Annotated in this window: 122 protein-coding genes, 1 pseudogene and 1 riboswitch (1 of these 124 running past the window's edge); of the genes and pseudogenes, 66 read left to right on the top strand and 57 right to left on the bottom strand. The window is 56.4% G+C overall.

The window, feature by feature from the left end; all coding sequences use genetic code 11:
- The 8 genes from ACR0LL_RS16220 to ACR0LL_RS16185 all read right to left on the bottom strand — a co-directional run.
- Positions 1-55 carry the start of a hypothetical protein gene (locus ACR0LL_RS16220; protein WP_480522604.1) on the bottom strand. The gene continues 125 nt to the left of window position 1, outside the view, so only the first 55 of its 180 coding nucleotides appear in the window; it begins with the start codon at positions 53-55; its stop codon lies off the left edge, out of view.
- Positions 52-4,197 (bottom strand): Eco57I restriction-modification methylase domain-containing protein, encoded by a 4,146-nt coding sequence (locus ACR0LL_RS16215; RefSeq protein WP_480522602.1) that lies wholly within the window; start codon positions 4,195-4,197, stop codon positions 52-54. Before ACR0LL_RS16215 ends, ACR0LL_RS16220 begins: the two co-directional genes overlap by 4 nt.
- 411 nt (positions 4,198-4,608) lie before the next feature.
- Complete coding sequence (locus ACR0LL_RS16210) at positions 4,609-5,151, bottom strand: RES family NAD+ phosphorylase (protein ID WP_480522601.1); 543 nt, start codon at positions 5,149-5,151, stop codon at positions 4,609-4,611.
- On the bottom strand, positions 5,148-5,498 hold the full coding sequence (locus ACR0LL_RS16205) for a hypothetical protein (RefSeq protein ID WP_480522599.1): 351 nt from the start codon (positions 5,496-5,498) through the stop codon (positions 5,148-5,150). Before ACR0LL_RS16205 ends, ACR0LL_RS16210 begins: the two co-directional genes overlap by 4 nt.
- Before the next feature lie 321 nt (positions 5,499-5,819).
- Positions 5,820-6,902: a helix-turn-helix domain-containing protein gene (locus tag ACR0LL_RS16200; RefSeq protein ID WP_480522597.1), complete on the bottom strand. Its 1,083-nt coding sequence runs from the start codon at positions 6,900-6,902 to the stop codon at positions 5,820-5,822.
- A gap of 195 nt (positions 6,903-7,097) precedes the next feature.
- On the bottom strand, positions 7,098-8,111 hold the full coding sequence (gene repB / locus ACR0LL_RS16195; protein WP_480522595.1) for a plasmid partitioning protein RepB: 1,014 nt from the start codon (positions 8,109-8,111) through the stop codon (positions 7,098-7,100).
- Positions 8,111-9,295: a plasmid partitioning protein RepA gene (gene repA / locus ACR0LL_RS16190; protein ID WP_480522593.1), complete on the bottom strand. Its 1,185-nt coding sequence runs from the start codon at positions 9,293-9,295 to the stop codon at positions 8,111-8,113. The genes repB and repA overlap by 1 nt, the downstream gene beginning before the upstream one ends.
- Before the next feature lie 430 nt (positions 9,296-9,725).
- Positions 9,726-10,781, bottom strand: a complete 1,056-nt coding sequence (locus ACR0LL_RS16185) for a tyrosine-type recombinase/integrase (protein WP_480522591.1) — start codon at positions 10,779-10,781, stop codon at positions 9,726-9,728.
- 470 nt (positions 10,782-11,251) lie between these two features.
- Between ACR0LL_RS16185 and ACR0LL_RS16180 the strand changes: the two genes are divergently transcribed.
- Complete coding sequence (locus ACR0LL_RS16180) at positions 11,252-11,917, top strand: hypothetical protein (protein ID WP_050605729.1); 666 nt, start codon at positions 11,252-11,254, stop codon at positions 11,915-11,917.
- A 4-nt stretch (positions 11,918-11,921) separates the two neighbouring features.
- Here ACR0LL_RS16180 and ACR0LL_RS16175 read toward each other — a convergent pair whose 3' ends face one another.
- Positions 11,922-13,031, bottom strand: a complete 1,110-nt coding sequence (locus ACR0LL_RS16175; protein WP_170417865.1) for a transporter — start codon at positions 13,029-13,031, stop codon at positions 11,922-11,924.
- 236 nt (positions 13,032-13,267) lie between these two features.
- Between ACR0LL_RS16175 and ACR0LL_RS16170 the strand changes: the two genes are divergently transcribed.
- The 5 genes from ACR0LL_RS16170 to ACR0LL_RS16150 all read left to right on the top strand — a co-directional run bounded on the left by ACR0LL_RS16170 (position 13,268) and on the right by ACR0LL_RS16150 (position 18,039).
- On the top strand, positions 13,268-15,262 hold the full coding sequence (locus ACR0LL_RS16170) for a heme lyase CcmF/NrfE family subunit (protein ID WP_170417870.1): 1,995 nt from the start codon (positions 13,268-13,270) through the stop codon (positions 15,260-15,262).
- Between the two features lie 4 nt (positions 15,263-15,266).
- The gene (locus ACR0LL_RS16165; protein WP_170417873.1) at positions 15,267-15,836 is read left to right on the top strand and encodes a DsbE family thiol:disulfide interchange protein; all 570 of its coding nucleotides are present in this window, start codon (positions 15,267-15,269) and stop codon (positions 15,834-15,836) included.
- Positions 15,833-16,321 carry a cytochrome c-type biogenesis protein gene (locus ACR0LL_RS16160; RefSeq protein ID WP_170417876.1) on the top strand — a complete coding sequence of 163 codons (489 nt, stop codon included), beginning with the start codon at positions 15,833-15,835 and terminating at the stop codon, positions 16,319-16,321. Before ACR0LL_RS16165 ends, ACR0LL_RS16160 begins: the two co-directional genes overlap by 4 nt.
- Positions 16,318-17,466 (top strand): c-type cytochrome biogenesis protein CcmI, encoded by a 1,149-nt coding sequence (gene ccmI / locus ACR0LL_RS16155; RefSeq protein WP_170417878.1) that lies wholly within the window; start codon positions 16,318-16,320, stop codon positions 17,464-17,466. Before ACR0LL_RS16160 ends, ccmI begins: the two co-directional genes overlap by 4 nt.
- Before the next feature lie 114 nt (positions 17,467-17,580).
- Complete coding sequence (locus ACR0LL_RS16150) at positions 17,581-18,039, top strand: hypothetical protein (protein ID WP_480588238.1); 459 nt, start codon at positions 17,581-17,583, stop codon at positions 18,037-18,039.
- 9 nt (positions 18,040-18,048) lie between these two features.
- Here ACR0LL_RS16150 and ACR0LL_RS16145 read toward each other — a convergent pair whose 3' ends face one another.
- The 3 genes from ACR0LL_RS16145 to ACR0LL_RS16135 form a co-directional block, all read right to left on the bottom strand.
- Positions 18,049-20,145 (bottom strand): protein-disulfide reductase DsbD family protein, encoded by a 2,097-nt coding sequence (locus tag ACR0LL_RS16145; protein WP_480539782.1) that lies wholly within the window; start codon positions 20,143-20,145, stop codon positions 18,049-18,051.
- A gap of 117 nt (positions 20,146-20,262) precedes the next feature.
- The gene (locus tag ACR0LL_RS16140) at positions 20,263-20,436 is read right to left on the bottom strand and encodes a hypothetical protein (RefSeq protein ID WP_170417885.1); all 174 of its coding nucleotides are present in this window, start codon (positions 20,434-20,436) and stop codon (positions 20,263-20,265) included.
- Between the two features lie 39 nt (positions 20,437-20,475).
- The gene (locus ACR0LL_RS16135) at positions 20,476-20,787 is read right to left on the bottom strand and encodes a DUF2933 domain-containing protein (protein ID WP_255612174.1); all 312 of its coding nucleotides are present in this window, start codon (positions 20,785-20,787) and stop codon (positions 20,476-20,478) included.
- 374 nt (positions 20,788-21,161) lie between these two features.
- Between ACR0LL_RS16135 and ACR0LL_RS16130 the strand changes: the two genes are divergently transcribed.
- From ACR0LL_RS16130 to ACR0LL_RS16095, 8 genes are all read left to right on the top strand, one after another.
- On the top strand, positions 21,162-21,815 hold the full coding sequence (locus tag ACR0LL_RS16130; protein ID WP_050605720.1) for a L,D-transpeptidase: 654 nt from the start codon (positions 21,162-21,164) through the stop codon (positions 21,813-21,815).
- A 634-nt stretch (positions 21,816-22,449) separates the two neighbouring features.
- Positions 22,450-23,040, top strand: coding sequence for a L,D-transpeptidase (locus tag ACR0LL_RS16125; RefSeq protein ID WP_170417888.1), 591 nt, complete (start codon positions 22,450-22,452; stop codon positions 23,038-23,040).
- Between the two features lie 67 nt (positions 23,041-23,107).
- Complete coding sequence (locus ACR0LL_RS16120; RefSeq protein ID WP_170417891.1) at positions 23,108-23,557, top strand: c-type cytochrome; 450 nt, start codon at positions 23,108-23,110, stop codon at positions 23,555-23,557.
- A gap of 396 nt (positions 23,558-23,953) precedes the next feature.
- Positions 23,954-24,523, top strand: coding sequence for a c-type cytochrome (locus tag ACR0LL_RS16115; protein WP_170417895.1), 570 nt, complete (start codon positions 23,954-23,956; stop codon positions 24,521-24,523).
- Between the two features lie 9 nt (positions 24,524-24,532).
- Positions 24,533-25,432 carry a c-type cytochrome gene (locus ACR0LL_RS16110; protein WP_170417899.1) on the top strand — a complete coding sequence of 300 codons (900 nt, stop codon included), beginning with the start codon at positions 24,533-24,535 and terminating at the stop codon, positions 25,430-25,432.
- 39 nt (positions 25,433-25,471) lie between these two features.
- Positions 25,472-26,842, top strand: coding sequence for a multicopper oxidase family protein (locus tag ACR0LL_RS16105; protein WP_170417903.1), 1,371 nt, complete (start codon positions 25,472-25,474; stop codon positions 26,840-26,842).
- Positions 26,842-27,315 carry a c-type cytochrome gene (locus ACR0LL_RS16100; protein WP_170418019.1) on the top strand — a complete coding sequence of 158 codons (474 nt, stop codon included), beginning with the start codon at positions 26,842-26,844 and terminating at the stop codon, positions 27,313-27,315. Before ACR0LL_RS16105 ends, ACR0LL_RS16100 begins: the two co-directional genes overlap by 1 nt.
- Before the next feature lies 1 nt (position 27,316).
- The gene (locus tag ACR0LL_RS16095) at positions 27,317-28,045 is read left to right on the top strand and encodes a DsbA family protein (protein WP_414478956.1); all 729 of its coding nucleotides are present in this window, start codon (positions 27,317-27,319) and stop codon (positions 28,043-28,045) included.
- A gap of 37 nt (positions 28,046-28,082) precedes the next feature.
- Here ACR0LL_RS16095 and ACR0LL_RS16090 read toward each other — a convergent pair whose 3' ends face one another.
- Complete coding sequence (locus ACR0LL_RS16090) at positions 28,083-28,280, bottom strand: heavy-metal-associated domain-containing protein (protein ID WP_170417905.1); 198 nt, start codon at positions 28,278-28,280, stop codon at positions 28,083-28,085.
- Between the two features lie 173 nt (positions 28,281-28,453).
- Here ACR0LL_RS16090 and ACR0LL_RS16085 point away from each other — a divergent pair, with 173 nt between their 5' ends.
- Positions 28,454-30,964: a heavy metal translocating P-type ATPase gene (locus ACR0LL_RS16085; protein ID WP_170417908.1), complete on the top strand. Its 2,511-nt coding sequence runs from the start codon at positions 28,454-28,456 to the stop codon at positions 30,962-30,964.
- A 15-nt stretch (positions 30,965-30,979) separates the two neighbouring features.
- A complete protein-coding gene (cueR, locus tag ACR0LL_RS16080) occupies positions 30,980-31,366 on the top strand; it encodes a Cu(I)-responsive transcriptional regulator (RefSeq protein WP_152460772.1) in 387 nt (128 codons plus the stop codon).
- A 302-nt stretch (positions 31,367-31,668) separates the two neighbouring features.
- Here the strand turns inward: cueR and ACR0LL_RS16075 are convergent, their stop codons facing one another.
- Entirely contained in the window at positions 31,669-31,860 is a 192-nt protein-coding gene (locus tag ACR0LL_RS16075; protein ID WP_170608328.1) for a hypothetical protein, read from the bottom strand.
- 123 nt (positions 31,861-31,983) lie between these two features.
- On the opposite strand from ACR0LL_RS16075, the gene ACR0LL_RS16070 reads away from it, so the two are divergent.
- The 4 genes from ACR0LL_RS16070 to ACR0LL_RS16055 all read left to right on the top strand — a co-directional run bounded on the left by ACR0LL_RS16070 (position 31,984) and on the right by ACR0LL_RS16055 (position 38,912).
- Entirely contained in the window at positions 31,984-34,179 is a 2,196-nt protein-coding gene (locus ACR0LL_RS16070; protein WP_170417912.1) for an efflux RND transporter periplasmic adaptor subunit, read from the top strand.
- The gene (locus ACR0LL_RS16065; RefSeq protein ID WP_170417917.1) at positions 34,176-37,355 is read left to right on the top strand and encodes an efflux RND transporter permease subunit; all 3,180 of its coding nucleotides are present in this window, start codon (positions 34,176-34,178) and stop codon (positions 37,353-37,355) included. The genes ACR0LL_RS16070 and ACR0LL_RS16065 overlap by 4 nt, the downstream gene beginning before the upstream one ends.
- 29 nt (positions 37,356-37,384) lie before the next feature.
- A complete protein-coding gene (locus tag ACR0LL_RS16060; RefSeq protein ID WP_170417920.1) occupies positions 37,385-37,726 on the top strand; it encodes a copper-binding protein in 342 nt (113 codons plus the stop codon).
- A gap of 565 nt (positions 37,727-38,291) precedes the next feature.
- Positions 38,292-38,912 carry a class I SAM-dependent methyltransferase gene (locus ACR0LL_RS16055; protein WP_170417923.1) on the top strand — a complete coding sequence of 207 codons (621 nt, stop codon included), beginning with the start codon at positions 38,292-38,294 and terminating at the stop codon, positions 38,910-38,912.
- A gap of 73 nt (positions 38,913-38,985) precedes the next feature.
- Here the strand turns inward: ACR0LL_RS16055 and ACR0LL_RS16050 are convergent, their stop codons facing one another.
- Together ACR0LL_RS16050 and ACR0LL_RS16045 are read right to left on the bottom strand one after the other, a co-directional pair.
- Positions 38,986-40,416, bottom strand: a complete 1,431-nt coding sequence (locus ACR0LL_RS16050; protein ID WP_237217564.1) for an ATP-binding protein — start codon at positions 40,414-40,416, stop codon at positions 38,986-38,988.
- Positions 40,380-41,105 carry a response regulator gene (locus ACR0LL_RS16045; protein ID WP_170417925.1) on the bottom strand — a complete coding sequence of 242 codons (726 nt, stop codon included), beginning with the start codon at positions 41,103-41,105 and terminating at the stop codon, positions 40,380-40,382. Before ACR0LL_RS16045 ends, ACR0LL_RS16050 begins: the two co-directional genes overlap by 37 nt.
- A 172-nt stretch (positions 41,106-41,277) precedes the next feature.
- Between ACR0LL_RS16045 and ACR0LL_RS16040 the strand changes: the two genes are divergently transcribed.
- The 9 genes from ACR0LL_RS16040 to petA all read left to right on the top strand — a co-directional run bounded on the left by ACR0LL_RS16040 (position 41,278) and on the right by petA (position 49,656).
- On the top strand, positions 41,278-41,793 hold the full coding sequence (locus tag ACR0LL_RS16040) for an EF-hand domain-containing protein (RefSeq protein ID WP_170417928.1): 516 nt from the start codon (positions 41,278-41,280) through the stop codon (positions 41,791-41,793).
- Positions 41,794-42,062: 269 nt separating this feature from the next.
- Complete coding sequence (locus ACR0LL_RS16035) at positions 42,063-42,767, top strand: TVP38/TMEM64 family protein (protein ID WP_480566885.1); 705 nt, start codon at positions 42,063-42,065, stop codon at positions 42,765-42,767.
- Entirely contained in the window at positions 42,764-43,132 is a 369-nt protein-coding gene (locus ACR0LL_RS16030; protein WP_157054266.1) for a hypothetical protein, read from the top strand. The genes ACR0LL_RS16035 and ACR0LL_RS16030 overlap by 4 nt, the downstream gene beginning before the upstream one ends.
- Before the next feature lie 84 nt (positions 43,133-43,216).
- Positions 43,217-43,576, top strand: coding sequence for a hypothetical protein (locus ACR0LL_RS16025; RefSeq protein WP_152460765.1), 360 nt, complete (start codon positions 43,217-43,219; stop codon positions 43,574-43,576).
- Positions 43,577-43,708: 132 nt separating this feature from the next.
- Positions 43,709-44,758, top strand: a complete 1,050-nt coding sequence (locus ACR0LL_RS16020; protein ID WP_170417931.1) for a YncE family protein — start codon at positions 43,709-43,711, stop codon at positions 44,756-44,758.
- Positions 44,759-44,890: 132 nt separating this feature from the next.
- Complete coding sequence (locus tag ACR0LL_RS16015) at positions 44,891-47,176, top strand: copper-transporting P-type ATPase (protein WP_170418025.1); 2,286 nt, start codon at positions 44,891-44,893, stop codon at positions 47,174-47,176.
- Entirely contained in the window at positions 47,173-48,507 is a 1,335-nt protein-coding gene (locus ACR0LL_RS16010) for an APC family permease (protein ID WP_255612171.1), read from the top strand. Before ACR0LL_RS16015 ends, ACR0LL_RS16010 begins: the two co-directional genes overlap by 4 nt.
- The gene (locus tag ACR0LL_RS16005) at positions 48,504-48,782 is read left to right on the top strand and encodes a DUF2933 domain-containing protein (protein WP_170417934.1); all 279 of its coding nucleotides are present in this window, start codon (positions 48,504-48,506) and stop codon (positions 48,780-48,782) included. Before ACR0LL_RS16010 ends, ACR0LL_RS16005 begins: the two co-directional genes overlap by 4 nt.
- A 325-nt stretch (positions 48,783-49,107) precedes the next feature.
- Positions 49,108-49,656, top strand: coding sequence for a ubiquinol-cytochrome c reductase iron-sulfur subunit (gene petA / locus ACR0LL_RS16000; protein ID WP_050605700.1), 549 nt, complete (start codon positions 49,108-49,110; stop codon positions 49,654-49,656).
- 292 nt (positions 49,657-49,948) lie between these two features.
- On the opposite strand, the gene ACR0LL_RS15995 is transcribed toward petA, so the two are convergent.
- Positions 49,949-51,199 (bottom strand): MFS transporter, encoded by a 1,251-nt coding sequence (locus ACR0LL_RS15995; protein ID WP_170417937.1) that lies wholly within the window; start codon positions 51,197-51,199, stop codon positions 49,949-49,951.
- A complete protein-coding gene (locus tag ACR0LL_RS15990) occupies positions 51,186-52,214 on the bottom strand; it encodes a lysylphosphatidylglycerol synthase domain-containing protein (protein ID WP_475220188.1) in 1,029 nt (342 codons plus the stop codon). The genes ACR0LL_RS15995 and ACR0LL_RS15990 overlap by 14 nt, the downstream gene beginning before the upstream one ends.
- 89 nt (positions 52,215-52,303) lie before the next feature.
- On the opposite strand from ACR0LL_RS15990, the gene ACR0LL_RS15985 reads away from it, so the two are divergent.
- Entirely contained in the window at positions 52,304-52,717 is a 414-nt protein-coding gene (locus ACR0LL_RS15985; RefSeq protein ID WP_170417943.1) for a heavy metal-responsive transcriptional regulator, read from the top strand.
- A gap of 488 nt (positions 52,718-53,205) precedes the next feature.
- The gene (locus tag ACR0LL_RS15980) at positions 53,206-53,478 is read left to right on the top strand and encodes a DUF411 domain-containing protein (protein ID WP_348540343.1); all 273 of its coding nucleotides are present in this window, start codon (positions 53,206-53,208) and stop codon (positions 53,476-53,478) included.
- Between the two features lie 211 nt (positions 53,479-53,689).
- Here ACR0LL_RS15980 and ACR0LL_RS15975 read toward each other — a convergent pair whose 3' ends face one another.
- Positions 53,690-53,908 carry a GDCCVxC domain-containing (seleno)protein gene (locus ACR0LL_RS15975; protein ID WP_237215937.1) on the bottom strand — a complete coding sequence of 73 codons (219 nt, stop codon included), beginning with the start codon at positions 53,906-53,908 and terminating at the stop codon, positions 53,690-53,692.
- A 4-nt stretch (positions 53,909-53,912) separates the two neighbouring features.
- The gene (locus ACR0LL_RS15970; protein ID WP_475220189.1) at positions 53,913-54,344 is read right to left on the bottom strand and encodes a hypothetical protein; all 432 of its coding nucleotides are present in this window, start codon (positions 54,342-54,344) and stop codon (positions 53,913-53,915) included.
- A gap of 37 nt (positions 54,345-54,381) precedes the next feature.
- Here ACR0LL_RS15970 and ACR0LL_RS15965 point away from each other — a divergent pair, with 37 nt between their 5' ends.
- The 7 genes from ACR0LL_RS15965 to ACR0LL_RS15935 all read left to right on the top strand — a co-directional run bounded on the left by ACR0LL_RS15965 (position 54,382) and on the right by ACR0LL_RS15935 (position 60,184).
- Entirely contained in the window at positions 54,382-54,798 is a 417-nt protein-coding gene (locus tag ACR0LL_RS15965; protein WP_170634682.1) for a MerR family transcriptional regulator, read from the top strand.
- 348 nt (positions 54,799-55,146) lie between these two features.
- The gene (locus ACR0LL_RS15960) at positions 55,147-55,770 is read left to right on the top strand and encodes a transglutaminase-like cysteine peptidase (protein WP_247748073.1); all 624 of its coding nucleotides are present in this window, start codon (positions 55,147-55,149) and stop codon (positions 55,768-55,770) included.
- A 1,145-nt stretch (positions 55,771-56,915) separates the two neighbouring features.
- Positions 56,916-57,251: a DUF1636 family protein gene (locus ACR0LL_RS15955; protein WP_170634680.1), complete on the top strand. Its 336-nt coding sequence runs from the start codon at positions 56,916-56,918 to the stop codon at positions 57,249-57,251.
- 181 nt (positions 57,252-57,432) lie between these two features.
- Positions 57,433-57,648, top strand: a riboswitch (cobalamin riboswitch).
- Between the two features lie 34 nt (positions 57,649-57,682).
- Positions 57,683-57,853 (top strand): CbtB domain-containing protein, encoded by a 171-nt coding sequence (locus tag ACR0LL_RS15950; protein WP_170481539.1) that lies wholly within the window; start codon positions 57,683-57,685, stop codon positions 57,851-57,853.
- Positions 57,854-57,857: 4 nt separating this feature from the next.
- On the top strand, positions 57,858-58,556 hold the full coding sequence (locus ACR0LL_RS15945) for a CbtA family protein (RefSeq protein ID WP_170634742.1): 699 nt from the start codon (positions 57,858-57,860) through the stop codon (positions 58,554-58,556).
- Positions 58,557-58,620: 64 nt separating this feature from the next.
- Entirely contained in the window at positions 58,621-59,124 is a 504-nt protein-coding gene (locus ACR0LL_RS15940) for a hypothetical protein (RefSeq protein ID WP_170634678.1), read from the top strand.
- A gap of 397 nt (positions 59,125-59,521) precedes the next feature.
- Complete coding sequence (locus ACR0LL_RS15935; protein WP_170634676.1) at positions 59,522-60,184, top strand: L,D-transpeptidase; 663 nt, start codon at positions 59,522-59,524, stop codon at positions 60,182-60,184.
- Between the two features lie 41 nt (positions 60,185-60,225).
- Here the strand turns inward: ACR0LL_RS15935 and ACR0LL_RS15930 are convergent, their stop codons facing one another.
- Entirely contained in the window at positions 60,226-60,498 is a 273-nt protein-coding gene (locus tag ACR0LL_RS15930; protein ID WP_209251491.1) for a hypothetical protein, read from the bottom strand.
- A 189-nt stretch (positions 60,499-60,687) separates the two neighbouring features.
- Here ACR0LL_RS15930 and ACR0LL_RS15925 point away from each other — a divergent pair, with 189 nt between their 5' ends.
- Positions 60,688-63,021: a heavy metal translocating P-type ATPase gene (locus ACR0LL_RS15925; protein ID WP_209251492.1), complete on the top strand. Its 2,334-nt coding sequence runs from the start codon at positions 60,688-60,690 to the stop codon at positions 63,019-63,021.
- A 52-nt stretch (positions 63,022-63,073) separates the two neighbouring features.
- On the opposite strand, the gene ACR0LL_RS15920 is transcribed toward ACR0LL_RS15925, so the two are convergent.
- The 7 genes from ACR0LL_RS15920 to ACR0LL_RS15890 all read right to left on the bottom strand — a co-directional run bounded on the left by ACR0LL_RS15920 (position 63,074) and on the right by ACR0LL_RS15890 (position 67,473).
- The gene (locus ACR0LL_RS15920; protein WP_170481525.1) at positions 63,074-63,238 is read right to left on the bottom strand and encodes a hypothetical protein; all 165 of its coding nucleotides are present in this window, start codon (positions 63,236-63,238) and stop codon (positions 63,074-63,076) included.
- Between the two features lie 99 nt (positions 63,239-63,337).
- Positions 63,338-64,705 carry a M23 family metallopeptidase gene (locus ACR0LL_RS15915; RefSeq protein ID WP_209251493.1) on the bottom strand — a complete coding sequence of 456 codons (1,368 nt, stop codon included), beginning with the start codon at positions 64,703-64,705 and terminating at the stop codon, positions 63,338-63,340.
- The gene (locus tag ACR0LL_RS15910) at positions 64,702-65,328 is read right to left on the bottom strand and encodes an SCO family protein (RefSeq protein ID WP_209251494.1); all 627 of its coding nucleotides are present in this window, start codon (positions 65,326-65,328) and stop codon (positions 64,702-64,704) included. The genes ACR0LL_RS15915 and ACR0LL_RS15910 overlap by 4 nt, the downstream gene beginning before the upstream one ends.
- Positions 65,328-65,807, bottom strand: coding sequence for a copper chaperone PCu(A)C (locus ACR0LL_RS15905; protein ID WP_209251495.1), 480 nt, complete (start codon positions 65,805-65,807; stop codon positions 65,328-65,330). The genes ACR0LL_RS15910 and ACR0LL_RS15905 overlap by 1 nt, the downstream gene beginning before the upstream one ends.
- 18 nt (positions 65,808-65,825) lie before the next feature.
- Positions 65,826-66,485 carry a DsbA family protein gene (locus tag ACR0LL_RS15900; protein ID WP_209251496.1) on the bottom strand — a complete coding sequence of 220 codons (660 nt, stop codon included), beginning with the start codon at positions 66,483-66,485 and terminating at the stop codon, positions 65,826-65,828.
- Positions 66,482-66,904, bottom strand: coding sequence for a disulfide bond formation protein B (locus tag ACR0LL_RS15895; protein WP_209251498.1), 423 nt, complete (start codon positions 66,902-66,904; stop codon positions 66,482-66,484). The genes ACR0LL_RS15900 and ACR0LL_RS15895 overlap by 4 nt, the downstream gene beginning before the upstream one ends.
- Before the next feature lie 5 nt (positions 66,905-66,909).
- The gene (locus tag ACR0LL_RS15890) at positions 66,910-67,473 is read right to left on the bottom strand and encodes an SCO family protein (RefSeq protein WP_209251500.1); all 564 of its coding nucleotides are present in this window, start codon (positions 67,471-67,473) and stop codon (positions 66,910-66,912) included.
- Between the two features lie 213 nt (positions 67,474-67,686).
- Here ACR0LL_RS15890 and ACR0LL_RS15885 point away from each other — a divergent pair, with 213 nt between their 5' ends.
- Complete coding sequence (locus ACR0LL_RS15885) at positions 67,687-68,115, top strand: MerR family transcriptional regulator (RefSeq protein WP_170634659.1); 429 nt, start codon at positions 67,687-67,689, stop codon at positions 68,113-68,115.
- A gap of 97 nt (positions 68,116-68,212) precedes the next feature.
- Positions 68,213-68,974 (top strand): transglutaminase-like domain-containing protein, encoded by a 762-nt coding sequence (locus tag ACR0LL_RS15880; RefSeq protein ID WP_170634657.1) that lies wholly within the window; start codon positions 68,213-68,215, stop codon positions 68,972-68,974.
- A gap of 197 nt (positions 68,975-69,171) precedes the next feature.
- On the opposite strand, the gene phnE is transcribed toward ACR0LL_RS15880, so the two are convergent.
- From phnE to ACR0LL_RS15860, 4 genes are read right to left on the bottom strand one after another with little or no spacing between them, the layout of a single operon-like run.
- Positions 69,172-69,915: a phosphonate ABC transporter, permease protein PhnE gene (phnE, locus tag ACR0LL_RS15875; RefSeq protein ID WP_209251502.1), complete on the bottom strand. Its 744-nt coding sequence runs from the start codon at positions 69,913-69,915 to the stop codon at positions 69,172-69,174.
- Entirely contained in the window at positions 69,915-70,685 is a 771-nt protein-coding gene (locus tag ACR0LL_RS15870; RefSeq protein WP_209251504.1) for a phosphonate ABC transporter ATP-binding protein, read from the bottom strand. The genes phnE and ACR0LL_RS15870 overlap by 1 nt, the downstream gene beginning before the upstream one ends.
- The gene (locus ACR0LL_RS15865; protein WP_170634651.1) at positions 70,682-71,542 is read right to left on the bottom strand and encodes a phosphate/phosphite/phosphonate ABC transporter substrate-binding protein; all 861 of its coding nucleotides are present in this window, start codon (positions 71,540-71,542) and stop codon (positions 70,682-70,684) included. The genes ACR0LL_RS15870 and ACR0LL_RS15865 overlap by 4 nt, the downstream gene beginning before the upstream one ends.
- On the bottom strand, positions 71,542-73,395 hold the full coding sequence (locus ACR0LL_RS15860; RefSeq protein ID WP_170634649.1) for a cytochrome c peroxidase: 1,854 nt from the start codon (positions 73,393-73,395) through the stop codon (positions 71,542-71,544). Before ACR0LL_RS15860 ends, ACR0LL_RS15865 begins: the two co-directional genes overlap by 1 nt.
- Positions 73,396-73,511: 116 nt before the next feature.
- On the opposite strand from ACR0LL_RS15860, the gene mntR reads away from it, so the two are divergent.
- Together mntR and ACR0LL_RS15850 are read left to right on the top strand one after the other, a co-directional pair.
- Positions 73,512-73,964 carry a manganese-binding transcriptional regulator MntR gene (gene mntR, locus ACR0LL_RS15855; protein WP_170634647.1) on the top strand — a complete coding sequence of 151 codons (453 nt, stop codon included), beginning with the start codon at positions 73,512-73,514 and terminating at the stop codon, positions 73,962-73,964.
- Positions 73,965-74,434: 470 nt separating this feature from the next.
- A complete protein-coding gene (locus ACR0LL_RS15850) occupies positions 74,435-74,932 on the top strand; it encodes a L,D-transpeptidase family protein (RefSeq protein ID WP_170634645.1) in 498 nt (165 codons plus the stop codon).
- A 416-nt stretch (positions 74,933-75,348) separates the two neighbouring features.
- Here ACR0LL_RS15850 and ACR0LL_RS15845 read toward each other — a convergent pair whose 3' ends face one another.
- The 3 genes from ACR0LL_RS15845 to ACR0LL_RS15835 form a co-directional block, all read right to left on the bottom strand.
- Positions 75,349-76,302: a helix-turn-helix transcriptional regulator gene (locus ACR0LL_RS15845; protein ID WP_170634642.1), complete on the bottom strand. Its 954-nt coding sequence runs from the start codon at positions 76,300-76,302 to the stop codon at positions 75,349-75,351.
- A 198-nt stretch (positions 76,303-76,500) separates the two neighbouring features.
- On the bottom strand, positions 76,501-77,778 hold the full coding sequence (locus tag ACR0LL_RS15840) for a helix-turn-helix domain-containing protein (RefSeq protein WP_170634640.1): 1,278 nt from the start codon (positions 77,776-77,778) through the stop codon (positions 76,501-76,503).
- 368 nt (positions 77,779-78,146) lie between these two features.
- A complete protein-coding gene (locus ACR0LL_RS15835) occupies positions 78,147-78,641 on the bottom strand; it encodes a hypothetical protein (protein ID WP_209251506.1) in 495 nt (164 codons plus the stop codon).
- A 383-nt stretch (positions 78,642-79,024) separates the two neighbouring features.
- Here ACR0LL_RS15835 and ACR0LL_RS15830 point away from each other — a divergent pair, with 383 nt between their 5' ends.
- The 17 genes from ACR0LL_RS15830 (at position 79,025) to ACR0LL_RS15750 (ending at position 92,644) form a co-directional block, all read left to right on the top strand.
- Positions 79,025-79,381, top strand: a complete 357-nt coding sequence (locus tag ACR0LL_RS15830; protein ID WP_142638830.1) for a hypothetical protein — start codon at positions 79,025-79,027, stop codon at positions 79,379-79,381.
- A 48-nt stretch (positions 79,382-79,429) separates the two neighbouring features.
- Positions 79,430-79,843: a thermonuclease family protein gene (locus tag ACR0LL_RS15825; protein ID WP_170634636.1), complete on the top strand. Its 414-nt coding sequence runs from the start codon at positions 79,430-79,432 to the stop codon at positions 79,841-79,843.
- A gap of 466 nt (positions 79,844-80,309) precedes the next feature.
- Positions 80,310-80,981, top strand: a complete 672-nt coding sequence (locus tag ACR0LL_RS15820; protein WP_480588235.1) for a lytic transglycosylase domain-containing protein — start codon at positions 80,310-80,312, stop codon at positions 80,979-80,981.
- A gap of 11 nt (positions 80,982-80,992) precedes the next feature.
- Positions 80,993-81,274 carry a hypothetical protein gene (locus ACR0LL_RS15815; RefSeq protein WP_170753535.1) on the top strand — a complete coding sequence of 94 codons (282 nt, stop codon included), beginning with the start codon at positions 80,993-80,995 and terminating at the stop codon, positions 81,272-81,274.
- A 3-nt stretch (positions 81,275-81,277) separates the two neighbouring features.
- The gene (locus ACR0LL_RS15810; protein WP_480588233.1) at positions 81,278-81,556 is read left to right on the top strand and encodes a VirB3 family type IV secretion system protein; all 279 of its coding nucleotides are present in this window, start codon (positions 81,278-81,280) and stop codon (positions 81,554-81,556) included.
- Entirely contained in the window at positions 81,549-83,915 is a 2,367-nt protein-coding gene (locus ACR0LL_RS15805; RefSeq protein WP_480588231.1) for a VirB4 family type IV secretion/conjugal transfer ATPase, read from the top strand. The genes ACR0LL_RS15810 and ACR0LL_RS15805 overlap by 8 nt, the downstream gene beginning before the upstream one ends.
- A complete protein-coding gene (locus ACR0LL_RS15800) occupies positions 83,912-84,046 on the top strand; it encodes a hypothetical protein (protein ID WP_480588229.1) in 135 nt (44 codons plus the stop codon). Before ACR0LL_RS15805 ends, ACR0LL_RS15800 begins: the two co-directional genes overlap by 4 nt.
- Positions 84,046-84,792 (top strand): type IV secretion system protein, encoded by a 747-nt coding sequence (locus ACR0LL_RS15795; RefSeq protein WP_480588227.1) that lies wholly within the window; start codon positions 84,046-84,048, stop codon positions 84,790-84,792. The genes ACR0LL_RS15800 and ACR0LL_RS15795 overlap by 1 nt, the downstream gene beginning before the upstream one ends.
- The gene (locus ACR0LL_RS15790; protein ID WP_480588225.1) at positions 84,789-85,289 is read left to right on the top strand and encodes a hypothetical protein; all 501 of its coding nucleotides are present in this window, start codon (positions 84,789-84,791) and stop codon (positions 85,287-85,289) included. Before ACR0LL_RS15795 ends, ACR0LL_RS15790 begins: the two co-directional genes overlap by 4 nt.
- Positions 85,286-86,350 carry a TrbL/VirB6 family protein gene (locus tag ACR0LL_RS15785; RefSeq protein ID WP_480588224.1) on the top strand — a complete coding sequence of 355 codons (1,065 nt, stop codon included), beginning with the start codon at positions 85,286-85,288 and terminating at the stop codon, positions 86,348-86,350. Before ACR0LL_RS15790 ends, ACR0LL_RS15785 begins: the two co-directional genes overlap by 4 nt.
- A 17-nt stretch (positions 86,351-86,367) precedes the next feature.
- Positions 86,368-87,012: a VirB8 family type IV secretion system protein gene (locus ACR0LL_RS15780; protein ID WP_475220440.1), complete on the top strand. Its 645-nt coding sequence runs from the start codon at positions 86,368-86,370 to the stop codon at positions 87,010-87,012.
- Positions 87,012-87,824 (top strand): TrbG/VirB9 family P-type conjugative transfer protein, encoded by an 813-nt coding sequence (locus ACR0LL_RS15775; protein ID WP_480588222.1) that lies wholly within the window; start codon positions 87,012-87,014, stop codon positions 87,822-87,824. The genes ACR0LL_RS15780 and ACR0LL_RS15775 overlap by 1 nt, the downstream gene beginning before the upstream one ends.
- A gap of 86 nt (positions 87,825-87,910) precedes the next feature.
- Positions 87,911-88,507, top strand: a complete 597-nt coding sequence (locus ACR0LL_RS15770; protein ID WP_480588220.1) for a hypothetical protein — start codon at positions 87,911-87,913, stop codon at positions 88,505-88,507.
- 11 nt (positions 88,508-88,518) lie between these two features.
- On the top strand, positions 88,519-89,343 hold the full coding sequence (locus ACR0LL_RS15765) for a TraB/TrbI/VirB10 family type IV secretion system protein (protein WP_480588219.1): 825 nt from the start codon (positions 88,519-88,521) through the stop codon (positions 89,341-89,343).
- Positions 89,344-89,444: 101 nt separating this feature from the next.
- On the top strand, positions 89,445-90,458 hold the full coding sequence (locus tag ACR0LL_RS15760) for an ATPase, T2SS/T4P/T4SS family (protein WP_480588217.1): 1,014 nt from the start codon (positions 89,445-89,447) through the stop codon (positions 90,456-90,458).
- Between the two features lie 12 nt (positions 90,459-90,470).
- A complete protein-coding gene (locus tag ACR0LL_RS15755; RefSeq protein ID WP_480588215.1) occupies positions 90,471-92,363 on the top strand; it encodes a type IV secretory system conjugative DNA transfer family protein in 1,893 nt (630 codons plus the stop codon).
- 80 nt (positions 92,364-92,443) lie between these two features.
- The gene (locus ACR0LL_RS15750) at positions 92,444-92,644 is read left to right on the top strand and encodes a YqaE/Pmp3 family membrane protein (protein WP_475163775.1); all 201 of its coding nucleotides are present in this window, start codon (positions 92,444-92,446) and stop codon (positions 92,642-92,644) included.
- A gap of 351 nt (positions 92,645-92,995) precedes the next feature.
- On the opposite strand, the gene ACR0LL_RS15745 is transcribed toward ACR0LL_RS15750, so the two are convergent.
- The 8 genes from ACR0LL_RS15745 to ACR0LL_RS15710 are packed head-to-tail and all read right to left on the bottom strand — an operon-like array spanning position 92,996 to position 97,710.
- Entirely contained in the window at positions 92,996-93,322 is a 327-nt protein-coding gene (locus ACR0LL_RS15745) for a YnfA family protein (RefSeq protein WP_040546036.1), read from the bottom strand.
- 56 nt (positions 93,323-93,378) lie between these two features.
- A complete protein-coding gene (locus tag ACR0LL_RS15740; protein ID WP_007803574.1) occupies positions 93,379-94,731 on the bottom strand; it encodes a dihydrolipoyl dehydrogenase family protein in 1,353 nt (450 codons plus the stop codon).
- Positions 94,732-94,753: 22 nt separating this feature from the next.
- Positions 94,754-96,202, bottom strand: a complete 1,449-nt coding sequence (gene merA / locus ACR0LL_RS15735) for a mercury(II) reductase (protein WP_007803573.1) — start codon at positions 96,200-96,202, stop codon at positions 94,754-94,756.
- Entirely contained in the window at positions 96,186-96,323 is a 138-nt protein-coding gene (locus tag ACR0LL_RS15730) for a hypothetical protein (protein ID WP_007803572.1), read from the bottom strand. Before ACR0LL_RS15730 ends, merA begins: the two co-directional genes overlap by 17 nt.
- A complete protein-coding gene (merF, locus tag ACR0LL_RS15725; protein WP_007803570.1) occupies positions 96,320-96,706 on the bottom strand; it encodes a mercury resistance system transport protein MerF in 387 nt (128 codons plus the stop codon). The genes ACR0LL_RS15730 and merF overlap by 4 nt, the downstream gene beginning before the upstream one ends.
- On the bottom strand, positions 96,703-96,954 hold the full coding sequence (locus tag ACR0LL_RS15720; RefSeq protein WP_072629817.1) for a hypothetical protein: 252 nt from the start codon (positions 96,952-96,954) through the stop codon (positions 96,703-96,705). The genes merF and ACR0LL_RS15720 overlap by 4 nt, the downstream gene beginning before the upstream one ends.
- Before the next feature lie 30 nt (positions 96,955-96,984).
- Positions 96,985-97,287: a heavy-metal-associated domain-containing protein gene (locus ACR0LL_RS15715; RefSeq protein WP_040545980.1), complete on the bottom strand. Its 303-nt coding sequence runs from the start codon at positions 97,285-97,287 to the stop codon at positions 96,985-96,987.
- A gap of 15 nt (positions 97,288-97,302) precedes the next feature.
- Positions 97,303-97,710, bottom strand: coding sequence for a mercuric transporter MerT family protein (locus ACR0LL_RS15710; RefSeq protein WP_007803565.1), 408 nt, complete (start codon positions 97,708-97,710; stop codon positions 97,303-97,305).
- A gap of 76 nt (positions 97,711-97,786) precedes the next feature.
- On the opposite strand from ACR0LL_RS15710, the gene ACR0LL_RS15705 reads away from it, so the two are divergent.
- Complete coding sequence (locus tag ACR0LL_RS15705; RefSeq protein WP_153218054.1) at positions 97,787-98,200, top strand: MerR family transcriptional regulator; 414 nt, start codon at positions 97,787-97,789, stop codon at positions 98,198-98,200.
- Between the two features lie 201 nt (positions 98,201-98,401).
- Here the strand turns inward: ACR0LL_RS15705 and ACR0LL_RS15700 are convergent, their stop codons facing one another.
- The 3 genes from ACR0LL_RS15700 to ACR0LL_RS15690 all read right to left on the bottom strand — a co-directional run bounded on the left by ACR0LL_RS15700 (position 98,402) and on the right by ACR0LL_RS15690 (position 101,796).
- Positions 98,402-99,439 carry a hypothetical protein gene (locus tag ACR0LL_RS15700; protein ID WP_480588212.1) on the bottom strand — a complete coding sequence of 346 codons (1,038 nt, stop codon included), beginning with the start codon at positions 99,437-99,439 and terminating at the stop codon, positions 98,402-98,404.
- 87 nt (positions 99,440-99,526) lie between these two features.
- On the bottom strand, positions 99,527-101,380 hold the full coding sequence (locus ACR0LL_RS15695; protein ID WP_480588210.1) for a relaxase/mobilization nuclease domain-containing protein: 1,854 nt from the start codon (positions 101,378-101,380) through the stop codon (positions 99,527-99,529).
- A complete protein-coding gene (locus ACR0LL_RS15690; RefSeq protein ID WP_480522644.1) occupies positions 101,377-101,796 on the bottom strand; it encodes a hypothetical protein in 420 nt (139 codons plus the stop codon). Before ACR0LL_RS15690 ends, ACR0LL_RS15695 begins: the two co-directional genes overlap by 4 nt.
- 182 nt (positions 101,797-101,978) lie before the next feature.
- Here ACR0LL_RS15690 and ACR0LL_RS15685 point away from each other — a divergent pair, with 182 nt between their 5' ends.
- Positions 101,979-102,167, top strand: coding sequence for a hypothetical protein (locus ACR0LL_RS15685; RefSeq protein WP_480522643.1), 189 nt, complete (start codon positions 101,979-101,981; stop codon positions 102,165-102,167).
- A 206-nt stretch (positions 102,168-102,373) separates the two neighbouring features.
- Positions 102,374-102,622 (top strand): hypothetical protein, encoded by a 249-nt coding sequence (locus ACR0LL_RS15680; RefSeq protein WP_480522641.1) that lies wholly within the window; start codon positions 102,374-102,376, stop codon positions 102,620-102,622.
- Positions 102,623-102,632: 10 nt separating this feature from the next.
- Here the strand turns inward: ACR0LL_RS15680 and ACR0LL_RS15675 are convergent, their stop codons facing one another.
- The 10 genes from ACR0LL_RS15675 to ACR0LL_RS15630 form a co-directional block, all read right to left on the bottom strand.
- Positions 102,633-102,791 (bottom strand): hypothetical protein, encoded by a 159-nt coding sequence (locus ACR0LL_RS15675; protein WP_480522639.1) that lies wholly within the window; start codon positions 102,789-102,791, stop codon positions 102,633-102,635.
- A 241-nt stretch (positions 102,792-103,032) separates the two neighbouring features.
- A complete protein-coding gene (locus tag ACR0LL_RS15670; protein ID WP_480522637.1) occupies positions 103,033-103,281 on the bottom strand; it encodes a hypothetical protein in 249 nt (82 codons plus the stop codon).
- Between the two features lie 41 nt (positions 103,282-103,322).
- Positions 103,323-103,610 (bottom strand): hypothetical protein, encoded by a 288-nt coding sequence (locus ACR0LL_RS15665; protein ID WP_480522635.1) that lies wholly within the window; start codon positions 103,608-103,610, stop codon positions 103,323-103,325.
- 62 nt (positions 103,611-103,672) lie between these two features.
- Positions 103,673-104,230 carry a hypothetical protein gene (locus ACR0LL_RS15660; RefSeq protein WP_480522633.1) on the bottom strand — a complete coding sequence of 186 codons (558 nt, stop codon included), beginning with the start codon at positions 104,228-104,230 and terminating at the stop codon, positions 103,673-103,675.
- A 57-nt stretch (positions 104,231-104,287) separates the two neighbouring features.
- Positions 104,288-105,160 carry a DUF932 domain-containing protein gene (locus ACR0LL_RS15655; RefSeq protein WP_152459999.1) on the bottom strand — a complete coding sequence of 291 codons (873 nt, stop codon included), beginning with the start codon at positions 105,158-105,160 and terminating at the stop codon, positions 104,288-104,290.
- A gap of 1,049 nt (positions 105,161-106,209) precedes the next feature.
- Positions 106,210-106,413, bottom strand: coding sequence for a hypothetical protein (locus ACR0LL_RS15650; RefSeq protein WP_152459998.1), 204 nt, complete (start codon positions 106,411-106,413; stop codon positions 106,210-106,212).
- 791 nt (positions 106,414-107,204) lie between these two features.
- Positions 107,205-107,747 carry a hypothetical protein gene (locus tag ACR0LL_RS15645; protein ID WP_152459997.1) on the bottom strand — a complete coding sequence of 181 codons (543 nt, stop codon included), beginning with the start codon at positions 107,745-107,747 and terminating at the stop codon, positions 107,205-107,207.
- Between the two features lie 12 nt (positions 107,748-107,759).
- Positions 107,760-108,182: a type II toxin-antitoxin system VapC family toxin gene (locus tag ACR0LL_RS15640; RefSeq protein WP_170514454.1), complete on the bottom strand. Its 423-nt coding sequence runs from the start codon at positions 108,180-108,182 to the stop codon at positions 107,760-107,762.
- A complete protein-coding gene (locus ACR0LL_RS15635) occupies positions 108,179-108,412 on the bottom strand; it encodes a FitA-like ribbon-helix-helix domain-containing protein (RefSeq protein WP_152459995.1) in 234 nt (77 codons plus the stop codon). Before ACR0LL_RS15635 ends, ACR0LL_RS15640 begins: the two co-directional genes overlap by 4 nt.
- Positions 108,413-108,582: 170 nt before the next feature.
- On the bottom strand, positions 108,583-108,990 hold the full coding sequence (locus tag ACR0LL_RS15630; protein WP_480522630.1) for a hypothetical protein: 408 nt from the start codon (positions 108,988-108,990) through the stop codon (positions 108,583-108,585).
- A 533-nt stretch (positions 108,991-109,523) separates the two neighbouring features.
- On the opposite strand from ACR0LL_RS15630, the gene ACR0LL_RS15625 reads away from it, so the two are divergent.
- Positions 109,524-109,832, top strand: a complete 309-nt coding sequence (locus ACR0LL_RS15625; protein ID WP_480522628.1) for a hypothetical protein — start codon at positions 109,524-109,526, stop codon at positions 109,830-109,832.
- Positions 109,833-109,970: 138 nt separating this feature from the next.
- Here the strand turns inward: ACR0LL_RS15625 and ACR0LL_RS15620 are convergent, their stop codons facing one another.
- Positions 109,971-110,222 carry a WGR domain-containing protein gene (locus ACR0LL_RS15620; protein ID WP_480522626.1) on the bottom strand — a complete coding sequence of 84 codons (252 nt, stop codon included), beginning with the start codon at positions 110,220-110,222 and terminating at the stop codon, positions 109,971-109,973.
- 211 nt (positions 110,223-110,433) lie between these two features.
- Here ACR0LL_RS15620 and ACR0LL_RS15615 point away from each other — a divergent pair, with 211 nt between their 5' ends.
- Entirely contained in the window at positions 110,434-110,670 is a 237-nt protein-coding gene (locus tag ACR0LL_RS15615; RefSeq protein ID WP_480522624.1) for a DUF6429 family protein, read from the top strand.
- A 115-nt stretch (positions 110,671-110,785) separates the two neighbouring features.
- A pseudogene (locus tag ACR0LL_RS15610) lies at positions 110,786-111,176 on the top strand (hypothetical protein); the annotation flags it as partial.

Raw genomic sequence — 111,176 nt, 5'->3', positions numbered from 1 at the left:
TGTTTGTTCCCGAACGAATGTTCTCGACCGCCCGTCTGACATTGACGTTGCTCATAGCTTAATCTCCGCGTCCGGGTTTCCGGCGGCGAGCGCGTTCATGTAGGCGAGGCACAGATCACAAGAGCGGTATTTGCCGCCATAGGCGGCTTTCTCTTCACGCTCGACGATCGGGAAGGTCGAGTAGATGTAGCGGATGTCATCTCGGTCGGTGATGCCATAGAGGTGGAAGAAAACGGCATCGAGTTTGGCGCGCAACACAAGGCGGCGCTCTTTGTCCCAAGTGAAGGGTGGTTTCACGGTTCCGTCCTCGTCCACATGCCCCATGTCCCGTGCAAATGGTTCCATGTCATGGGCAGTGTAGGTGAGCTCAAGAACAGACTGCCGGACAACCTCGGCCGCGCTCTTCGCTCCGAAACGTACGCTGCCGAATTTGCTCGGTGCGATCACTGGAAGCTGTTCGACGATGTACCAGTTCAGGTGCGTGCTTTGAGCTTTCTGCCTGGTCACGTAGTCCAATGAGATCGCGCCAAGATTCCCCAGGAGAAGCGCTTTGTTTTCGGCCCGCTGTTCTTCATCATTCCAGAGGATCAGGGGGGCTGTATTCCCGACACCCGCTTTCGGGATTGCTGCTGCTATCATCGTTCGTGCATCGGTCGCCCTAGCGATATCCCGAAAGGCGATCATCCATTCAACGCCGGACGGCAGATCGGCCTCGCTTTCCGGCACCCAATATTGAGGAGTGGGAACGAAGTCCGGATCGGCCTTTTGCTCTTCAGTCACCGCTCCGCTCAGCGCCGCGTTGTGCAGATTTGACTCGTTCACTTCAACCGATGCCGCACGATGATCGAATTGATGAATCATTCGCCCGACATAAAGAGGTAGCCAATTTCCTGAAGCGCTTCCAAACGTGTTGCCGCCGAGAGGGTACGCACCCTCCTGATCATCGAGCTCCATGCGAGTGCGAAACAGGTTAGAGTCGTTCGTCATGTCTAGCATGCGCAGGTATTGCACGGGCCATGTTTTCACTTCCGTGCCGGAAGACCTATCGACCAAGGGCACAGCATTGCCATAGATGACCGTCGTCAGATCAGCATCACGCTTCGATCGGAAAATCGGCGCAGTGCCTGTGTTCGGGTTCACACGCGCGAAGTCCTCGGCGTTGAGGGAGAAGCATGTGTCTGGGTCTGCAAGCTCGCTCACCGCTTGTAGGAAAAACGCGCAGCGCGCGGCCTCTTCCGTTGGTGACGGACTTGCCACGAACGCGCAGAACTTGAAGCGGCTGTCCACGTCCTCGAAGAAAGGCTTCAAATCATAACGTGTGCGCCGGTTCTCGAAGTCATAGAGTGACTTCAGTCGCCCTTCCGTCGCCACGCCTTTGAAGAACTTGGCGGCGGTCTTGTCTGATGCGATCCCGGATGGGACGAGCAGACCAATCAGTCCGTCTTGCCTCACCACGGTCGTGGCACGCTCGACGAAGAGCGAATAGAGGTTCACGTCACCACCGGAAAGTAAGGGGTAATCCCCGCCCTTCCGCGCCATGCGTGTGCCAGCCTCTGCACGCTCTGACGCCTTAGCGTAGTCCTGTGCCAAGGGATCGCCCGCTTGTTCGAGAGCGTTGATCATCTTCTTTCTGTCAGCCGCGCGTGCGGCCATGGCGATTTCAGGGCGGCGCTCGGCAAACCACTCGACCTGTTGCAGCTTCATTCGATCCCATGGCGGGTTGCCGATCACGGCATGAAACCCGCCGGTCAGCTCGTCTTCTTCCCAATCAGACCAGATGCCCGGGAAGGTCACTTGCCAATTGAGGAAGTTTTCCTCTGCAATGAGAACCTGCGCTTGCGCAAAAATACCAGAAAACAGATCGAATTTTTCAGCGGCGCTCATGCGCCCTTTGAGGGTCTCGTCTGCAGCCTTTGCCTTGGGTCTAGTAAGTTTTTGTTTGCCCAAGACGATATCGAGGGGATCACCAAACTCGCCATCGAAGAAAGCTTGCATCGCAATCTTCTTTTCCTTGCCCCTAATGTCGAGCCAGTCGATTGCATGAATCAGTTTTAGAAGCGCATCGAGCGGCGCGGTCATGTCCTCGATCTCGGCAAACACGTCAGCCGATCGGTGCGCTTCGGCAATTTCGGCGTCTGTCAGCCCCTCGACGATCTGCATTTTGGACGCTGCCCGCAGGGCGCGCTTCATGGGCTCATGCAGCAAGAGCGGCGTGCCGTAGGTCGCGGCCTTGTCGATACCCTTCTTCACCCAAGAACCAAAGAGGCTGTCGCCACAGCGAAGATGGTGATCGAGGAAGGATAGCGGCGCTCCAACGGTGAAAGTGTGCAACCACAGCGCCACCTTGGCGAGCTCCACAGCCATCGTGTTCTTGTCCACACCGTAGATGCAGCGCTTGAGCACCATACGTCGAATGATGTGGCGATCGTCGAGCTGTTCCTCGTCGATCGTCCAATCCCGTTCGTCGGCATTGGCAAGGATGGTGTTGCGGATCGTGTCGATCCGCTCTCCTAATGGGGAAATGTAGTCGCCCCATTCCTCGGGCGTGTCGAGCTCAGCCTCGGCCATGGCGGTGATCACCTGGTCGGCCATAAAATCGACAAGACTAACAAGGAAGTGGCCGGAACCCATAGCAGGATCGCAGATTTTCAGGTCAAGAAGCGCGGTTGCAGGATCGAGACGCTTGAGCTGGCCGATCTTGCGATGGTCGGGTAAGTCCCCCTGCCCCAGCTCTGTGATCTTGTCCCGAAATGCAACCTTGCGCTCTTCGACAAGCGGCTCTAGGGTCTCGGTCAAGATGAGCTGCACCAGGTCGTCGGGTGTGTAATAGCTGCCCGATCCCTTGCGCGCGAAGATGTTCGGCTGAACGGTGATGTCTTCGCCATCGCGCGTCACCTCGTATTCGAGAAGCCGCTCATAGATCGAGCCAAGTTGTTGGACCGAAAGGTTGCGGTAGTTGATGTATTTTCGGCCCTCGGGCGTCACCTCAAACGATAGGGCGTCGATCACGCGCGCCATAACCGCATCGGAGATGCGGATGTTGGTCAAGATCGCATGCCGCTCCTGGTCGAAAAGACCGCCATTATAGGGTGGCAAGCCGATCGAGGCGTCTCCCTTGTCAATTGCAATGAACAAATCGGCCATTGCGCCCCAATAGCGCGCGGCGGTTTCCGAGAAGACATCGTTCTTGTCTTTGCGTTCTTGGACATCAAGGCGCACCTTGTTTCGTAGCCCGTAATCGTCATAGCGAGTGTCTTTGACAGGCAAGAGGTCACGGTCTTCGGCGTACAGGATAAACAAGAGACGGTAGAGCAGGATTAGTGCGGCTTCGCGCACTGCCTGTAAGTCGGCCACAGGCGCGGCCTTGACGATCGCGCGCACCAGATCCGGGAATACTTCCCCGAAAACCTTATTGGACAAGTCTTCCGCAACGCGCTGTTCGTAGAATTTCCCCTCTTCGAGCGCCTTTTCGTGGAACGTGCGAGGGTCAGCACCCGCTGGGACAAACGCCTCGCGCCGGAAGATCAGCAAAAAGACTTTCAACCAGTGAAGACGATCGGCCTCATTGAGGGCAAAGAGCCCGTCAGAGTGCCCTGGCAGGTCGAGGATCGCGGCAATGTCGAGCTCGAAGAATTGCTCAGACACAGACCGCGCACCTGAGAAGTAGAGCCGCCATTTAGAGCCGTTGGTAAGAATGCCCCAACGGAGCGTGCCACCCGTGATGTCGTCGATGCGACGCAAGTAGCGGAGCATCTGGGTTGACGGGGCGGTTTCCTCTCCACGCCGTCCAGAGCGGCGATCAAGGGGACGTGCCCATCTCTTGGATTCGACCACGGCGCGGCCGAACTCGTAGCGCTTCCACTCTTCAGGAAAGCTGTTCGCCTTGGCTTTCGTCTCTGCGCTATCGAAGAGCAAACCATCGGGCACGTCTTCGCGCCCGCGCGGTGATAGATTTTGCTGACGAAGGGATTGAGTCCAGCCAAGCGCTTCAAGGATCGGCCAGATCAAATCATCTTCGGTCTGGCTTTCATTGGGTGTCTGGGAAATCGGGAAACGCTCGAAGACTAACCGAAGAGACGCGCCGAACTGGTCGAGATCAGCATCGCTAAGGATATTCCACTCGGAAACGCCCTGAATGGTATCGGTCAAAAAATCGGATGTAAACAGGCTGCCCTGGCTTGCGATTTCACTGCTCAAATCGATACTTCCTAGTGTTTTCTCGAAGGGTAACAGTTGTTCGAATGACGTGCAGCAAGAATGTGGCTTGATCGGGTTTCAAAAGTCTGCTTTGGCCTAGCGTCGCGTTCATATCGCGAGAGCAAGAAGATCCGCGATCCTGAAGAACTGTCGCGAAACAGGACTGAACTCGTTTCGTGGCGTTGAAGGTCCGCTTTCGCGGTTTCTGAAAGCCCTCGCCGCAGAGCGGCGAATTCACACTTTCCGCCCGATTCTTTGGAAAAACAGTATGTTGCGAGCGCAGCGCAGGTACATCTACGATCTTCCAGCACGATCCGCGCCCGTTTTTTTACGCTAAGCTCTTTTCAGCCTATCAATGGAATGAGCGGGTTTTCGGGCCATAGTAAAGCTCTTGTCATTAGGGACCGAGATTCATTGCCAAGATACATCACTGTTCGGTAGATCATCACGGTGAAGGACCATCACCGCATTTGGTCGACTGGACGGCAAATCGTCAACGGCATCCCAGCCCCAAAGAACGAGGTTTATGTCATCAGGCGTCGCCCCCGACGCGAAACTGTTCACTAGGACACCTGAGTAGCCATCGCCCTTCAGTCTGTCTGCAACAACGTGGGTTGATGGAACCAACCCTTGGTGCATCTCGGATTCCCAGTTGTCATTGGCGATATCCTCCCATGAGATGCCCAATGCCTGCCTGGTATCCCGGCTGGTTAGATCCACGATATGATGGCAATCAACCGCTAGAAAATAAAATGTATAGGGTTCTTGGTTCAGGCTGAAACGCACCTCGCGCGCGGCTGTTTCATGTGACAGCGACGTATAGAGCGCTGGTTGCCCAATTGGGTTGAACCGCCCACCCCGTCTTGCAGCCCCCTCCCCCGATGTCGGCAGATACGACCAGCGCGGTTTGGCGGCACGGATGACAGTACGCTGCACCCGGATGGCATGCTTCAAGCGTAACCGCCTTCTAATCGCCGCAGAATATGGGACTTCAAAGCAGCGTTTTCTCCGTCCTTAACGATTTCCTCGGGCGTACGCCCGCCAAAACCCACAATGGGTTCAGACCGATACCAGGCATAGGCCATGAGCGAGCTTCCAACAGCCGGTGCGACGGTATTCAGAATCTCGACCAGATGACGCAAGGACGTCTGGACTGAGACAGAAGCTACGCGCTTCCGCCGAGACAAGGATTCCGGAGAAATGCCCAAAGTCTCACCAATCTCGCGTTTGGTGGTTTTCAGATGCCGGGCCAGACGATCCGGTGAGATCATCCTGTCTTCTACAAGATCACGTAATTCCATGATGGTCACTCCTGTTGCCACAATATATGGACCAATTTGTTGACAATCAAGGCTGTCAGATCCTTTGCGCAGCGTTTCGTGGAGAAAACTCAAGCTGCCTACCCGCTAAATCCTCCATAGAAACTGCATTGAAGATGCAACTCCCCTGCCCTAGTGTTTCCAATCAGTCCTGGGACCTAAGCCGTGGCCGATGCTTCGAGTATCACGTTCGAGCGATTGACTGCACTCCGACAAACCGTGTCTTAATTAGTATCGCATTTGAAGTTGCACAGCTCTTCGTAAATCCAGAGGAGATGATGGACATCTGTCCTGTAAGACGCACTACGTAGTTTTGAGATTCTTTAACCCACCCTGCCTAGTTTTTAGAGGTATTAACATTGCCGTTGGCTCCATGTCTCCCCGATCAATCTTGCTCATGATCGATGTCAGGTACGCTCTGTGGCTTTGAATTCCCTCAACACGTTGCAAGATATAACCTAAGACCATGAAGCGTATTGCTGGTCCATGTGATGATTTCATTGCATACCAGGTCTCTCCAAGCAGCATGTGGTCAGCTAACTGGTCCATCAGTTGATCACAATGCGCTTGGTCTCGTGCAAACCTCAATTCTGAACATAACCGAGGAAATGCCTGCTCCATTTGATCCTGGGTCACCTGAATCTTTGAGTAATCTTCTTTTCTACTATTATGACTCAGTAAGTGCTCTTTGTGCCCCTCAATTTCGGTGTCGCCATCCCTCAATTTGATGGCCTCGCAGGTTTCTGATGGGCAGTTTTCCACAGAAACACACTCATTGATTTCGTCCAGCAGTCCCTGGAGAACGTCCTGTTGCGGTCGACGACGAAGGATCAACCGCGCCCGAACGAGTAGGTCTTGAACACCATCTGAGATGGCGTCCTGAAGTCGGGCCAGCGCTAGTGTGCATTCATCCCGCAGAATCTGAAGGGCTTCTTGTGCACGACGATACTCGCTAGCAAGGGCTGAGAACTCCGCATGACGGGTTGCCAGTGGTAGTAGCGACAGCCCGCTGACCAGCATCACCTGCCCTGCTCCGTCTCGTCTGCACCACCTTTTGCCGTTTGCGGCGGTAACGCGTAGAATGATACCCAACTTGATCAGTTTCGAGACGTGGCGCTCCACTGTTTGAATACTCACGTGGGCTCGCTCGGCTATTGCAGCATTGCTAGCATAGGCGATGTGATGGTCATCGGCCATTTTGCTTACACGATCAGCTGACATAAACGAAAGTAATGCTCGCAAAATAGAAATGCTCGTAGCCTTCAGCCCAAGCTGTTCACGAGCTTCTTCTATAGCACGGAGCTGCATCCACTTTGGCGCACTACTTCCCTGTCCGGCCAACGACCCGACTGCTCCTGTTGGAGCGCAATTTGTTACTGTCCTCATAGCTTTTTGTCAGCAGACAAAGAAATATCGCCCACCCAAGGGTGTTTTTTCTTGTGTGGTGATTCGGGAGGAGCTAAGTTCAAGTTGCTAGACAAGATTTGGTCCTCGGGAGCATCACCGCTTTCGGGGGCTATTTCTTTCTACCTTTTCTCCTTTGCTCGCTTGCCTTTGATTTTGTTCACAGCTGTGAACTCCTTACTTCCGTCCGCTTACTGCCTCAAAGCGGTCTCGGAATTCTTTCATTAGTGTTTCAATGTTCTCATCCAACCAATCTGAGAAGCCGGGGGCTGCACTGTCGTTAATACTGATGTTCAGCCCTGTGGCCCCTTGTTTAACAGTTGCTAGGCCTTCTCCGACGATTCTGGGGTTTGGTCTGGGTGTTTCGGATTTCCTCTTTATGTCATCAAGTAGTGCCAAGAGACGTTCATCTGAAGAGGAGCTGGGAGGTAGCTTCTCCAGTTCCCGGAGTGCGTTGCGAGGTGTGATCAACTTTTGATCCAAAGCATCAACCAAGATCATCCACTTGGTGCGACCGAAGCCCGGCGCAGCCCCAATAGCATCACCCAGTTCGCGCGGTATTGACTTCGTAATGCGCTCTAGGTTGGACAACCCAGACTTTGTCAGAGACATGATTGTTATGACCTCTGACCTATTTTTACCTGAAGCAATGATGTCGGTAGCAAAGCGCGCGCGCTCATAGAATGTGAGGTCCTTCCTGGACGCATTTTCAAGGGCTTTGGCGATCAGGGCCTTGTCATCATCGAGGTCGACAACGTTAGCCTTAATCTTAATGTTTTCATCCGGGTAGGTTTCTTTTAGGTAGCGGCAGGCAGCCAGTCGACGTCGACCAAAAATGATCTGGTAGCGCCCGGTTCGACCAGGTTCATGACGCACCTGAATTGGCACTTGCTGACCGTTCTCTCGTATGCTGTCCGCCAGTTGCTCAAGTGAATGGTTTGGGACGTCACTGTCGTCGTCAGTTCTAGAGTTCACAGCTGTGAACTTCTCAAGCCGGTCCTCCACTCCCCAGTCATCGATAAGATCGGGGTCTATCTCATCAATAGCGTTATACGTGTCCTCAATGAATTGCAGACCCGGCGTGATTGGTCGGGCAGGGGAGGGGGTCGCGTCTTTGACCTCAATAGTAGCTTGCTCTGCGATTTCCATCATGCTGGAATGACGCTTTCTTGCTCTACGCTCCTTCGCCATCAGATGCGCCCCCATGCTTCAAGAACCATGTTTTCTACTTCTTTACCGACGGCATCCATCGAGGTCTTGGCTCGGTCGTAAGTTGCTCGTGTCAGGTCAGACCTGTTCAGCTCATAGATTGATTGCTGAAGCATGGCTGCATCACTAATGGCGGTACTTTTTAGGCTGGTCGCAGTCATTACTCGCTCTTGAAAGAGGGCACGCATGAACGCAACAATTGTTTGAGATGGTGTATCAACAGGCTCGTCCCGCGTAACCAAGAGACGGTAGTTATCATAAACAAGTTTTGCTCCGCTTCTTTCAATTACCTCCATGTACGAGGAAGTCATTTTGAGAAACTGCGCGGTGGACGCGACATCGAGCATCGAAGGAGTTAGTGGTACAATCACTGACGTTGCGGCCGCCATACCACCCATTGTGATAAAACCAAGGCTGGGGGGGCTATCGATCAGAACCACATCGTAATCGGTCTCCACCGACATGATGGCGTCGTGAAGGCGCGCAAAGAAGGGGTGCTGCTTGCTGTTTAGCTTTGCCGACTCTGCCTCAAACTCAGACAGCATCAGCCCGCCTGGCGCGATCGAAAGGCCAGGAAAGTAAGTTTCTCGGATGACTTCCTTCATCGAAATCGGATCATGGTAAGTGATCGCGTCGTAGACGGTATCAATACTCTCATCCAGCTCGGTTTGAAGGCCGCACATTGCTGAAAGCGAAGCTTGAGGATCGAGGTCAACACAAAGTACCCTGAAGCCTTGCAGTGCGAGGTAATGCGCAAGGTGAATACATGTCGTGGACTTGCTGGAGCCACCCTTGAAGTTCATCACCTGAATTCGCTGCAGTGACTCGCCTTCGCGACGCCGCGGAACGTATCGTCCTGGAGTTTTACTGCGGGCTTCTAAAAGCTGCCGCAGTTCCCAAACTTCCAGACCTGTATAATACCTGCGACCGTGATTGATTTCACTGGCCTCGGGAACGGCGCCTTCCACAGTCGCTTTGCGAAGATACTGGTGGCTGATGCCAATCAGATCGCAAACTTCTTGAGCTGGGAAAAGGCGCAGCTGCTTTGTTGAGTCTGGAGCATAGGCCGCAAGAAGGTGTTCTTTGATTGCGAGATTCAGTCGACTACTGATCTCGCTGCTGATATCAACTGGGGAAGTTGATGCAATGGGTGTGGTTGGTATCATGGTTACATCTGTATGCTCGAATTGGCGATTTACGCTCTACCACCACAGAGACCTGATGAAATGATTCAAGTCAACCTTTTTTTATATGTAGAGTAGGGGGATGTGAGTCCTACTACATGTTGACATGAAAGTTCACAGCTGTGAACTTTTTGCCGTGAGACGAATTGCATGCCTTTTTTGAATGACCACGTCGCATCCCGTGTTCTCGAGAGCCTGTCAGATTAAGGACCAGTGGAGTGCAGAGTGACTCCATAAACTCTGGAAAAGTTGGAAGCCCCGTCAGCTAGTGGATTGGTCTGGGGACTCATCGCGATGTGTCGAGATATGTTTCCGCACTGGCCACACTAACGGATGGGGTAGGGGACAAGACATAGGCATTGCAACCAGAGTATCCCTCAAGCCTGGACTTCTTCGAACAATCAGTAAGCATTCACCCCAACAGATCCGCCGCCGGGTTCTCTGCTATATCGACATCATCGTAATATTTCTGCGCCTGCGCCATGGAGCGGTGCAGCGAGAGGCGCATGGCGGCTTGGATCGGGGCGCCGTCCAGCGCGGCCTGGGTCAGAAAGCCCGAGCGTAATCCATGCGGTGAGGCAAACCCCTGAGGCAGCCCGGCCAGTTTCAGGCGGTGTTTGACGATCTGCGCAATCGCATCCGGGCTGAGGCGACGTTTCAGCACCCGGTCGGCTTTGGAGATGGGGCGGAACAGGGGGCCATCCTCGATCCCGCCAACCTCGATCCAATGCACCAAGGCTTGCGCGGCGCGGCCCTTTAGCACCAGTCGCGGGGTTTCGCCCTTGGCTGTGGTCTTGGTCTCCACCAGCGAGAGCCAGACCAAACCTTCTTTTTCGAACGCTTTCAGGCTGACATCCTCGCGCATCAGCGCCGTGATTTCCGACCGCCGCCGCCCACCGCTGGCCCAGCCCAACATCAGGATTGCCCGATCTCGACAATCACGGCGCGAGCCGCGACAGGTGGTTAGCAACTGTTCCAGCACATCGCGGGTGATCGGATGTTGCGATTTTGGAGTAGGGGGCCGGGCGGCGGCGCGTCGCGCCTTGGCGCGGGCCTGTTTCACCTGTGGCGCGTCGAAGGGGGAAGGGAGGTTCTTCATCCGGTGAAAGGCCAACCAGGAGGCGATGCGCCGGTCCAGCGTTGACGGGGCCGGACAGGCCAACGACTTGCGCAGCCCTTGCGCGATCAGTGCCTCTGCCACCTGTCGTGCAGTGTCGTCTTCCGGGGCATCGTTCAAATCGCGGGCGTGATCGAGAATGAAGGCGAGGGCGGTGGCCTCGGATTCCGGCCAGTCCAACGCCGCACCGAACCGCGCAGACTTCCAGGCGGTGACATAGAGCAAGTCGCGCTCATAAGCGCGGAGCGTGTTTTCCGGCGTGCCGCGCACATAGAGATCGGTGAGCGCGTCCTGGTCTGTCTGTGACAGGGCAGGGGAGACAGTGGGGAGGTATGGGGCAGGGGGCTTCATGTGTCGATTTTCCCTAACCTGTAGACTGCTCATGCTTGTTTTCACCATGTTCCATGGTTGGCCTTATGCTGTGTTGGTTTTTTACGAGTAGACTCGGACTGAATTTGTGCCGGTACATATTTACAAAATTGCAGGTTACGGTGCTGCATCGACAAAGGTTTGCTGCCGGTGCGGGGCAGAGGTCTACGGGTTACGGACCAATGCCGATGCGAGTCCAGTGGTTAAGGAAAACCGACACATGAACTGTATTCTGCGCTGATTCCGCGGCAAAATCAATCACATCTGATAAGGGATACTTATCGAGTGTAACTTGAAACTGATAGCGCAACAAAAGTAACGAGCAAAAGTAACAGATTTTGCGCGTAAAGTAGGTAGAGGGCTTGCGGAATAATAAAATCGGAGGTTCTGTCGCAGGTCTGTAAACCAATTGGCATCGACATTGCGCTGGAACCGTTGGCAAACTAAATGAAATGAACAGATATTTTGCCACTGAATTGCCTTTCTGGAAGTTTGCCAGAAACACGCTGATCGTCAGTTGCCTTGCGTTGTTTCCGCTGTTGGCCATCTTCGTTTTGCGCACGCCGGGCTTTGCGACGCACCTCCTGAACAGTGGTCCCGCGTTTGTTCGGTTTTTGCGTCAGGTGGTGACGAATGGGTTGCCGGTCGTTTTCCTTTTAAATTATCTCAGCTTTTTTCTTTTCGCCGTTGGGGTAAGGGCGCGGGGCAGGGGGGCCATCCCGGCCCGGTATCTGCTAATTGACCTGCTGCTACGGGCCGTCCTGTTCATCGCGCTGCACGCGCTGATCTACGCGCTTTCGGCAGACTGGTTCGGGTCTTTCGGCGGTGATCCCGTAGTGGCGTTGCGGGTAGTCGGTCCGACGCTGGTACGCTCCGCCTACTTCGAGAACATCTCAGGCGTTTACCTGTACGCCACGCTGGTCGGAGCGCTGCCGCTATACCTATCCGTCGTTCAGAGCCAGATCGCCCACGGTACTGGATTTGCAGCCCAACTGGCACGTCGCGTACCTGGGCGCGGCGGACCTGTGACATTGGCCCTGCTACTGATGGCGGTGTCAGTGGTCGTTCTGACCACCGCGGCGGCGCTGATTGTCCGTTTACAGTCGGTTTGGGGCTGAAGGGTCAGAACGCCCTGCGTATCGCGAAGGAGACTGCGTAATCGCGTTCAAGCTGGGGCCCATCCAGATCTTGATACACAGGGATCACGCCCTCGATACCCAGGCGCGTGCCCGCCAAAACGCCCGACCCCGGCACAAGGTAATTCACTCCGATTCCGATACTCAGAAACTGGCCGCCGCGCAGGGTCGGATCAGCGGTGGGCACCATGCCTGGGTTCAGGCGCGCATCCGACCCGTCAATGTTTTCCACGATGTCGCCGACCACCCGCAACGAGGAGCTGAACTGGTCATTCCAGCGCCGTGCACCCCAAACTGTTGCTGAATAGACGTCACCCAAGGTGTAACCGGCATCATTCTCACCCATCCGGATCACGGCGGCCAGCTGGGCGCCCCAAGACCAATCTGCGTTCTGGCCCGTATAGGTGACGCCCGGCAGCAGGTCGTAGGTGCCTGAACCCAGTTGCATGGGGTAGGGCAGCAGCTGGTCCGGCCCAGCTGGCGTGGTGTCGGTCTCGTCTATCGAGCCAGTCGGCAGACTGAGGCCAAGAGATAGTTCCAGCACCTGCCCGTCGGATTTGTAGATATCATATCCGCCGATGATCTTCAGATCGCCAAACCCCTGTGCCCTGGTCTTAAAGGTCTGGCCCATGCGGGTCTGGTGCTTCATCGTCTTGCGGGTATAGGGCAGCATCGCCATCACCGAGATCTCGTCGGTCACACCGTACATCAGGCCGACCATCGCCATGTTCATGCTCATGCTGAGCGGCGCGATCGGATACTGCGACAGAACGTTCGAGGTAGACAGCGACTGCGTTCCGGTACGATTTCCGTCCATCTCCATGTTCATGTAAGAGAACACAGGCATCAAAACACCCTCGGGTGGATGCATACCGCCAACGACACCCGTTGGCGGCACCGCGTCGGGGCGCATCATCCTGGACATGCTTCCCATACCTGACATGTTGCTGGAGGCTTGCGGGTTCATCGCCACGTTGTCAGCCGGACGGGTTTCCGGTTGGGCCATGGCAGTTGACCCAAGGCTCAGCCCCCCAGCCAGTATTACAGCCTGGAGGCGTTGCCAGACGCACGTAATCTTGCTGTTGCTCCGTGTCATGATGCCCTCGTGTTCGTTTGTTTCCTGAGTCCCTGCCCTGAAAACAAAGTGTTCGGTACGTCCATCGGTGAAGTCGAAATGGTGGGGGTCTCCAGCGCTGGAAGGTCAAGGCCGCCGGCCAGATTTGCGCTCGTCAAGCATGCATCAGCCGAAGGGGGTGCGGCAATAATGCGCTTGACCCTCCAGCGCTGGATTGTCGGACAAGGCCGCAAAACCGGAAATCCGGAGGGATTGGAATGATACCGGAAATCGGGCAGTTCGCCCTGGCGCTTGCCCTGGCCGTGTCCTTGGTGCAAAGCGTATTTCCCTTGATTGGAGCAGCACGGAACAATGTCATGTGGATGCGATCGGCATCTGCGACCTCGGTCCTACTGACAGCGCTGGTTGCTATCGCCTTCGCCGCTCTGATGTGGTCCTTCGTGGTCAGCGATTTCACTGTGCTAAATGTGGCCAGCAATTCTCATTCGCTGAAACCGATGCTTTTCAAGGTGGCTGCGACCTGGGGTAGCCACGAAGGGTCGCTGCTGTTGTGGATTCTGATATTGGTGATTTTCGGGCTGGGTGTGTCTCTGTTGGCTCGGAACATCCCACTGAAACTCAAGGCGCGCACTCTGGCAGTGCAGGCCTGGATCAGCGCGGGGTTCCTGTCATTCATGCTGTTCACCTCGAACCCGTTTGACCGGGTGTTTCCGGCACCGCTGGATGGTCAGGATTTAAATCCGCTGTTGCAGGATGTCGGCCTGGCTATGCACCCGCCGTTCCTATACCTGGGTTACGTCGGCTTCTCTATCGTATTTTCTTTCGCCGTGGCTGCCCTGATTGAGGGGCGGGTCGATCCGGCATGGGCGCGGTGGGTCCGACCCTGGACATTGGCGGCCTGGGTGTTTCTGACACTTGGTATCGTTCTGGGCAGCTGGTGGGCCTATTACGAACTGGGTTGGGGCGGCTGGTGGTTCTGGGATCCGGTCGAGAATGTCTCGTTTATGCCCTGGCTTGCTGGCACAGCGCTGTTCCATTCGGCCATTGTGACCGAAAAGCGCGGCAGCTTCAAAAGTTGGACGATCCTACTGGCCGTTTTGACCTTCTCGTTGTCCTTGTTGGGGACATTCATTGTCCGCTCAGGCTTGCTTACATCGGTCCATGCGTTTTCGGTCGATCCCGAACGCGGCATTTACATCTTGGCGCTGTTGGCTGTCGCGATCGGTGGTTCATTGACGCTGTTTGCCATACGCGCACCGGAGATGGAGGGCGGCGGTCTTTTTGCCCCGATCAGCCGCGAGGCCGGTTTGCTTATTAACAACCTGCTGCTGGCCACCGCAACGGCGACGGTTCTATTCGGTACGCTTTATCCGCTTTTGCTTGAGGCTGTGACAGGTGAAAAGATTTCGGTTGGACCACCTTATTACAACGCCAGTTTCGTGCCGATCATGCTGGTTCTAGTCGTTGTAATGGGGATTGGGCCGCTGTTGTCATGGAAGCGGGCGGATTTGCGCGGTGTTCTGTCCCGGCTCAAATGGGTGGCCGGGGTTAGCCTGCTCGTAGCGTTGCTTGTGTGGTATCTGGATACCGGCGGCCCAGCCTTGGCGGTAGTGTCGATCGGCCTTGCGGTTTGGTTGCTGGGCGCTGTGCTGACAGAGTGGGCCAGCCGAATTAAGCTGGGTGAGGCACCGTTGGCCGAGTCCCTGCGTCGGGCCCGCAGCCTACCGCGTTCTCATTACGGCATGGTCGTGGCCCATGCGGGGTTGGCTGTCTGTATGATCGGCTTTATCGGGTCCAGCGCTTGGAAATCCGAGGTCGTGACTTTTGCCGAGCCCGGAACACAGATTGAGATAGCAGGGTTCGACGTGCGTTTTGACGGTGTGGAACAGCTTCGCGGTCCGAACTATCTGTCTCGCGCGGCCACACTGACGGTATTTCGCGATGGCGCTTATGTCACCACGCTTCAACCCGAGCGCAGGGCCTATCTCGTGGCGGGTACCAGTACGACCGAGTCAGCAATTCGAACGACGTTGGCAGGGGACCTTTACGCCTCAATATCGGAACCGGCGGCGGAATCAGAACAGAGCAAATGGACCCTGCGTATCTTGTATGAGCCATTGGTGGTCTGGATCTGGATAGGTTCAGGATTGTTAGCATTTGGTGGTGTCTTGTCACTCTCCGATCGGCGTCTACGCGTCGGTGCACCACGAAAACGGACTGGGCAGAGCTCCGTTGCGGTGGCGGCGGAGTAGGGCAATGAAACGTCTATTTGCACTGTTCCCAATTACGATTGCCGGCATCCTGGGTGCCTTCCTGCTATGGGGACTGAATCCCGATCGCGATCCAAACGAAATCCCGTCTGTTTTGATCTCGCAGCCGGTGCCTGAGTTCGACTTGCCGCCGGTCGAAGGGCTGGATACCCACGGGCTGTCCAGTACCGATCTGGTGGAAAATGACGGGTCAGCTCCGATCGTGGTCAACGTGTTTGCGTCCTGGTGCGTGCCCTGCCGGGCCGAACATGCGGTGCTGACGCGTATGGTACGCGATGAGGGCATTCGCCTGATGGGCATTAACTACAAAGACAAGCCGCAGGACGCGCGGAAATGGCTCGACGATCTGGGCAACCCTTATGAGCGCATCGGTTCCGACCTGGACGGCCGAGCCGGGATCGAATGGGGGATTTCCGGCGTGCCGGAGACCTTTGTGATTGATGGCGCGGGCAAGGTCGTATTCCGTTTTGTCGGCCCGGTGCTGGGCGACGAGGCAATTTCAAAGATGCGCACCGCGCTGGATCAGGCGCGGGCGGCCGGAGGAGAGGCGTCATGATACGTCGCATTGTAATTACCGCGGTCACTCTGGCGATGCTGGTGTCGCAGCCGGCATTCGCGGTTGAGCCCGACGAGATACTTGCAGATCCGGTATTGGAAGAGCGGGCCCGGGCGATTTCGAAACAGGTGCGATGCGTGGTGTGCCAGAACCAAGACATCGACAGTTCTAACGCTGGCGTGGCGCGCGACCTTCGTCTGCTTGTGCGCGAACGGCTGGTGGCAGGCGACACGGACCAGCAGGTTATGGACTTTCTGGTTGCGCGTTATGGCGACTATGTTCTGTTCAACCCGCCATGGAAGCCATCAACTTACATTCTGTGGGTTGCGCCTATCGTCATCCTGGGGCTGGGTGGTATCGCGACTGCAGCGGTATTGACCCAAAATGCGCGCCGATATCGGAAGTCGCGAAAACAAGAGACGGAACGCGGCGCGAGCGAAGAACGGAATCCCGAAAACCATTCACTCACGGAGCCGCACGCATGATCTGGATTATCTTTTCATTCATGGCCGTGGCGGTGTTTCTGACGCTCGCCCTCTCCGGCCTGGGGCGCAAGACCTCGGACTTGTCGAGACGCGAAAGCGCCTCTGCCATCTTTTCCGACCAGATCGGCGAAGTGGAGAAGGACCTGGAACGAGGAATTATCTCAGCCGAAGAGGCCAAGGCCGCCAGAGCCGAGATAGAACGTCGCCTGAAGGCGATTGACCGGCAATCGGACGACAAAGCGATAATGGGCCATTCCGGGCGTGCGCTGATTTTACTTGCCGCGCTGGTAGTTCCAGCGCTCGGAGCCGGTCTTTATTGGCAACTGGGTAGTCCCTACATCCCCAGCCAGCCATTTGCCCAACGCGAGGGGGAGCAGGCCGAAGCCCGTGAAATCGCCGACCTTGCCGTGCGCCTGAAGTCGCGGCTTGAGGCGGATGAAACCGGCGGGCCAACCGAGGGATGGGTGTTGTTGGCTCAGACCTATATGCGTATGGGACGCTTTGGAGATGCCGCAGACGCGTTCGAGGGGTTGCTGGACCGACCCAATGCGAATTCAGCGCTGGTGTCGCAATATGGCGAGGCGTTGGTCTATGCCGATGACGGTGTCGTTACGCCCAAGGCCGATCGGGCGTTTGAACGAGCCTTGGAACTGGACCCATCGAACCCAGCAGCGACATTCTACAAAGCCATTGGTCTGGAGCAGGCTGGATCGCCTGATAAGGCCTATGACCTACTGAAGACGCGGATGGACGCCGAAGAGGAGTTCCGGCCATGGATGGAGAGTTTTGTGGCCCAGCTTAACCGCATCGCCCCGTCGATCGGACGGGCTCCGGTGAATCTGGCGGCTTTTGCCCCTTCCATGCCCGGCCCAACTGCCGATCAGGTGGCGGCGGCCGAGGAGATGTCAGACGAAGACCGGCAGGCCTTCATCCGCTCGATGGTCGAACGGCTTGCGAGCCGGATGCAGGAAAACCCAGGCGATCTGGACGGCTGGATGCGGCTGGGCAACGCCTATTCGGTGCTGGGCGAGACCGACGGCGCCCGGAACGCCTATGGCAGGGCAAGGGATCTGGCGGATGACCTGCCGCAGGGGGATCCGCGCAAGGTGGCAATCGACCGGGCATTGCTGGAACTGGGGGGTTGATTCCCGCAGCCCGGCGTGGATCGGGCCGGCGCCGACTTCGCGCTGATGCCCAGTGAGCCATCTGGAAAATTCCGGTTTAGGCTATCGCATGCCGATCTTTAGGAGGTTGAGACCATGAAAGTTGAAACGTTTTCTGATCTAATTGTCTGGACGCGGGAAATGCATCATTGGCTCGCCGAATGTTTGGCCTACTGTTCGACACAGTCAGAGCAGGAGCTGGCCAGGATGTTGCTTACCTACCTCGCCGATCATGAGGCTGCTCTGGAGAAAATCGTCGATGGTTTCGTGAAACGAGCCGATCCCAAAGCGCTCAACACCTGGGTATATGACTATTTGGGCAATGAGCCGATCGACCCACATCGCGCCTGCGACAGGCCGTTCGCACAGATGAGCGTCGATGAGATCTGCGAAGCGGTCTTCGATCTTCACAATCAGGTGATCGACTTATATCGGTATTTGCACGGGCGTGCCGAGATACCCGAGGCACGCGAACTCTTTCAGGCGATACTGGATATGGAAGAGCACGAGACCATGCGTTTAGCGCAGCAGAGCAACCGCGTCCGGGATATGTGAACTCCGGGGTCAGGATCCGCTTTCCACGGCTCCGCCCGCAATCGGCGCGGCCTGTTCCATCGCGTCGAGAATGGCGTTCGTGGTCAAGATCTCTGGCAGGGCGATGCCTTCGGGGGCCGACGGGCCGTAGACGATGTTGAAGGGGATCCCGAACCGTCCATTGTCCTCAAGGAAACGGGCGATCACATCGTCGGGGCGGGTCCAGTCGGCCTGCATCGGAATTGCTTTGTCCGATTGCAGTGTTGCCAGAACCTCGCCGCGTTCCAGCACCAGCGCTTTGTTGGCCTTGCAGGTCAGACACCAGTCGGCTGTGACATCGACGAAAACCACCTCGCCGCGCGACACAAGGCGGGCGATTTCGGGGCGGCTGAAGGTAATCCAAGGGATCTCTCCGGCTGGTTCAAGCAGCCTGGACCGGTCTTTGCCGGCAATCGCAACCGGTGCGGCAAACGCTGCGGTCAGCGTCAGCAACAGGGCTGTCCAGCGCAAAACGGGTGGCATCATCGTACTTTTCCAGATCAACAGGACCAGAACAGTTGCAGCCAGCACGGTAGCAGTTGCAGCAGTGTCTCCGGCCACCCCGACCATCACCCAGACCAACCAGCCGATCGTGGTCAGCAGTGCCGCCGACAGGGCCCATTTTAATCCCACCATCCAACGCCCCGGTTTAGGCAGAGCGGCGGTAAGTTTCGGGTGCACTGCAACCAGCAGGTAAGGAATGGCCAGCCCGACCCCCATTGCGGTGAAGATCGCCACGATATCCACCGGTCGGCCGGTCAGGGCAAAGGCCACCGCCGTGCCGAGGAAGGGGGCCGAGCAGGGCGTCGCCAGAACTGCTGAGAAGGCTCCGGTCAGGAAATCCCCGACCAGCGACACGCGGCCCTTTTCGACATGGGCAAGCCGGGTGTTCAGCGACTGCGGCAGCGTGATCTCGAACAAGCCCGCGAGGCTGGTTGCAAAAACCGCCAGCACCACGATCATCACCGCAAGGAAAAGCGGATTCTGGAACTGGATGCCCCAGCCGACGGAATAGCCCAGCGACCGCGCCGCAATGGTGATAGCCGCCAACAGCCACATGAATGTCAGGATTCCGGCTGCCGAAGCCAGGAACCCGGCGCGAATCTGAGCCGCAGAGCGGTCGCGAGCCTTTACCGCCGAGGAAAGCTTGATCGAAAGCACTGGCAGTACGCAGGGCATGACATTCAGAATCAACCCGCCGCCCACCGCCAGCAAAATGATCCAGACCAGCGCGCTGGCTGAAGTTTCGGCGGCCGCGATCTCATATGGTGGCGGGGTAGGGGGAGCGTCGGTACGGGGCGAAAACTCGGCCACGCGGTTGGTGTCGGTAACCGTGACGGACAAGGCGGGGGGGTCCTGTGCCAGAGCGAGGACCGGGAACTGCACCCATAGCTGACGCCTGTCGCCAGCGAGCCGGATGTCGGGTGCACCAAACGCGGTGTCACGTCCCATGTCGGGAAAGACATCAGGCGCATCAAAGGGCAGGTCGCTGGTGAAATTCAGCGTCAGCATCTCGGACTCGGTATCCAGGGTCGCGGCGTCGGACTTCATTCCGCTTGTGTTTCCCGTGCTTGGCACCCGCGACAGAAAGGCATTTATAAGCCGGGCCGAGTCCTGATCCCGACCCGTTCCCTGAGTCAGCGACAAGTCCAGCGAAAACTCGACCGGCACACAGATATCGGAACAGATCAGCGTTGTCACAGCGGCCTTCAAGTCAACTGGCGCTCCGGGGTTCTCGAGTGTGACGGTCAGCGGAAAGACCACTTCGTCCTTGTACCCGAAATTCTCGATCCCGAAGGCGCGAAAACGGATCGGCGCGGGCCAGTGAAACTGTACGTCGCTGACGTTTTGCGAGCCGTTCCAAGTGATCTTGGGCGGAATTCCCACCTCACCAGGCGACTTCCAGTAGGTTTTCCAATCTTCGCCCAGTTTCAGATGCAGTCCTGCAGTGATCGTCTTGACGTCAGGCGCGATCCCGTCCTGCGCGGTAATTATGTGTGCGACCAGGGGCTCTGATTCATACGCTTGGGATGTAGCTGCAAGGCTTGTCCCGGCGGAAGTCTGGCCAAAGATTAACCCCAAGATCATAATACATAAATTTAGGAGTGTTCTTGCCATTGCGCGTTGCCATCGGTTGTTTTGCACCCGTCTCTGCCAGATTCCAGCGCTGGAGGGTCAACGAGCCGGAATGTCACATCCCCACGATCAGCTCACGAAACCTTCGCGCCCGTCTTCGCAGATGAAATAGGCCCCGCCATCCGCGCCCTCCCATTGAACCCGGCAACCTTGGGGCAGGGCGTATTCAGGCTGCGGCGGTTGCAGCGGGCATAGTTTAGGGCGTGGTGCGCAAGCCGCCAGCGAAAGAGCGGCCAGCGACATGGCGGCCAACCTTGAGCACCAAAGCTTCATGATTGAAGATTATTGCCGGTGTACTGGGTTCGGTCCGACCGCGGCGTCTGTTGCCTTTGGTCTTTCCGATTCAGATTTGTTCGAATGACAGGATTTTTCCATCGCCTTGTGCATAAAGAAATGGGCTCCGAGGCACAGGATCAACGGTGCGAAAAGACCCAAGGAGTCAGAAAGCCCACCAACCGTCCCGCCGGCGATCAAGTAGAGAGCGATCGGCGTTATCATGGCAATGCAACATACCATCATGCCCCATTTCATTATCTTGCCGCCGCTAACCGGTACTGACGCCTGCGGCGCGTTTGCAGTCTGTTTTTCTTTCACATTCAACTCCAAAATTTGGATTGGAGACCTCTGCTAACGCCTTCCCACGATGGAAGGTCAAGCTGTTTTGGCGCGAAGCGAATTTGACGCTGTCAAACCAGTCCAGCATTTGCTTGGGCCTTACTTGGTGCATAGACACGGCCGGAACAGGGAAGTTTTTAGGGGTATGAACAGCAGGCATTGTCGTCCCGACGCCTGGTGAAGTTTCAGGTTAAACACGAAGCTGCCTAGGTCACTTTAAGCCTTGAAAACTCGCGGGTGGGTCGAAGCGATATCGAACGAATAATTGAATGGACAAATCTTCCCCCGTCGCGGATTGTCTAATCCCCTGGGTACTAACTCCAGACACCAACCAGCCAATAGGAGCGCTATCAATGCTGACCAGACGACATTTTGTTGCAGCCTCGCTCGCCATTTTCTCTCAGCCGGTTTTTGGAGTGACGTCGGCGGCGGCCTCGCAATGGTCGGAGTGGGATGCGCAAGTAACTCCAGCCAATTTTGATCCCGCAACATCCAATCCCTGGGGTTTACACCCACGTTTCCTGCCTCAGCGTGTGCAAACCAATCGACCACTTACTCCGGGTGACATTCATGTCGACGCGGTGGCACGATATCTGTATTTCATCGAAGACGGTGGCACAGCAATGCGTTACGGCGTAGCCATTGCCCGAGGCAATCTTTACGAGCCCGGAGTCTACACGATCAAGCGAAAGGCCAAATGGCCGCGTTGGACTCCTACAGCCGAAATGATTGAGCGCGACCCTGATGAATATGCGCAATTCGCAGATGGTGTGCCCGGTGGGCCGACAAACCCATTGGGATCAAGGGCGTTTTATCTGTTCGAAGGTGGTCGCGACACATACCTGCGAATTCACGGAACGCCTTATCCAAGATCTATCGGAGGTCGCGCAAGTTCTGGCTGCGTAAGGATGGCGATGCCACATATCATCGGGCTTTATGATCGTGTCAGGCCAGGGTCCACGGCTCATCTCTACCCTCCCGAGCGGCTTCTGACCGCGACCAGCTGACAGGCGCTTGTCAGGCGCGCGTACAGATTGGGCGCCCTTCAATAGTCCTAAGTGGTAGGTAGGTTGTTTCAACTGGCCCAACATAGCGATACCAATAGCAACCGTCCTCAGGCATGATTTTCACTGCGTTCAGGTCCTGGCCCGGAGCAGCAATCTGGGCTACGGCGTCAGGAACTTGGGAAAGCGTTCCGGGCTCGCTATCTGCAGATATTGACGTTGTTTCGGTACAAGCGCCGATGAACAAAAGTGCGGCCAGTGCTTGGAAAGCTTTCCTGAAGGACATGGTGTTTAGTCCACTGTGATTGTCATTTGTAGTGCCTGCTACCCTCGCATCGACGGGTGATCACATCAATTCACCAAGAACTAAGCAATTGTTAGCGTTGCTTTTTTGTGTTCGGTTGATTCAAGAAAGTCAGGTTTTGCTTAAAGCAGCCTGGAGTTACGTCCAAGAAAAATTGCTTTTCCACAATGACTTGATGATTTGGGTCCGCCTTCTAAGGAAATATCCCTGCGCCAACGGCAACGACAATTCAGACGAGACATCCCATATGAAATGTCATTTGCGTGTTGACCTTCCAGCGCAGGAACCGGGCATACGAGTTATTTGAGTCGGAAAAAAAGAATAAACTTTGGGATGGCAGGCATGAAACGGAGCAAAGAAGGAAAGGTTGTTACGCGACGTGGAGTGATTGCCGCGTTTGCTGCGACGACGCTTTTTCCAGCACCGGCCGTTTGGGCCCAATCAACGGCAACTGAGGGGACGCGCCGCAATGTTTCCTCATTCCGCGTTGCTAAATGGCAGGACCACTTTGATACGCTTAAGAATGGTGTGATCCTGTCCGATACACAGTCCAAGGTCCTGCAATATTGGTCGGAAGACGAAAGCGTCTACCGAATGTATCCAACCAGCGTACCGCTGACGGAAGACCTTACAAGGCTGGGCTACACCACAGTTACTCGCAAGGTCGAAGGGCCGTCTTGGCGACCGACACCAGCAATGAAAAAGCGCAACCCCGCTTGGCCCGATTATGTGGGCCCGGGTCCGGAGAATCCTCTGGGGACACATGCACTTTATTTGAGCTGGCAATACTACCGGATCCACGGCACCAACGACACGCGCAAGATCGGGAGAAGATCCTCCAACGGCTGCATTGGCTTGTACAACGAGCAGATTGCGGAATTGTTCGAACTGGCCACTGTGGGCACTCAGGTAAAACTGATCTGACCTTGGTCAGGCCGATTTTTTTTGCGCGCGTTGAACCTAAGAACTGACAATCATGTGAAGAACAGAGATGGATAAACTTACACTCTTGATCGGCGGAGTAGTGATCGCAGGCGCCGCCGCGTTCGTCTACAACTTAAATCAGCAACCAACAGGTCACTCGATGACGCCGCCCGATACGTCAGCACTGGAGCAAGGAGACCCAATCGAAAACGTCACTCTGCCGGACCAGCTAAGCGAATTTGCGGCCGTCGGCAAAGTGGCATTCGACGCCAAATGCTCGGCGTGCCATGGCGCGAATGCAACAGGTCTGGAAGGCCTTGCACCACCTTTGGTGCATAAAATCTATGAACCAAGCCACCATTCGGACGAGTCATTTTATGTGGCAGTCCAGAATGGAGTTCGGGCACACCATTGGAAGTTCGGCAATATGCCGCCGGTCGATGGCTTGACCCGTGCGGATGTGAAGGGCATCGTGGCGTATATCAGAGAGCTGCAGCAGGAAAACGGGATTTTCTGAAGGTGACGAGCCGAATGGGCAGTGCAATTCGTTACATCATACTGTCAATGGTGCTGACCATTGGCGGGCTGCTTGTGACGGCCGATTCTGCTCATGCACATGGCAGTGGTTCTCAGCACGTGATTGACCAAACGGACTCCGCGGACGTTGAGCATGTCAAGCAGGGTCATCCCGGACATTGTCATGGCGGAACGATTTGCAACGCTGTTGGTCTATTTTCGATGGGTCCACCACCGCCTGGCCCCCAAGATACTGAACAAAGATACTCGATCCCTCGAGCCCAATACCGGGTTCTCGGTATCGCGGCGTTTGACCCACCACCGCCGCGTGTCCTGATCTGACCAGTCGAATTGCGCTCAACCTGGGCGCGTCGAAGCAGACGACAAGGACAAAACAATGAACATTCTGAAAATGACCACAGGCGTTGCCCTGGTTTCTCTGTTTGCAGCCGCCGCCCTGGCGCATGGTGGCGCAACCGGCATCGTCAAAGAACGCATGGATGGTATGTCCGCGATGAAGGACAGCATGAAGATCCTTACGCCGATGATGCAGGGGAAAACGCCCTACAATGCGCAAACGGTACGAAGCGAGGCCAAGAAAATCGGGCGTCACGCTGGCGAGAGCATGACAAAGCTGTTTCCAGAGGGATCTGATGGCAAACCCTCGGAGGCCAAATCGGAGATCTGGCAGGATTGGGGTTCATTTGCAGAGTTAGCCAGGCAGTTGGAATCCTACTCTGAAGGCCTTGTGCTTGCGGCGGACAACGGGTTGATGATGTCCGGGTCGGGCCATGGTTCGGGCATGATGGGCGGCGCATCCATGATGGGTGGCGGTTCTATGATGGGTGCCGGAATGATGGGCGGCAGTCCAAACCAGGCACAACTTTCTGAAATGCCGGCAGATGGTGTGTTCATGATGCTGAGCCAGACATGCTCGGCGTGTCACACGCAATTTCGGTCGGAATAGGAATGCGTCATGAGACCGATATTCCGATTGGGCCTTGCTGCCGCCGTAGCGGCGTCAGCGGGACTTGTTGCTGTGATGGCTTGGCCGATTGGCCAGCCCTTACAAGCTCTCGACATTCAGGGTGACGTTAACCGCGGGGCGTATCTGGCAAGGGCAAGTGGTTGTATCGCTTGCCACACAGATTTTGCCAAAGGGGGCGCGGCCTTGGCCGGTGGGGTGGAGTTGGATACCCCGTTCGGCACGCTCTTTTCGCCGAACCTGACCACAGATCCCGATCACGGGATCGGTGATTGGACAATCGAGGAGTTCGCCCGCGCGGTGCGTCAAGGCGTATCACCCGGCGGACAACCCTATTACCCGGCCTTTCCTTATCCATTCTATGCCAATTTCACGGATCAGGACATCGCCGATCTCTGGGCCGCATGGCAAACAGTTCCACCGGTAGCGGAACCGTCAAAAGAACAGGAAATGGCGTTCCCCTTCAATCAGAGATGGGGCCTGAAGCTGTGGCGCGCGGCTTTTCTGGAACCACCCCGCACTGATCCCGTGCCGGGCAATGACGAAGTGTGGAACCGGGGCCGGCTACTGGTCGAAGGTGCCACACATTGTGCGGCCTGCCACACCGGGAGGAACCTGGCTGGCGCAAGAAATTCGGACACGGAACACTTCAAGGGAAGTGACTCTCTGCCGGGCGGTGACAAGGCACCGGCCATCGACTTTGAGACCCTGCAAAAGCGTGGTTGGACGGTAGATGATTTGGCCTACGCGTTGCGCACCGGCGTCATGCCTGATGGCGATGTCTTCGGCGGCGCCATGGGAGAGGTCGTAAACTATGGCACCAGCTTTCTGACAGACGAAGACCGGAAGGCAATGGCGACCTATCTGCTGGATGTGCACGACGGGGGGTAATCGAGTGAGAGATCAAATTTTCTTTGGAGGGAAGTCCTCATGAAGCTCAATCGCAGGCAATTCGTTGCAGGCACGTCGGCACTAATCGCAGTGCCGACTATCGGGAGGGCGGCTACCGCCCCCCGAATAATCGAGGCGCGTTCAGGATTGGCACGTGTTGCCCCCGACAGCTATCCTGAAACCGAGATATGGGGATATGATGGCGGTGTTCCGGGCCCCGAAATTCGTGCCCGGCAGGGCGAAACGGTTCGCCGGACACTCCTGAACTCACTGCCTCAGCCTACGGCAATCCATTGGCATGGACTGCGGGTTCCAAACAACATGGATGGGGTGCCGGGTCTTACACAGGAGGCTGTACCAACAAGCGGCGAGTTTCAGTATGACTTGCCTCTGAAGGATGCAGGAACCTTCTGGTACCACTCTCATAACCAGTCAACGGAACAAGTGGCCAGGGGCCTTTACGGCGCGTTCATCGTCGACGAAATGGACCCGCCGGACACGGATCATGACATTACGATCCTGCTGGATGACTGGAGGTTGGGTCAGGACGCCCAAATCGTCGATGATTTCGGCGCGATGCATGACTGGACGCATGCAGGCCGAATGGGAAACTACGTTCACGCACACATATCGCCCATGACAGAAGTTCTGACAAACCAGCGTTTGCGACTTCGAATGGTCAACGTGGCAACTGATCGGATCATGTATGTCTCAGTAGGTGGCGCAAACGGGAAACTGGTCGCTTATGATGGCATGCCTGTAAGGCAGCCAGAGGATTTTGAAACCCTTGTTTTTGGGCCTGCACAGCGAGCAGACTTAATTGTTGATGTCACAGCGGAATCGAACGAAGCCGTTCAAATAACTCTTCACGAACGCGATGAATCGTTTGTCATTGCTGAAATCCCGGTTTCGGGAAGCGGTGCATCCGCAAACCGCGGTGCAATAGAAGCCCTGCCACCCAACCCTGTTTCCTTTCTCGAAGATGTTTCTGACGCTTTGACAATCCCATTAGTGATGGAAGGCGGGGCGATGGGCGGACTGCGTCAAGGCACTTTTAACGGCCAGGTCATGAGCACCAATGAATTGGTTCAGGAAGGGCAGATCTGGACATTCAACGGTGTCGCCGGGTTACCTGAAAACCCCCTTGCTGCCGTTTCGCGTGGCGACATAGTCCGGATTCAGATGCAGAACGACACCGTCTTTCCGCACGCTATGCACTTGCACGGGACGCACTTTCAGGAAGTTCTGCCAAACGGCAACCTAGGGCCGCTGCGGGACACAATCCTGGTTGACCGGATAGAAAAGCGGGAGATTGCGTTCGTTGCGGATAACCCGGGGGATTGGCTGTTTCATTGCCATATGCTGTCGCATCAGGCCGCTGGTATGAAGACCTGGCTGAGCGTGGCATGATGAACAAGAGTTCGGCGAAATGGGTGTCACTGGCTGCTGTAGTGATCATTGTCGCGGTCGCTGGCTGGGGCCTGAGTGGGCGTGCGCAGAACAGTGCATCAGCGGATTCGGCACGTGGTGCAGTTTTGTACGCCGAAAACTGCGCGTCATGCCACGGGGCAAATTTGGAGGGTCAGCAGGATTGGCAAACACCTGATCCGGATGGCGTCTTGCGGGCGCCCCCGCATGACCGAACCGGGCATACCTGGCATCACGGCGACAAGCTGTTGTTCGACTATACAAAGTTTGGCGGGGACCAAACTTTGAAACAGATGGGTGTCGCTGACGTCAAAAGCGGCATGCCAGGCTTCGGGGACACTCTGTCGGATCAGGATATCTGGGACATCCTCGCCTTCATCAAGGAGAGTTGGCCGGATCGGGAACGCAAGCTGCAAGAGCAACGCACCGAAGCAGAACAAACGGAAGGAAACTGATGTGAAACGAATACTTGCAGGCTTAGTCGCTATCGCCATGTCGATTGGCATTCCTATGGCACGCGCCGACGAGCTGTCTGACTCCGATGTAAAACGGCTGGCTCTCGAAGCCATTTTGGAAAACCCTGAGATCATCATGCAGGCGATTCAATTGCTTCAACAGCGCGAGGATCAGGCAAAAGCCGAAGCAATTGGAAGCGTCTTGGAAAATCAGCGTGAATTGCTGGAACAGGATCCGAATGCGCCTGTAATCGGAAACCCGGAAGGCGATGTAACCGTGGTCGAGTTTTTCGACTATAACTGCCCATATTGCAAACGCGCTGCCCCGGTCGTGAAGAACGTAATCGCGGGCGATTCCGATGTGCGAATTGTTTATCGAGAATGGCCCATACTTGGAGAAGGTTCCGACTTCGCGGCACGCGCTGCGCTGGCCTCACGAAACCAGGGAAAATACGAAGAATTTCATTGGGCGCTTATGGCTCTGAACGGTCGTGCCACTGAGGCCAGTGTACTGAAAGTTGTTCGGGAACTTGGCCTGGACGAGGATCAATTGCGCGCAGATATGGAAGCGCCGGAAGTCGACGCGCATATTCAGATTTCCATGGAATTGGCCCGACAGCTTGGCTTCAGTGGCACTCCTTCGTTTGTGATTGGAGATGCGCTTGCCCCGGGTCTGATCACCGAAGATGAAATGACCCGGTTAATCGTGGCAGTCAGAGACGCAAGATAGAACCAAGGGGGCGACAGCATGTGCGCTCCTAAGTTTATCATGCGATCGTGGCTTCGTATCCCTCGGACTTCAGCGCTGCAAGGATATGATCAAGTGAATTGGTGCTTAAGACACGTACCCTGCGGTTTTCCATGTCAAAGTCCAACTGTGCGGAGGAATCCACCGTGGCAACGGCTTTTTCGATAGCTGACTTGCAGTGCCCGCAGCTCATATCCGGGATATTTAGGGTCGTCATGGATGTTTGCTCCTGTGTTCCGTCGTCCCGGCTAAAGTATTCCAGCACAGGAAGGTCAAGTCGTGATTATTGGATCGTCAAAATTAGTGGCAAAGAAAGTCAGCCCCATCCCTTGACCTTCCACTTGCTGGAACCCTTATGTTTCCCGTCAGCAGAACATTGGTGGTGACAATATGACTGAAATTTCACATGCAAGGTTTCAAGTTCAGGGTATGAGCTGTGCGTCCTGCGTAGGGCGGGTTGAGCGCGCGTTGAAAGATGTGCCAGGGGTAGATGCCGCTTCGGTTAATCTCGCCAGCGAAAGCGTTCAGGTCGATTTCCGCGATCCAGCCGATAAAGCGGCCATTGCTGATGCGTTAAACAGCGCCGGATATCTGGCACGGACGGAAGAGGTAACGCTGGATATTCAGAACATGTCCTGCGCATCGTGCGTGGGGCGCGTTGAACGGGCATTGCAAGCAGATGATGGCGTCTTGTCCGCGTCGGTCAATCTGGCCACCGAAAGTGCAACTGTACGTTATGCTGAGGGAGTCACAACACCCGAAGCCATCGCGGCGCTTGCGGCATCTGCTGGCTATCCGGCGAGCCTGCGATCCGCGACGCAGACCGAACCACAAGACCGCAAAGCCAAAGAGATTCGCCAATTGGCCCGGCGAACAAGCTTTGCCGCCTTGCTCGCTTTGCCGGTCTTTATCCTTGAAATGGGCTCGCATGTTATTCCGGGCATGCACCACCTGATAGCGAGCACGATCGGCATCCAGAACAGCTATTACCTGCAATTCCTTCTAACCACGATCGTTCTTTTTGGGCCAGGTTTGCAGTTCTATACTAAGGGATTCCCTTCCTTGTTCAAAGGCGCGCCGGACATGAATTCTCTGGTGGCTCTGGGCACTTCGGCGGCTTATGGGTTCTCGCTTGTTTCCACCTTTGCGCCGGGTGTTCTTCCCGCCGGAACCGCAAACGTCTACTACGAGGCCGCAGCGGTGATCGTGGTTCTCATATTGCTGGGGAGGTTCCTCGAGGCGCGCGCCAAGGGGCGAACTGGTGAAGCGATCCGAAAACTGGTCGGTCTGCAGGCAAAAACAGCGCGCGTTGAGCGCGACGGATCGGTTGTCGAGCTACCGATCGAGCAGATCGTTGTAGGGGATATTGTGCACGTTCGACCGGGCGAAAAAATCGCGGTGGATGGTGCCGTAGTGACCGGCGCGTCATATGTCGATGAAAGCATGATCACCGGCGAGCCGGTTCCTGCCGAAAAGACCGAGGGCGCAACTGTGGTCGGCGGAACAGTTAATGGCGCGGGCGCATTGACGTACCGGGCTGAAAAGATCGGCGCAGACACTATGTTGGCCCAGATCATTCAAATGGTCGAACAAGCACAGGGTGCCAAGCTTCCGATTCAAGGCTTGGTTGACCGCATCACGCTGTGGTTCGTGCCGGTAGTGATCGCTGTGGCCGTAATGACTGTGCTGGTTTGGATGTTGTTCGGACCCGATCCTGCGCTCAGCTTGGCGTTGGTAGCCGGGGTTGCGGTACTGATCATTGCTTGCCCCTGCGCCATGGGGTTGGCCACACCCACCTCAATCATGGTCGGCACCGGCCGCGCGGCCGAGATGGGTGTCCTGTTTCGAAAGGGCGACGCCTTGCAAATGCTGCAGGAAACCACCGTTGTTGCGGTGGACAAGACGGGGACCTTGACCGAAGGGCGTCCGGAGCTGACCGACCTGATTGTGGCCGAAGGATTGGCCGAGGATGAGGTTCTGCGCCTTGTTGCTGCCGTTGAGGTCACATCCGAACATCCGATCGCCACGGCCATCGTGCGCGCGGCTGAAACCCGTGGTCTGGAGCTTTCGAAGCCAGAAGACTTCACGTCGATCACCGGTTACGGGGTAAGCGCCTCAGTCGAAGGCCATACAATCCTGATCGGGGCCGACCGCCTGATGAGTCGCGAAGGGGTTGAAATGGGCGCGTTGTCTGATCGGGGCGCTGAACTCGCAATCAACGGAAAGACTCCACTTTATGCCTCCGTAGACGGAGTTATCGCAGCCGTCATCGCCGTGGCGGACCCAATCAAGACCACCACGCCAGACGCAATTGAAGCTTTGCACGGACTGGGGCTGAAAGTAGCGATGATTACCGGCGACAATACCGCTACAGCCAAATCCATCGCGGCGCAGCTTGGCATCGATCATGTCGTGGCCGAGGTTCTGCCAGAGGGTAAAGTATCCGCGTTGCAAGATCTGCGCTCAAATGGCGGAAAACTGGCCTTTGTGGGTGATGGCATCAATGATGCCCCCGCTCTGGCGGCGGCTGACGTAGGAATTGCGATCGGGACAGGCACTGACATCGCCATCGAGGCGGCTGACGTCGTTCTGATGTCAGGCGACCTGACAGGCGTGGTCAACGCCTTCGATATTAGTCAGCGCACCATGCGTAACATCCGCCAAAACCTGTTCTGGGCTTTCAGCTACAACACGCTGCTCATACCGGTTGCAGCGGGGGTGCTCTATCCGTTTGGCGGCCCGTTGCTGTCGCCGGTTTTGGCTGCAGGTGCCATGGCGCTGTCCAGTGTATTTGTCCTGACCAACGCGCTGCGGTTGCGCTGGGTTAAGCCGATCAAAGTTGGGCGAGAACAGATCTCGCAGAATGAAGAGCAGGCGCTGCGATCAGCGCCTGCTGAATAGAATAGGAGAACCGCTGTGAATATCGGAGATGTAGCAGAACGTTCGGGTCTGCCTGCCAAAACCATCCGTTATTACGAGGATATCGGATTCATCAAACCCAGGCGCAGTCTGAACGGGTATCGACATTTCGACGAAAAGGAACTGCACAAACTGGCCTTCATCGGGCGGGCCCGCTCATTGGGCTTTACCATTGAGGATTGCCGTTCACTACTGGCGTTGTACGAGGACAAAGAACGCGCAAGCGCGGACGTGAAGGATATCGCCAAACAGAACCTAAAAGAAATAGATGCCAAGATCGCGGACCTGAAGGCCATGCATGCTACACTGTCTCATTTAATCGATGAATGTGCCGGAGACCACCGTCCCGACTGCCCGATCCTGAAGAACCTCGGCCAAACTTAGATGCGCTCATCGTATGAACTGCCTCCTATTTTGGCAGTTTGTTACGTGTATTCGCGGGAATCCGCTTCATTTCGATACAGCGCACCAACTCACCTGTTTTTTCCTCCGACTGGCTTGAACACTCGTTACGTTCGTCCTAACTGCACGGGATGAAGTGGAAGTTTTTCTCAGTGTTGCGAATGACGTTTCTGACATGCGTCTGCTTGGCGATGACCTTCGTCGGCACTGTTGTGGTCGCGAGCAGTGACGTCAAAAACAGTAGCACCTCTGAGCCTCACGGCGTTTCAATGGCTGCAAAGTCATCAGACTTCAAACACGACCATAGCGGTTTGCATCCGACGACTGGCCAAATCCACACGGATAGCCACGTAAATCACAGCGGAGAATGTCATTCCGGTATCTGTTGTGTTGGCGAATATCCGACCCACGTAGGACTTGCGGTTTTGGCTGAAGCTTTTGGCCAGAAAAACCGTAACATGGATTCCGACATCCACAACTCTCAAGCGCCTCTGACGCCCGATCGTCCTCCACAAATCTCCTAACATCCACAGGCCCGTCAGCGCGGGTTTTCATGTTGTTTCGGTTCGAGCATGCACTGCGACCGTCAGGAGATTATTATGCGTGGAAGATATGCGGCACTATCAGTACTTGCCTTGGCGATTGGCCTGGGTGGAGGTGTCTTTCTTGAAAGACTGTACCTGAATCCAATTGATCAGGGCCAGTCGAACGAACCAGAGGTCCTTTATTGGGTAGCACCGATGGATCCGAATTTTCGGCAGCCTGGACCTGGAAAATCGCCGATGGGTATGGACTTGATCCCGGTTTATTCTGGGCAGGAACCTACCGGCGACCCTGAAGAAGTCACCCTGAGCGCTGCGGAAATCAACGCAATTGGTGTGCGAACTGCGGTTGCACGCATGACTGATATCGAACCTCGCATCGAAACGGTGGGTTTCGTCGGCTTTGACGAACACCTGACCAATCACGTTCATACGCGTGTTGAAGGTTGGATTGAGCAACTGAAAGTTCGAGCGGTCGGTGATCGCGTTGAGAAGGGGCAAGTTTTATTTGAACTCTTTTCACCACTGATCGCAGCTGCGACCGGCGATCTTGTACGCGCAGTCGAAGCTGGTGACCCGCGGATTTTGGACGCGGCGCGCAATAAGTTGATCAGCCACGGTATGTCCGCTCGTCAGGTTGCTGAGATTGAGGCGGGCGGTGAGTTGGTTCGAAATGTGGAAATTGAGGCACCTCAAAACGGTGTCGTCATAGCTCTGAATGCCGCCGATGGCATGTACCTGCAGCCAGGCACGCTTGCTTTTTCGGTAACCGATCTTTCTGAAGTATGGCTGATCGTTGATGTATTTGAACGAGATATTGCACGTTTGTCGGAAGATATGCGCGCGATAGCAAGGTTCGAGCACCTACCCGGTCGCACCTTCGAAGGCGACATCGACTATGTTTACCCTGAGCTTGATCCGCAAACCCGAACTCTTCCCGTAAGGCTTAGTTTCGATAACACCGACGGCGTGCTGCGGCCGGGCATGTTTGGCAGTGTTAGCCTTATACCGGATGAAAGCCGAAATGTTCTCACTGTTCCATCAGAGGCGTTAATTCGTACCGGTTCGGCGGAACGCGTCATCTTAAAAACAGGCGATGGTACTTTTCGCCCGAGACTGGTGACTACAGGTCTTCGAGACAGTTTCGGCGAGGGGGGTCGAACAGAAGTTCTGCAAGGGCTTGAACCTGGTGAGGAAGTTGTCGCATCCGCACAGTTTCTAATCGACAGTGAAAGTGCTTTGAGCGCCGGTTTCACCCGAATGGCACCAACGGATACCGAACCAGCACGCGGGGCAGGCACCCTGGTTTCACTCGATGCCCAAAATCGTATGGCAACTGTTCGTCACGATGTTCTCGAAAGCCTCGATTGGCCCGCAATGACTTCGCAGTTTCCGGTGAGGTCTGGTGTTTCGCTCGACAGCTTGAGTGCAGGCGACGCAGTCGCTTTCGTGATCGCACGGGGTGCGGATGGGCTTCTGAGCCTGATGGAGCTTGCACCAGACGATGGTATTGCCGGAACTGGTGCCGGAATCGCGCGCGCCGTCACTTCAGACGGCAAATTGACGCTTGAGCACGGACCGATCCCCGAGCTCGGTTGGGCCGCCATGACAATGGATTTGCCTGTTGTAGGAGTAGATCTCACTACCGTGCCAATCGACATGCCAATTGAGTTTGATCTGGCTGAGGGAGAAGGGGGGATGTTCTCGATTGTGGCAATTCGCGAAGAGGGCTCGCCGCCGACGGATTCCGTTGAACCCGAAGAAACCGACACGCCTTCTGCTCCACCGATTGTAGTCACCGGCACGATCAACCTCGTTAATGCTGAGGCGGGAACGGCAACCATCACTCACGGGCCGATGACTGAGATTGGCATGCCCGGAATGACCATGGATTTCCCATTAGAACCTACATTGGACACAAGCATGCTCGAAGTCGGTTCTGAAATGACTCTGACTTTCGCGCGTGCAGATGGCATGACAATGGTGTTGGCTGCGGCAACGCCTATTGCACCGCCACTTCAGGTTTCTGGCCGGATTAACAGTATCGACCCGAACGCGCGTACCGCGAACGTAACACACGGTCCGATGACTGAGATCGGCATGCCGGGCATGACCATGGATTTCCCGGTTGCGGAGGGGATTGAGGTTTCTAACTTGCCTGTAGGGATTGATGTTTCTTTGATCCTTCGCCGCAATCCCGACTTTTCGATGACGCTGTTAGAGGTCGCGCTTGATGGGAGTGTTACGCAGTGATCACGGCCATCATTCGTTCTTCGCTCGCCAACAGGTTCGTCATCTTGGCCCTCGCATTCATGATAGGAGTTGCGGGTATTTGGGCCATTCGTGAGACGCCGGTTGATGCAATCCCGGATCTGTCGGATGTCCAGGTAATTGTTCGCACGCCATATCCCGGGCAAGCGCCTCAAGTTGTCGAAAACCAAATCACATATCCACTTGCGACAGCCCTATTGGCCGTACCCGGTGCAAAAGACGTTCGCGGGTTCTCGTTCTTTGGAGACAGCTTTGTATATGTTGTCTTTGAGGACGGGACGGACCTCTACTGGGCTCGGTCGCGTGTGCTCGAATACTTGGGCCAGATTACCGGCAGCTTACCTGAGGGCGTGTCACCACAACTTGGCCCTGATGCGACTGGGGTCGGGTGGATTTATCAGTATGCGCTGGTTGACAGAACCGGAAATCATGATCTGGCTCAGCTCAGGACTCTGCAGGATTGGTTTCTGAAATACGAATTACAAGCCGTGGAAGGCGTCTCAGAAGTCGCCACCATCGGCGGAATGGTCAAACAGTACCAGGTCGTCGTCGACCCAAACAAACTACGTGCCTATGACATAACACTTGCACAATTGAGGACGGCTATTCAGGCGGCCAACCGCGAGACGGGCGGCAGCGTCATTGAGATGGGGGAAGCCGAATTCATGGTCAGGTCCTCGGGCTACATTGACGAATTGTCAGACCTTGCAAGCGCGCCGTTGATGGTCAACGACCGTGGCGCCGCTCTGACGCTTGGAGACGTCGCTGAAATCCGTCTGGGGCCGGAAATGCGGCGCGGTGTCGGAGAACTCGACGGGCAAGGAGACGCGGTTGGTGGAGTAGTCATTCTGCGATGGGGTGGGAATGCGTTGGCAACGATCAAAGCGGTGGAGGCGCGCATCGAAGAGTTGCGCTCAAACCTGCCGGAGGGGGTCGAAATCATAACGACCTACGACCGATCTGGTGTGATCGAGCGTGCTATCGATAACCTCCAGAAGAAACTGACGCAGGAATTCATTGTCGTTGTTCTTGTGTGCGCGGCTTTTCTACTTCATCTGCGGTCATCCCTCGTAATTCTTCTGTCGCTCCCTCTGGGAATCTTTGCCGCATTTATTCTGATGAAGGCGCAAGGAGTAAACGCAAACATCATGTCGCTCGGCGGCATAGCCATCGCTATTGGTGCGATGGTCGACGCATCGATTGTGATGATCGAGGCGATGCACAGGCGGTTGGAAAAAGAAAAGCTCACAGCAGAGAACCGATGGCGGATTGTGCAAGAGTGCGCTTCTGAGGTGGGACCAGCCCTTTTTTATTCTCTGGCGATTATCACGGTTAGTTTTTTGCCTGTTTTCGTTCTGGAAAATCAGGAAGGTAGGCTCTTCTCGCCACTCGCTTATACCAAAACCTACGCCATGGCTGCAGCCGCCATCCTTTCGATAACGCTGGTTCCGGTCTTGATGGGTTACTTTGTAAGGGGGCGTATTCTACCGGAGCGAAAAAATCCGCTAAATCGCTTGGTTGTGTTCGTGTACCGCCCATTTCTGGACGCGGCAATTGCCTGGCCATGGGCAACAACACTGTTGGCCGGCGTTCTGGTGACGTCCATGTGGTACCCGTACCAGAGAATTGGCTCTGAATTCATGCCCGAGTTGAACGAAGGTGATTTTCTCTACATGCCGAGCTTCTACCCCGGGATCTCGACGGGAAAAGCCCGTGAGGTACTGCAGCAGACCAATCGCCTGATCGCGACCGTGCCTGAAGTCGAAACTGTTCACGGTAAAGTTGGGCGTGCGGAGACTGCAACCGATCCAGCACCTCTAACGATGGTGGAGACCACAATCCAACTCAAGCCGGAAGAAGAATGGCGCCCCGGCATGACAATGGAGAAAATCCGGAATGAGCTCGATCGTATCGTTCAGGTTCCGGGCGTTACAAATGTTTGGATCCAACCTATCAAGAACCGCATCGATATGCTTGCGACAGGTATCCGTACTCCTGTCGGTGTCAAAATATCCGGCACCGACTTGGAGGTCATTACAGATATAGGGATCGAAGTAGAGCGTGCGGTCGCTGATATTGATGGAACGGCTTCCGCCTACGCAGAGCGACCTGTTGGCGGGCGTTTCATCGAAATCGACGTCAAACGAGATGCCGCCTCCCGATACATGATGAGTGTTCGAGAAGTTCAGGACGTAGTGCAGACCGCAATTGGCGGTATGCAAGTGTCGGAATCTGTGGAGGGGCTGGAGAGGTTTCCTATAAACCTTCGGTACCCTCAGGCATGGCGAGACAGCCCGGAACGGCTCGAAAATCTTCCTGTCGTCACGCCGTCGGGTGCTCATGTGCCACTGTCCGCTCTCGCCGATATTCGAATAGTTGACGGGCCGGGAATGATACGATCAGAGAACGCTCGACGAACTGGGTTCGTGTTCATCGACATCGCGGGGCGCGACCTGGGCGGCTATGTGGCCGAAGCACAAGAGGTGGTTACAGAAAAGGTCGACCTGCCTCCAGGTTACTCGCTGACTTGGTCAGGGCAGTATGAGTACATAGAGAGAATGCAGGACAGGTTGACGATCGTTGCTCCTGCAACCCTGCTAATTATCACGCTCATGCTTTTCTTGGCGTTCAATCGGGTGATTGAGGTCGGGATAATTCTTGCGGCGCTCCCGGTCGCATTGGCAGGTGGGGTTTGGTTCTTATGGTATCTTAACTTCGATATCTCAATTGCTGTGCTCGTGGGCTTCATCGCGCTGGCGGGAGTTGCCGTGGAAACAGCGATTGTCATGTTGTTGTACCTCAATCTTGCTTGGGAGAAACGTCGAGGGCTGGCGCAATCGGAACAGCGAAAGCTGACACGTGACGATATCGAAGACGCGGTGTTCGAAGGAGCCGTTCTTCGGGTTCGGCCGAAGGTAATGACTGTAGCCACGATCTTTGCAGCACTGATACCCATCATGTACGGCACCGGTACAGGCTCTGAAATCATGCAGCGGATCGCTGCGCCGATGATTGGGGGCATGGTGACAGCGACCCTTCTTACGCTTTTTGTCATTCCCGCAATATTCGTGATTTGGAAACGGCTCGCGCTCAATCGCGTGAACCGAGAGATCTCCCACACGATCCAGGAAGTGCCCCCTGCGCTTCCGGCAGAATAATACCCACAACCTTGAAACAGGAGCATCTGATGAAAACTTTGACTGCAATTTTGGCCCTATTGGCCGTGTCTACAACATCCGGCATCGCGCAAACGAACCACGGCATGGACCATTCCAACATGCCCATGTCTTCCGAACAGATGGAAGGTGCGGTCCACGCAAAGGCTTTGGTGAACTCAATTGGCGACGAAACCGCTAACGTCAGCCATGATCCGATCCCCGAGATCGGGTGGCCCGCGATGACGATGGATTTGCAGCTTCTTGAGAATGCCCAGATGATGGGTGAGATCAGCGCAGGTGACGAAGTCACACTGATGTTGGTCAAAAGCGATGATGGTATGTATGCGATCGGCGCGATCATGAAAAACTGAGTCTGTTGATGCGGCAGCTATTCACCAATGATGTGATTGTTCGCCGTTTCAACGACTGTAGGAAATTCTATGAACTAAGAGAAATGGAGTAGGAGCCACTCAAGAACCAAATCGTATTTCAACGATCTGTGGCTCTGCTCATAAGTTATCAGTCCATTGTCGGTTAAAGGCGCTTTAAGCAATTCGTTGACTGATTGAAGCTCCAAAGCTCAGAAAATCTTCCGGCTATACTGATTGAACAGAGCAATCCAGGCAAGCAGTACACAAACTGCCAACGCTTCGGTATCTCCGGCCCGCGCCACTGCAGTTAAACTGCGCAAAATTCTGGAGCTACTTGCGCAGCCCAGTGGAAATCTGACCGACAAGCAAATCCCACCTAAAACATTTCACAATTGGAATGTGTGTACTACATTGTCGCCGAGATGACTTCACGCGGCCATTCAACGGACCAGCGTCGAATTGTCTGGGGCGTTGCCTTGTTGGTTTTTGCTTCAGTCGAAAACGCAGCGCGGAGCGGTCAAAATGAGGATATCTCCAGGGCGACGACTTGGGAAAACGATACGACATGACAGCTAACACAAGAGAGCACTGGGACGATGTCTATGGCGAGAAGTTTGACACCCAATTGAGTTGGCACGAGGATGATCCAGAGATATCGCTTGAACTCATCGAGTTGATCAGAGTGTCTAAGCCTTCATCCGTCATCGACATTGGTGGAGGTACATCTCGTCTTGCTGGAGCGTTGCTTGCGAAGGGGCTCCATGACGTGACAGTTCTCGATCTATCGCAGGTCGCGTTGGACACGGCCCGGGAAAGGTTGGGGCGCGCCGCTGAAACAGTCACTTGGATTTCTGCAGATATAACTTCTTGGGTCCCCGATCGCAGATATGACGTCTGGCATGATAGGGCGGTTTTTCACTTTCTCGTGGATACATCGCAACGCGCGGCCTATCTGGAAAGCGTGAAGAAAGGGGTAAAAATTGGCGGCCATGTGATCATTGCTACGTTTGCACTTGATGGGCCGGAGACTTGCAGTGGTCTCCCTGTCGCCCGCTATAGTCCGAGCGATATCGCCGTGCTTTTTGAGGAACACTTTGAACTCGTCGCGCATCGCCATCACCTGCACCAAACCTCTTGGGGGGAAAGTCAGTCTTTCCAGTTCAGTGTTCTCCGCCGCTGCGTTTGAGCCCACACCTGAAACTGGCCCAAAGCGGTACGCTTCCAATAAGCTTTCGGGGCATGCCGATTGTGTTCACAAGTTACGTTTGGCCCTCAAAAACTGGCAGAACCACCTTAGCGCACAAGCCGCCAGTTTCCCCGTTTAGCAATTCTATCGTGCCACCGTGCGACTGGATGATCGTACGTGCGATCGACAGCCCCAAGCCGGTTCCGCCAGTCTCTCGCGAGCGGGATGTTTCAAGCCGCACGAATGGGTCGAATACCGCATCGAGCATATGCTCGGGGATGCCGGGCCCCTGATCCTGGATCAATATTTTTGCCTCATTCCCCTCTTGCATGACTGAGACGTTGGCCCGGGCACCATACCGGCAGGCGTTTTCAATGATATTGCGCAGAGCTCGCTTCATCAGCATCGGCCGAAGCGTGACGGCCGGATTGTCTGCGACCGATACTTCAACCGTGTCACCGGCTTGCACAATGTCTTCGGTCGTTTTGGTTACGAATTCACCAATTGGGACGGTACTGGAAGGTTCGCGCGTGGCCACGCCCTTGGCAAATGACAGGGTGGAGTCCACCATCTCCTGCATTTCCTCGATGGTCTCGATCAGATGGTCACGGGTCTCCTCTTCCTCCACCAGTTCGGCGCGAACCCGCAATCCCGTCAGTGGCGACCGCAAATCGTGACCCAGCGCCCCCAATAGTCTGGTCCGATCGGCAACATAGCGAGTCAGCCTATCACGCATATGGTTGAACGCCTGCGTCAAATCTCGCACCTCGGTCGGACCAGAAACCGTCAGTTCCTGGACGTCTTCACCGCGACCAAACTGGTCTGCAGCCAGTGACAGGCGGCGCAACGGGCCGGTCAGCCGTGTCAGTAGAAACCAAATGGCTGCTCCAAGAATTAAAGTTGCAGTGAAACCGAAGCTGACGAAGGACTGCAAAGGCCATTGCAGAGGAGGGTTATGGAACCGGGTATCCACGTTGAGCCATTGATCGGTCGTCAGAGCGATCGACAGCTGCATTTCAATTGCGGAAACGTGATCACGCATCATTGCCATGTGCATTTCAGCCATTGTAGACGGAACACCTTCAACCGGCAGCATATCGGGAGAGAACTCATGCAACTCTACCCGGATGGGACGGTTTTCATAGCCTGGCAGAATTCTGCGGATTGTGTTTTCGACCGTCCCACCAGCGCTATGTCCGGTGTGATCGACTGCGGGCGTATCTGTAAGGCTGAAACGCACCAGTGGAGAACTTGCCGCCCGCAGGATCGCGTCGTGCATCTCGGGTGGAGCTTCTTCAATCAGCCGCGCGATGTTTGCGGCGCGTCCGGCGGTTTCCAGGCCAAGGGCCATGTGCACTGCCATTGAGCGTTCGTCGACGAACAGCCACAGGCTGACCAGTTGCGCGGCAGCCAGCGCGGCGATGATCAAAAGGATAAGCTGACCGCGCAGACTTTGGGCAAAGGCTTTCATCCCGTAAGCTCGCTCACGTCGGTCGACAGGCAATAACCGCCACCTCTTATCGTGGTGATGAGCTTCGGCCGCGTTGGGTCAGCTTCGATCTTGCGACGCAAGCGGCTGACCTGGTTGTCGATCGTACGGTCGAACAAGTGCGGGCTGCGGCCGGCGGTCAAATCCAGCAGTTCGTCTCGCGACAGGAGTTTGCGGGGCCGCTGCAGGAATACGGCCAGCAGCCGGACATCGGCGGTGGTCAGACTTTCTTCGGCCCCTTCGGCGGATATCAAGGTGCGACTGTCGGCATCCAGAACCCAGCTTCCAAAGGCGATCCGTTTGCCGCTCAGATCGCCAGCCGGGGGGACGGTGGTTTCGGAACGCCGCAGGATCGCCTTGATCCGGGCCAGCAATTCACGTGGGTTGAATGGTTTGGGCAGGTAGTCATCGGCGCCGATCTCTAAACCCACGATACGGTCGGTGTCATCGCTGAGGGCTGTCAGCATCAGGATCGGCGGGCCACCGGCCGCGGACAGGCGGCGACAGACCGACAATCCGTTTTCGCCCGGCATCATGATGTCGAGTACGATAAGATCAATCCGACCGGCCGCCAGTCGTGCGTCCATCTCGGTTGCGTCGCGCGCGGTACTGGCGCGCAACCCATTCTTTTCCAGATAGCGGCTGACAGCATCACGGATTTCGCGGTGGTCGTCGACAATCAAGATATGTGGTGCTTCAGTCATGGCGCAATCATAAGCCCCGGCGCGGTACAAATCCCGGCTTTTTTGTATCCCTTTGTATCAGTTGGGCGGGCTGCGACACAACGATACAAACCGGGTTGAGCAGGGGGGTGGTGGCGCGACCGAGGGCGGCCATATGCTTTGTGTAGAAACAAAAACCCGAGAGGTGAAAGTCATGAAACGTACCTTCACGCTGGCCGCTGGAGCCATTGCCGCGACTTTGATGGCGCTGCCCGCGCTTGCCGCCGGTCAGCATGGCAGCAGCGCGCAGATGCAGGGCCATGAGGGCGGCATGATGCAGGGTGCGCCCGGCGGCATGATGGGCGATCACGCAGGCATGATGCAAATGATGGTGAAAATGCATGGCCAGATGATGGGCGGCAACTGGCTGGCGGTTCTGGACATGGACGAGGACGGTCGCCCGAGCGAATCTGAGATCGCCGAAGGTCTGAAGGCCCGGATGCAGGCGCATGACGTCAATGGAGATGGCAACCTGTCGATTGATGAGTTCGAAGCGCTGCATTCCGGGATGATCCGCGAAACCATGGTGGACCGATTTCAGCATCTTGATGCCAATGGCGATGGCGTTGTGACCACAGGGGAAATCGAGAAAGGCGCAAAGACGATGTCGCCGAAACACGGCATGAAGGCCTCGAAACCTGTGACAAAGGCTTCTGAAACCAACAACTGAAACGCAACCGTGTAGCCGGGTCATCGCACTCGGCACAAACCACTGAGGAACAAAGCGATGATGGGCTATGGCGCTGGAATGGGGTTTGGAATGATCTGGATGTTGCTGATCGCAGTGTTGATCGTTCTGGCGATCGTAGCGCTGATCAAATACATCGCTAAGTGACCTCGGAATCCGTCACTCCCGTTTAGGGGTGGAGGGCTATGTCATAGGAGGAACGAAAGCTGGAGGGCCTGCACAGCAATAGCCGTTTGGTTTTCATCGCGGTTTTGATCGCGTTGCTGATCGCCACCATCTGGTTGTGGCTGTCTGGCGCGTTGGACGCAGGACTATCGCGCGAAGTCATTACTGCGTGGGTGGATTGGGCCGGCCCGTTCGGACCCGTTGTCATCATCGGCTTCATGACAGCCGCAGTGGTTGCCAGCCCAATCCCCAGCGCTCCGATCGCTGTCGCTGCCGGGGTGGCATATGGGCATGGGCTGGGAACCGCATTGGTTGCTATCGGAGCGGAGTTGGGGGCGCTGCTGGCGTTCCTGATAGCCCGTTGGTTGGGGCGCGACGCGCTGCGCCAGTGGTTCGGCGACAAGCTGGACTTGGGGTTGCTTGGATCGCAGAATGCCCTGATGTTGACCGTGTTCACCAGCCGCCTGATGCCTTTCGTTTCTTTCGACATGGTCAGCTATGCCGCCGGTCTGACCCGACTTCAATTTTGGCGGTTCGCACTGGCCACCTTGGCTGGACTCCTGCCGGCCAGTTTCGTTCTGGCCCATCTGGGCAGCCAGATTACCGAAACCGCGACAGGCGGCACCAGCCTTGCGGTTATCGGGCTTGGGCTGTTGACGGGGGCGCCACTTATCTGGTTGGCTTGGAAACGCAAGATGCCTGTTGGCTCTTCAGACCACGAATTGAGCCAGATCAATGCGACCGGTCCAAGCGGCCCTAAACTGTTGGAGAATGGAGGAAACCCTAAGTGATCCGCGCACAATGGATATCAACTGCGACACGGACGGCCCGAGCCATGGGCCGGCTGCAGGTCCTGTTGATCTGTGCGTTGGTGGTTTCGATGCTGATCTCTGTTGTGCCGTCCCATGCCGGGCATGACATCGCGAAGGCCGCCACCCAGGCCGAGCTTGTGATCGATGACAGCGGTGGGTATCCCGCGTCTCATCCATCAGAAGAATTAGACTGCTCAGTGCACCCGGGCTGCTATGCGATGGCAGTTATGGCGGCACCTGAATTGCTCTCGATGCGTATTGCTACGCCCGTGGCGCCAGAACGGTTCCGGCCACGCGCAAGCCTGCCGGTCGCACCACTACCACATCCGCCAAACCTGTCCTGAACGTGACCGGCAATGGCTCCGGAATCGCTCCGGGGTCTTGCCCAAGCCGTTGATTGCGGCCCAACTCAGTTCAGGACACTTACCATGCTTACCATTCTGTACTTTTTCGTCACGGGCGTGGTGCTATTCGCACTGTTGCGCCTGACCTGTGGCCCCTGTGTGATGGGGACACAAGAACATCATCCCGGTGTTCCGGTGACAACCCTTGGCTGGGCGCTCAGCCTGTTTCTGGCCGCAACCTACCTGCTGTGCGTGGCCTTTGACCTGATCTTTCCAAGTTTTGCCATGTACCGGGCTTGGATCGGCCTGATGCCCGGAATGACTTGGCTCAGCCTGCCCTCATTCCTGTTGGGACTGTTATGGGCGTTTCTCTACGGCTGGTACGCCGCGTTGCTGTTCGGCGGACTGTTCAATGTCTTTGCGGCTCGCACAAAACTCAACTGATTGAAAGGACAAAGCCATGAAGGCCATCGCTCTGACCCTGCTTTTGACGCCCTTCCTGATGGCCGTCATCTACCGGATTTTTCTGCACGTGCCCGCCAATGCGCGCGTTTCAGTTGACGAAAGGAAACCTAAATGACCCTGTTCAATCTGGCCGCAGGCCTGTCCGTCGCAGCTTTGACTGCGCCTTCGCTCACGCTGGCGGCAACCGTGTTCATTCCCGAAGGCAGCGCGGACTCGGTTCTGGTGATCGACTCCGAAACCGGCAAGACCGTCGAGCGGCTGCCGAGGCTCGTGGCGGTCCATGGGCTGGCCGGCGCGCCCGGCTTTAAGTACCTGGTCGCGGGCAGCTACGCAGAAACCGAGGCCACAACGCCACCAAAACCCGAAGGTATGTCCAAGGATGAACACGCTGCGCACCACGCCAAGCGCGATGTCACTGCGTTGCCCAAAGACAAGGGGCGGAGCCTGCTGACGATCCTTGATGCGGAAACACGCGAGGTCGTCCGCCAGATCGAGGTTCCAGGTGCGGTGCATCACACTGCGGTGTCGCCCGACGGGCGGTTCGCGGTGGCGACCCATCCGGGCGGTGACGGTATTTCGATCGTCGATCTCGATAAGCTCAGCTTCCTTGGTTTCGTAGCAACCGGGCCAATGCCCAACTATGCGGTATTCGCGCCTGACGGCGACAGGGTCTATGTCACCAATACCGGCAATGGTACACTTAGCGAAGTGGATGTCGTCAAAGGCTTCGTCGTACGCAACATGCCCGTCGGCGAAGGCCCTGAGCATCTTGTACTTAACGCCACCGGCAGCGCCGCCTTCGTAGCCGACAGTGATGGTGGCAAGGCCTTCCGCGTAGATCTTGCCAGCGGTTCTGTCACCGAAACCTATGACATTGGAGGCGAGTTGCACGGGATCGGCCTGTCCGACCGCGAGGGCGTACTGTTCGTGGCCGCCAAAGGCACCGACCGGTTGTTGTCGATTGATCTTGCTACGGGCAAACAGCGCTCGACCAACCTGTCACCGGCACCTTATCACCTGACGACCATACCGAACTCAGGCAAAGTGATGGTATCAAGCCGAACCGAACCGAAGGTCTGGATCGTCGATCAAGTCAGCCTGACGGCTATTACCGAAATGCCGATACTGGGTGAGGGCCACCAGATGGTTGTTCTGCCCTGAAGGACTGTGCCCGGCATTGCGTAATTAAACGGCTCTACGACCAAAGCTTAAACCAGGGAGCAGAACATGACAGAAGACCACGACATCAGAATCCACGCGAACGGCCCGACCGAGGTCGCTTACGTCTGCCCCATGCATTCTGACGTGCGTCAATCTGGGCCCGGCGACTGTCCCAAATGCGGGATGCACCTTGTGCCCGAGGGCGAGGTGGATGCGCATGCGCATCACCACCATTCCGCGCATCATGGCGCGACGGACGAGAACGGTGAATATGACATCGTTCCGACAGGCTATGACGGACCCGTATATACCTGCCCGATGCATCCGCAGGTGCGGCAAACCCATCCCGGGTCCTGTCCACTCTGCGGCATGGGGTTGGAGCTGGAAAGCGCGGCGATGGTGGACGAGGGGCCGAACCCGGAACTGGTGGATTTCACCCGGCGCCTATGGGTAGGTGCGATTCTGACGCTTCCACTTTTGGTTTTCACGATGGGCCCCTACGTTGGGCTGTCTGGTGTGCGAGAGATTTTTGGTGAGCGAACAACCCTATGGATTGAACTGATACTTGGCACTCCGGTTGTTCTTTGGTGCGGTTGGCCATTTCTGGAACGAGGGTGGAATTCGTTTCGCACCATGAACCTGAACATGTTCTCGTTGATTGCCATGGGGGTTTCGGCCGCGTGGCTGTTCAGCGTTGTCGCCGTATTGATGCCCCACATATTTCCGGACGGTTTTCGAGATTCAGAAGGCCATGTTGGGGTCTATTTCGAAGCGGCCGCAGTTATCGTTACACTTGTTCTGCTCGGGCAGGTGATGGAACTGCGGGCACGCGAAGGCACAGGAAAGGCAATCCGCGCTTTGCTGGACATGGCCGCAAAGACCGCCCGCATTATCCGCCCTGACAGCAGTGAAGAGGAAATTCCGCTTGAAGAAGTACAGGTAGGTGACCGCCTTCGCGTACGCCCCGGCGACAAGGTGCCAGTAGACGGCATTGTACTCGAAGGGCGCTCATCTGTTGACGAAAGCATGATCTCTGGCGAACCGGTTCCGGTCGAAAAGGTACAAGGCGAGCCGGTCACAGGGGCCACAATCAACGGCACCGGTAGCCTTGTGATCGAAGCAACCCGAGTGGGCTCTGACACAATGCTGTCCCAGATTGTCGAAATGGTGGCCAACGCGCAACGCTCGCGCGCACCAATTCAGAAATACGCTGACAAAGTGGCGGGCTGGTTTGTACCGGCGGTCATAAGTATAGCTGCGCTGGCCTTTATTGCATGGGCAATTTGGGGACCGGCTCCGGCGCTCTCCTACGCCTTGATCGCAGCGGTGTCGGTACTGATCATAGCTTGCCCGTGCGCGCTTGGCCTGGCCACTCCGATGTCGATCATGACGGCCACGGGGCGCGGGGCGCAGGCCGGAGTGCTGATCAAAAATGCCGAAGCGCTGGAGCGGTTCGAGAAGATCGATACTTTGATCGTCGACAAAACTGGCACGCTGACCATGGGCAAGCCAAAGCTTGTGGCTGTATTACCCGAACCTGGCCATGACGAGGTCGAGGTGCTGCGGCTGGCCGCAACGCTGGAGAAGGGCTCGGAGCACCCGTTAGCTGAGGCAATCGTCACAGGAGCCGAGGAACGTGGCGTAGCCCTGTCCGACGCCAGTGACTTCGAGGCGGTGACTGGTAAAGGCGTGAAAGGCACGGTGGATGGCCGCCCCGTCGCGCTCGGCAATCTGAAACTGGTCACCGATCTCGGACTCGAGGCGGCCGAACTGACGGCCAAGGCCAATGCGCGTCGGGATGACGGCGAAACGGTGATGTTCGTGATGCTTGATGGTTCAGTGGCGGGGTTGGTCTGCGTCGCCGACCCGGTCAAGGAAACAACACCAGCCGCACTCAAGGCGCTGCACGAACTGGGTTTCCGGATCATCATGGCGACTGGCGACAACGAACGCACTGCAAAGGCGGTGGCCGAACGTCTGGGTATCGATGAGATTCGAGCCGACGTACTGCCCGAGGACAAGGCCCGCATAATTCGCGAACTGCAGGAGAAAGGCGCAAAGGTCGCCATGGCGGGTGACGGAGTGAACGACGCACCCGCGTTAGCGCAGTCCGATGTGGGCATCGCCATGGGGACCGGTGCCGACGTGGCGATCGAAAGTGCAGGCTTCACGCTGGTCAACGGAAGCCTTGATGGCATCGTGCGCGCCCGTAGGCTGGCCCGCGCTACCATGCGCAATATCCGGCAAAACCTATTCTTTGCCCTGATCTACAACGCCTCGGGCGTTCCGGTGGCGGCGGGTCTTCTGTTCCCGCTTTTCGGCATCCTGATCAGCCCGATGTTTGCGGCCTTCGCTATGAGTGCTTCATCGATTTCAGTGGTGTTGAATGCGCTGCGATTGCGGGGGGCGAAGATTTGAGCACGCACGAGCATAGTACCCACGGCGCCAGTGGCGCGCTGAAGCCCGGATCAATCTCGCTGACCGGAGCCGTCGCCATGGGGACCGGCGTGATGATTGGCGCTGGGATCTTTGCACTTACCGGACAGATCGCCGGGCTGGCGGGGCCATGGTTTCCGCTGTCCTTCGTGGTCGGGGCCGTGGTGACGGTTTTCAGCGCCTATACCTATATCGCCATGTCCAACGCCTGGCCCTCATCAGGCGGCATCGCCATGATCCTGACCAAGGCATATGGGCCCGGGGCGGTTGCGGCGGCGGCCTCGCTGCTGATGGCACTGTCGATGGTGATCAACGAAAGCCTCGTCGCGCGTACTTTCGCGACCTATGCGCTCCGCCCGTTCAACATCGAGAGCGGACCGCTGGTGTCTTTGGTCGCTGTTGCGCTGATCGTCTTTGCCTATGCGGTGAACCGGTCGGGCAACCGGTCGGTGGGGTTGTGGTCGATCATCATGTCGGCGCTCAAGATAGGCGGGATCGCAATATTCGGCATCGCCGCACTTTGGGCTGCGGGCGGAACCTGGCAGGTTCAGGGCTCGGAACCGGCCGCGCCGCTGGGGTTCGTCGCCTCGGTAGCCCTGTCGATCCTCGCCTTCAAGGGCTTTACCACCATCACCAACAGCGGGGCCGAGATCGTCGACCCGCACCGCAATGTCGGGCGCACCATCATGATCTCGATCGCGATCTGCGCGGTGGTCTACCTGCTGGTCGCCCTTGCCGTCGGTGTCAGCCTGCCGCCCGAGCAAATCCGCGCGGCGCAGGACTATGCCCTGGCCGAGGCTGCCAGGCCGGTGCTGGGGCAGGGCGGGTTCTACCTGACCGTGGCGCTGGCGATGGTGGCGACGGCCTCGGGGCTGATCGCCAGCGTTTTCGCTGTGTCCCGGATGCTGGCGATGCTGACCGACATGAAGATGATCCCGCACAGCCATTTCGGCATGACGGGCAGCATCCAGTCTCACACGCTGATCTACACGGTCGTGATTGCGGGCCTGCTTGCGGTGTTGTTCGACCTGTCTCGCATCGCCTCGTTGGGGGCGTTCTTTTACCTGGTGATGGACATGGCGGTGCATTGGGGTGTCTGGCGACGCTTGCGCGGTCAGATCAAAGCCCGTGGATGGGTCTTGCTGACCGCCCTGGCGCTGGACTGCGTAGTCCTGACCGCGTTCACAATACTCAAGCTGCGCTCCGACCCGATGATCGTAGTATATGCCGTTGCTGGCATCGGCTTGGTCTTCGTCTATGAGCGCATCTTTCTCAAACAATGGATCATCGAAAAGGAGACAAATCAGCTATGACCCAATCAAATTTCGACGAAACCCGCGCCACACAGGAGACGACCGAAAGGGTCAGCTCTGACGTAACGGCCGAAGCGCCCAAAACCGAAGATCAGACGGCCAACGGTGCCAAGCGTAATTGGCTCCCGGTTGTCATTGCGATCGCGTTGGGCGCCGCTGTTCTGGGCTGGGAATACCGCGAGACACTCTATCCTTTGCTCAGTTCTCCGTTGCTGTTCTTGCTGGTCTGCGTGGGCATGCATTTCTTAATGCATCGCGGCCACGGCAAACACTGAGAACGGCGCCCTGTATGGCTGGCGGCTTTGCGGCAAGAACACTGCGCAACAAGGAGCAGCAACGGCCAACTGATCAGAACAAATTTGTAACCCAATAAGGAAGGGAAATTGCCATGTTAGCAAATCCAATTCGGAGAGCAGCAACTGAACTGCACCTGACGGCCGGTGCACTAACTGTAAAGGCATTGCACGGTGACACCGACGAAGATCACTCTGATGAATAGGGAATGGGGCATCGCGGTGAAGAAGAGGACCAAGGCGACTGATCCACCTCGTCCGAGTCCTATCATTCGATGAACCCGTCCTGACGCACAGGAGGAACAATATGTCTGAATTTTCTGAAAGACAGGCACCTTCAGAGCCTGAAACTCGGCGCGATTTCTTATACTTCGTCACCGGCGGTGCCGCCATCGTGGCCACGGGCGCGGCGGTCTGGCCACTTGTTAACAGCATGAACCCCAGTGCAGACATCTCCGCCCAAGCCGTTGTCGACATAGATCTTGAAGGTGTCGGACCAGGAACGAGGATCACTGTTAAATGGAAAGGCAAGCCGATCTTTATCGACCACCGGACTAAAGAGCGGATCGCGCTGGCGATAGCAGAAGACGATGCACCAATGATCGACCCGCAACCTGACGCCGAGCGCGTACAGCGACCGGAATGGCTGGTAGTTATTGGCGTTTGCACCCATCTGGGATGCATACCACTCGGGCAGGGCGGCAGCGAACCCACCGGAGACTGGGACGGTTGGTTCTGTCCGTGTCACGGTTCACATTACGACACGTCTGGCAGAATTCGGAAAGGCCCCGCGCCCCGCAACCTCGATCTGCCCCCTTACGAGTTCGTCACCGACACACGGGTCAAAATTGGGTGACGGCGCGGTGAACTTTGTTCAGAGGCGCGTGCCTCACCAAGTTCGTTTGTCAGTCCTCGAATATCCCTCGATCAGCGCCGCGATGCTATGTGGCGGAATTCGACATGTACCCCGCTTTCTGGAGTTTTCGAGAAGAGACCTCGCCGTCATGTTCTGAACGGAACAATTCTAATCGCTGCGCTCAACGTTTTCTGCTTCGCCCATGTTTAGACATGCCATCTTGCCTTTTGACAGGATCGCATCTGAATTGCGGGTTGAGAGGAAACGCTTTGGTCCTGAACAAGGTGCTATTTCAACCCCGTGTCAGCCGCGCGGCGATCGCGACCTGTCCCAGCGCGGCCAGGATCGCAGCGATGAACACGGCTTCGATGGCGATCATGCTGACCACCACACCGCCCACAAGCGGCGCCAGCGCCGCCGGGGCCGCAAAGCTGTTGAACCACGCGGAATAGGCCGGGCGGCGGTCGTCGGGCGAGATCTCCAGCAAATAGCCGAGATAGCCGATGGTCACCCCGTTCATCATCGCGCCGATCAGGAAGAACAGCACCGCGAAACCGGTCAGCCCCGAACCCGTGACCACAAGCAGCAAAACCAGCACCGGAGGTCCGAGACGCACCAGTGCCACTATCCCCAGCAGGCGCAATTTGCCCGCCTGGTCTCCGATGTGGCCCCAGAGCGGATTCGAGGCCAGCGCGCCGACAGTCTGCGCCGCCAACAGCGTTCCGACATCCGCCGCCCCGAGGCCGCTGCGGCTGGCGGCAACGACATAGAACGGCAACGCCATCAGCGTCGCTGCACCAAGCCATTGGAAGATCAGGAACAGCCGGAACCGGTGGTCCTGCCGCAGCGTCGAGAAACCTTCGCGCAGAAATCCAGACAGATTGGCAGGACGGTCCCGTGGCGCCCTTGCAGCGGTAGCGGGCTCACCCGCGGAGACAAAAAGCGTCGCAGAGACGATCATCAGCACCGCGCCGAGCCAGAAGATCAGCGCATAGGCCCTGAGCGGCGGCATCACGTCGAGCGCGTGTCGCAGAAAGCCCGCCACCAGAACCGCCAGAACACCGCCGCCGAAAAAGCGCCAGGCCAACATCCGGCTGCGGCGCTCGGACGGGATCGCCCGGCCGACGATGTCGTTGTAGGGCACCGCGACCACGCCGCTGACAAAGGCATAGACCGTCCACAATCCCAGCATCCCGAGCGCCAGCGGAACCGGAGGCCAATCGACCTGAGGCCAGTCGGCCCCCCACCACAGAAGAATACCGATCATCGCGACCGTGATCGCCCGCCCATAGGCACCAAGGGCGTAGAACGGCATCCGCCGATCGGTGCGCTCGGCGAGGTAGCCCACCGCGAACTGGGGCAGCAGCCAGCCAAGACGCAGGACCGTGCTGGCATAGCCCACGGCCAGCGCGCTACCGGTCAGCATATGCACCAGACTGGCCACCACCGTCGCGCTGTCCACCGCCGCCGACCCGCCCTGAAACACCGCACCAGCACCGGCGATGCGCCAAAATCTCGTGTCTTCGGGATTACGCCTTGCCATTCGCCGCCTCTGCCTCCGCCCGGGCGCGGCGGATGTCGATGCCGCTCTGCCACAACACCGTCAGGCCGATCCCGACCACCAGAAGGATCGTCAGCACATAGTTGAACAGGATCATCAGAAGGGCGGTTTCGTCCGGAACGCCAAGCACCTTGAGCGCGAACCCCGCCCCAAAGACAAAGCTCGCCGGGATGCGCACGAAACGACCCAGAACCATGGCGAACCCGGCAAACACCATCAGGAACAGGTAATCCCACGCGCTCAGCACCACGCCAACCGCCAGCCCGGCCCACAGGAAATGGGTTGTCGCCACCAGCTTACCCGCAATGGCTGCGGCAATGGCGGCGACGCGGCGGGCCCGTGCCTGTGGCCAGACGATCCCTTCACCGAGCGCGGTGCGCAGATACGCGCCATCGGCCCCGATGCGGGCGGCAGCCCAGTCGAAGAGTCGGCAGACCAGAGGGTCCTCGCTCAGAAGTGACGCGCGGAACCGGAACAGAACCCAAAGCAGGCTGCCGAAAAGCATCAGGTTCAACAGGCCCGCAACGCTCAATCCCAGCCGCAGGTCACCCTCGATCTGTGGAATCTGGCCGGCGGCGGCCACCGCTCCGGCAAAAAGGGCGAAAACGACGCCGTCGAGGAACCGGGTGATGATCGCGGTTGCAAGCACGGTCGCCATCTTCAAGCGGTCGAGCCGGGCAACCAGCCAGGCCCGGACCAGCGGGCTGATGCCGAGCGGGACAAGGACATTTGCGCCATAACCTGCCAGTAGCGCCCCCGTCAGCCGCAGGGTGCCGACGGGTTTCACGTCGAACAGGATCTGCCGCCACTTCCAGCCGCTCATCAGCTGCTCCAGCAGGATGGTGGCGGCAAGAATCGCGATCCAGAACATGTTGGCTCCGCGCAGGCCCTGCAGAAACAGCGCAAAATCGAGGCTGCCGTAGAGCGCAAACACCAGATAGAGCGCCAGGGCGGAGCCGAATATCGGCAGCAGCCACCGTTTCAGGAAGGTCCGCATTTGACATCCTCGCAACTACCAAGACCTCAATGTTTTAACCTCCGTATCATGATACGGTGTCAAGATGACGGTGACGGAGGGAGACCGCGATGCAACCACTCAAGATCGGCCAGGCCGCGCGCGAGACCGGGATAGGCGTCGAGACGATCAGATTTTATGAAAAGAAGGGCCTTGTCACTCAGCCGCCGCGCCCAATTGACGGCGGCGCGCGGGACTATGGTGGTGACACGCTTTGGCGGCTGAAATTCATATCCGGCGCTAAGAAGCTCGGATTTTCGCTGGCAGAAATCGCGGAAATTTTGGAGTTGCGCACGGCACCAAATACCGAGTGCGTCGCGATGCAGGCCAGAGCGCGCAAAAAGCGGGACGAAATTCAGGAACGGATCGAAGGGCTTGCACGGTTGAGGAACAATCTGGACGAGCTGATCGCGGCGTGTCCGGGGCGTGGTGGAATTCAGAACTGTTCGATCGTGGGCGCCATAGAACGCAGCAGTGAGAAATAGGCGCAATTCCGGCCTTGAACGGAGGGTAGCGGCGTTGCTTGCGAACCGGGTTATTGCCAAGCAGGACCCAGAACGGCAGGTGCAGCGAAAAAAGGAGAGCGAGGGTTCCGCTTCCGAGCAGAGTTTGCGCCAGATCATTGTGAGAAATCCCTGCGTCGCCCAGAAAGCCATATCTGATGAGTGTCGGAGGGTGACGGACAAGTCGGCCCTGTAAATGCGGTCCAGCTTTTATCCTACCGGTGCGATTTTATATCGGTTTAAGACAAGTTTACCCAAGAGGGAACATGACAATGAATAACCTGAGCCGCCGCCGCTTGATGCAAGGAGCCGCGGCAATTGCGTGCAGCGCGGCGCTTCCCGCCTTCGCGAAAACCGGTCCCTCAATCCATGTCCTGAAGGATCCGAATTGTGGGTGCTGCGGATCGTGGATCAAAATCATGCGGGCGGAAGGTTTTGAAGTAGGCGTGGAAAACAGTGCTTGGGAGGCCTTGAACGCTTACAAAACCGCCAATGGGATTCCGGAGGGCATGATGTCATGCCACACGGGTCGCGTGGAGGGCTACATGATCGAAGGACACGTCCCATCCGCTGACATTCGGCGCCTGCTGGGCGAACGCCCGAATGCTGTCGGACTGTCGGTTCCGGGAATGCCTTTCGGCTCACCGGGCATGGGGCCGGAAAGTGAACGCGAAGCCTTCGACGTCTTTCTGATCCGCAAGGATGGAACCACAGAGGTGTTCGCCAGCTACCCGGCCGCATAATTTCCCGATGGCGCTGGCAAGATCCTGACAAACACGGCGCTCGCTTCTGCTGCCTGGTTTACGTGACATTCTTCACGGCAAACCAGTTGATCCGTGACTTCACGCCTGCCTTGTCCTACCGGGCAAGTTCCAGCCTACGGTGAAAAAATACCTGCGTCCGCAAAGCCTGATGACCGGCTTTGCGGACAAAACCGACATCCCGGTCGCCGTATCAACCGCAGCATTTGTCGCCCGCCTGAATTGGCGGGCATGGGGCCGATCCGTAGGAACAGTAGACGCAGCAATCGCCGGGAAGTGGCTTCAGGACTTTTCCGCAAGATGTGCATTCGTAGAACCACTGGCACGCGTCTGTTGGCATCGTTTCAGGCCTTGAATGTCCACATTCCGGGCAGATGATCGTGCTGACAAGGTTCGGGTGCTTTTCACTCATGGCGTCACATCAAGGTTATCAGGAAATCATTTATTCGGATTTCGTTGAGTACGATAACCCAAGCGATGGTCGTTAACGCAAAACTGCCTGTCAGCCACCATTTGAGGCGGTCGAGTGAACCATGGCGGTACGCGACGATGCCAGAGAGAAACAGCAGGGCCGTCGAACCGCCGAGCACGTAATAACTCGCGGCGGCAATCTTGCCAAATACGGCCAGCCAGCCCCCTCCCAAGCCAAGTAAAATCAAGGCCATCGGCAAGATGCAGCAGGTCGCAACGCCAAATGCGGTAAACGATCCAAGAAAACTCGCCCCTACAAACTTGCTCATAGTCTGCTTTCTCCGACTTTGACGATCTTGAGCGGAAGCCGGTTCGGCTTCCTCGATTTTTGCTTCGTGCGGTTTGCGAAATTCGACATCATGACCGACAATATGCATCCTGTAGTGGCTACAGGTTCAAGGGAAAGGTCATCACATGATTGCGATTGGCGAAGTGGCGAGATTGACCGGCCTGTCGGTCGAGACGATCCGCTACTACGAACGGGAAGGCATAGTCGAGAAAACCGGTCGAACCGCCTCGGGGCGCCGCGCTTACACGGAACGGGAAATATCCGAGCTCAGATTCATCAAACGCTGCCGCGATCTTGGCTTCACTATTCAGGATGCATGCGCACTTCGCGAATTGTCCAAAGCGCCGGAGCAAGCCTGTCGTGACGCCGAAGACGTCGCAACAAAACATCTCGACAAGGTCAGGTCAAAGATCGCCGCTCTCCAACGGCTGGAGCAAGCATTGGTAGAACTTGTGCAGACCTGTACTGAAGGAGCAGCATGCCCCCTGCTAACGGCGTTGCTCAACGAGCCTGTCGTCAAAGATGTCATTAGCGGTCACTAATTGCAGCGCCCGGAAAAACCGAAACTGCCTGTCTCAGTTTGGGGAGGAGCGGCTTCATTGTCCCAGTATTTCGTAACCTTAAGCGATGACGGCCGATCTGTGTTGTATTTTTGTTGAATGAGAGAATTGCGATCAGCTTACCCTCTAGTTCGCGCTGTTAGCTATGCCGGACTGGTGATGGCGTGGATGCTCTGATGCTGTCAACTAAGGAAGAAATACCAAAGAATCTGCAAATTTTTGCCGCTTTACCCCTAGAGGCTAAGAAGCAGTTGCAATGCCTCAAGGCACATGAAGGCTTGGAATAAAATACATTGGCCCCGGAAGTTTGGATACCTTCGAGGAACGAGCATGGAGAAGGCAGATATGACAAATCCCACGTTAGTTCAGAGAATGTTATCGAAAAACCTGCTGGGTTATCTCCCAATGATCTGTTTTATATGCAGCTTTTTTGTGTCTGCCGCTACATTACAAGCCTCTGAGCTTCCCTCGATCGGTCTTGACAGAAAGATTGAAGCGCCATCCGGTGCCAAAACACTATGCAAAGATTACTCTTGGGCGTGCGCGAGCGCTCGTAGTTCTGGTCTGTCCGTGGCACAAGAAAATCAGATCGTTAAAACGATCAACACGCGCGTCAATCGGAGAATCCGTGCCGTTTCGGATCAAAGCCAATACGGGACAAAGGAATACTGGACACTGCCGACGCAAGGGTCAGGAGATTGCGAAGACTTCGCTTTGCAAAAGAAGTTTGAACTTGTGCAGAACGGTGTGGATCCTACGAAGCTACTAATCGCGACCGTCTTGGACACCAATCGCAATGGCCATGCTGTTCTAGTCTATCGCTCGAGTGAAGGCGATTTGGTTCTGGACAATGTTACCAACAGGATCAAAACGTGGAAGGAAACAAGGTATCTTTTCCTACGAATACAGGACCCGATTCACCCTGATCGTTGGGTACAGGTTTCTAGCGGCTAAACCATTGGGTAGACATTGGTTGCCTCTCGCAATTGATGTCACGACCTGCATTGTTCTGGGCGCATAGTTGAGTTTCGATGCTCAGTCCGACTCGTCCATCTGCTTGTGTTTGCACCATTGCGTGTGAACGAATTCGATCCGCGCGCCAGATATCTCGGAGGTGTCGTATTGGCCTACTGTTGGGATTCCGCAAGCCATACACGTAGACAATGGGCGCGTTTCCGCAGCGAAACCTTCCATTTGACCCGCTCAGATTGGAGTATCTCCGTCAAGTAAAGGCCACCGGGTCGAGCGCGTTACGGCGAAGATATCGAACGCCTGATTAGGACGACCATGGAGGCCGTTCATCTACTTTAGGGAAGAACGCAATTATCCCCCAAGGATAAGGGGAAATGCGACGGCTCCGGCACTGCGTCGATGACATTGGAGGAGTTCGAAGACTGGCTGCACCCGGAGATATGCCGTTATCACAACACCCATCACACCGGGTTGCGGCGAGAACCGATGGCGGCATGGGCGATCCTCGGTTGTAGTGACGCAGACAGAAAAGTTGTTAATGCCGAGGCGTTTCGCATCAGCGTACTTCCTTTTGAATGTCGTCGGTTGTCGCTACGCATTCAGTCCCATGATCGGTCGTGGTAACCGAAAGGTAACCATCAAGCACGAACCCCGCTATATGTCCCGGATCTAGACTGTAATTGACGATAGAACGAACCTAGTTACGCGCAACAAGAACCTGTCGCGTCTCGGAATTCGCCTTGGGAGGCGCGGTGCGCGCGGACCTGAAAATAGGCGTGTCATGGCGAGCCGATCCCGGAGGCAATGCTGTTTCAGATTATTGAAGAACAAAGATGTTTCGCGTGAGCTGTTTCCACTTCATCGCCTACCACCTGCTTCAGCTCAGTCTCACGTAGAAACTTAAAAATTTTTTCGTCTGATGGTTGCTTCTTCGCCCTGCCAAATCCCCGTCTCGCACTCGGTGTATTTGCAAAGTTTTCGAGGGCTAGGGCTCATGTGTCCTTCCTGCCTGAGTATGGACTCTTTTCCAGACTTAGAGTCAAAACACGTATTGAAACTGAGCTAACAACCGACCAGCAAATATGAAATCTCAGATGGAAGTTCTCGATCAAGGATCAGCCTGACGCATGTGCCTACCTAACCTCACGCTTTGCAGAACCTGCCGCGACGCGGATTCCACCCTTTATGATCAATTAGCCGCAACGCTGGAGGCATCGGGGGTGCAAGCCGAGTTGCAGCAAGTGGATTGCATGTCCGGTTGTCACCGACCACAGACGTTGGCGGTGCGACAAAGCGGCAAGACCGCCTATCTTTTCGGTGAGGTTACGGTTGTCGATCTTCCGGACATAATGATCTTCATGCGGATGTATGAGGACAGTACTGACGGCGACTTCGCTGACGCCAGGAAGCTAGGTAAGCTACGTTTCAAGGCGATTGCACGTATACCGGCACAAAAAAGATAGCCAACATGCAACTTGCCGACCAAAGCTCCGGTGTCGAGTTTTCAGCTTACAGTTTGTGTTTTTCGACTTAGCCTTCTGCACTGAACGGCTAAAATCTAAACCAAGCCTGCCATTACCTAAGATTGACCGCTGCAGAATACTATGATGTCGCTTTCGTACTTGACGGAACAAAGCACTATGGAACAATAAAGGCTTCTACGGTGTCCAAAGGTGCCTACGCACTGGGACTGAAACGGGAATGAGGACGGTGCACCAAACTACCGCACTGAAGCCTTGACCGCCCCCGCGACTGTGAGCGGCGAGCGGCCTTCCAATACCACTGGCGTAATGGCGCTGGGAAGGGGGAAGTCTGCTGTGACCTGCGAGTCAGGAGACCGGCCGTAGGATGGACACAACATATGCCGTCGGGTGTGACGGCGAGGAGGATTAAAATGACGACAAAAACGATCAAGGCATCCGCCGCTGGCGCATCCTTTCTGCCTGCAGTATTCGCCGTGGTTCTGGGTCTAGGGATCATTACCGTGACTGGCCATGTTCAGGCTTCTGGCCTGCATGACGCGGCTCATGATGTGCGCCACGCAACTGGCTTCCCCTGCCACTAAAACAATGTTCAGTCGTATTCTGACCAGCGGCTTGTTCGCTGGTGCAGCAGCGGGGCTGATTGCCGCCCTTCTGCAGTTGTATTTCGTGCAGCCAGTGCTACTTCACGCCGAGCTCTATGAGGGCGGCGACCTGGTGCATTTTGGCGCTGATCCCGTAACTGCGCATCCCGACCTGCCCGGCATGTTCGCCGAGCCGATGCGCGATGGTCTCAGCATTATCTTCACCATGCTTACCTACACCGGCTATGCGCTAGTCCTGGCGGCGCTGATGTCAGTAGCCGAACGTCAGGGGCATGAGATCAACGGCCGCACCGGCCTGCTTTGGGGTCTTGCGGGCTTTGTCGCCTTCCACTTTGCTCCTGGCTTGTCACTGGCTCCAGAAGTTCCCGGCGTAGCGGCAGCAGATGTGGGAGTGCGTCAGATCTGGTGGACGGTCACCGTTGCCGCAGCCGGCGTAGCCATGTGGCTGATTGCCTTTGGAGGTAACCTGGTAAGCTACCTGATTGCGGCCGTGCTGCTAATGGTACCGCATATTATCGGGGCCCCTGAGCCTGAGAGTTTCTCTGGGCCGGTTCCGACCGAGATCGGGGCGCTTTTTGCTGCCCGGGCCTTCGGCATCGGCATGGCCGCCTGGGCACTCTTAGGCAGTTTCACCGGCCACTTCTGGCAGACAGAAGGCAAGCGCGCAGGCGCTGCAGTCTGATCGCGCTCCTCCATTGCTACCCCGCTGGTTACACCGGCGGGTTTTTTTTATTGAGGATGACAAGATGTCCCGTTCTCTTGCTCTCTTTGCCATCGGACTTGTCTTTGGCGGCGGTGCTGGCTTTGTGATTGCCGCCAGCAGCGGTAGCACCTTTGAGAGCCATGACCATACTGACCCGGCCCAACACGGCGGCAACATGGAGATGGCAGCGCACGACCACTCCGCTGCCACTAATCTGCCTGCCGACAGCGACGCCCCCAGTGTGGCGATCCAGATGATTAAGGATCCTATGGCGGGCTGGAATCTGCGTGTGACACCGCAGAACTTTCGCTTTGCTCCGGAAAATGCCTCCACGGCTGACGTTCCAGGCGAAGGTCACGCGCATGTTTATATCAACGGCGAAAAGCTGGGCCGCCTTTATGCCAATTGGTTACACCTTCCGTCGCTCCCCGATGGCGATGTTGAAGTAAAAGTTTCTCTCAATGGCAACAGCCACAGCCCTCTGATGGTTGAGGGTGTGCCCGTGGAGGCCAAAGTGACCGTGCAGCCTGACGGCGATGACTCCTGATTGACATTCCTGGCTGAGAAGACAACTACGCGGATTCAGCGGGTCTAAGCGGCAAGTACAGCGTGCGCGCGGGTTTTTGCCGCTCTGTATCCAAGGACAGATAAGCTGTTGCAAAGCCGCGCCGAATTCCCGTCTTGTTCCTTTGGCTTGCATCGTCGGAAACCGAAAACATGAAGCAACTACAATGGGCATTTCGGTTCTTTCCATTGCTTTTTTGACCCAGTCCAAAGCAAACTCGATCAAATCAGAGTTCACGCCACCGCGCACCTGATCGACTGGATAAACTAAGCGTTACCTGAAACCTCTTGAAGCTCTAGCTGCTAGAGGCTTTAAGACTCGAATTTGATCGTGAAAATGCGATGCAAATACATTGAACTTGTGAACCAGGCTGAGATCTATGCTGACAAGGCGCTATTTCATTCAATCAACCACTGCGCTGTTTTCCGCGTCTGCGGCCAGTCCATTGATCGCCAAAACATGGCCAACCTCGTCGCAAAAGACCTATTGGGACAGCCAGGTCACGCCATTTGATTACGATCCAGCGACCTCAAATCCATGGGGCGTTCATGACCGTTTTTTACCACGACGTGTCGTAGCAAATGATGGTTTGGTTCCTGGTGACATCCATGTCGATGCGGTCGCGCGCTATCTTTACCATATCGAGGAAGGCGGGACCGCAATGCGCTATGGCGTTGCGATCGCGCGAGGGAACCTTTACGAGCCCGGAACCTATGCTATCCGGCGCAAGGTCGAGTGGCCACATTGGACGCCAACGGCTTCAATGATCGAGCGCAACCCCGAATACGCGGAATTTCGGGATGGTATGGAACCCGGGCCAAGTAATGCTCTCGGCTCTCGAGCCCTTTATCTATACGTTGGAAATCGAGATACATATCTCAGAATTCACGGCACGCCTCAGCCTAGAAGCATCGGTGGTCGCGCAAGTTCTGGATGTGTTAGAATGATCATGGCCCATATCAATGATCTCTACCCACATGTAAGAATCGGCTCGACCGCATATTTATACTCGGCCGAAGATAGCGTCACAGCCCGCTCATAAATTTTGGGCAGCGTAGGTGGACGTCGTCGCCCTCTTTTTTATCAGGCGTCTCGCGCGGCGCAGATCGGAGCGCCATTCGTCGCGCGCAATGGTACCAATGTCGTCTCGACAGGTCCGCTGTGCTCATACCAGAAGCAATTGTCTTCTGGCAAAAGGCGTGCCGTGGCCAGATCCTGCCCCGGCCCTGCCAGCGCAACGACTGAATCTGGCACGTTGCCTGGTTCAAGTGCTTTGCTTTTGGCCCCAGTGAACTGGGCTGAGCAACCGGCAGTAATCGAGACTAACGTGATGGTAATTGCGATCCGTTTCTGCATTGACCTGTTCCAGAATTTTTTGCGTCCTCTGCGACTAGATTGCATCCACGCGACCAGCCCGCAAGAAGGAATGGAGTGTCGGTATCACGCGCAAGGAACCCGGATGCTAAAAAATTCAGAAAGGTATTGAAGCTCTAGTTACTGTAGGAACTACTTACAAAGGACCATAGAGATTCTTGAGGTCCGATCATGTCATCCGATACCCATAGCCACGACCATGGCCACGAAAACAAACATGGTCACCACGCATGCAGTAGTGGCGGGTGTGGCGCCATCGCCCCCGCCGGTCCAATTCCTGACGGCGGTAGAAGCTTTCAGGTCTCTGGCCTCGATTGCGCCGAAGAGGTTGTGATCCTGAACCGGGTTATCGGCCCGAAAGTTGGTGGTGAAGAGCATCTCGCTTTTGATGTCATCAACAGTCGAATGACGCTTCTTGAAAGTGCTGCCAAGCTTTCTGACGAAGACGTCATGCTGCTGGTTGCCTGCACCGGTATGAACGCCAAACCTTGGGATGACGGAAATGCCGCCCTGGATCAGGCGGCGCATATTGCGCGTCAGCGACGGTTCACCACACTCAGCGGAGGTTTTTGGGCGGCAGGCTTTGGCTGGCACATCTTCGAAACAGGCATGGGCGGAGCGCTTGGACTGTTTTCGGGACATGGTGAGGTTCCGATGCCTTTGCCCGAGGCCACTTTGTTCGCGGTCGCGATCTTGTTTGGCGTCTGGCTGGTGGCCCCCAAGGCCTGGTCTTCGGCGCAGCGCCTTTCGCCGGATATGAACCTTTTGATGGTTGTTGCCGTCGCTGGTGCCATCGGTCTGGGTGAGTTTTTTGAAGCGGCAACTGTAGCATTTTTCTTTTCGCTCTCTCTTTATCTGGAAAGCTGGAGTGTCGGACGGGCTCGCAACGCAGTATCCGCGCTGCTTGATCTGGCCCCCCCGACGGTTCGGCTGGTTCGTGCTGACGGCTCAGAGGCAACGGTCCCGGCGGCGGATGTCTTTGTCGGCGACAGCTTCATCGTTCGGGGTGGGGATCGCATTCCACTTGACGGGGAAGTCATCGAAGGGGCCGGTGCCGTTGACCAGGCTCCAATCACAGGTGAAAGCGCACTGATCCCCAAAGAGCTGGGTGATGAGGTCTACGCCGGCACAATCAATGGTGAAGGCACCCTCAAAATACGTGCGACGAAAACAGCGTCCGATACCGTGCTTGCCAAGATCATCCGGATGGTCGGTGATGCTCATGCGCGCCGTGCGCCGGTTGAGCAGTGGGTAACAAAATTTGCGCGGATCTATACGCCCATCGTTATGGTCGTTGCAGTGGCCATCGCCCTGATCCCACCGCTTGCATTTGGCGCATCGTGGGGCTTTTGGTTTTACAATGCACTTGTTCTTCTGGTTATCGCCTGCCCCTGTGCACTCGTCATTTCCACGCCGGTTTCAATCGTTGCGGCTTTGACCGCTTCGGCCCGGGCCGGGGTTCTGATTAAGGGCGGTGCATATATCGAAGCCCCCGGGCGCACTACCGCACTGGCCATGGACAAGACCGGCACGATCACCATGGGCGAGCCTGAAGTGGCCAATGTCTATCCGCTGGGCGGCGCATCCGAGCGGGAACTGTTGGCAAGCGCTGCCAGCCTTGAGGTTCGATCTTCACACCCGTTGGCCCGCGCCATTCTCACCAGGGCAGAACAGACCGACATTTCGATATCTGCGGCTGAAGATATCCGAACCGTTCCCGGTCGGGGTCTTGAGGGCCGCACCGAGCGCGGAAATATCTGGCTTGGCTCTGACCGCTTCGCTGTAGAGAAGGGCTTTGGCGCGTCCATTCCTGCCGAATTGAGCAACCAGATCGAGAGCGCGGGAAGCACACTTGTGGTTGTCGGGGATGAGAACGGAGTCACCGGTTTGCTTGAGCTGCGGGACCGCATTCGCCCCGAAGCCAAGAACATCGTTGCCCGGCTTCACGCGCAGGGCGTGAAGTCAATCATCATGCTGACAGGTGACAACGAACAAACCGCGAGAGCGGTAGCAGCCGAAGTCGGCATCGACGAAGTCCGGGCCCAGCTTCTGCCGGAAGACAAGGTCGCTGCGATCGAAGAACTGGCAGAGCAACACGAGATGGTTGCGATGATCGGCGATGGCGTCAACGATGCACCTGCGATGGCTCGGGCACATTATGCGGTCGCGATGGGTGCAGTTGGGTCCGACGCTGCTATTGAGACCGCAGATATTGCTCTAATGACCGACGACATCGGTAAAGTACCCTGGCTGATCGACCATTCACGTCGAACCATGTCGATCATCCGTCAGAACATCGGCTTCTCACTTGCGACCAAAGCATTGTTTGTGACTCTGACGGGTTTTGGGCTGGCATCCATGTGGGGTGCAATCGCCGCGGATGTCGGAGTGTCCTTGCTGGTCGTGGCCAATGCCTTACGGCTTCTGAAAGCTCCGGAAGATCACACCGCCCAGACTGCGGCAAATACCCTTGGCTCGCACGGAACAGGCGCTGCGACCACATAAGAGTGGAAGCCGGACTTCAAGGTGTCCGGCTTTCGCCTCGCTTACTGGCGCGTTACATCAGGCGCACAACTGCGATCGAAAGAAAGAACGCCACCAGGCCAAAAGCGATGGCATATCCTGTAGCGTATTGAAGAATATCAAGGCTGTTGCCATTCCGGCGCTTTGCCAGGACCCCACCCCAAACGGCGCCAACCAAGGCCCCCGCGATTGCCATCATCTTACATCCTCTGATTTGGTTCTTCTGCAGTGCAGTTCGCTTCAGGTGCGCATACCCGCTAACTGATAGCCGCGCACCTGAAGCCGTTTTAAGAAACTCTCACGAACTAGATTCGCTTTTTTTGGCGACGGTATTGCCCAGCTGTTCCTCAAGCTGTGCCCGAGCATTTCTTAAGCGTTTTCGCGCTGCTTCGCTTTCAACCTCGTTGTTCGCAGCGGCAGCAAGTCGGTCGTCAGAAAGCGGGTCCGTTGGGCGCCCGTCAACCAATACTTCATAATGAAGATTGGGGCCGGTCGCGGTGCCGCTCGACCCGACACGGCCAACCATCTCGCCAGCCTCCACGCGCTGACCTTTGGCCAGACCATCGGCGGTTGCGCTAAGATGCGTATATCGCGTGACCGTATCCGATCCATGAGCGATTTCCACCACACGCCCATACCCCCCGCGCCAACCAACATAGGATACCCGGCCCGGAGCTGTCGCATGTACCGGCGTGCCGCGTGCAGCAGCAAAATCGACACCTGTATGCATCCGCACATTGCCGTAGACCGGGTGTTTTCGCCGACCAAAGACTGAACTCAGGCGCGCGCCTTCGACGGGTTGGGCAAAGACACGAAGAAGTTCACCATCAACATAGATCGTGGCGCGACCGTTGTCGTCGTCTGGCCATGCTATTTCGTAAAGCCGATCATCAACTTCCAGCGCCGCAAAAATGAGCTCGGACTGGCCCACCCTCTCGCCATCGATGCTCTTTTCGCGCCAGAGAAGACGGAGAGCTTCACCACCTGTCAGGTCCCTCCGAAAATCCACTGTCCCGCTCAGCATCTGAGCGAGATCCACCGCAAAACGAACCGGGATCTTTGCGCTACTCAGCGCATTTGAAATCGAAGTTTCGATCTCTGTTTTGCGGGCCAGAATGACAGTGTCGGGTTCCGGTGAGACCACGCGCGTGGACAACGTCTCGCTAAGTGTCACTTCAATTCTCACGCCATCTTCCACGGCGAGCTCCACACTCCACAGTTGATCCGCTGCCGTTGCAACGACTGTTATCGAGTGACCCGGCCGCAAGCGCCGCAAGTCGTATTCAGCGCCAAGTGCAAGTGCGATTTCGGCGCGATCGGTTGCGTCGATCCCCGCGTCAGACAGCATACTGTCGAGTGTGTCACCCACTGCAAGCTCGCGCGTCCATGTTCGTGAAGGTGGTTCAACAGGTGGCAAAGGTTCCTCTGCCTGAATGGGTTCCGGCTGAGCAGGTCGAAACGAAACGGGGCTTGGAGCGAGTTCTGCCGATGGTACATTCAGCAACGGAGCCGATGTGATCTGCGGTTCCGCAGGAAGTTTGGGCAGCTGAAAGACCGTGGGCGCAGGCGCCGTCATTTCAGACCTGTTCGAGGCAATGAACATGATCGAAGCAATCGAGACGCTGCTGATCGCGATCGCCGAGGTTGCTAGAAACCGTGCGTTCATGATGTTGTATCCGCTCCACTTTTCAAAGCGCGGCGGATCTTGGGTACAGCGAACTCTCTCTGCTCATGATAGTCGATGGTGCTGACAAATTCGCCTGTGGGGTTAAACAGAAAAACACTTGCGGTGTGGTTCATTGTGTAGTCGCCATCTTCCAGTGGAACTTTTTCATAATTGGCGCGAAAGTCGTCTGCGGCTTGCGCGATTTGGTCCGAAACGCCGACCCAACCGCGAATAGCCGGATGAAAGTAGCTGACATAATCGGCCATGGCATCGACCGTGTCCCTTTCAGAGTCTACGGTTATAAACACGACGTTCAACTCGTCCGCGTCATTGCCCAGATCATCCAGCCAGAGGGAAATATCCGAAAGAGTCGTCGGGCAAACATCCGGGCAGTAGGTAAAGCCGAAGAACACCATTGTTGCACGTCCGACCAGCGATTGCGGGGTGACGGTGATCCCTTCGTGATCAACCATGCGAAAGTTCATGTCCGACAACGCAAGGGGGCGAAGGCGATCGGATTGAGCCGCTCCCGGCCCATCCACTTGCCACCATCCGGCAAAGAGCGTCAGGCCGATTGCTCCAAGTCCAGCAGACCCGAATGTGAGAACGCGTCGCCGCTGCATCAGCTCTCGGGGCCTCGCGCCGCGATGCCAAATATCGGCACGTTGACGGTCTTTTCTGCGCCATCAGCAAAGATAAGAGTCAGCGTAAAGCGCTCGCCTTCGATCATAGGGCGTTGCAGCCGCATGAGCATTGCGTGGAGCCCGCCCGGCTCAAGCGCTACGAAACCACCCGGCGCAATTTCCAGCTCGCCAGCGGGTGCCATGGAACTGACGCCCTCTGCATTGGTCGATGTCTGATGGATCTCGGGCATCCTCGCAAGATCGGTGCGGATAGACGTCAGCGTGACGGCCTCATTGCCGGTGTTGCGGATCGTCATGTAAGCGACCCCAGGTCGGTTGGAGCCAATAGAAGCGCGCGACCAGGCATCTTCAACGACAACATCGTTGCCCCCTGCCAGAACCGGTGCCGAGAGAATGGCCGTCAGACCGAATGCACTCAGTACACCTGCCAGAAGAGTATTTTTTGCAGTGAGTCTCATAGTACCTCTCGCTACTGCTCAGCTTTGCAGTGCTGCAACTTCTGCAGCGACCAGGCGCCTCAATTCAGCCTCACCAAACGGATCCAGAGATTTGCCATTGACGAAGAATGTCGGAGTTTGCCTTATACCGGCCGCTTCGACATCAGCGCGATCCTGATTGAGAACACCAACTGTCTGGGGCGCAAGCATTTGTGCCTGCGCTGCCTCGGCATCCAGTCCCGCCGCTGCTGCAATTCGAATAATAAGACCAGGCTCAGGCGCACCATGCGCGGCCCATTTGGGCTGCTCTCGCAGCACGGCTTCCAGGACCGGTTCAAAGACCCCCTGCATGCGTGCCGCTTCAAGCACGCGGATCGCCTCCTCTGAGCCTTCGCCATGGAAAGGGGTGTACCGGATCACAACACGCACGGCGTCTCCATGCTGAGCCATTATGTCCTTCACGACCGGATGAAAGGCACGGCAGGCTTCACAAGCCGGATCGAAAAATTCGACAATTGTAACCGGTGCGTCTTTAGGGCCGAGAACAGGCGAGTAGGAACGGATAAGTGTTTCGGCGATTTCGGGTGCGACAGGCTCGGTGTTGCCTGAAGCAGTCGTTCGGTTCACGTACCAGGCGGCGGCCCCGAATCCGGCCCCACCGAGCGCGAGAACGGACAAGATCATGCCACGTCTGTTCATACTTGTTTCTCCTTGAGTGAAAGGGCGCACAGAACGCCGATCAGCGCGAATGAAACGAGCGCCATCAGCGGAATCGGGATGCCCAAAACAGATTGATTTGCGTCGGTGCAGGACGGACCACTTGCCGAGCATGGTTGGATTTTTTCCGGGATCAGACCAGCATACAGGCCCATGTGCCACAAGGCGACAACGGCGCCCCCCAATGCCAGTGCTATCCCGTATCGGCCCACGTTCTGGTCCTGCCACCACAGGCCAAGCCCCAGTACGATCGCCAATGGGAACATGAACGCGCGCTGGAACCAGCACAGCACACAGGGCGTCTGCCCCAGGATCTCTCCAATGAACAGAACAGAAAGAGAAGCAACCAAGGCAATCGCCCAGGCCAGGCCGAGAAGTGTATCTTTAGAAAACCGGGACATGGTGCTCAGAGTCTCTGTTTCAGATCCGCAAGAATTTCTTCGGCAGGCGTGCCATAGGACCAGGACTGGACGAATCCAGCGTCCTTGTTGAACAGAAACAGATGAGAGGTATGCCCCATCGTATATCCATCCGGCGCAGGGGTTTGTTCGATCCGTTCGTAGAATATCGGAAAGGTCTTGGACGTTTGCGCAATCTGTTCTGGCGTGCCTGTAAGCCCAATGATCCCCGCATCGAAAAGTGGCACATACTCGGCCAGGACGGCCGGAGTGTCGCGTTCGGGGTCAATTGAAATGAAGATAGGTTGCACTTGGTTTGATTGGTCGCCCAGCCCTTCCTGCACTGCTGCTACCTCAGACAGTGTTGTAGGGCATACGTCCGGGCAGTTGGTGAACCCAAAAAACACCAACATCCATTTGCCCGCAAAGTCGTTCTGAGTACGGACAACACCAGAGTGATCTGTCAGTTCGAACCTGGCTTCGAACGGGACAGACCCCTCCTCAATCCGCGCAGGTCTATATTCTGACCACAGCATCAGATAGGCAAATGCCGCCGTTGCGACACCAGCCATTACCCATAAGATTTTCTGAAACACGGTCAGTTTCAAAGTTAGCCGTCCGCCTGTGATTCTTGGTTCAGAACGGCATGTACACCCTCTACCTGCTAGAGGTTCAAAGGGGTTTTTGAGCCTGCGGCTGGGTGTCACAGGTCCACCGGCTGGAAGGTACTATTGTGCGGTGTCGACGCGAACCTACATAAGCTGTAACTTTGCAAGGAGACCCAGATGCTGACGATCGGAACGCTCGGAAAAAAGACCGGAACCAAGGTTCAGACGATCCGCTACTACGAGCAGATCGGACTTATGCCGGAACCGGGGCGCACCGAAGGTGGCCAGAGGCGTTACGGCCATGCCGAACTGGATCGCCTTGCATTCATCCGTCATTCCCGCCAATTGGGGTTTTCGCTTGAGGCGATACGCGAACTGCTTGATTTGTCCGACGATCCGGATCGCCCATGTCATGAAGCCGACAGTATCGCGCGCCGGCAACTCAAACAGATTGAGCAAAGAATGGCGCGGCTGGAAGCGTTGCGGACCGAGCTGGAGCGCATGGTGCATGAATGCAGTGGCGGCAACACCTCGGACTGTCGTGTTCTCGAAGTTCTGCGCGATCATTCCGAATGTCTTACTGATCACGAAGAAATCGGCGCGTAACCCCGGGCAGCGTTATTGCGAACTGGAATTAGCCTCTTGAAGCTATAGTCACTATAGCAGTTAAAAGTCTTTCTGAGTTGATTCGACGAGAGACCAAATGCTGAACCGAGACCCGTTGCTAACCGCCACACCTCTGCTTGATTTTGAAACACCCGCAATTTTGGGGCTCATAACGGAACGGAGCTGGCCCGATCTGCCTGTATTGGATCGAATTGGCGCTATTTATGATTTCGTGCGTAACGAGATTGCCTTTGGTTACAACCGTGCAGACGATATCCCGGCGTCAGAGGTACTCGCCAATGGCTATGGGCAATGCAATACCAAGGGCACTCTTCTGATGGCACTGTTTCGCGGCAGCGGTATCCGATGCCGTTTGCATGGCTTTACGATCCACAAAGAATTGCAGAGGGGTGTGGTTCCCGAGCTTTTCTATCCGATGGCGCCGATGGAGATTGTGCATTCATGGGTCGAAGTCGAAGCAGAGGGTACGTGGCTAAAGCTGGAAGGCTTTATTCTGGATGAGCTTTTCTTACGCGTGTTGCAGCAGACATTTCCCAAAACAGAAAGCCTGTGTGGGTATGGTGTGGGGACGGATTGCCTGAGCGATCCCCAGGTCGAATGGGAAGGCCGTGACACATACATTCAAAGAAACGGCATCGTGCAGGATTTTGGGGTCTTTGACTCCCCTGACTCCTTCTATGTCCGTCACAGGCAGAACTTTGGCTTTTTCCGTGAACTGATGTACCGAGTCGTCGTGAGGCATTGGATGAACGCACGTGTCAGAGCACTACGCACTGGCAGGCTGGTAGCAAATGTTTCGGCAACACATTCCCATGGAAACAGCGGTGAATCCGTTTGAACGCTAGATTGGCACCAAGAATTTTCCTCAACGCAGGCGACTTTCAATCTAGCAAGCTTGAGGCCTTAACAAACCAGCGTGAGGGGGTGTGTAGCAGACTACACCGGCCCGGTTTCAAGCGAAGCATCCAACCTTCAACCGCGATGGAAGAAAGGAAAGACACGAGCCTTTTCCTTGGAGAATTGGGAGATTCCGGCTTAGTTGAACCGTTTTTGCAAGGCCGTATTCAGCGCCTCTGACAATAAAACCAGAACAATGATTGCCAACGTCACGGTCGCAGCCTTTTCATACTGAAACGACCGTACATAGGTTTGCACATACAGCCCGATGCCACCGGCACCGACAATGCCCAGTATCAGGCTTTCGCGCAGATTTAGTTCAAACCGAAATACGGTATCGCGCATGATCACAGGCGCCATCTGCGGCCAGATCGCCCAACGCAACTGTTGAATTCTGTTGGCTCCCGCGCTTTCAAGCGCCGCCACAGGAGCGGTAGCAACGTTGTCGATGGCTTCCGCATAGAACTTTGCCAACATGCCAGTCGCGTGAAATGTGATTGCCAGAATACCGGGAAGTGGTCCCAACCCAACAGCGCCCACCATTAGCATGGCGACCAGGATCAGCGGGATCGACCGGATAACCGCCAGCAAGGCGCGGACGGGGCGCCAAATTGTTGGTGACACCATAGTTTCAGAGGCCAGAAGGGCCAGTCCCGAGGACAGGATTACAGCGAACAATGTTCCCAGAATGGCGATCCTCAGTGTCTCCGCCAGCCCTGTCAGAACCTCGCGCCAAACGGACAGGTCAGGTGGGATCATGCGCCCCATAAACTCTGCCAGACGGGGCCCTGCGCCTGGCAGCTTGCCCAATCCCATATCCCCGCTGGTCAGCGACCACAGGATCGCCAGAGCCAGCATGACCCAAATGACAGATCGGCCCATCAACTGACTACACGCAGCCCCGATGTGACACTGGCGCCGTGATACAGCTCGTCGATGTCCCCGCTGGTAAATTGAGCCGACGGTTTGTCGAACAATACCACGCCATCTCGCAGGCCTATGATGCGCTCGGCAAAGCGGCGCGACAGATCCGGCTGATGCGAGCTGAAAATGACGCCGATACCACGGCTACGTGCAGAGCTTGTGATCAGGCTCAGAATTCGTTCGGCGTGAGCAGGGTCCAAATTGCTGACGGGCTCATCCGCAAGGATCAACTCGGGTTCTTGTGCCAGACATCTGGCAATCGCAACGCGCTGCCGTTGCCCACCCGACAACTGATCGGCACGGCGGCTTGCCAGGTCTGACAGCCCCGTATCCTGAAGCGCCCGTGTCACGCACATGTGGTCCTCTTCCCGGAACCGCCCCCAAAGCGAAGACCAGATATTCATCCGGCCCATCCGACCGTTCATTACATTCTGATAAACACTCTGCCGATCAACCAGTGCGAATTCCTGAAAGATAAAGCCGGTATTGGCACGGTCCTCGCGGGATGGAACCCCAGTTGCCAAAAGTGGCTTGCCAAGCACCTGGGCTTCGCCGTGCCAACCACGCAAACGACCGTCCAACAAAGCCAGCATCGTTGATTTGCCCGCACCCGAAGGACCGAGTAGCGCGACGCTTTCACCGGGCTGCACTGATAGTGAAACTTCTGTAAGCGCCGCTGCACTGGCAAAGTGTTGCGATATCGCGTTGAGTGAAACTACAGGATTCATTTCAGAAACCCATACCGCCGCGCAGTCTCGCGCACGCCCTCGTAAACCGATGGATCAGCAGGAAGATAGCCATCCGGGCCATAGAGGTAGGCCAACAGATGACGGTTCTCACTCTCGTTGAGGCGCAGCATGGTTTCAATGAACTTTGCCTGCAGCCCGGCGTCCAGATCAGGGCGGGCAATGATTGCGTGGCTGGGAATTTGTTCTGATTCCGCCAGCACCTTGACCTCGGCCTGCTGATCCGGGGTCAGATAGAGATCGGCATACTGGCTTGCGCCTGCCGCATCGACCAGTCCGTTGGCCATGGCCTGCATCGCTTGCTGATATCCGCCAGCAAAGAATTTCTGCCCGAAAAAGCTGTCGGCATCGCCCGTGCCCGCGAACAGCCCGGCGCGCACAAACAGATCAAGCGGATAGATGTAACCGGATTCCGAGACCGGATCGGAAAAGGCGATGTCACGTCCCCGGAGATCGGCCAGCGCTTCGATTCCGCTGTCACGCCGCACGAAGACCCGGCCCGAATAGCTGGGTTGCCCGCGATAAACCTCGGACAATAGCGGTACGGCGCCGATCTGGTCTTCGGCCAACACAAAGGGCAACGCTCCCATGAACGAGATATCGGCATCACCGTTGCGCAGCGCCTCAACGGCAGCAGCGTGGTCGAACGTGACAAACCCCGTGACCGGGACGCCCATCTGCTCTGAAAGCCAGCCGGTGATGACGTTGATGTCACCCAACAGCTTTTCGGGGTTCTCCTGCGGGATGAAGGCCAGCTTCAGCCCCTGGTCAGTTGCAGCCATTACGGGCATGGCTGCAGATGCGGCTGCAGCGACCAGAAAATTGCGGCGCGACAACATCAGAACATCCTCTCGTCAATTTCGGCCTGCATGGACTTGAACAGTTCCCACTGGCGGATGGCTTCGGTCCAGTTTCCTTCGGCGCTGGCATCGCCAACCGCTCGCAGGATCGCGGCGAATTCGTAGATTTCGGGCTTGGCGTTCTGATTGACCATGACACTGGCATCCGCGGCCAGATCAGGAGCTACCGTGTCGATCAGAACCGCTATGTTTTCGGCATCCTGCATCGGCAGCAGGGTATCGAGCGTACTGGCGAATGTCGTCAGCTCTTCCCAGGACAAGCGGAATACGCTGTTGCGACCTTCGAATACTTGATAGGGGTCTTCACCGTCTCCAACAGCTTCGACGTAGGCCGTCAGATCTGCGCGCTGTGCTTCGTCCAAACCCAAATTTTTGGTATCATTGAACCAGTCAACAACGCTGGCCAGCGTCGGCAGCGATCCGTCATGCATGTAAGGTGCAGTGAAATTGACGTTGCGCAGCGTCGGGGTTTCGAACGCAGAAGCCGTGCCGCCGGGGAATGGTGGTTCAGCGCTGCCGATGTCGTAGGTCAGACCATCGCGGAACTGACGGTCAGGCGTGTGACACGAAGCGCAGGATTTGTCACCAAGTCCGGCAAATTTGGTGTTGAACAGCAACTCCCCGCGCTTGGCGGCATCTGACGCCAGATCGGTCAGCTTGCCGGACCGGTCGATCTTTGGGTTGGGAAGAAAGTCGAACTGTTTGACATAGGCTTCCAGCGCGTCCAGTTGGAACGGCGTTGGTTCCTTTCCCGCGAATTCGGTCACAATCACATTTCGGATGAACCGGCGCAGGCTGGGTTCGCGCCCGTCGCGGCCATAAGGTGCGGTAAAGCGGATGCCACGCATAGAAGGCGTGTCCAAGTGATCATCGGTCCGGTCATTGAACATTGGATTGAAAAACGATCCGTCCACATCCATCCCACCCGGATGGGATGAAAGGCCCGGAATGAAGAAATCCCGGTTCACGTCGGAGCGGTTGTGGCAGGTCGAGCAGGCGATGCCCAACTCACGCGCCGGGCCGCCGAAGATTTCGGGGCTGTCGAACAGCATGTCACCGTAGGCCACCAGCGGTAGATTAGCTTCATCCTCACCCGCCTCCTCAAACTGAAGAACCAGCCGCGGCAGCTGCGCCTGATCTCCGATGTTTGACCCTGGCGGCAGCGTGGCGGGCATTGTGATTTGTTCGCCGGAAAGCACAACTGTTTCAGGCAGCGGTGTTAACTTGTCGCGTTGGGCATACTCGGATGGCAGATAGTTGGCACGAATATAGGCAGCGACAATGGCCTGAGCTTCTGCAAATTGGTCGGCATCCACCGTTTGGGCGCCGTTGCCCAGTACTCCTGCGCTGCCAAGGGTGGAGTTCAGAACCAGCCATGCCCGGCCCAGGTCGCGAGCCGCCGACGTGTCCGCAGCCTTGATACCATCTTCGAATGCGCGGAACAGAGCAGCCGCTTGCGCGACCTCGCGGGCCGCCTCAGGCTGACCCAGCGCGGTCTTTGCGACATCCAGATGGCGCAGGATTCCCTCCGCAATGGCAGTTGTGCTTGCTTCGAACAGCGCCTGCCGATCTTCGGCTTGCATAGCTTGGTTGATCGCAAGCGCTTCGTTGTCGGAGACGCGTGATAGGGGAGCGACCTGAATGTCACTGCCAGGTGCGGGCGAAGTCCAACTCCTCTCAATTTCATCCCAGGGAACCGGGGTTAGATTTCCCATGAACAAGGTCAGTCGATACGCGGCAGCGCGCGGGGCCCAAGGAGATTCTTCAATCGCCGTGGCATCCGCGATCACTGGCAGTGCGCAAAGAAGTGTGGACGCTATCAGATGTTTCATAGCACTGTCTATTTAAGTTAGCCTTGTCTAATTTAAGGATGAAGGCATGCTCATTGTCAAGCTCGGCTTTCAGGTGCATACACTGGAGACTAGACCAGCGACGTAATCATGAGCCGATGACCGAAACAAAACCGGTAAATTCAGATCGTAGTATTGATACCCAGGCGAGCGGGTTTGAGGCTGTGCGACAGGCTCACCAAAGCGAAATGGTTGAAGACTACGTTGAACTTATCGCGGAGCTGATCCATCAGAATGGTGCAGCGCGCCCGGTCGAAATAGCCGAGCGATTGGGCGTGACCCAACCTACGGTTTCCAAAAATTTGACTCGTTTGAAACGAGAGGGTTTCATTGAGCAAATACCTTACCGCTCACTTCAGTTGACCGATGCCGGGCGTCAATTGGCGGAAGCTTGTAGAAGGCGTCACCGGATTGTCGTGGAGTTCCTGATCGCCTTGGGCGTTTCACCGGAAGTGGCAGAGCATGACGCTGAAGGTATTGAGCATCATGTAAGTGACGAAACTCTTGCAGTGTTTGAACGGTTCGTTGGGCGGGCCGATGAAGCAAAGTAGAAACAAATAGAGCCTCAAATATGTTTGCGAAATTTGGTAGATCTAATTTCAGATAGACAGAGATTGTCCTAAGTTGCAGCTAGACAGTGACGCTATCTGAGGGTGGGTGGCCCGGCGCGAAACTACGTGGTACCTGAAAATCGATACAGGTGCAGCGTAGTGAACGAACCCTTAGAACAAGAATCCAATTCGGTAGACGATCTGGCTCGCTTAATAATCGGCGTCAAGATTTCCAGCGGCAAAAAACCTGACTACAGCAGCGATCTCGATACTGAATAGGCGAAAACTGAAAGGTTGCGTAAGAATAACAAATGTCGAAATCAAAGTGTCACTCATTGCACTGCTGACGAGGTGGCCACAACTGATCACTTGGTTTTCGGTTCCTGTCCTAGTGAGATCCAATACACCTTTGTTCAACTGGCCTTTAGTGATATTCTTTTGAAAAAATCAAAATGAGCCGGGCAGTTCCTATGAAAAGACGTTTGTTTCTCTCTGGCTTCATAGCCGCCTTTTTGTCTGGCTGTGCAAACAAGTTCCGTACTTACAATGGGCCGGTTGTGACTCGGCTTCGGCTATACAAAGGGCAGCGCCTACTTATCCTCGATGGTAGTGAGCGTGTCTTGCGGACTTTTCCGATTGGACTCGGATTTGCCCCCGAAGGTCACAAGCAATTCGAAGGAGACGGGCGAACACCTGAAGGCTCCTATGTAATTGACCGTCGCAATCCCGAAAGCCTTTTCCATCTTTCAATCGGAATCTCTTATCCGAACGAGGCGGATTCTGCGTTTGCCCGAGCTCGGGGTCGTTCTCCGGGCGGTGATATTTTTATCCATGGCGGCCCTCGCCCTGGAATTGATCCCACGAACAAGCGTGACTGGACCGCAGGGTGCGTCGCTGTCACAGATCAGGAGATTGAAGAGATCTACGCTATGGTCAAAGACGGAACGCCAATTGAAATCTATTCATAGAGGGACAGGTTCCAAATAGACAACGATTGCGGATTTGCCTTAGCGCTACGTTGACGGCGTCAGAAGCTATTACTGGAGCTTTCACGGCCAACGCCAGACTCGCTGTTTCGGCGAACGGGTCAGCACCTCCTGTGAAACCACGCTGGGCAAGATCCTCCAGTATACCAGGGCATTGCAGAGATAAGGCCTCAATCTCCAATTTTTGGCTGTTCGAACGAAGGTGACAGCATCTGCTGCCCTCGCGTCTAAGGGCTCTGTAGCCAAGCTTTGAACGTGACGCGTTTTCAGCAGAATAGGAGATTTAGAAACCAGAGTTAGAGTGGGCTCTACTACGGTGGCACAGCGGCGTAAGCGAAATTACGTGAAACTTGCGCCTGCGGTCTTTTCAAAGACAAAGCAGTGCGTTTTAGCCGAATTCAGAGATACCTAATCCGCAATCTTTGATCAATGTTACGCGCAAGTTCCTCGACCACCTCGTTTGCACTCAAGTTAAACTCTCTCACGAGATCCGTGATCTGGACCGGCTGAAAGCTATCAGCGTTCCGAACCAGTCTGCCGTCTTCAAAAGCGATAAACTCGTGAGACCTGCCACCCCAACGGACGATCCCACCGCATAGTCGCTGACTTTCCATATTGACCAGTTCGGCCACAGGGTCGGCAAAGAAATCGCTCCACTTAAGAAATCCAGTACTGACTGCCCGCGCCACTGCCTGTTCAATCGTCCGGCTTTTGAGCTTGGTGGTGATCGAAGCAGTCAGTGCCTCTACCATTCGCGAAGAATGCCCCGTCTGCCTGGCAATGACAGACGGTATCAAACCCGACGCGAGCATCTTCAACACATCCAGTTCATCGCCAGACAGGGAATCCGAGGGAAAGTTGAATACGGTTTCAATGACATCTAGCGCAAGCAGATGCAGGACCTGTGCCTCATGGCGAAGGGCAGGGAGCATTGTAGCGACCAAGGCGTCCCACTCAGACCGCGGCAGATTGGACGTAACCGTAAAAACACCACGCTCACCAAACGGATTGATAGCCGGAATGGAAAGGCCGTTCTGACCCACACCAAATTCCCTTGCAGCCTCGAATAGCGGTGCATGTTCACGCTGGTCATCAAACACAGCCCAATCAATTGGTGCAATCATTGCAGCGCCAAAGCGAATGAGGGGATCGGCCAGAACCAGATCGTTGTCGACGTAATGCCTGACCCATTCGGCCGGGAACGTGGTGCAGCCGTGGACAACGTTGTGATACTTGTCGATATGGGCGTAGGACGCATTTTCCAGTCCAAACCTGGAGCAAATCTCCTGGAGGCGCGCTTCGCCTGTTTGCCTGAAATCCAGTTCAGAATTGCCAATATCCGCGATTTTCATAAGCTGTCTTTCTGTTCCGCGTTGCCGTTGGGGCCGATTAGCAACCTAAAGCTGAACAAACTACTCGGGAATTCCCGTAGCCAATCACAGATTTGAATACGGTTCTGTTCTGGAGGCGGAAACAGAGCGATATCCTGCCGATGAGACACGTCAATTTGAGCAGCTGGCGGGCATAATCCGACACAGCTAAAACCCGCTCTAGTGGTCTTGCGGAAGCCCGTCTTCCTCCTCTCGGGCTCTACGCGCCAAAAGCCCCATGAAACTGGAAATCAGGTTCAATTTACCCCGTTCTTCAGCTTGCACCATGCCGCGAAGGTATCCACCCGAATTAACCACGGGCGGCAACCGCGGATCACTCAGCCTCGCATCCGTGATTACTCCAGCCAGGATCGCTCCCATGATGGTCAACCGATCAATCGCCGCGTGCCAGGCGGAGACATTGGTGCCAATCTCCGAAAGTCGGGACCAAACACCGGTCTCAATCGCAAAGAGGCTTGGCTTGGAATTCTGATCTCCACCACCGGCGATATCGATATGCATGCGCAACTCGGGTGAGGCCAGTTCATAAAGGATGCGATTGTTCACCCGCGGTAGTTTTTGGGCCTTGCGTGATGCCGTATCTGTCGGATGATTGCTTTCTAAGCAATTCGGAGGGCCGTCAGGCCCGAAGCCGGAACAATCTGGTTCCGAGGCTTTTGCCGAGGACATTGAACTCTCGCCATCGGCGTTACAGGACAGAATTGTTTCTTCAATTTGGTCTTGTATATGGGACCCGAAACGGGCTTCGGGTTCACCCGAAATTTCACCGGGTTTTGCGACATGATCTTCGATCCATTTCCAAAGGTCATGAGCCGCTTGAACGTGTAGCTTGAGCGCCTCCAGCGACATGTATTTCAGCTTGTCTGCGCGCGGCCAGGACCGAAACGCGTCCATCTTCGCGTCGAAACCTTCAGGAGGGCAGGGGAGTGAGGCAAGCACGGCCAGGCTGTGTTTCACATATCGATACAGCCGTGATCGATCCCCGCGCAGCTCGTCATGTTCTTTCTTCTCGGCTTTGCTTTGCTCGTCTGCGTCGCGCATCTCTGAAATGAGGTTCAGAGCAGGGGTCAGAAAGAGGCCGAGCCCCTTGCGCTTACAGCGCGCCCCATTTGCACCAAGCCTGCGTTGGAGCAGGCCAATCAATTCCAGTTCTCGTTCGTGATTGTGGATTGTCCGATCTGTCACGCCACGCCCGGCAATCAGTGTTTCCTGGCGCGCGTAGCAAAAGGGTTCCTGAGACGGGTCTCGAAACACGCATGGCGAGATCATGTCGATGATGATCTCAAAGGTGCGAATACACTGGGCCGAAGCGCCCCTGATTTGCGCATAGCACACACAGAGCTGTCGAAACCTGTCTCGGTTCCAACCCTCGGGAAGGCCGTTGTGAAAAGGTATGTTTTCGTGGTGATGTGTGGATGCGATCTGCCGAAAGCTCATTGTTTTGGCTTCCCTTGGAAAAGGTCAGTATTGGCATCGCGTCTTTGCGGGGCATGGAATTCGGAATGGTTCAACGGTCTCATGTTCTACTTCTCATCGGGGAAGCAAAGCGGGTTGAACCTCAGCGAAAAGACACAGAAAAACCGTTCGCACAGATGCGTTTATCCTTGTCAGTAAATTGGGAGTTTCCTATAAATCAGGTGATCAAACGTGACTTAGGAAGATCCCCGCTGAGGCCCCGCCTTGCGGGGGTTTTTTGTTTTTGGGACTAGGGTGTTCCTCTGGCCCAGACGACCTCGGTGCCAATCCGGCTGGCAAGCTTATTGGCATCAGCAGGGGCAACGCATTCACCCACTAGACAAACAATGTCAGTATCGGATGAGCTCGTAATCGCTGAACCCGAAAATGTCGGTCCACTCAACACCAACGCCGCGGAAGAAGCTGGGAGGTTCACAACGATTGCCAAGGGGCAGCCAGGCTGGGATTGGCGCGGGGGCGTGATCGGACCATTGAAAGCTTACGTTGTCGTCATAGCTGCCAACGACCAGATCAAGCGAACGCTCGCAGTCGTCCTCTCGCGACCGACGGCGATAGCTGTAGTGGCGCACATCCCAAACCCTGATGGACCTCACAACGTCGAAATCGGAAGAGGAAAGATCGACGCTGATCGGGGTGGCTTGGAAACCGTCACCGTATTGGCCGTGATGTGACTGGATCTCTTCTATCGAGATCGATGCGTCTACCAGTAATGGCTTAGCGGTGTCATCCGATGGAAGTTCTGGAACTGGGCTAGCACTGGTGCGCTTGATGGCTTCCAACCGTTCCATAGGACCCAAGTCCGAGGGGCTGTGTGACGTATTCATCGGACAGCGCCAGAGTTGAAGCGGAGGTTCGACCGGGTAGGGCGTGATGCGCCGAATGAACTCCGCCTTGGCTGCGACGCAATCAGCCGAACTTGGCCAACCTCCGGCGAGGCAAAGGAATATGGCACAGTCAATTGGATAGGCACTGGCCTGCGTGGCCGGCAGTGCAGCGAGTGCAACTGCAAGGACCTTCGCGCGAGTTCTATTCCTGGATTTTGAGTGTTTCAAGATGGTCTCTCCTGCTTGCGAATCGCTTAAGCAATATCCGGCCAATATATTTCTGACAATCCAATATCGTAAATCGGCTGACTTTCTTATATTGACGTAGATTGTGTTTTAGTCCACAACTTTTGGATGTAGAAGACGGCCCATAGGGGGTCGTCATGGCGGACAACAAGAGACAATACACTGTGGTAACCATCGAGATGGTCCGGGGCCTGAAAGAAGATCAGGTTCCCTTTACATGCCGCTACGAATTTATCGGACTCGCTTCCCTTGGACGACCAAAGTACCACTGCATTTATAGCTCTCCGAACTATGTCGGGGCCTTGTGCAAGTCGAAGATCTCTCGCGCGGGCGCTGAGCCCAGAGAGTTCGATCTTTGGCCGGGGCTTTTTAAGCATCACCAGGAATTTGGCGACGGGCGCATTCTTTGCGTCAAATCGGACTACACAATCGAGTCGATCACTCCAGAGGGTCTGGAAGCGGCGCAGGCTCTGGACGCGAAATCCAAAACCTGATCTGGCACGTTCGAGAACCTGGCTCATCAAATTACTGGGGCAGGGCACATGAAACGGCTCTTGTTTCTCAGCGCTACACTCGCGTCTTTGTTCTTTGTTGCGGTCTGGATTGAACCATCAAAACAAACAAAGACCCTTAGCGCGTCCGAAGTGACTGCCGTTGACGGCGATACGCTCGATCATGGCGAACACCGATATCGGCTTGTTGGGTTTGATGCGCCGGAGACCTATCGGCCGCAATGCCGTGCGGAAAAAACTCTGGGATTGAAAGCGAAAGCAAGGCTGACAGAGCTCATCCAGTCGGCGGACCAGATAGAGCTGGTCATCCAACCAGATCTGGACGTGCATGACCGCTTCCTAGCGGTTGGGCGTGTCGCTGGGCAGGAGGTCGGGGCCATTCTGATTTCCGAGGGTCTCGCGCGCCCATACTATGGCGGCAAACGCCGGTCCTGGTGCGGCTGAAGGAAAGGATCAAACAACGATTTAGTGACAACAGAACAAAACCACCGAGCAGTGAGCGGTCCTGTCGATTGCGCCAACAACCGACAGGACAAGAAACGCCCCAAATCCATCCGGGCATTCCTCAAACATCAAGAGAGAACTGTACTATGGTAAAAACAGTAACCCTAGATGCCGATCTTAGATCGGACAGCACCGCGCCAGAGTCAATGGGTGCGACCCTGAACAACGTGTCTGCGCTTGCGACGGCGCAGCACTGACCAGCGACAGCGCCGAACAGGACATCCCCGACACTTTGGTCAGACCTTCCGGCTGATTGATCCAAGCTGAATGCTGGCTTTCTACGAAGCCCGCGAAGGGCTCAGTGCTGTGTCCCGGCATCCAATTTCCTGCTGCTCAGATGATCGGAACCTCAACCTCATAATAGTAATTATGTAAAACCTACTGACCTAATTTGGAGGGCGAATTAGTGACCAGCTCCACCACAAGCTTCAACGAAAACAGACGCAGGTCCAACGTCATTTGGTCTTTGTTGGCGCTCCTGGGAACTGATGTCAGTGCCCAGGTCATCGAGTACGAACCCGATGGCAGCGTGTTCTTGAACGGTGCGCGGGCAGAAATCGTTGATGGCGTGGTGAAACCAATCCAGATGCGGGAATACGAGCTAGACGAACAGCCGCAACCGCCCAAAGCGAAGCGCACCGCAAAGATCGAGATTGCGGGAAAAGCACCGCGGCCTCGCAAAGCCTCCGGCGGCTGGTCGCAGGAACGGATCGTCAAAGAAATTCACGCGGCGGCGGATCGCCATGACATTCCGGCCGAGTTGTTCATGGCACTGGTCTGGCAGGAAAGCCGGTATCGGGCTGATGCTCTGTCGCCCAAGGGTGCCTATGGTTTCGCGCAGCTCATGCCCGGAACGGCGAAAGACCTGGGCGTGAACCCAAGGAACCCAGCTGAAAACCTCGACGGTGGCGCTCGTTATTTGGCGGCGCAGTACCGTGAGTTCGGAACATGGAAACTGGCGCTTGCCGCCTACAACGCCGGTCCGCATCGCGTCGTCCAGTATGGCGGCATCCCCCCCTTCACCGAAACCCGCAACTACGTGCGGATCATCCTAAGCAAAGTGAGTACAGAACTATGAAAAGACCCCCCATGAAACGGCACCACTTCATCCAACAAGTGGCATTCTTTGCGCTGACAATGACCATCGTCAGCGCAGCACCGGCCTCCGCTGGCTGGCTGCAGGATGCCATTGGCGATTTCATCAACGAGACATTGGCCGACTCGAAGGTCGTAGGCGTGAGCCTTGCAGCAGTTGGCTTCATCTGGGGCTGTCTGGCCTACGTGTTCGGCTGGGGTTCGCTGAAAGGGCCGGTGATCGCAATCGTCGTCGGTGCGGTTATCGGCCTCGCAGACACCTTCATCGGAGCCTGATTGATGGCTCGCCGCAATACGGTCTTTCTCGGCCTGAGCCGCCCCGCAGAATGGGGCGGTCTACCCGTGATCTACCTGCTGGTGATCCTCGGGTTGACCATGCTTTCGTTCTTCATGTTCGGGATAGCGCCAGCAATCATTGCGGGCTTTGTTTTCTATACCGGGCTGCGCCTCTTTTACGAATGGGAACCGGCATTCTTCCGCATCCTGTCCGTGACGCTCTCCAAGACACCACGCACCAAAAACCGTCAGCACCACGGGGGAGACTTCTATAGTGCCTAAGCCTGCTTCAAAGGATCTGTTTACCCTCGCTCGCTCGTTGCTTGAGCCGAGCTGGCGTAAGGATGAGATGCACCTGTTTCAGATGTTGCCTTATGGCTATGTCGTGGACGATGAGGTCATTTCCACACGCAACGGCGGACTGATCGCCGCTGCCGAAATTACCGGAATCAACGCAAACACGCTGGACGAAATCGAGTTCGAGTTCCTGGCCGAACGGTTTGAGCGTGTGTTGCGCACAACACCCAATGAGGTCGCATTCTACGTTCATCGCGTGACCGTCCCGGCTGAGACAGGGCATGTCATCACGGACACAACGGGCTTTGCTGGTGCTGTGGCAGAAGCCATGCGGTCAGCCTCTCTCGATGCAGAGTTGAAAGAGCGCAAAATCATCATCAGCGCCATTCTGCAGAAGCGTCAGGATGAACGCGCCAAGCAAATATTCGGCATGTCGTCTGGAACGATCGACGAGGAACGCCGTGAAATGATGGAACAGCTCGACGGTGTGTTCACCACACTGGCGGGCACGCTGGGCGAAAGCCGTGTTAGCCGGCTGAAGCTCAGCGACGGTCGATGGCTTGGCTATTATGGAATGCTGTTGAACGGTCGCTATCAGCCGATCATTCACACGAACATTGCAGAACCAATTGCCTTCAACATGCCGCAAGAGGACGTGCTGTTTCAGGGCAAGACCGGCAAACTGGTCACGAGCGACGATCAGGAACGCTCCATCCGTGTGTATTCCCTGAAGAACTACCCGATGGCGTCGTTCCCCGGCATCTTCGATGGGCTGGACCTGCCGGTTGATGTTGTGATTTCACAATCGTTCCTGCCGATCAGCCGTTCACAGGCGCAAGAAATGGAACGCCGCAAATCGGGTCAGATGCGCTCGGCTGGTGACAAAGCGAAGTCGCTGGAAGAGGACTTGTCCATCCTGGCCGACGGGATTGCGTCAGGCACGATGTCTCTCGGCAAGCACCACCTTTCGATCTGCGTGTTCGGGACTGAAGAAGATCTGAAAACCGCCGAAAAACACATCATCGGTGAAATTCAGATTTCGGGCGGCACGGTCAAACGCGAAGCGATGTCCGCGCGGGCGGTGTATTTCGCGCAGCATCCCGGTAATTTCGCGTTCCGTGCGCGTGAAGAACTGATCACAGATCAGAACTTTGCAGACATGGTTGCGTTCCACATGCGGCCAAAGGGCCTGCCTGAGAACAAGCTGCCTTGGCCTGGACCTCTGGCGACGTTCCCAACAACGCATGGCGACAGCTACGATGTTTCGCTGCACTTGCCCAAGACAAGCTCGGATGCGGAAAACCTGCCATCCGGCCATACCATCGTTCTCGGTCCAAACGGCTCAGGTAAGACCGTGATTGCAATGCTGCTGGCGACGATGGCGGTTGCGCAGGGCGCGCGCATCATCGCGTTTGACAAAGACCGGGCGATGGAAGCCCCCATGCGGGCACTCGGTGCTCAGTACACCCGCGTTCGGGTTGGCGAACCCACCGGCATGAACCCTTTCCAAACGGAAAGGGATGAGGCTGGGCAAAGCTGGCTGGCAAATTGGGTCACAGCTTTGATGAGCTATGACGAAAAGCTGACCGCCGAGCAGAAAGACGAGATAACTCAAGCCTGCCAAGCCAACGCGACGTTGCCCCCACAGCTCCAGAATTTCGATTCACTGGTGGAGCGGTTCAGAGCCTTTGATGATGGCAAAGACCTCTTCAAGCGCGCGAGTGAATGGGCGAGCGATGGGCGGTTGTCCTGGATGTTTGGCGAGGGTGGCACAGATCCGTTTGCCTCTGGCGATCGGCATCTTGTGTTCGATATTTCCGAGGTTTTGGATGACGAGTTGGTCCGGTTGGCGTGGATCAGCTACGTCATGCGCCAGATCGAGCGTCGGTGTGCCTCTAAGGTGCCGACCGTCTTTGTCATTGATGAAGCCTGGGTGATCGCTGGCAACGCTTACGGCGCCGAAATCCTCAAGAACGCCTACACCACGTATCGGAAGCTGAACGTCATGATGATGATGATGACGCAGATCCCCGATCACATCCTGTCGTCAGCAGCCAGCAAATCAATCTTGGAAAACACCAGCACGCAGCTCTTGTTCCCGTCCCGATCCGGCAATGAAGCGGATTACCGGGCAATCGGTTTGAACGATGCAGAGCTTGGTACATTGCGGGCGCATTTTGGCGACCGTGTGATGCTCATGAAAAAGGGTGATGAGAGTGTTTGGCTCGATGTCGATGTCGGCGCGCTCGGCCCGCTGCTTCGTGTTCTGAGCGGATCAGACGGAAAATCGTTCCCTGATCCTGACTGGCGACAAAACCCCAACTTCTGGAAGGAAACCACATGAAATCCCGCTTTGTCATCGCCCTTGTAGTTCTGGCCGCCGTCTCGGCCTGCACGAGCACCTATTCGGGCTATCGCAGCAAATGCGCCTGCGACTTTGAGCGCATGAACCCCGCAGATCTGGAGCTTGTCTGATGAATGTCCTGAAGAATTTTCGCATAAGCGTCGCTGTCTCAGTTCTGGCTGCCCTGCCCATCATGGCGTCAGCCCAGGGTGTTCCGACCATCGACGCCACGGCCATTACACAGGACGCCGCCAACTCGGCCAAAGAAATTGCCGAAATGGTCCGCCAGTATGAACAGCTGTTGCAGCAATACGAAAAGCTCGAACAACAGCGCGCCATGCTGGAAAACTCCTTCAAGGCCATTTCCGGCCTGACGGACTTGGACGAGTTCAATAGCCGCAGTTTTTTGAAGCTGGCGACTGCCGCCGACACGCTCGGCTATGCGCTGGATGCAACCGAAGACACGATTGGCGATCTTCCCGGCGTGGCCGGGCTGGCGATGGAACGCATGTCAATCAGTCTGGGGCTGAACAACGGTATTCTGAAAGAGTTCAGCACATCAGACGTTCCGGCCCGGCGCATTCTCTCAGAGCGCGGTGGCGCGGGCCTGATGGCATCGGCCCTCGGCGAACAGGGCTACGACATGGCCGGTCAGCTCTCCGAGGATGCTGAAAAGCTGCGCGGTGAAATCGGCCAGCAAGAAGATCTGAAGGATGCAATCGACTACAACACGGCGGTTCTCCTGAAACTCCTTCAAGTTGAAATTGAAATCTTGCGCGCAACCTCAGCTAATGCTCTGGCGTCGGGCACGGATCTGGCTGCCAACGCAGCGGACCTAAAGACGCTTAGCAATTACGCAAGAGGAGAAACCCAATGAAAAGCCGCACCACTTTCGCCCTGACCACACTCACGGCGGCGCTTTTTGCGTCGTCGGCCAGTGCTGAGGCCAGACTGCCGTTTCCCCCGAATGTTGATTGGACATTTGGCGAATATCGGACCTGTCTTGGCTACTCGGGCGTCCGAGCGTTCAAGAAGCCCCTGAAAGAATACGGGGTTGAACAGCTCGCTAACGCCGGTCAGGGCGCGGATCAACAGTATGTCGTTGGCAACTGGACCGATGCCATCCTGAATGAGCAAGTCATAGCTGCTCATGAATTTGCCATTGAGCAATGCCGCCTGCGCAAAGCCGATGAGGCATTCAGCACAGAATGCCCGCTCGGCAACCTTAGCCGCGAAGCTGCAATCGAGTTGGCAGGCGCGGACCAGAACGATTTCTGGTCGAAACCATCCAGCGAACTCAAATCGCTCAAAGAAGCGCAGCAAGCACGCTTGGAAGCGCTGCGCCCTGTAATTGAGGAGGCTTGTGGGCCGTGATTCAGGATTTCGTCAGCTCGATTGAAACAGCAATCAGCAACTTTTCTCAGCAAGCATACACCAGCCTTGCGGCGGATCTCGCATCCGCCCTCTGGGCTATTGCTGCACTGATCTTCGTGGCGATGCTGATCAACGGCGTACTTCAGATCAGAGAAATAGGGTTGGGTGGTTATATCGGCTGGCTCATTCGGGCGACGATAATCATCGGAATGGCCTCAAGCTGGTCCTTTTTTCAGCCAATCTATCAAGGCGTTCAAACCTTGCCGGACAGCATTGCCGGGGCGCTCACTGGCACCACAAATGTATGGCAGGCGCTCGATGAGATTGCGCTTCAATGCTTTATCATGGGTCAAACAGCTATCGAGAACGCCACGTGGGGCTTGAGCATTACAGGCGCAATCTTGTGGGTTGTCGGGGCGGTTATCGTCGCCTTTGGCACTGGCATGGCACTTATTGCCAAGGGCGGCATGGCAGTCCTTCTCGGTTTGGCACCCGTGTTCATTGCAACGCTTTTAAGCTCGGCAACTGCAAACATCTTTGCCGCATGGGCGAAAACGACCGTGGGCCTCGTCATGGTCATAGTTGTGCTGACAGGGATTGTCTCGCTGATCCAAGCGCTTTTCGCCTCGGAGCTTGGTTCCTTGTCTGATGTCAATGATATGGAAGCCAGCGGGCGTTTTCTTGCAATCTGTATCGTCGCTATCGTCATGCTTACACAGATCCCATCCCTCGCTGGGGGAATGTCAGGAGCTATTGTGTCAGCGTCATCGGGCCTTGCCGTTGCAACCGGTGCTGCAGCAGCCGCCAGAGGCGCGCTGGGAACAGCAGTTGATGGCGGGCGTGGCGCGGTGGCCGGTGGCAAAACCGCCGCTGCGATGGCTTCTGCAGCCCGCGACGGGACCGGCATTCGTGACAGCGCGTCTCGCGCAATGCAAGCGCGTCGGGACATAGCGCACAGAGCCCGCAATCAGGATGGGGCGGCTCGTCAGAGCTACGCCGCTGACCGCTATCGGCAGAGCATTCGAGCTGCTCGCGAAAAACCACAACAAAAATCGTCGTAATCCGAGGTACAGAGCAAATGTCACACGTGACAGATCACGAAAAAGAACTCTTTCTGGGCGCACGCCGTGATGCCTTCAAATGGCAGGTATTCGGCATGGTCGGCATGGCAATGGGCGTGGCCTCTATGATTGGCTGGGCGATGCTCCTTCCCCTGAAGGAAATCCGCGCGGTGCCATTCTCCATCGATCCCGACACAAAGCTGCCGGTGCTGCTGACTGAAAAGGTCGAAGAACTGGAACCATCCGAGGCGATGGCCTTCCGCGAGGTGGCAAACTATGTGCAGGACCGGGAAACCTATGATGTCCAGGACAACAACGAGCGCCTGAAATCGGTGCTGCGACGTTCTGATGAGCTGGCCGAAACGTCCTACCGCGAACTGTGGGACGGCTCGAACGACAACCATCCGGACGAAATCTATACGCCCAAGACAAAGGTGCAGACCGAAATTCTGGGCGTCTCGCCGGTCAACGATGAGACGGTGCAGGTCGAGATCCGCAAGTCCCTGATCGTGCCAAACCAAGCAACGGTCTCAGCCCGCTACGTGGTCACAGTGACCTACGGGTTTGAGGAAAAAATCGTGACGTCGATGGATGAGCTTCTTGAAAATCCATTCGGTTTTGTCGTCACCAACTACCGCGTCGACTCCATGGGAGACATCTGATGCAGCGAACCATTAAGACACTAACAACCGTCACTGCCGCAGTCCTGGCTCTTTCTATGCCTGTTCTGGCGGAAATCACACCGACGCCAGACGGAAAGAACGCGGATCACCGCATCACGCATTTTCATTACGTCGAGAACCAAGTGTACCGCATCCCTGTGGGTGAACGCCTGATTACCTATGTTCACTTTCCGCAGGGTGAAACCGTCCGCAGCATTGGTGCGGGCGACACTGAAAGTTTTCAGATCACCCGCCTGCAGGAAGGTCGCGTTATTGCGTTCAAACCGGAAATCCTCAACTCGGATTCCAACCTTACGGTTTTGACCAATCGTGGCTCGTACAACTTCTATCTGGTTCCTGCTGAAACTACCGCTGAACGCAAACGGGTGCCGTTCCGAGTCACATTCTATTCAAACAACAAAGGTGGGACCACGACGACCCGTGGCAAGGTGGCGCGAAGCGAACCCAAGCCAACCGGGCGGTTTGTGAACCAAAACTATTCGCGCTCGGGCAAAGCGGACTTTGCGCCGACGGCCGTTTGGGACGATGGCGTTCACACCTATATGCAGATCCCACAGGATGCGGAGCTGCCGGGTATCTTCCGTGTCCTGCCTGATGGACGTGAGCTGATGGTGAATACCACAGTCAAAGAGCGCGGCATTATCCAAGTACAGGGCCTATCCGATCTTTGGACACTGCGCATCGAGGACACTTCGATCTGCGTTCGAAACGATGGCGACGCGTTTCAGCAGGCGAGCGCAACGGGCAGGCCCGTCACTTCACAGACAGTTAAACCGGGGGGCAGCAAGTAATGAACCGTGAACAAACAATTGCGGCACGGGCGGCGGCGGAACAGCCGCCCCTGCGTTCCCGGAAAAGGCTTGAACCCAAGAAGCTCATGGGCGTTGCCCTCGCGGGTGCCGTGTTCGTTGGTTTCGCGTGGTTTGTGCTGGGCGATGACGCCAAGAACAGCCGCGCAGGTGTCCGCGTCGATGCCCTGCAGCAAAGCGGTGGCGAACGCTATGGCCTGCTTACGGCACGGGGGCCGGACGTAGACGAACCCGAACCAGACGCGTTGCCGGAGGAAATCGCCTTCGCAACGCCCGCCTCAGCTCCACAGCCGGTTGAATTCATCGGGTTTGATAAAGCCATGAAAACTATCGAACAGCTCAACGATCGTATTGCGGGGCTGCAAGGTGAACTGACAGACGTAAAAGTTTCGCTTTCTGAGAAGGACAGTGAAATCGCTTCGCTCACTCTGGCCAATGAACGCCTTCAGGTCAGGTACGACGAGCGCGAGAAAAAGTTTGAGACAGAGCTTGCCCAGGCCGTTGCTGACGCTGAGGCACGGGCACTTGCCAGCATGAGCCACTTGCAGACTACGGGTCTGACCGATGATGAGCGGCGCAGGCTTGAAGAACTCAAGCGGATGCGCGAACGCCAAAACCAGTCAGACGGCATCGTGTTTGATGAAAACCCATACGGCAGAAACTGATGGAGCTGACGATGAACAGAACAGCACTTACCCTCGTCCTGGTCACGTTGGCCTCAAGCGCAATGGCTCAGGAACAGAATTACCAGCCCATTAACAGTGGGTCGCAGCCGATCATTTTCCAGCCCTTGCAACCGGCACAGCAGCCCGTGCAGGTTCAGCCGGAAAGCACTCGCCTGCCTGAAGAACAGCGCGGCTATCAGGAAAACCCGAACACGACATGGCAGAACAATTTGGTCGAAGAATATCCCCCCATCGTCGGGGCCTCGATCATTGACGATCCGTCGCGCACGCTGACACAGGGCACGGTTTTGACAGCCGTGTTTGGTGGGGCAGTAAGCTCGGAGCTGCCGGGTAGTGTGGTGGCGACAATCACGCGCGGCGTCTATTCGATGGACGGAACGAGACTGCTTTTGCCACGCGGGTCTAAACTCTATGGCGAATACCGCGCTGATACAAAGCTAGCGCAAACAAGGATCGCTGTCGTTTGGAGCCGGGTTATCACGCCGGATGGTTTGTCTGCGCAAATCGGGTCGGCCGGGACGGATGGTCAGGGGCGGTCTGGCGCAACCGGACGGGTTGATACGCATTTCGGTGAACGGTTTGGGACTGCCGCGTTGCTCTCGATCATCGGGATCGCGCCGGTCGCGCTGGTGGCCGACAACGATAGCAGCAACTCGGTGCAAACGGATCTGGCAACGCAGGTCGGTTCAAACTTGCAGAATGCTACCGCAGCGGCGTTGGAGGACTACTTGCGGATCACGCCAACCATCTATGTGGATCAGGGAAGCCGCATCAACGCCATCCTGCAGCGTGACGTGGTGTTCGACAACTTCTGAGACAGAACCATTGATGCGGCCGTATCGTCGGCCCTTTCGGCCGTTCCCCGCACAATTGAGTGCGGCAGCGGCCTTTTTTTCGGAATAACAAGGATAAAAATATGAGCGGGCGAATCGGTAACGGCCTTCTGGAATACTACACGGGCAAGATCGAGCATCTGTTGCACGATGAAAGCCTGAGTGAGATTTCTGTAAATCCTGACGGATTGGTCTGGGTCGAAGAAATGGGCACAACCCACATGACCAGGACAGACATCACTCTGAACAGAGACGATGTAGAAAATATCGGGCGTTGTGTGGCTGGGTTCAGCGACGTGACGTTTGGAGAAAAGAAGCCCATTGCGACGGCAAATGTCCCCACAAAAGAGGGCAAAGCGCGGGTTCAGGTGGTGATTCCGCCAGCAACAACCGGCGTCGGGTCCGTGGCGATCCGCTTGCTCCGCGTAAAAACCGTCGATCTGGGCGCATTCAGCTTCGCCAGCAAAGAGGCGGCGTTGGCAGAAAACAACGATCACAGCGCGCTTGAAAAGGCTCGGGCTGCACTCACTGCCGGAACAATGAACTTTGACGAGCTGGCCGGCCTTGCGATGCTTAGCAAATGGAACGTGATTATTGCCGGGGGCACCTCGTCTGGCAAAACCACTGTTCTCAATGCAATGCTGAAGCGCGTCGATCCGGGCGAACGGATCGTAACGATTGAAGAAGTGGCAGAGCTGGACATCGAGCAACCAAATTTCGTGGGCCTTCTTGCTGATCGTTCAGAAGAAAATGGCCCTAGATCCCCGACAAAGCTCCTTGAATCGGCGTTGCGCCTCCGGCCTGACCGGCTTGTTTGCGGCGAAATCCGAGGCGATGACGCGAATATGTTCCTGGAACTGGTGAACACCGGCCACGATGGATCTGTCTGCACCATGCACGCAAATTCGCCCGTCGATGCCCTTGGACGGATGAGCAAAATGGTGCGGCGCGGATCTCCGACCGTCCAAAAGTCAGAGGTGGTCGATGACATCCGGGCCACCATTCACATGATCGTTCACATGAAGAAAATCGGGGACGAGCGAAAGGTCAACGGCGTAATCTTCCCGCCCCTGATGACCGCTGAACAACTAATCTGAAGGACTTACGACATGGCTGAGTTTCAGGATCTTCCCAAAGGCAAGAAGGTCGCGATCGCCAGCACAATGGGCTTTGTCGCTACTTCGGCGTGCGCAGTGTTGGTGGTCGGCCTGGCTCTCGAATACATCAACACCAGAGGATTTCGCGGACTGGACATCTGGGCAGTCCCAGAGAAGTTCATGGCGCAGCCCGCAGAGATACAGCAGATCATGGGTCTGGTGGCGGTGGTCGCGGTGGGGGTTTTGACCTTTGCATTTGTGGCGGCTGCGCTGCGTGGTCCCTCAACGAAATACGGGGATGCGGTTTTTGCAAAAGCCCCTCAACTCGTCCAGGAAGGGTATGCTTCGGCGCTAAATCTCAAAGATCCGCTGGACAGTGAAATCGTGTTTGCCAAATTTGGTGAGCCAAAGGACAAAAACGCGATCTACTATAAGCCCGGCCCCGGCGTTCAAAAGCCACACGCGATGTTCATTGCCCCTTCTGGCTCAGGCAAAACCAGCGGCTTTGTGATCCCGAACGTCCTGCGTTTCAATGGTTCTTGCGTTGTCCTGGACATCAAGGGCGAGATTTTCCAGACAACCGGCGCGCGGCGGGCAGCAATGGGTGATGAGGTCTTTGTGTTCGACCCTGAGAACCCGGAAAAAAGCCACAGCTATAACCCGCTGCGCCGTGCAGCTCGGGCTGACAATCTGGACCGGCGATGGGAAGAAGTGATTCAGGTTGCAACCCAGATGTTCGACACGCCCAGCTCGTCCGCACAGGGCTTTATGGGTGGTGTCGAAGGCATGTTCTGCGCAATGGCGATGTTGGCGATCAAAAGAGAGCGGCCATACGTTTCTGAGATCCTGCGCCTGGTCAAAACGACCAAGCAAAAGGATTATGAAAAGATGGCCGAAGAAGTAGGCTATGCCCGGGCAGCAGATGAGTTCCTGAATCTTGCAGCCGAAGAATCCAAAATCCTCCGGTCAACGATTTCGGTTATGAACAACTCCGGCCTTCAGCTCTGGCGCAACCCTTCTGTGGCAAGAGCGACGCAGGGCAATGACATCAACTTTGAAGATCTGCGTCGGCGCCCCACCTCGATCTACTTTTCTGTTCCGGGGAAAAAGGTCAAAGAGTTCCGGACACTCATTCGCCTGTTCTTCCTCGATCTGGTGAACACAATCGAAACTCACGAACCGGGCCCAGATGAACCGTTCAAGGTTTTGATGCTGCTCGATGAGTTTCAGCGTCTCGGCCACCTTGAGCGCGTCGTTGAAGCGTATGACACCATGCGATCGTTCGGCGGTCGGATCATCGTGATTTCGCAAACGCTGTCGCGCCTGCAGGACATCTATGGGCATGAAGGTGTGCGGGCGATGCTGGCAAACGCCGGGACGCAGATGTTTGCAGCCTCCGAGGATTCAGAGGTACGCGAACACGTATCCAGGTCCATCGGTGACAAAACAGTCATGAGCAAATCGAAGTCTCGGGCGCTGGGTAAAATGGAAATGGGCAGCATATCGGAGCGTGAAGAAGGTATTCGCCTGCTCCGTCCGGAACATGTGGGCCGACTGCCGGAAAACGAGGTTGTGCTGCTCCGCGAAGGCAAGATGCCGGTGATTGCGAACAAGATCAGGTACTTTGAAGATCCCTATTTCATGCAGTTCTTGGGTGGCGAAAGTCCGAAGATAAAAGGCACACACCTCGATCTGGCTGTAGAGCAAGCCAGGGACACGGCAAAGGCGCTCGCTGATGCGAAACCGGCCCCTGCCCCGGTGAAAGAGGTTTCGGAAAAAGATCAGGAACTTCAGGCGGCATTTGATGCGCAGCGCACGGTCGCAAAGCGCAAAAGCCGGTCAGCGAAAGATATGGCGATGGAGAAAATGAGAGCCAAACGGCCAGAAAGCAGTGCCTCCGCTTGACGGGGGTGCTGTTTCAGTAAATCTGCGTTTAACCATGATCGTGAGAACAAAACGGTCTAACTATCAGAAGGTCATTTAAGATGAGATTGATACTCGCGATTTTGCTTCCGTTTGTGGTGTTCTTTACGATCAGACGCCCTTTTCAGGGCTTTTTCTGCCTACTCCTGCAATTGACGCTCATTGGTTGGATTCCGGCTGCTATTTGGGCCGTGTACTCGCTGAGCCAGTACAATACAGACAAGAAGATCAAGGCGGCGGCGAATAGGTTGGGCGATCAATGATCTGAGTTGCCGAAAACCCGGAATGGTTTGAAGAAATAGAAAACCGCAAGATCAGCCCTGCCGTCGGCTAAATCAAATAGGGCCACCCCGAGGCGGGGGTCTACTCCGGTAGGGTGCAGGATCATACGTTCGTGCAAGCAGCCGTTCGCGGATCACGCGGCGAAGGTGCCGAGAGAGCCCACTTTGACCGATGCTGCGTAAAGGATGTATCGCTGCTTTCGAGGGCGGTAGAAAACCTGCTTGATCGCAGCCGCGATGCGGAGGGAAAGCAGCGCCGAGTTGTCGGAACGCGTGAACCAAAAGGCGATCTAATCGAACGATTCAGCGCTTCACCCCGTCTGCGGCTGCCTCTCAAATACTGCGCGGTGCCCAGAGAATAATACCCGCACCGACAAGGCAAATGACCGCTCCAACTACATCCCATTGATCCGGGCGATGCCCTTCTACGCCCCATAGCCACAGCAGGGACGATACGATGTAAACGCCACCGTAGACTGCATAGGCGCGGCCCGCCTGATCGGCGGGGCTGAGCGCCAGTAGCCAGGCGAAAGCGGCAAGGGACAGCATGCCCGGTGCCAACCAAAACACGCTCTTGTCCAGCCGGAACCAGGCCCAGAAAGCAAAGCATCCGGCAATTTCGGCCAGCGCAGCGGCGAAGTAGATAAGAACCGTCTTCATCGGGCCAGACATACGTTCCGAGGAGGATCGGGTCTATTGCGAAAAATCTTTCAAATTCAGAGAAGCGAGCCCAAATCCGATCCAACACTTGGATAGGCCGCCGTCATCGACTTAAGTTGCTTGGCCGCCAGGCCCAGCTTGATTGCCAGCCCGAAGAAATTGATCAGTTCGCCGTATTCCGGGCCGAACAGGTGCGCGCCGAGGATCTTGCCGTTCGACTTGTCCACGAGGACCTTCGCGGCAGCAGAGGTCTCGCCGATCCGGTAGTTCGAATACCAATCGCCAGTGTCGGTGAACCGAACATCGACATCATACCCGGCGTCCCTTGCCTCACTTTCCAACATACCGACACGCGCCACTTCCGGGACTGTGAAGACGGCTGTAGGAATACCGGCATAATCCGGTGCGGTCTGAGTGTCTTTGAGCATGTTGGAGGCCGCGACCTTCCCTTCGATCACTGCGACTGGCGTCAGCGGCATGCCATCGGTGTCGGCGCAATCTCCGGCGGCAAAGACCGCGCTGTTCGTCGTGCTTTGCAGATGCGGGGCTACAACGATGCCCTTGTCGCTGTAATCAACACCAGCCGCCTCAAGATTCAGATCGGCCAGGGCTGCCACACGGCCCGCGCCATGCACGACCAGATCGGTTTCGATTGTTCGGGTTTCATCGCCCGACTTCACCTCGACAGTGAATGCTCTACTGGCTTCCGAGACCGACACGATTTCGGTTTCGCGCATCAGGTCCACGCCGATACCGCCGCTGCGGTCGATCAGCATTTCGACCAGATCGGGATCGAAGCCGCGTAAGGGCCGGGCGCCACGATCCACGATGATCGGGTTGGCTCCGGCCCGTGCGGCGATATGCGCAAACTCGAAGGACACGAAGCCGCCACCGATAAAAAGAACCCGATTGGGAAGGGCCTCCAGGTTGAGGAAATCCGTGCTGTCGATCACGAGATCGGCCCCTGTGAAGCTCAGCGGCCTGGGCATGGCACCGGCGGCCACGAGGAACCGTTCCGACTGATATGCCGTTCCATCGACCTCCAGCGTGTTGCTTCCCGTGAACCGCGCGGCTCCATGCAGGGTTTCGACGCCGTTGCCCGACAGGCCCTTTTCCATCTTGTCCGGCACGGGATCGGTGAAGCCACGCTTGTGTGCCATCAGATCGGCCCAGTTGATCGACAGATCACCGGGATCGATCCCCTTGCCCTGCATGAGCCGTGCCGCGTCCATGATTTCCGCACCGCGCCGCAGGATTTTCTTTGGATCGCAGCCGCGCAATGCGCAGGTGCCGCCGTAGGGCAGCGCATCGACAATGGCGACACGCCATCCTGCCGCGCCACATTTGTTGGCCGCGGCCACGCCCGCCATGCCCGCCCCGATGACGATCAGGTCGTAGTCTTCATTCATTCTCCGGTCCTTGTCCTGATCTTCATCCGGCGCAGCAGCTCAACTTTGCCACGTCCATATCGAAGGTTTGCGCCGCCAGCTTCAGCCCTTCCACGGTCGTCAGATAGGGGAAGATCGTCTCCCCGAGCGCCTTTGTGGTCATGCCAAACTTCAGCGCCATAACGAGGGTCTGGATCGTATCGGACCCCTCGGGCGCGATGATCTGGCCGCCAAGCAGCCGGTCGGACTTTCTGTCCGCCACCAGCTTGATCAATCCGCGCGTGTCGCGTGCGGCCAGTGCGCGCGGCACCTGATCGAGCGGTACGATGGACGTCTTGACGTCGAGGCCCGCGTCCCGCGCCTGGGCTTCACCGAGACCGACGCCCGCGACCTGCGGGTCGGAAAACACCACCCAGGGCATCGCGGCGTTGTCGTAGCGATGGTCTTCGCCGAGAACCGCATTTTTGGCCGCGAGCTTTGCACCATAGGCCGCCATATAGACGAACTGGTCGCGGTCGGTCACATCGCCTGCGGCATAGATGCCGCGCACCGATGTCTGCATGTCCTCGCCGACGACGATGGACCCACGCGCGTCGGTTTCCACGCCGATTGCGTCCAGGCCCATATCTTTGGTATTTGCCCGCCTGCCAGCGGTCGAAACGAGGTGATCCGCCGTCACTTCGACAGGCTTTCCGTTCTGGATCACGCGCAGTGTCACGCCCGCGTCGTCGCGGCGCACAGTGTCGTAGCTTAACCCGGTCAGAAGAGTGATGCCTTCGGCCTCGAACGCCGCCGCCAATGCCTCCGAGACCTCTGGTTCCGCGCCGGGCAACAGATGCGAACGGGCGACAAGCGTGACCTTCACGCCCATGCGGCTCATCATCTGGGCCAGCTCCGCGCCGATGTAGCCCGCGCCGATGAAGATCAGGCTTTTCGGCAGTACTTCGAGTTCCAGAAGACTGGTGCTGTTGAGCGCGCCGATTTCCTCGATGCCGTCGATGGTCGGCAGAACGGGACGCCCGCCCGTGGCGATGATGGTCCTCGGTGCTTTCAGGGTTCGCTCACCGACTGTCACGCCACCTTCGATCAGCCGCGCGGGACCGGCGTCGATGTAATCGACATCCTCATATTCCGGCAGAAGGTCCGCGTATTTCTTCTGGCGCAGGGTCGTGACCAGATCGTCCTTGGACTGAACGAGCGTCTGCCAATCATCCACTTGTGCCCGTCCCGACAGGCCGGGGAACCGCTTGGCAGCCCCCGCACAGTGCACGGCCTCTGCCGCACGGATCATCGCCTTGGAGGGCACGCATCCCACGTTGACGCAAGTTCCGCCGATGGTGCCATGTCCTACGAGGGCGACACGCTTTCCGGCATCCGCGCCGGTAATTGCGGCGGAGAACCCCGCCGATCCGGCCCCAAGAACGATCAGGTCATAGCCGCCCTGTTCATCGTCGGTTTTGTTCAGGTCTTTCATCTCAGCGCGCCTCGCCATGTTCGGGGTCTTTTGGTCTGGCGGCGAGCAGATATATGACCGCGCCGATGGCGATCAGCGGTGTCAACATGCCGAGGAGGCCGAAGACCATGCCGGTGGCGGTGCAACATCCCATCATCATAAGAGCGATCCTTTCTTTTGCGCACGGTTCAGGAGAACCGCGTAGAGTGCTGTGGCGGCGAAAACGCCGATTGTGATCCGTATTGCGAACCTGAATTCGAGAAGAATGATCAGGATCGACAGGGCCACCGCGAGGCCGGTGGCCCAAAGTTTCGGGGCCGGTCCCGGTTTGCCAGCGCGCAGCCAAAGGGCCTGTGCCACCACGGCGAGGCTGAAAAACAGCAGCGGGAACAGGGCGTAATCGAGCCAGCCCGTGAGGGCCGACAATCCGACGCCAGCGACGATGACGACCAGAAGCGGTGTAAAGCAGCAGAGCGCGGCGAAGAGCGCACCGCCAAGCCCCCATTTCAGCAGACGGTCGGAATTTTCAGGTGTGTCAGTCAAGGAGCCGTCTTTCTCTGTGATGGGTCGGGGCCGGAGGCGCGTTTCATTTGCGAACGACGCAGTGCGCGGACGATCAGGTAGGTCAGACCCGCCAAAACCAGCACGGCAATGCCACTCATTCCAGAGAGCCAAGCCCCAACGCCGCCGAACAACGCTGCAAGCACGGCAGTTCCGCCGCCGCAGCAGACGACCACGACCGGAGCTGCTATTCCGAAGGCCAGCAGGCCACCCATCAGATTGTCACGCATTGCAGGAGATTGTCACGCATTGCAGGCGGCTCAGGAGGCTGTGTCGGGCAGCACCTGCGCCGGATAGCCATTGGCCGTCACCGCGCCGATGATGCTTTCGATGGAAGTTTCGGCGTCATCGTAGGTCACGCTGTAAACACCCTGCCCGTATTCGGGGCCGTCCTCGAATGCGGCGATCTCGACCGACGGAACACCGCGCATCGAGCTGGCAACAATGAACGAACAGGACGGGCATGTCAGTTCGCTGACGGCGATCTCGACCTGGCGCTCTTCAGCGAGGGCCGGGGTCGAGAGTGCGACGATGGCCAGGGCGGATAACAGGAGATGCTTCATGGTCATGGTCCTCGTTCAGAATTTCAGGATGAAGGGGGTGATGTAGGGAAAGATCATGGCGACAGCGACAATCGCGGAAGCGGCCCAGAGGGTTGCGCGCATGATGCGGCGGTCGATGGGGCGGGCGCAGGTGCCATCGGCACAGGCCTCGGCATCTACAGGCTTGTAAGCCTTGTAGAAGCCGTATCCCAAAAACGCGGCGCTCAGCGCGAAGGTGTACCATTTGTAGGCATAGAGCGCCCCGAGCTGCGCGATGAACACGCCTGTCACGCCAAAGCTGACCAGCACCAATGGAAGGATGCAGCAAGAAGTCATCGCCAGCGCACCGAGGACGCCGAGGCCGGTCACGCCCCATCCCTTGGTGGTTTCGTCGCCAATTTTCTGCGACTGAGATTGCGGAAGTTCCGCCAAATGTTGTTCCATCGAATCTTCCTTGAACAGATGTTTCCACCGTTCTAGGGTCTGTAGTTGATACAGGCTCAAGGGATTTTTCGGCACAATGAGTAACACAAGCGTGAGATCAATTCGGCGGGGCGATTTGGCCCGCGCAACGGGCTGCAACCTGGAAACCATTCGCTATTACGAGAAAATCGGGATCATGCCGGACCCGCCGCGCAGTACGAAGGGCTACCGAAGCTACGACGATGCCCACGTCAAGCGGCTGAAATTCGTCATGCGGTCCCGCGATCTAGGCTTTTCTCTCGAAGAGGTTCGCGGGCTGCTTGGGCTGGTCGATGACCGATCCCGGACATGCGCCGAGGTGCAGATCATCGCCGAAGATCATCTGACTGACGTTCAGGCCAAGATTGCCGATCTGCAGCGCATCGAGCGCGTCCTGTCGGACACTGTTGCGCGATGCACCGGCGATGCTGCCCCAGAATGCGCGGTGATCGATGCGTTACTCGATGCTTAGTCCACCCTGAAGAAGAGGGGGCAACGGACCTTCGTGAACGGCGCAGCGAAAGCCCGAAAAGTCCCGCGTCTTACCAGTTCAGGCAAGGTGCCGCGAAGGGTCGGTTTTCAACACATCCCGTTCGGCAACTTCCATACCGCCCTGTTTTGCACCAAGCCTGAAACTGGTCCTGCTGCATCAAAAGTACCTTCTGCGTAGCCCCTACAAGCTGTGCCCCTCATCTTCATGAACGTGGGTGGCCTGTTCGCGGGTATGGGCCATTTCCTGCACCACAGCAGCAATCTTGCTGGATGAAACTTGGTGCAGCTCACCAACAACGGCCTCGGCGCGCTCGTAGCTGTCCGGAACGCCTTGGCTGTTAAAATGGGCGGCAGCGGTGGAAACATCCGCGTCTTTCCAAGTCGCCGTTGTGCCGACTGAAACGCTGTCATGATCGTTGTAGCGGGCCAGGAACTTGTTTCCATCGAGTCCGAAGCTGTTGGCGGTTGCCACAATGTCATCACGCACAGCCAGCCATTTTTCGGCTTCTGTCGGGTCCAGGTTGTCCAACTCGGCTGCATTCATGGATGTGGTGTAACTGTCATCAGCAACAGTGTACGCCTGTAGGTCGGTGTCGTATGGGCGCAGTTCAGCAACATCGCCCTTCAGCTCTCCGATCTGGACGTCCATTTTGGCGCGCAAGTGCGGATCTTCGACCTCTCGGGCAAGAGCCTCCATGTTCTCGATAGACTTCACGATGTCTTTGGTTTGTTCTTCATAATTCTCGAAACCGGCCTGCCCCAGAGCGGATTGCATATACTGAACATAGCGATCACCGGGCGACTGGTAGTCATCCGAACCCTGAAAATCCTTGTCACCACTCAGATCCGCGAGCGACGAATAGTAGGGGTGATACAGGTCATATTCCTGAGCGTCGGTCATATGACGGGAAACCAAAGCCTGCATGTCGCCCTGATTAACTGGTTCCCCTGACCTCTCGGCGGCTTCCAGTTCGATCTTCAGTTCTTCGACCAGATCAGCTTGGGCGGTGTGTTCGTCAACACGGCGGTTAGCCTGGTCCTCGATGTCAGCCAGTCGCCCACCGATGGCGGCATTGTCATACCCCAGACTCCGTTGCTCTTTCGTGATGATGTCAATCTGCTCAGAAACACGATCTTCACGCGGGGCGGATTGATCAAATTTGGAATAGGGTGCGAAGTGTTCGACTTCGTTCAAAAGATAGTCTGTACGCGAAACCATAGTTTTTCCTTTTCGAGTTGATGGATAACTCTGTGATGGTCCTGCAGATGGCGTTGGCGCGCTCATCAGGCAGACCGGGTGTAATCCTTATAAGCTGTGTCCGTCATCGTCCTCCAAGCTATGACCGGTATCGTCGCCGCGCCCTTGCAAGAGCGGGTGCGTTGCATGGGCGTGAACGTCCGAAAGTTCCTCAGAAATTGCGATGATCTTGGTAGAGGCTATTTGGTGCAGCTCATCAACAACGGCCTCGGCGCGGTCCTGGCTGTCCGGCAAACCTTGAGCCTGGAAGTGGGCCGTTGCGGTCGATATGTCGTCGCTACGCCATTCCATAGTCGTTCCCAATGTGACGTTGTGATGGTTGCCAAAACGGGCAACAAACGCCTCGCCGTCTAGGCCGTAGCTGCTGGCCGTGTCAGTGACTTCCTTGCGGATCTCGACCCATTGCTCGGCTTGCGGATAATCCAAGGTATCCATCTCAGCGGTGTCCATCAGCGTTGAATAACGCCTGTCCTCCATGATGAAGGCTTGCAGGTCAGGATCGTTGGGCCGCATATTCGCAACGTCGCCTTTCAGCTCACCTATCTGAATATCCATTGAGACGCGCAGATGGGGATCTTCAACCTCACGCGCCAGTCCTTCCATTTTCTCGATGGACTGCAGGATGTCGGCGGACTTCTTCGACCAATTGTCACTGGCATCCTCGCCCAGCGTATCGCGCATGTAGGCGTCATAGCGAACTGCTGGCGGCGAGTAGTCTTCGGAGGATTGATAGACTTTATGATCGACAATATCAGCCATCGCCGAGAGGGTTCCACCGCTCTCCGCGATATGCTGGTGATCGTCAATATGCTGGATTACACGGGCCTTCAGATCGGGGCTGATTGTTTCCTCATCGCCGCCTAATGCGATGTGCTGACGCAGCTCGTGCATCAGCTCAGGCGACTTGTATTCGGGGCCTCCCGGCTCACCGTAATCATCAAAATGATGGGCCTGATCCAGTAGATGTTCCATTCTCGATACCATAGGTTCTTCTCCTTCAATGAGCTTGATGGCAAACTCTTCGATCCTTTCGCTGATGGCGTTGGCGCGCTCATCAAACAGATCGGACATTCTTGCGATGGATAAAGTCATCACATCCGCAGCCCTGTCACGGGCCGTAACTTCGACTTCCGGGGTGCTTTCAACAAGTGACAGTCCGGCCTGAACTTTCCACGTGTCTGTCTCCACTTCCTGCCGCAAACCGCGCTCAAGGCGGGTCGTCGCGGTCAGCTCAATGCCGTATCCTTCGGCAACCTCAACCTGGATGGCGCGCTGAACGTCGATGTTCATCTCGCTGCTCATGCCCATAGCGAGCCACTGCCCATGCTCGACGCCTCGGTTGTTCACAACGATGTGGACATGGGGGTTATCGGTGTCGTTGTGGAACACTGTCAGGTAGTCCCAGGTATCGCCAAAATCTCTGCTTCCAAACAGACGGTCCGCGAACTCCAAGCCCGCCTCATGCGCGGCGTCCGGATAGGTGCCTTCGGGAAAAGAAACGATCATGTGACGGGTGTAACCGTAGTTGGTTTTCCCGTTGAAATCCTCCGCCCAGGTCTCGATCAAATCCCTGACCTGATCCGCATCAAGCGGGGTCACGCCATTGTCCCGGATGTCCAAAACACCCTCTGCCCGGACGGTCAGGTAACTGATCTGGCGGCGCAGCTCATGGGCGTTGTTCACCCCACCTTTGCGGACGTGTTTCACAACCGCCTCGGGCTTTCCGACCACAGCACCCAGCCGCGCCTTGATGGATGAGGCCCGCGAGATCATGAACTTCATGCGCTTGGCGGTCTGCAGCTGCAGGCTGATCTGCTTGGATCGATCGATACCCTTCTGCGCTTCCCGGAAGGCAAGCTCCAGGAAATCCCCTGCTGTCAGATTGCGAGCCGCGACATTCATACTTCAGATGTCCAATCATCGTCGCGCAAGATCCGGCGAATGGCGGCCTCCGGTTCTCGATTTCGGCGGGCCGCTGTGATCAGCGCTTTCAGGTCTTGCCGGTGCTGGATGATCGCACGATGGAGATTTTCGACATCGCGCCGGTCGTCATCCGTCCAGATCACCGTGCCGCGCTTGGCCGATTTCGCCAGTTGATTGAGGTTGGTGTATCCACCCTGAACCTGCCGCAAGTGCTTCTGCCAGAGACCCACAACAGCGGGGTCAGGATCGAGATACCCGATCAGACGATAGATCAGTCGTTGGATGATTTGGTTGCGGCTCTTGGCTCCGAGCGCAGTCACGGCCCCCTCCAAAAGCTCCAAGGCATCTGACGGCAATCGAACAGAAAAGACAGTGGTGTCGGCTGGCTTGCTCAATCTATACCTCAGGTTGTATTTGTGATTTGTAACACAACTACCTTATCCTGTCATAATCTCCAAGAGTAAACCGATGGGATTTTAGAAATTCGTATTTTCTCAAATCGTGATCGGAGTAACTTTGCTCTAGGAGTAAATTTCCACGCCGGGAAAAGGGTTCCGCCCCTTTTCCTTAAACAGGCGTGGGTGCCGGTGGACTGGCGCAGGGCAATCACGCAACGCGTGGGCTGCCCGAACAGCGCCCGTCACTTTCCGGCACGTTAAATGCGATCTGCATTTTCCGCGCGCCTGGGCGCGCTCAACTTCCCGACGCTTTGGCGGCGGGTGCCGACGAGTTGGCTGAACTTCAGCCGCGCGACCCGACGAGCTGACCGACCGTCGCATGTCAGGTTAGGGTCTCTCGGTCGGGATCTTAGCACAGTGGCAGTCGCGCGGCTTCGCGCTGGGTGGCGCGAGCGGGGACCGAGCGCGCGGCCTTAACGCTGGCTCTGAGCGGTCCCGTGGGATAGATGCTGAGAATGGAAAGGTTGAAGTTTTTCAGACCGCGTGACAACAGCACTACCGAGGGTTGTACGTTGTGAAGGCTTGGGATTATCCGTTTGAGCTGGTCCGGATCAACTGCAAGACCTGCGGGCGGTACGGGCAGTACCCGAAAAAGCGGTTCATTGAGCTGGTCGGTGCTGACACGCCGCTGCCCTCGGCACTGAAGATCATCGCCAAAACATGCGACCGTGAAAAGGACGGGCTGGCCCTGCACAACCGATGCGGCGCGGGCTATCCGGACCTCGCCCGGATGGTCGATGATAGCAAGAACTGGACGCGCTGAAAGGGCGGGGTCAGTCTCGCGCGACGGTCAGTCGGGCGGCACGGTCAGACTTCCAAACCTCGATAGTGGCGCGCTGTTCCACGTGCCAGCAAAACGCTGCAACTGCTGCCACCAGAAGGGCACCGGCAACAGCAATGTCGATGGTGTGATGAACACATTTCTCAAGCATCGGAATCCTCCTTTTCGTGGTTGCAGACCGGGCACGGAATGCCCCGCCGAATTTCAGTATCGGTCATGTCAAAACTCCATCCGGCGTCATGACCACACTGACCGCATATGAAGTGCCCACCCTTGGCAGTTCGCCAACCGGGCATCATATCGGGGGCTTGACCCACATCAGCCGCGTGCATCAAAACGCGCTGCTCGCGGCGCGGCTGATCGAGCCCCGGCAAGGTGAGCTGGTGGCGCACCTATCCGGCCTCGGGCAAAGGTTCGTCCATCCGGGTCTTGAACCGAATGGTGGCGTCTAAGGCCGCATCCCCGGTTTCGGCCTCCGGAACTCCGGGGATCAACCACGTGTCATTCCATGACATGCGGGCGCGTCCATCCAGTTTGCGGGCCAGCTCGTCCTCTGTTCCTTCCCCGATACAAATCCCGCCCTCGATGTCGGGATGTGCGGAAAGCTCGATGTGTCCAGAACGGAAACAATGGGCATACATTTGCCTGTCCTCTCGATTTCAGTTTTCGGGCTTCGCCCGGCTTAGTGCTGCCAGTTGTCCCGGCCGTATTTGCGGCCAAGAATGGTGATGCGATCCTGCCCGTCGATGGGCACGCTCTGGTGGACAAGCCCACCAAACGGGTTGACGCCGTAGACGGAAACATCGTCATCGCCAAACCCGTAGATCACGAATTTCCACGGTCCCCGGCCCTGCTCACGGGTTTGAAAAAACCCGTCGTAGTTCCGGCATTCCCAGGCACCGGCCCACCAGTTTGCGCCTGGTGTTCCTTTCTCGTTTGGGGCCATCGGTATCAAATCAAGCTGCTGCATTTCTGCTCTCCATCGGGCAAATGGCGGGGGCCGCTTTAGCGGCCTCCCGGCTTTGCAATGTTTCAGTGGGTGGTGGCTTCGGGCTGGTAAGGGTCGAGCTGATCAGATCCCGAATAGTCGGAATAATCGACAAACGCCTCGCGCAACGCGGCCAGCGGATGATTGTCAAAATCATCTACGCGCTGGTCTTCGTCAGGAATCTCGCTTTCGTTGGCTTCGTGGATGGCGAATGTCAGAGCCTCGGCAATCTCAATGAATTCGGTCACTGGCACGAGCTGACCGCTCTGGCGGGGAAACTGCCCATAGGCGACGTCACCAGCCAAGAAGCCCTTGCCGGTTTCCGTGGCAATCTGGCGTGCGATTTTTACAATCGCCTTGGCATCCCATGCGTCATGGACTGCCATCGCCAGAAACTCCGGCGCGTCTTTGGTGCCTTCGTTCTTCCGGCCGTAAATGCTCCAAAACTCGACCTCTCCGGCTTCGCACTGGACGGCGCACCCTTCGCTTTCATCATTTCGGCACGGCATGATTTCGAACCATTCGAATTGGTCCAGCTTGTCGCCTTTCGGCAAGTTGTTGAAACGCTCGTGTGCGGGTGTGTTGACGATTTCATTTTGCATGGTCTCTGCTCCGAGTCAGGGGGTATGCGCGGCCCGGATCGAGCCGCGCGCTGTTCTTCAGGCTGCGAGGCTTACGCCCTTCAGCTCTGCCATCTTTTCAGTGAGAGACCAGACTGCCCGGTTCAGAGCTTTGTTCTGGTCGATGCCTTTGACGCCACGGGTGCGCTGTCGGCGTGTGCGGCCATTGCCATCCTTGACGCGACCATGCAGCCCGCCCTTGATGACGTTCTCCTGCAGAACATTGCCAACGGTCCAAAGATCGGTCAGGCGGTCGGCATTGCGGCGGGTTCTCAACAGAGCGTCAGCCTGAACCGGCGCGGGCTTTCCATCTTCCTTGTGAGCCTCGGGAAAGCGCAGTTCATGCACCACTTCCGCGAACACCTTGCGCTCGGCGTCGTCCAGAGAGATACCTTTGAAGGTTTCAACCTGCTCGGCCACATGGGGCGCATCTTCCAAAACAGTGTATGCGCCTTCGATCACCTCATGAATGGCGTCACCAGAATGGCGCACCTTCACCTCGTTAAAGCTGTCGCCAACCATCAGGCCATTAGCGCAGACAAACCGAAAGAAACCCGGCACCATCTGATAGCTGCTGGTTCCATCATTGGCGTTGACCAAGATGATTTCAAAGGCTTCGCCTTCGGCATTTGTGATTGAGCGGTGGCGCAAGCGCAGCATGTGTTTGGTGAACTCGGCTTTGCCTTCAATGCGGGTGTTGGCCTGCTGAGCAAAGAATGGGTCAAACCCTTCCTTACGCAGTCCGGTCAGAACGTCGATTGTCGGCACCACAACAAAGCGGTCAGACCGGCTTTCGTGGGCTTCGGTTGCGAAGATCGAGGGCACGGCGGAGCGCAGTTGATCGTCGGTCAAGGCTTCCCCTGTGACCAGACCACCGCAGGACATTCCGCTCATATAACGATTGTAACCCATAGACTTACTTCCTTTCTTTCGTGGCGATGCGGTTGCCGGTGTTTCCCAGCTTTCCGCCAATGGGCGCGGCCTTCTGATCTGTTAGCTGATAGATGGACCACATCTATCGGCTGGCAGAACAGGAGGGCGAAGCCCTGCCTGTGGCCCGGGGCGGGACTGTCACGGGGTCGGAGTGGCGAAAAAATGGGAGGGAACCGCGCGCTTGCGCGTGGGAGGAACCGGGTTTTTTGACATGGAGACGACGCGCACCGCGCGGCGCTTGCCCCTTGACCGGCCCGACACAGGATGCGGGCGGATCGGGATGATGGGACCGGCCTGCCGGTCACAGCAGACCCACTATTGGACAATGCCAGGGCCGGGGTGAGCGCGCTTTAGCGCGTCGATCCCCTGCCCTGTCCAATAATCAATGCGAGCCGCGCGCCTCGCGCGGATCTCCCAGACCTCTTGCAAAAGCGGGCGTTACCCGAAGGGCCGAAACAAGCAAGTCCTGGCGACCATTTGGCCGCGGTTAAGCTGGCTCGCGACGAGACAGATTCACCGCATCAGGCCGAAGGGAGAAAGGGCGTGGTTGGTTCGGGGCGTAAGCCGGTCTGCCGGCTGAAGCTTAGCACGCGGTCACGCGCCCCAAGGCGCGGGATTTGCGCATAACGCCGTCATTTGTACAGCGCAGCCTACTGTACAGAGTTTTGGCGGCTTTCAATTGAAGGTGATGTTTTAGGAACCGCACCGGCCTGATCAAATGGGAGGAAGTGATCATAATTTAGCCGGAGGGAACGGCTGGTTGTGGCCGGTGCGGTCGTATTGTGAGTGGCGTCTTTGCAAGCACCGCATTTCTTATCTCAAAATGAGGCCGAAGAAAGACCTAACCGACTAGGGAACCAGGTGGATACATCTGTTTGCTGGAACTGGCCTCAAAATGAGATCAGCGACGGCCAATGACGCTGCAGGTGTGCGCCGCCAAGGCATCGGCTACGACAATCTGGGACGCTATTGCGTCCGGACCGAAGCCGGAGCAAAGGAAAGGGCGACTTGCGCCGCCCTACCCCTTTTTATTCGGTCACCTGTTCGTTGTCGTCATTGCGTTTTGGGAAGGCCACCATTTCGACGCCGGGGAACATATCGTGTTTGACCTGGATTGAGGTGATGTTGCCGTGATCGTCAGTGTTTACGAACGCGACACCGCAGCGGTTCCAGAAGTTTTTGCCATCTTTTTCACCGGCTTTGACGTTCAGCTTCAGAGTTTGAGTTGCCATTGTTTGATCCTCGTTTTTTGAGTGTTTCGATGAACATGGAAGAAGCGGGCATAATGGGGGTGTCAGCAGGTAATTTGCTCCGCGAGGAATGCGCGATCAGCGCAGGGGAAATTACCTGTTGAAGCGGAGCGCCCGGAACGGGGGCTGCGCGGCTCCCCCGACTGCCCGCTTATGTTCATCAGAGAAGAAACACGTGAACGAGGATCTTCACTGGCAACGGGATTGAGGCTGTCAGACCGAGTGAATGGCAAGAGCTTCTGGGCCCGCTGCGCCCGGAACGCTTGAACAAAGAGAAACGCGGCAACATCACCTCGATCCGACAGATGGGCATTGGGCGAATCCGCGATCTGGCCGCTTTCCCGAAACGGAATGACCTGCGGAACAAGGATTAAGGGCGCGGTGGCGGCGCAAGTCGCCGGTTCTTGCTGGCAGCGGCGCAAGAAGCATCCGCTGCTACGGGAAAGCCCTAATTTCGGCCTGCGTTTGAGTCGGTTATCAAAGTCTCAACCCTACCACTTACCGCTCACTGACGGTAATTCCCCCAGAGGCCAGCATCTACCCCCTCATGCTGGCCTCTTTCAATTCCCGAAACCATGATGAAGAAACGCGGCCTGGCCGCTGAAGCGGCCCCTTGCGCTGGAAGCGCACAGTCCTGATGGAGCGGGGTTCCAACCCCGCGCGGTCAGGACAACAAGGACATTGCACCATCAAGCCGCCGGTAAGAAAAAAGGCCCACCGAAGTGGGCCAGTATCTCTCGCCACAAGAGGAAAATGAAAGAATCTTGGTGAGGCTATCGCTTGCGCGCCCGATCGACAACGCCGTCATAGGTGATCGCGGTAATCCGGTCCTCAGTACGACGGGTCATTTCGATCCCATCACCTGTCATTGTTGTTTCCGCATGTTCGGTCCATTTGAAAATGCTGCCATCCGCTTCGACATGGGTTTCATCTTCAGCGGAACGTCGTTTGACAGACCCATCATGTCGAACCTCAATAATTGTGCCATCCGCCATTCGGACGGTTACAGAATGATCTTCGACCGCAACCCCTTGCCACCAGCTTTCTGCATCACGACGCACAACAATCCGACCGGGGTGCAGCTTGATTTGCACATCCTGAGTGTCCTCCGGGTCGGCGGCTTTGACCACAACAATGGCCTCCTGCTCGCTCGGATCGCCATGAACGGACGCGCTGCCGTACTTCGGGGGCCAGAACTTCGGCTCGCTGCGCTGCCGTTTGTTCTGGTCCTTGTGGAACGCAATATACATCTGCGCGGACTTCCAGACGCGGCGAATGGCGCTCTCTGGTGCTGTTGGGGTGGTGGCTTTGGTCATTCTTCCAGTCCCTCAATCGGATGGGTGATCCCAAGGATTCAAAACATTGACACCTAAGAACTGAAACGGCTTCACGTCTCTTGTTGCGACTGAAAAACCGTGTGTCTTTGCAATTGCCGCAATCTGCGCGTCCGCCAACTTCACGTCATAGGCTTTCGCTTCGGCTTGCATGGTTGCAAGGGCCTCCGCAGCCGCACGGTCAAATGGCAAAATCCGGTTGCCGCACAGACGGCCTAGCGTAAAGTCGAACCCCTTCCAAAGCGCAGCTTTCCGGTTGCCGTCAGGCAATAATTCGATCCCGTAACGTACCTCAAAGATGGTGATCGTCGTGGTATAAAACTGCGCGCTATGCAGCGCATTCAACCACCCAATCACCGCCTTGGAAGGGCTTTCCTTCATCGGGTCGGACAGCACGTTTGTGTCTAGAATAATCACCCGAAGTCCGCCGGTTCTGCTTTGTCGCCACTACGTTCAATATCTGGCAAGAATGCATTAAGGCCCTGCACGTATTCCACAATCACGTCGCCAACCTTCTCGGCTGGCCGTGACGCCTCATCGAGAAGTTGCCGCGCGGCTTCCTCAGTGCTGATGCCACGTTCTGCCGCGACAAACCGAACGCGACTGTGAACGTCATCAGATAGATTTCTGACTGTCAGATTTGCCATTTCATCCTCCATGTTTGATGATGACAGCATATCGCTGATATGATGGCAGTGCAAGCAAATAGCAAGTATGCTATCATTCTTTCATTGCGTTTCGGCAGTCACCTTGCGGGAATACGTCATGATTAAATCCCTGCTGGGAACAGGGCGCAATGCGCCCTGCCCTAATTGTTTTAGAAGCACTCAGGGACCCATGCGTCAATGCGGGCTTTCTGTTCGGCGGTGATGCGCAAAGCCTTTTGATGCTCTGGATCGTTGAACAGCTTGTGCAGCGCTTGGTTCTTCTCGCCCTTCTTGGACTTGCTGAACGCGCGGTAGGCATCGGTGTCCATGTGCAAATCCAGAAGGTCTTTGTACAGTTCATCCAACTGTACAGCCTTGAGCCGCTTGAAGCAGTTCGTCTCGGAAGGCGTCCAGATCGAGCGAATATCAGCATCAACATCAGCCGCGATTTCAGCCATGAAGTCGGCCTGCTGGGTTGTAAAGCGCCGCGCGAGAAACGCGGTGATTTCGCCGTTGCGGGTTTTCTTGCCCAGATCGCGGAAAGCCTTGAACGCTTCGACACTGCCTTTCCCGGCCATTTCCTGAAACTGGTTATAGGCTTCCTCTGCTGCCTCGTCCCTTTCTCCGCCAACAGGAGGGCGAAGCCCTGCCTGTGGCCTGGGGCGGGACTGTCACGGGGTCGGAGTGGCGAAAAAATGGGAGGGAACCGCGCGCTTGCGCGTGGGAGGAACCGGTTTTTTTTGACATGGAGACGACGCGCACCGCGCGGCGTTTGCCCCTTGACCGGCCCGACACAGGATGCGGGCGGATCGGGATGATGGGACCGGCCTGCCGGTCACAGCAGCCCCACTATTGGACAATGCCAGGGCCGGGGTGAGCGCGCTTTAGCGCGTCGATCCCCTGCCCTGTCAATTGATCAATGTGAACCGCGCGCCGCGCGCGGGTCTCAATTCACCGTTTGCGTGGTCTTGTCAGAAAACAAAAGCACGCGTGTTATCCTGCCTCGACGAAAACACTATATTTAGTATACTTACGTTAAGCACCCACAATATGTTTGCTTTGGAACCCCTTTTGTTCTATTCTTTTGCTAAGCTGCCAAGGGGAAAAACTTATGTCCGAAACTGCCATTTCAGAGACACAGACAGCACTGCCAGCAACGGCAAAGCAACTTGCTTATGCACGCAAGTTGGCAGAGCAACAAAACGTCGTTTTGCCCTGGGAAATCCAGCAAGATCGGCGCGCGATGAGCCAATGGATCGACACGCAGAGATCAGCACCTCGCGTTCGCGATACAAGGCCAAGCTCGAAGCAGGTGGCATTTGCGGAACGCATCGCCCGGATCAAGCGCAGCCCTGTTCCGGACGAGTGTTTTCGGGATCGCAATCTGATGTCCCGCTGGATCGATAGCAACAAGCCCTGAACACTATCACGCTTGTTTGGCATCTGTCGCGTTGTGTTGGAAGGTTGGAAGAACCATCGATGCGGTGCTCTCACACATGCCTCGCTGCACACCTTTCCTTTGAATATGGTCGCATCATCCAACCATGGGATCAAACGCCTATGCTCCAACCGGAACATAGCCTCGGCGACGTTTTTGTCTTTCAAGTATATGGAGCGCGTCAGCAGCCTGGGCTTCGTCTTCGTACGTCACCATCATAGCTTGTCCGTTTGTGCCAATACGTCCCCACGTGCGGAGAACCGAAACTTCCCCAAACAGCGTCGGCTGCAACTCTATTCCGTAGAACCGTGCCATGTTGACGTCAGGGTCTACATGGATCAGGTGGACAGGTGTGGTGTCTGTCAGCGCCATGCTCCCAGTATTGCTTGGCACAGCCCAGCTGTCCAATGACAATGCGATATCTATTCGCCGGGAGCGATTCATACCCGTGATGTGAGGTGGCACGGGTTTCACCCGGCCTTATCATTCTGGTCGCACTATAGGCTAGCTGAAGATCTTTGCATGCCCTCCATGCGCCGGATCTGGGTTGACGAGCCCGCCCTTTGTCGCGTCCGCTGTTGTTATGGACATAGATGAAAACAAAGTGGATGAGGCAGTCCTGGCGCTGCTCTGGTTGACGCTGCATGACGAGCGCCGCGCATGGAAAGGCTTTGACTGGGACGCGCTTGACCGCCTGCACCGCAAGGGGCTGATCCTGGACCCGGTTGGAAAGGCAAAATCGATTGTGCTAACCGATGAAGGCCTGCGTCGCTCCGAAGAACTTTTCGCAGAGCTTTTTGAGCGGGAGCCAAAGACATAGCATTCGCCACGACAAGACCATCCATGCAACGCAGATCTGCACAAGCCTGTGATCTGGCTGGCGGTTGCAATCTGCGCTAGATCGCCTCTGTCTGGCGAACAGGGAGAAGCTGAAGATGACAACGGGGAACGATCTTGGTGGGCTCATTCGGTTTATCACCCGTGACGAGATTTGGCACGAGCGGCTCGCGGACGTGTTGGACGAGCATTTTCTGCCAAGTCTCGAAGCCTTTGATCTCGATTTCGAGGATCTGGGCGACCTGCTGGGCGAGGATTGGCCAATGGTTCTGTGGGGCGGTGGCCTGGAAGACTTGCTGGGCAGGACATTCGGACCGGACGCCGAAAACGCTGTAGATGCCTATCTGAAAGGGAGCGGTTCCAAAGAGAGTGCGCAGACCCGCGCCTATATCGAGGGTTTGCGGGACGCGTCGGTCAGCCTTTATGAGGTGAGCGAGGTAGACCCCGGCAGATCCATGGTCTTGCGCAACATGCTTTCGGACGCAGAGC

It is taken from the genome of Ruegeria sp. AI2, assembly GCF_056541275.1.
The sequence above is the reverse complement of the archived record's forward strand: the minus strand, read 5'-3'. Positions and strand labels throughout refer to the sequence as shown.

Excerpts from the sequence above, each read along its gene's own strand:
- ACR0LL_RS15720 (WP_072629817.1), bottom strand. The coding sequence starts at position 96,954 with ATGCGTGACAATCTGATGGGTGGCCTGCTGGCCTTCGGAATAGCAGCT.
- ACR0LL_RS15675 (WP_480522639.1), bottom strand. The coding sequence starts at position 102,791 with ATGCTTGAGAAATGTGTTCATCACACCATCGACATTGCTGTTGCCGGT.
- ACR0LL_RS15620 (WP_480522626.1), bottom strand. The coding sequence starts at position 110,222 with ATGGCGCTGACAGACACCACACCTGTCCACCTGATCCATGTAGACCCT.
- ACR0LL_RS15635 (WP_152459995.1), bottom strand. The coding sequence starts at position 108,412 with ATGGCAAATCTGACAGTCAGAAATCTATCTGATGACGTTCACAGTCGC.
- ACR0LL_RS15885 (WP_170634659.1), top strand. The coding sequence starts at position 67,687 with ATGCTGACGATCGGAACGCTCGGAAAAAAGACCGGAACCAAGGTTCAG.
- ACR0LL_RS16045 (WP_170417925.1), bottom strand. The coding sequence starts at position 41,105 with ATGACTGAAGCACCACATATCTTGATTGTCGACGACCACCGCGAAATC.
- ACR0LL_RS15840 (WP_170634640.1), bottom strand. The coding sequence starts at position 77,778 with ATGAGCTTTCGGCAGATCGCATCCACACATCACCACGAAAACATACCT.
- ACR0LL_RS16070 (WP_170417912.1), top strand. The coding sequence starts at position 31,984 with ATGCGTGGAAGATATGCGGCACTATCAGTACTTGCCTTGGCGATTGGC.
- ACR0LL_RS15700 (WP_480588212.1), bottom strand. The coding sequence starts at position 99,439 with ATGGTTTCGCGTACAGACTATCTTTTGAACGAAGTCGAACACTTCGCA.
- ACR0LL_RS15630 (WP_480522630.1), bottom strand. The coding sequence starts at position 108,990 with ATGGCCGGGAAAGGCAGTGTCGAAGCGTTCAAGGCTTTCCGCGATCTG.
- ACR0LL_RS16110 (WP_170417899.1), top strand. The coding sequence starts at position 24,533 with ATGAGACCGATATTCCGATTGGGCCTTGCTGCCGCCGTAGCGGCGTCA.
- ACR0LL_RS16085 (WP_170417908.1), top strand. The coding sequence starts at position 28,454 with ATGACTGAAATTTCACATGCAAGGTTTCAAGTTCAGGGTATGAGCTGT.
- ACR0LL_RS16165 (WP_170417873.1), top strand. The coding sequence starts at position 15,267 with ATGAAACGTCTATTTGCACTGTTCCCAATTACGATTGCCGGCATCCTG.
- ACR0LL_RS16205 (WP_480522599.1), bottom strand. The coding sequence starts at position 5,498 with ATGGAATTACGTGATCTTGTAGAAGACAGGATGATCTCACCGGATCGT.
- ACR0LL_RS15795 (WP_480588227.1), top strand. The coding sequence starts at position 84,046 with ATGAATGTCCTGAAGAATTTTCGCATAAGCGTCGCTGTCTCAGTTCTG.
- ACR0LL_RS15760 (WP_480588217.1), top strand. The coding sequence starts at position 89,445 with ATGAGCGGGCGAATCGGTAACGGCCTTCTGGAATACTACACGGGCAAG.
- ACR0LL_RS15755 (WP_480588215.1), top strand. The coding sequence starts at position 90,471 with ATGGCTGAGTTTCAGGATCTTCCCAAAGGCAAGAAGGTCGCGATCGCC.
- ACR0LL_RS15865 (WP_170634651.1), bottom strand. The coding sequence starts at position 71,542 with ATGTTGTCGCGCCGCAATTTTCTGGTCGCTGCAGCCGCATCTGCAGCC.
- ACR0LL_RS15650 (WP_152459998.1), bottom strand. The coding sequence starts at position 106,413 with ATGGCAACTCAAACTCTGAAGCTGAACGTCAAAGCCGGTGAAAAAGAT.
- ACR0LL_RS15920 (WP_170481525.1), bottom strand. The coding sequence starts at position 63,238 with ATGATGGCAATCGCGGGGGCCTTGGTTGGCGCCGTTTGGGGTGGGGTC.
- ACR0LL_RS16100 (WP_170418019.1), top strand. The coding sequence starts at position 26,842 with ATGAACAAGAGTTCGGCGAAATGGGTGTCACTGGCTGCTGTAGTGATC.
- ACR0LL_RS16115 (WP_170417895.1), top strand. The coding sequence starts at position 23,954 with ATGAACATTCTGAAAATGACCACAGGCGTTGCCCTGGTTTCTCTGTTT.
- ACR0LL_RS16090 (WP_170417905.1), bottom strand. The coding sequence starts at position 28,280 with ATGACGACCCTAAATATCCCGGATATGAGCTGCGGGCACTGCAAGTCA.
- ACR0LL_RS15750 (WP_475163775.1), top strand. The coding sequence starts at position 92,444 with ATGAGATTGATACTCGCGATTTTGCTTCCGTTTGTGGTGTTCTTTACG.
- ACR0LL_RS16105 (WP_170417903.1), top strand. The coding sequence starts at position 25,472 with ATGAAGCTCAATCGCAGGCAATTCGTTGCAGGCACGTCGGCACTAATC.
- ACR0LL_RS15910 (WP_209251494.1), bottom strand. The coding sequence starts at position 65,328 with ATGCAGCGGCGACGCGTTCTCACATTCGGGTCTGCTGGACTTGGAGCA.
- ACR0LL_RS16025 (WP_152460765.1), top strand. The coding sequence starts at position 43,217 with ATGCTTACCATTCTGTACTTTTTCGTCACGGGCGTGGTGCTATTCGCA.
- ACR0LL_RS16200 (WP_480522597.1), bottom strand. The coding sequence starts at position 6,902 with ATGAGGACAGTAACAAATTGCGCTCCAACAGGAGCAGTCGGGTCGTTG.
- ACR0LL_RS15925 (WP_209251492.1), top strand. The coding sequence starts at position 60,688 with ATGTCATCCGATACCCATAGCCACGACCATGGCCACGAAAACAAACAT.
- ACR0LL_RS16175 (WP_170417865.1), bottom strand. The coding sequence starts at position 13,031 with ATGACACGGAGCAACAGCAAGATTACGTGCGTCTGGCAACGCCTCCAG.
- ACR0LL_RS15740 (WP_007803574.1), bottom strand. The coding sequence starts at position 94,731 with ATGAATGAAGACTACGACCTGATCGTCATCGGGGCGGGCATGGCGGGC.
- ACR0LL_RS15745 (WP_040546036.1), bottom strand. The coding sequence starts at position 93,322 with ATGAAGACGGTTCTTATCTACTTCGCCGCTGCGCTGGCCGAAATTGCC.
- ACR0LL_RS15850 (WP_170634645.1), top strand. The coding sequence starts at position 74,435 with ATGAAAAGACGTTTGTTTCTCTCTGGCTTCATAGCCGCCTTTTTGTCT.
- ACR0LL_RS15665 (WP_480522635.1), bottom strand. The coding sequence starts at position 103,610 with ATGCAGCAGCTTGATTTGATACCGATGGCCCCAAACGAGAAAGGAACA.
- ACR0LL_RS15810 (WP_480588233.1), top strand. The coding sequence starts at position 81,278 with ATGGCTCGCCGCAATACGGTCTTTCTCGGCCTGAGCCGCCCCGCAGAA.
- ACR0LL_RS15730 (WP_007803572.1), bottom strand. The coding sequence starts at position 96,323 with ATGATGATGGGATGTTGCACCGCCACCGGCATGGTCTTCGGCCTCCTC.
- repB (WP_480522595.1), bottom strand. The coding sequence starts at position 8,111 with ATGGCGAAGGAGCGTAGAGCAAGAAAGCGTCATTCCAGCATGATGGAA.
- ACR0LL_RS16145 (WP_480539782.1), bottom strand. The coding sequence starts at position 20,145 with ATGATCTTGGGGTTAATCTTTGGCCAGACTTCCGCCGGGACAAGCCTT.
- phnE (WP_209251502.1), bottom strand. The coding sequence starts at position 69,915 with ATGGGCCGATCTGTCATTTGGGTCATGCTGGCTCTGGCGATCCTGTGG.
- ACR0LL_RS16185 (WP_480522591.1), bottom strand. The coding sequence starts at position 10,781 with ATGAAGCCCCCTGCCCCATACCTCCCCACTGTCTCCCCTGCCCTGTCA.
- ACR0LL_RS16125 (WP_170417888.1), top strand. The coding sequence starts at position 22,450 with ATGGCAGGCATGAAACGGAGCAAAGAAGGAAAGGTTGTTACGCGACGT.
- ACR0LL_RS15895 (WP_209251498.1), bottom strand. The coding sequence starts at position 66,904 with ATGTCCCGGTTTTCTAAAGATACACTTCTCGGCCTGGCCTGGGCGATT.
- ACR0LL_RS15870 (WP_209251504.1), bottom strand. The coding sequence starts at position 70,685 with ATGAATCCTGTAGTTTCACTCAACGCGATATCGCAACACTTTGCCAGT.
- ACR0LL_RS15800 (WP_480588229.1), top strand. The coding sequence starts at position 83,912 with ATGAAATCCCGCTTTGTCATCGCCCTTGTAGTTCTGGCCGCCGTCTCG.
- ACR0LL_RS15660 (WP_480522633.1), bottom strand. The coding sequence starts at position 104,230 with ATGCAAAATGAAATCGTCAACACACCCGCACACGAGCGTTTCAACAAC.
- petA (WP_050605700.1), top strand. The coding sequence starts at position 49,108 with ATGTCTGAATTTTCTGAAAGACAGGCACCTTCAGAGCCTGAAACTCGG.
- ACR0LL_RS15995 (WP_170417937.1), bottom strand. The coding sequence starts at position 51,199 with ATGGCAAGGCGTAATCCCGAAGACACGAGATTTTGGCGCATCGCCGGT.
- ACR0LL_RS15765 (WP_480588219.1), top strand. The coding sequence starts at position 88,519 with ATGAACAGAACAGCACTTACCCTCGTCCTGGTCACGTTGGCCTCAAGC.
- ACR0LL_RS15710 (WP_007803565.1), bottom strand. The coding sequence starts at position 97,710 with ATGGAACAACATTTGGCGGAACTTCCGCAATCTCAGTCGCAGAAAATT.
- repA (WP_480522593.1), bottom strand. The coding sequence starts at position 9,295 with ATGATACCAACCACACCCATTGCATCAACTTCCCCAGTTGATATCAGC.
- ACR0LL_RS15985 (WP_170417943.1), top strand. The coding sequence starts at position 52,304 with ATGCAACCACTCAAGATCGGCCAGGCCGCGCGCGAGACCGGGATAGGC.
- ACR0LL_RS15615 (WP_480522624.1), top strand. The coding sequence starts at position 110,434 with ATGGACATAGATGAAAACAAAGTGGATGAGGCAGTCCTGGCGCTGCTC.
- ACR0LL_RS15990 (WP_475220188.1), bottom strand. The coding sequence starts at position 52,214 with ATGCGGACCTTCCTGAAACGGTGGCTGCTGCCGATATTCGGCTCCGCC.
- ACR0LL_RS15830 (WP_142638830.1), top strand. The coding sequence starts at position 79,025 with ATGGCGGACAACAAGAGACAATACACTGTGGTAACCATCGAGATGGTC.
- ACR0LL_RS16040 (WP_170417928.1), top strand. The coding sequence starts at position 41,278 with ATGAAACGTACCTTCACGCTGGCCGCTGGAGCCATTGCCGCGACTTTG.
- ACR0LL_RS16150 (WP_480588238.1), top strand. The coding sequence starts at position 17,581 with ATGAAAGTTGAAACGTTTTCTGATCTAATTGTCTGGACGCGGGAAATG.
- ACR0LL_RS15905 (WP_209251495.1), bottom strand. The coding sequence starts at position 65,807 with ATGAGACTCACTGCAAAAAATACTCTTCTGGCAGGTGTACTGAGTGCA.
- ACR0LL_RS16160 (WP_170417876.1), top strand. The coding sequence starts at position 15,833 with ATGATACGTCGCATTGTAATTACCGCGGTCACTCTGGCGATGCTGGTG.
- ACR0LL_RS15825 (WP_170634636.1), top strand. The coding sequence starts at position 79,430 with ATGAAACGGCTCTTGTTTCTCAGCGCTACACTCGCGTCTTTGTTCTTT.
- ACR0LL_RS15950 (WP_170481539.1), top strand. The coding sequence starts at position 57,683 with ATGACGACAAAAACGATCAAGGCATCCGCCGCTGGCGCATCCTTTCTG.
- ACR0LL_RS16180 (WP_050605729.1), top strand. The coding sequence starts at position 11,252 with ATGAACAGATATTTTGCCACTGAATTGCCTTTCTGGAAGTTTGCCAGA.
- ACR0LL_RS16170 (WP_170417870.1), top strand. The coding sequence starts at position 13,268 with ATGATACCGGAAATCGGGCAGTTCGCCCTGGCGCTTGCCCTGGCCGTG.
- mntR (WP_170634647.1), top strand. The coding sequence starts at position 73,512 with ATGACCGAAACAAAACCGGTAAATTCAGATCGTAGTATTGATACCCAG.
- ACR0LL_RS15880 (WP_170634657.1), top strand. The coding sequence starts at position 68,213 with ATGCTGAACCGAGACCCGTTGCTAACCGCCACACCTCTGCTTGATTTT.
- ACR0LL_RS16055 (WP_170417923.1), top strand. The coding sequence starts at position 38,292 with ATGACAGCTAACACAAGAGAGCACTGGGACGATGTCTATGGCGAGAAG.
- ACR0LL_RS16140 (WP_170417885.1), bottom strand. The coding sequence starts at position 20,436 with ATGTCGCTGGCCGCTCTTTCGCTGGCGGCTTGCGCACCACGCCCTAAA.
- ACR0LL_RS15915 (WP_209251493.1), bottom strand. The coding sequence starts at position 64,705 with ATGAACGCACGGTTTCTAGCAACCTCGGCGATCGCGATCAGCAGCGTC.
- ACR0LL_RS16130 (WP_050605720.1), top strand. The coding sequence starts at position 21,162 with ATGCTGACCAGACGACATTTTGTTGCAGCCTCGCTCGCCATTTTCTCT.
- ACR0LL_RS15815 (WP_170753535.1), top strand. The coding sequence starts at position 80,993 with ATGAAACGGCACCACTTCATCCAACAAGTGGCATTCTTTGCGCTGACA.
- ACR0LL_RS15845 (WP_170634642.1), bottom strand. The coding sequence starts at position 76,302 with ATGAAAATCGCGGATATTGGCAATTCTGAACTGGATTTCAGGCAAACA.
- ACR0LL_RS15835 (WP_209251506.1), bottom strand. The coding sequence starts at position 78,641 with ATGAATACGTCACACAGCCCCTCGGACTTGGGTCCTATGGAACGGTTG.
- ACR0LL_RS16120 (WP_170417891.1), top strand. The coding sequence starts at position 23,108 with ATGGATAAACTTACACTCTTGATCGGCGGAGTAGTGATCGCAGGCGCC.
- ACR0LL_RS15890 (WP_209251500.1), bottom strand. The coding sequence starts at position 67,473 with ATGGCTGGTGTCGCAACGGCGGCATTTGCCTATCTGATGCTGTGGTCA.
- ACR0LL_RS15935 (WP_170634676.1), top strand. The coding sequence starts at position 59,522 with ATGCTGACAAGGCGCTATTTCATTCAATCAACCACTGCGCTGTTTTCC.
- ACR0LL_RS15655 (WP_152459999.1), bottom strand. The coding sequence starts at position 105,160 with ATGGGTTACAATCGTTATATGAGCGGAATGTCCTGCGGTGGTCTGGTC.
- ACR0LL_RS15775 (WP_480588222.1), top strand. The coding sequence starts at position 87,012 with ATGCAGCGAACCATTAAGACACTAACAACCGTCACTGCCGCAGTCCTG.
- ACR0LL_RS15625 (WP_480522628.1), top strand. The coding sequence starts at position 109,524 with ATGTCCGAAACTGCCATTTCAGAGACACAGACAGCACTGCCAGCAACG.
- ACR0LL_RS15945 (WP_170634742.1), top strand. The coding sequence starts at position 57,858 with ATGTTCAGTCGTATTCTGACCAGCGGCTTGTTCGCTGGTGCAGCAGCG.
- ACR0LL_RS15670 (WP_480522637.1), bottom strand. The coding sequence starts at position 103,281 with ATGTATGCCCATTGTTTCCGTTCTGGACACATCGAGCTTTCCGCACAT.
- ACR0LL_RS16020 (WP_170417931.1), top strand. The coding sequence starts at position 43,709 with ATGACCCTGTTCAATCTGGCCGCAGGCCTGTCCGTCGCAGCTTTGACT.
- ACR0LL_RS15695 (WP_480588210.1), bottom strand. The coding sequence starts at position 101,380 with ATGAATGTCGCGGCTCGCAATCTGACAGCAGGGGATTTCCTGGAGCTT.
- ACR0LL_RS15975 (WP_237215937.1), bottom strand. The coding sequence starts at position 53,908 with ATGAGTGAAAAGCACCCGAACCTTGTCAGCACGATCATCTGCCCGGAA.
- ACR0LL_RS16060 (WP_170417920.1), top strand. The coding sequence starts at position 37,385 with ATGAAAACTTTGACTGCAATTTTGGCCCTATTGGCCGTGTCTACAACA.
- ACR0LL_RS16015 (WP_170418025.1), top strand. The coding sequence starts at position 44,891 with ATGCATTCTGACGTGCGTCAATCTGGGCCCGGCGACTGTCCCAAATGC.
- ccmI (WP_170417878.1), top strand. The coding sequence starts at position 16,318 with ATGATCTGGATTATCTTTTCATTCATGGCCGTGGCGGTGTTTCTGACG.
- ACR0LL_RS15940 (WP_170634678.1), top strand. The coding sequence starts at position 58,621 with ATGTCCCGTTCTCTTGCTCTCTTTGCCATCGGACTTGTCTTTGGCGGC.
- ACR0LL_RS15790 (WP_480588225.1), top strand. The coding sequence starts at position 84,789 with ATGAAAAGCCGCACCACTTTCGCCCTGACCACACTCACGGCGGCGCTT.
- ACR0LL_RS15645 (WP_152459997.1), bottom strand. The coding sequence starts at position 107,747 with ATGACCAAAGCCACCACCCCAACAGCACCAGAGAGCGCCATTCGCCGC.
- ACR0LL_RS15965 (WP_170634682.1), top strand. The coding sequence starts at position 54,382 with ATGATTGCGATTGGCGAAGTGGCGAGATTGACCGGCCTGTCGGTCGAG.
- ACR0LL_RS15900 (WP_209251496.1), bottom strand. The coding sequence starts at position 66,485 with ATGAACAGACGTGGCATGATCTTGTCCGTTCTCGCGCTCGGTGGGGCC.
- ACR0LL_RS15955 (WP_170634680.1), top strand. The coding sequence starts at position 56,916 with ATGTGCCTACCTAACCTCACGCTTTGCAGAACCTGCCGCGACGCGGAT.
- ACR0LL_RS15960 (WP_247748073.1), top strand. The coding sequence starts at position 55,147 with ATGGAGAAGGCAGATATGACAAATCCCACGTTAGTTCAGAGAATGTTA.
- ACR0LL_RS16005 (WP_170417934.1), top strand. The coding sequence starts at position 48,504 with ATGACCCAATCAAATTTCGACGAAACCCGCGCCACACAGGAGACGACC.
- ACR0LL_RS15770 (WP_480588220.1), top strand. The coding sequence starts at position 87,911 with ATGGGCGTTGCCCTCGCGGGTGCCGTGTTCGTTGGTTTCGCGTGGTTT.
- merA (WP_007803573.1), bottom strand. The coding sequence starts at position 96,202 with ATGGCGAGGCGCGCTGAGATGAAAGACCTGAACAAAACCGACGATGAA.
- ACR0LL_RS15705 (WP_153218054.1), top strand. The coding sequence starts at position 97,787 with ATGAGTAACACAAGCGTGAGATCAATTCGGCGGGGCGATTTGGCCCGC.
- ACR0LL_RS15860 (WP_170634649.1), bottom strand. The coding sequence starts at position 73,395 with ATGAAACATCTGATAGCGTCCACACTTCTTTGCGCACTGCCAGTGATC.
- ACR0LL_RS15780 (WP_475220440.1), top strand. The coding sequence starts at position 86,368 with ATGTCACACGTGACAGATCACGAAAAAGAACTCTTTCTGGGCGCACGC.
- ACR0LL_RS15970 (WP_475220189.1), bottom strand. The coding sequence starts at position 54,344 with ATGCATATTGTCGGTCATGATGTCGAATTTCGCAAACCGCACGAAGCA.
- ACR0LL_RS15930 (WP_209251491.1), bottom strand. The coding sequence starts at position 60,498 with ATGCAGAAACGGATCGCAATTACCATCACGTTAGTCTCGATTACTGCC.
- ACR0LL_RS15715 (WP_040545980.1), bottom strand. The coding sequence starts at position 97,287 with ATGAAGCATCTCCTGTTATCCGCCCTGGCCATCGTCGCACTCTCGACC.